This window comes from Streptococcus suis (assembly GCF_024509555.1).
Classification (GTDB): Bacteria; Bacillota; Bacilli; order Lactobacillales; family Streptococcaceae; genus Streptococcus; species Streptococcus suis_AD.
The window spans coordinates 1-102,664 of the sequence record NZ_JAMWEL010000006.1 but is presented as its reverse complement, the minus strand read 5'-3'; the positions used below and the strand labels follow the sequence as shown (position 1 = coordinate 102,664).

The 102,664-nt window shown below is 40.6% G+C and carries 99 protein-coding genes, 5 pseudogenes and 1 other annotated feature; of the genes and pseudogenes, 93 read left to right on the top strand and 11 right to left on the bottom strand.

All coding sequences use genetic code 11. The features are described 5' to 3' along the window. Positions 1-244 precede the first annotated feature (244 nt). Positions 245-712, top strand: coding sequence for an 8-oxo-dGTP diphosphatase (locus NF418_RS04380; protein ID WP_256778590.1), 468 nt, complete (start codon positions 245-247; stop codon positions 710-712). Between the two features lie 229 nt (positions 713-941). Then, complete coding sequence (locus NF418_RS04375; RefSeq protein ID WP_256778589.1) at positions 942-1,757, top strand: transporter substrate-binding domain-containing protein; 816 nt, start codon at positions 942-944, stop codon at positions 1,755-1,757. A gap of 84 nt (positions 1,758-1,841) precedes the next feature. Here NF418_RS04375 and glgB read toward each other — a convergent pair whose 3' ends face one another. From glgB to NF418_RS04350, 5 genes are all read right to left on the bottom strand, one after another. Then, the gene (glgB, locus tag NF418_RS04370) at positions 1,842-3,680 is read right to left on the bottom strand and encodes a 1,4-alpha-glucan branching protein GlgB (RefSeq protein WP_256778588.1); all 1,839 of its coding nucleotides are present in this window, start codon (positions 3,678-3,680) and stop codon (positions 1,842-1,844) included. 68 nt (positions 3,681-3,748) lie between these two features. Beyond that, positions 3,749-5,194: a glycogen synthase GlgA gene (gene glgA, locus NF418_RS04365; protein WP_256778587.1), complete on the bottom strand. Its 1,446-nt coding sequence runs from the start codon at positions 5,192-5,194 to the stop codon at positions 3,749-3,751. A gap of 8 nt (positions 5,195-5,202) precedes the next feature. Continuing rightward, the gene (gene glgD, locus NF418_RS04360) at positions 5,203-6,318 is read right to left on the bottom strand and encodes a glucose-1-phosphate adenylyltransferase subunit GlgD (protein WP_256778586.1); all 1,116 of its coding nucleotides are present in this window, start codon (positions 6,316-6,318) and stop codon (positions 5,203-5,205) included. Between the two features lie 12 nt (positions 6,319-6,330). Next, complete coding sequence (locus tag NF418_RS04355) at positions 6,331-7,458, bottom strand: glucose-1-phosphate adenylyltransferase (RefSeq protein ID WP_256778585.1); 1,128 nt, start codon at positions 7,456-7,458, stop codon at positions 6,331-6,333. A gap of 162 nt (positions 7,459-7,620) precedes the next feature. After that, a complete protein-coding gene (locus tag NF418_RS04350; protein ID WP_105109398.1) occupies positions 7,621-8,532 on the bottom strand; it encodes a LysR family transcriptional regulator in 912 nt (303 codons plus the stop codon). Between the two features lie 184 nt (positions 8,533-8,716). Between NF418_RS04350 and NF418_RS04345 the strand changes: the two genes are divergently transcribed. The 22 genes and pseudogenes from NF418_RS04345 (at position 8,717) to lepA (ending at position 31,134) form a co-directional block, all read left to right on the top strand. After that, positions 8,717-9,514: a dihydroorotate dehydrogenase electron transfer subunit gene (locus tag NF418_RS04345; protein WP_256778592.1), complete on the top strand. Its 798-nt coding sequence runs from the start codon at positions 8,717-8,719 to the stop codon at positions 9,512-9,514. A gap of 9 nt (positions 9,515-9,523) precedes the next feature. Next, entirely contained in the window at positions 9,524-10,465 is a 942-nt protein-coding gene (locus tag NF418_RS04340) for a dihydroorotate dehydrogenase (RefSeq protein ID WP_256778584.1), read from the top strand. 166 nt (positions 10,466-10,631) lie between these two features. Further along, entirely contained in the window at positions 10,632-11,327 is a 696-nt protein-coding gene (gene pyrF, locus NF418_RS04335; protein WP_256778583.1) for an orotidine-5'-phosphate decarboxylase, read from the top strand. Then, positions 11,320-11,646 (top strand): inorganic diphosphatase, encoded by a 327-nt coding sequence (locus NF418_RS04330; RefSeq protein ID WP_256778582.1) that lies wholly within the window; start codon positions 11,320-11,322, stop codon positions 11,644-11,646. Before pyrF ends, NF418_RS04330 begins: the two co-directional genes overlap by 8 nt. Positions 11,647-11,782: 136 nt before the next feature. Beyond that, positions 11,783-12,415 (top strand): orotate phosphoribosyltransferase, encoded by a 633-nt coding sequence (gene pyrE, locus NF418_RS04325; protein WP_256778581.1) that lies wholly within the window; start codon positions 11,783-11,785, stop codon positions 12,413-12,415. Positions 12,416-12,519: 104 nt separating this feature from the next. Further along, a complete protein-coding gene (locus NF418_RS04320; RefSeq protein ID WP_256778580.1) occupies positions 12,520-13,446 on the top strand; it encodes a glycosyltransferase family 2 protein in 927 nt (308 codons plus the stop codon). A 9-nt stretch (positions 13,447-13,455) separates the two neighbouring features. Next, positions 13,456-14,109 carry a uracil-DNA glycosylase gene (locus NF418_RS04315; protein ID WP_256778579.1) on the top strand — a complete coding sequence of 218 codons (654 nt, stop codon included), beginning with the start codon at positions 13,456-13,458 and terminating at the stop codon, positions 14,107-14,109. A 30-nt stretch (positions 14,110-14,139) separates the two neighbouring features. After that, positions 14,140-15,408: a dihydroorotase gene (locus NF418_RS04310; protein WP_256778578.1), complete on the top strand. Its 1,269-nt coding sequence runs from the start codon at positions 14,140-14,142 to the stop codon at positions 15,406-15,408. Between the two features lie 279 nt (positions 15,409-15,687). Then, complete coding sequence (gene nt5e, locus NF418_RS04305; RefSeq protein ID WP_256778577.1) at positions 15,688-17,778, top strand: cell surface ecto-5'-nucleotidase Nt5e; 2,091 nt, start codon at positions 15,688-15,690, stop codon at positions 17,776-17,778. A 52-nt stretch (positions 17,779-17,830) separates the two neighbouring features. After that, positions 17,831-18,478, top strand: a complete 648-nt coding sequence (locus tag NF418_RS04300) for a Maf family protein (RefSeq protein WP_256778576.1) — start codon at positions 17,831-17,833, stop codon at positions 18,476-18,478. Positions 18,479-18,742: 264 nt separating this feature from the next. Further along, positions 18,743-19,231 carry a YkgJ family cysteine cluster protein gene (locus tag NF418_RS04295; protein WP_256778575.1) on the top strand — a complete coding sequence of 163 codons (489 nt, stop codon included), beginning with the start codon at positions 18,743-18,745 and terminating at the stop codon, positions 19,229-19,231. A 280-nt stretch (positions 19,232-19,511) separates the two neighbouring features. After that, positions 19,512-20,420 carry a UDP-N-acetylmuramate dehydrogenase gene (gene murB / locus NF418_RS04290; protein ID WP_256778574.1) on the top strand — a complete coding sequence of 303 codons (909 nt, stop codon included), beginning with the start codon at positions 19,512-19,514 and terminating at the stop codon, positions 20,418-20,420. Positions 20,421-20,458: 38 nt separating this feature from the next. After that, on the top strand, positions 20,459-21,613 hold the full coding sequence (locus tag NF418_RS04285) for a polyamine ABC transporter ATP-binding protein (protein ID WP_105109411.1): 1,155 nt from the start codon (positions 20,459-20,461) through the stop codon (positions 21,611-21,613). Further along, the gene (locus NF418_RS04280) at positions 21,597-22,397 is read left to right on the top strand and encodes an ABC transporter permease (protein ID WP_256778573.1); all 801 of its coding nucleotides are present in this window, start codon (positions 21,597-21,599) and stop codon (positions 22,395-22,397) included. The genes NF418_RS04285 and NF418_RS04280 overlap by 17 nt, the downstream gene beginning before the upstream one ends. Then, complete coding sequence (locus NF418_RS04275) at positions 22,397-23,167, top strand: ABC transporter permease (protein WP_256778572.1); 771 nt, start codon at positions 22,397-22,399, stop codon at positions 23,165-23,167. The genes NF418_RS04280 and NF418_RS04275 overlap by 1 nt, the downstream gene beginning before the upstream one ends. Beyond that, positions 23,167-24,237 (top strand): ABC transporter substrate-binding protein, encoded by a 1,071-nt coding sequence (locus NF418_RS04270; RefSeq protein WP_256778571.1) that lies wholly within the window; start codon positions 23,167-23,169, stop codon positions 24,235-24,237. Before NF418_RS04275 ends, NF418_RS04270 begins: the two co-directional genes overlap by 1 nt. A 263-nt stretch (positions 24,238-24,500) precedes the next feature. Then, positions 24,501-25,665: pseudogene (locus NF418_RS04265) on the top strand (IS110 family transposase). A 532-nt stretch (positions 25,666-26,197) separates the two neighbouring features. Continuing rightward, entirely contained in the window at positions 26,198-26,710 is a 513-nt protein-coding gene (locus NF418_RS04260) for a dihydrofolate reductase (protein WP_256778570.1), read from the top strand. Between the two features lie 197 nt (positions 26,711-26,907). Continuing rightward, positions 26,908-28,134, top strand: coding sequence for an ATP-dependent Clp protease ATP-binding subunit ClpX (clpX, locus tag NF418_RS04255; protein WP_256778569.1), 1,227 nt, complete (start codon positions 26,908-26,910; stop codon positions 28,132-28,134). 61 nt (positions 28,135-28,195) lie between these two features. Continuing rightward, positions 28,196-28,783 carry a ribosome biogenesis GTP-binding protein YihA/YsxC gene (yihA, locus tag NF418_RS04250; protein WP_172081076.1) on the top strand — a complete coding sequence of 196 codons (588 nt, stop codon included), beginning with the start codon at positions 28,196-28,198 and terminating at the stop codon, positions 28,781-28,783. Between the two features lie 9 nt (positions 28,784-28,792). After that, a complete protein-coding gene (ndk, locus tag NF418_RS04245; RefSeq protein ID WP_256778568.1) occupies positions 28,793-29,206 on the top strand; it encodes a nucleoside-diphosphate kinase in 414 nt (137 codons plus the stop codon). 95 nt (positions 29,207-29,301) lie between these two features. After that, on the top strand, positions 29,302-31,134 hold the full coding sequence (gene lepA / locus NF418_RS04240; RefSeq protein ID WP_256778567.1) for a translation elongation factor 4: 1,833 nt from the start codon (positions 29,302-29,304) through the stop codon (positions 31,132-31,134). Between the two features lie 49 nt (positions 31,135-31,183). On the opposite strand, the gene NF418_RS04235 is transcribed toward lepA, so the two are convergent. Then, complete coding sequence (locus tag NF418_RS04235; RefSeq protein ID WP_002934978.1) at positions 31,184-31,366, bottom strand: 4-oxalocrotonate tautomerase; 183 nt, start codon at positions 31,364-31,366, stop codon at positions 31,184-31,186. A 134-nt stretch (positions 31,367-31,500) separates the two neighbouring features. Here NF418_RS04235 and NF418_RS04230 point away from each other — a divergent pair, with 134 nt between their 5' ends. The 10 genes from NF418_RS04230 (at position 31,501) to NF418_RS04185 (ending at position 40,654) form a co-directional block, all read left to right on the top strand. Further along, complete coding sequence (locus NF418_RS04230) at positions 31,501-32,823, top strand: excalibur calcium-binding domain-containing protein (RefSeq protein ID WP_256778566.1); 1,323 nt, start codon at positions 31,501-31,503, stop codon at positions 32,821-32,823. A 383-nt stretch (positions 32,824-33,206) separates the two neighbouring features. Beyond that, on the top strand, positions 33,207-33,782 hold the full coding sequence (locus tag NF418_RS04225) for a thymidine kinase (protein ID WP_256778565.1): 576 nt from the start codon (positions 33,207-33,209) through the stop codon (positions 33,780-33,782). A 214-nt stretch (positions 33,783-33,996) separates the two neighbouring features. Then, the gene (gene prfA, locus NF418_RS04220) at positions 33,997-35,076 is read left to right on the top strand and encodes a peptide chain release factor 1 (protein WP_002943195.1); all 1,080 of its coding nucleotides are present in this window, start codon (positions 33,997-33,999) and stop codon (positions 35,074-35,076) included. Then, positions 35,076-35,909 (top strand): peptide chain release factor N(5)-glutamine methyltransferase, encoded by an 834-nt coding sequence (prmC, locus tag NF418_RS04215; RefSeq protein ID WP_256778564.1) that lies wholly within the window; start codon positions 35,076-35,078, stop codon positions 35,907-35,909. Before prfA ends, prmC begins: the two co-directional genes overlap by 1 nt. Next, positions 35,896-36,498, top strand: a complete 603-nt coding sequence (locus tag NF418_RS04210; RefSeq protein ID WP_256778563.1) for an L-threonylcarbamoyladenylate synthase — start codon at positions 35,896-35,898, stop codon at positions 36,496-36,498. The genes prmC and NF418_RS04210 overlap by 14 nt, the downstream gene beginning before the upstream one ends. A 3-nt stretch (positions 36,499-36,501) precedes the next feature. Further along, positions 36,502-36,933 (top strand): GNAT family N-acetyltransferase, encoded by a 432-nt coding sequence (locus NF418_RS04205; RefSeq protein WP_256778562.1) that lies wholly within the window; start codon positions 36,502-36,504, stop codon positions 36,931-36,933. Between the two features lie 14 nt (positions 36,934-36,947). Next, on the top strand, positions 36,948-38,207 hold the full coding sequence (gene glyA, locus NF418_RS04200) for a serine hydroxymethyltransferase (RefSeq protein WP_256778561.1): 1,260 nt from the start codon (positions 36,948-36,950) through the stop codon (positions 38,205-38,207). Beyond that, complete coding sequence (locus NF418_RS04195; RefSeq protein WP_256778560.1) at positions 38,207-39,181, top strand: nucleoid-associated protein; 975 nt, start codon at positions 38,207-38,209, stop codon at positions 39,179-39,181. The genes glyA and NF418_RS04195 overlap by 1 nt, the downstream gene beginning before the upstream one ends. Then, positions 39,182-39,781, top strand: coding sequence for a lysozyme family protein (locus tag NF418_RS04190; RefSeq protein ID WP_256778559.1), 600 nt, complete (start codon positions 39,182-39,184; stop codon positions 39,779-39,781). Between the two features lie 105 nt (positions 39,782-39,886). Beyond that, positions 39,887-40,654: an SDR family NAD(P)-dependent oxidoreductase gene (locus NF418_RS04185; protein ID WP_256778591.1), complete on the top strand. Its 768-nt coding sequence runs from the start codon at positions 39,887-39,889 to the stop codon at positions 40,652-40,654. Between the two features lie 23 nt (positions 40,655-40,677). Here the strand turns inward: NF418_RS04185 and NF418_RS04180 are convergent, their stop codons facing one another. Next, positions 40,678-41,532 (bottom strand): hypothetical protein, encoded by an 855-nt coding sequence (locus tag NF418_RS04180; RefSeq protein WP_256778558.1) that lies wholly within the window; start codon positions 41,530-41,532, stop codon positions 40,678-40,680. A 138-nt stretch (positions 41,533-41,670) separates the two neighbouring features. On the opposite strand from NF418_RS04180, the gene NF418_RS04175 reads away from it, so the two are divergent. The 18 genes from NF418_RS04175 (at position 41,671) to NF418_RS04090 (ending at position 56,744) form a co-directional block, all read left to right on the top strand. Then, positions 41,671-42,708 (top strand): DNA glycosylase AlkZ-like family protein, encoded by a 1,038-nt coding sequence (locus NF418_RS04175; protein WP_256778557.1) that lies wholly within the window; start codon positions 41,671-41,673, stop codon positions 42,706-42,708. Between the two features lie 82 nt (positions 42,709-42,790). Beyond that, entirely contained in the window at positions 42,791-43,615 is an 825-nt protein-coding gene (locus tag NF418_RS04170) for an alpha/beta hydrolase (protein ID WP_256778556.1), read from the top strand. A 27-nt stretch (positions 43,616-43,642) separates the two neighbouring features. Next, the gene (locus NF418_RS04165) at positions 43,643-44,389 is read left to right on the top strand and encodes an esterase family protein (protein WP_256778555.1); all 747 of its coding nucleotides are present in this window, start codon (positions 43,643-43,645) and stop codon (positions 44,387-44,389) included. Between the two features lie 20 nt (positions 44,390-44,409). Then, positions 44,410-45,576, top strand: coding sequence for an ATP-grasp domain-containing protein (locus NF418_RS04160; protein ID WP_256778554.1), 1,167 nt, complete (start codon positions 44,410-44,412; stop codon positions 45,574-45,576). A gap of 137 nt (positions 45,577-45,713) precedes the next feature. Continuing rightward, the gene (locus NF418_RS04155) at positions 45,714-45,851 is read left to right on the top strand and encodes a hypothetical protein (protein ID WP_171999458.1); all 138 of its coding nucleotides are present in this window, start codon (positions 45,714-45,716) and stop codon (positions 45,849-45,851) included. 12 nt (positions 45,852-45,863) lie between these two features. Further along, on the top strand, positions 45,864-46,598 hold the full coding sequence (locus tag NF418_RS04150) for a TraX family protein (RefSeq protein WP_256778553.1): 735 nt from the start codon (positions 45,864-45,866) through the stop codon (positions 46,596-46,598). 98 nt (positions 46,599-46,696) lie between these two features. Beyond that, on the top strand, positions 46,697-46,837 hold the full coding sequence (locus NF418_RS04145) for a hypothetical protein (RefSeq protein WP_256778552.1): 141 nt from the start codon (positions 46,697-46,699) through the stop codon (positions 46,835-46,837). 12 nt (positions 46,838-46,849) lie between these two features. Next, positions 46,850-47,239, top strand: coding sequence for a NisI/SpaI family lantibiotic immunity lipoprotein (locus tag NF418_RS04140; protein ID WP_256778551.1), 390 nt, complete (start codon positions 46,850-46,852; stop codon positions 47,237-47,239). 8 nt (positions 47,240-47,247) lie between these two features. Next, positions 47,248-48,000 carry an ABC transporter ATP-binding protein gene (locus NF418_RS04135; RefSeq protein ID WP_256778550.1) on the top strand — a complete coding sequence of 251 codons (753 nt, stop codon included), beginning with the start codon at positions 47,248-47,250 and terminating at the stop codon, positions 47,998-48,000. Next, positions 48,001-49,971, top strand: coding sequence for an ABC transporter permease (locus tag NF418_RS04130; RefSeq protein WP_256778549.1), 1,971 nt, complete (start codon positions 48,001-48,003; stop codon positions 49,969-49,971). A gap of 91 nt (positions 49,972-50,062) precedes the next feature. Beyond that, the gene (relB, locus tag NF418_RS04125) at positions 50,063-50,302 is read left to right on the top strand and encodes a type II toxin-antitoxin system RelB family antitoxin (protein ID WP_024376606.1); all 240 of its coding nucleotides are present in this window, start codon (positions 50,063-50,065) and stop codon (positions 50,300-50,302) included. After that, positions 50,292-50,558 (top strand): type II toxin-antitoxin system RelE family toxin, encoded by a 267-nt coding sequence (locus NF418_RS04120; RefSeq protein ID WP_125175609.1) that lies wholly within the window; start codon positions 50,292-50,294, stop codon positions 50,556-50,558. The genes relB and NF418_RS04120 overlap by 11 nt, the downstream gene beginning before the upstream one ends. A gap of 41 nt (positions 50,559-50,599) precedes the next feature. Next, positions 50,600-51,265 carry a DNA-binding response regulator gene (locus tag NF418_RS04115; RefSeq protein ID WP_256778548.1) on the top strand — a complete coding sequence of 222 codons (666 nt, stop codon included), beginning with the start codon at positions 50,600-50,602 and terminating at the stop codon, positions 51,263-51,265. Then, positions 51,262-52,203 (top strand): sensor histidine kinase, encoded by a 942-nt coding sequence (locus NF418_RS04110; RefSeq protein ID WP_256778547.1) that lies wholly within the window; start codon positions 51,262-51,264, stop codon positions 52,201-52,203. Before NF418_RS04115 ends, NF418_RS04110 begins: the two co-directional genes overlap by 4 nt. A 75-nt stretch (positions 52,204-52,278) precedes the next feature. Continuing rightward, positions 52,279-53,787, top strand: coding sequence for a phosphomannomutase/phosphoglucomutase (locus tag NF418_RS04105; RefSeq protein WP_256778546.1), 1,509 nt, complete (start codon positions 52,279-52,281; stop codon positions 53,785-53,787). Positions 53,788-54,122: 335 nt separating this feature from the next. Further along, positions 54,123-54,974 carry a ribosome biogenesis GTPase YlqF gene (gene ylqF / locus NF418_RS04100; RefSeq protein WP_256778545.1) on the top strand — a complete coding sequence of 284 codons (852 nt, stop codon included), beginning with the start codon at positions 54,123-54,125 and terminating at the stop codon, positions 54,972-54,974. Continuing rightward, a complete protein-coding gene (locus tag NF418_RS04095; protein ID WP_256778544.1) occupies positions 54,961-55,740 on the top strand; it encodes a ribonuclease HII in 780 nt (259 codons plus the stop codon). Before ylqF ends, NF418_RS04095 begins: the two co-directional genes overlap by 14 nt. Further along, positions 55,737-56,744: a YdcF family protein gene (locus NF418_RS04090; protein ID WP_256778543.1), complete on the top strand. Its 1,008-nt coding sequence runs from the start codon at positions 55,737-55,739 to the stop codon at positions 56,742-56,744. The genes NF418_RS04095 and NF418_RS04090 overlap by 4 nt, the downstream gene beginning before the upstream one ends. Before the next feature lie 35 nt (positions 56,745-56,779). On the opposite strand, the gene trhA is transcribed toward NF418_RS04090, so the two are convergent. From trhA to NF418_RS04070, 4 genes are all read right to left on the bottom strand, one after another. Continuing rightward, positions 56,780-57,430 (bottom strand): PAQR family membrane homeostasis protein TrhA, encoded by a 651-nt coding sequence (gene trhA / locus NF418_RS04085; RefSeq protein ID WP_256778542.1) that lies wholly within the window; start codon positions 57,428-57,430, stop codon positions 56,780-56,782. After that, on the bottom strand, positions 57,420-57,866 hold the full coding sequence (locus NF418_RS04080; RefSeq protein ID WP_256778541.1) for a DUF1836 domain-containing protein: 447 nt from the start codon (positions 57,864-57,866) through the stop codon (positions 57,420-57,422). The genes trhA and NF418_RS04080 overlap by 11 nt, the downstream gene beginning before the upstream one ends. A gap of 108 nt (positions 57,867-57,974) precedes the next feature. Continuing rightward, positions 57,975-59,627, bottom strand: a complete 1,653-nt coding sequence (locus tag NF418_RS04075; protein ID WP_256778540.1) for an FAD-dependent oxidoreductase — start codon at positions 59,625-59,627, stop codon at positions 57,975-57,977. Continuing rightward, complete coding sequence (locus tag NF418_RS04070; RefSeq protein WP_256778539.1) at positions 59,624-59,947, bottom strand: rhodanese-like domain-containing protein; 324 nt, start codon at positions 59,945-59,947, stop codon at positions 59,624-59,626. Before NF418_RS04070 ends, NF418_RS04075 begins: the two co-directional genes overlap by 4 nt. Before the next feature lie 107 nt (positions 59,948-60,054). Here NF418_RS04070 and NF418_RS04065 point away from each other — a divergent pair, with 107 nt between their 5' ends. From NF418_RS04065 to NF418_RS03865, 41 genes and pseudogenes are all read left to right on the top strand, one after another. After that, positions 60,055-60,315, top strand: a complete 261-nt coding sequence (locus NF418_RS04065) for a metal-sensitive transcriptional regulator (protein WP_009909865.1) — start codon at positions 60,055-60,057, stop codon at positions 60,313-60,315. A 10-nt stretch (positions 60,316-60,325) separates the two neighbouring features. Then, the gene (locus NF418_RS04060; protein WP_256778538.1) at positions 60,326-60,883 is read left to right on the top strand and encodes a sugar O-acetyltransferase; all 558 of its coding nucleotides are present in this window, start codon (positions 60,326-60,328) and stop codon (positions 60,881-60,883) included. A 59-nt stretch (positions 60,884-60,942) separates the two neighbouring features. After that, positions 60,943-61,785 (top strand): DNA-processing protein DprA, encoded by an 843-nt coding sequence (gene dprA / locus NF418_RS04055; protein ID WP_256778537.1) that lies wholly within the window; start codon positions 60,943-60,945, stop codon positions 61,783-61,785. A gap of 91 nt (positions 61,786-61,876) precedes the next feature. Beyond that, complete coding sequence (topA, locus tag NF418_RS04050; protein WP_256778536.1) at positions 61,877-63,970, top strand: type I DNA topoisomerase; 2,094 nt, start codon at positions 61,877-61,879, stop codon at positions 63,968-63,970. 113 nt (positions 63,971-64,083) lie between these two features. Continuing rightward, positions 64,084-64,218, top strand: a sequence feature (ribosomal protein L10 leader region). Positions 64,219-64,244: 26 nt separating this feature from the next. Then, complete coding sequence (rplJ, locus tag NF418_RS04045) at positions 64,245-64,739, top strand: 50S ribosomal protein L10 (protein WP_002936486.1); 495 nt, start codon at positions 64,245-64,247, stop codon at positions 64,737-64,739. A gap of 65 nt (positions 64,740-64,804) precedes the next feature. After that, entirely contained in the window at positions 64,805-65,170 is a 366-nt protein-coding gene (gene rplL / locus NF418_RS04040; RefSeq protein WP_256778535.1) for a 50S ribosomal protein L7/L12, read from the top strand. 198 nt (positions 65,171-65,368) lie between these two features. Beyond that, entirely contained in the window at positions 65,369-65,542 is a 174-nt protein-coding gene (locus NF418_RS04035; RefSeq protein WP_256778534.1) for a hypothetical protein, read from the top strand. Further along, entirely contained in the window at positions 65,539-66,357 is an 819-nt protein-coding gene (locus tag NF418_RS04030) for a replication initiator protein A (protein WP_256778533.1), read from the top strand. The genes NF418_RS04035 and NF418_RS04030 overlap by 4 nt, the downstream gene beginning before the upstream one ends. A gap of 148 nt (positions 66,358-66,505) precedes the next feature. Further along, positions 66,506-67,861: a DNA (cytosine-5-)-methyltransferase gene (gene dcm / locus NF418_RS04025; RefSeq protein WP_256778532.1), complete on the top strand. Its 1,356-nt coding sequence runs from the start codon at positions 66,506-66,508 to the stop codon at positions 67,859-67,861. Continuing rightward, on the top strand, positions 67,845-68,273 hold the full coding sequence (locus NF418_RS04020; protein ID WP_256778531.1) for a hypothetical protein: 429 nt from the start codon (positions 67,845-67,847) through the stop codon (positions 68,271-68,273). Before dcm ends, NF418_RS04020 begins: the two co-directional genes overlap by 17 nt. Before the next feature lie 10 nt (positions 68,274-68,283). Beyond that, positions 68,284-68,667, top strand: coding sequence for a hypothetical protein (locus NF418_RS04015; protein ID WP_256773340.1), 384 nt, complete (start codon positions 68,284-68,286; stop codon positions 68,665-68,667). An 8-nt stretch (positions 68,668-68,675) separates the two neighbouring features. Then, on the top strand, positions 68,676-68,909 hold the full coding sequence (locus NF418_RS04010) for a hypothetical protein (protein WP_014621275.1): 234 nt from the start codon (positions 68,676-68,678) through the stop codon (positions 68,907-68,909). Positions 68,910-68,911: 2 nt separating this feature from the next. Next, positions 68,912-69,496, top strand: coding sequence for a CPBP family intramembrane glutamic endopeptidase (locus NF418_RS04005; RefSeq protein ID WP_256778530.1), 585 nt, complete (start codon positions 68,912-68,914; stop codon positions 69,494-69,496). Between the two features lie 76 nt (positions 69,497-69,572). Beyond that, entirely contained in the window at positions 69,573-70,061 is a 489-nt protein-coding gene (locus NF418_RS04000) for a hypothetical protein (RefSeq protein WP_016480093.1), read from the top strand. Continuing rightward, positions 70,061-71,878 (top strand): VirD4-like conjugal transfer protein, CD1115 family, encoded by a 1,818-nt coding sequence (locus tag NF418_RS03995; protein WP_256778529.1) that lies wholly within the window; start codon positions 70,061-70,063, stop codon positions 71,876-71,878. Before NF418_RS04000 ends, NF418_RS03995 begins: the two co-directional genes overlap by 1 nt. A gap of 17 nt (positions 71,879-71,895) precedes the next feature. Next, positions 71,896-72,138, top strand: a complete 243-nt coding sequence (locus tag NF418_RS03990) for a hypothetical protein (RefSeq protein WP_001072171.1) — start codon at positions 71,896-71,898, stop codon at positions 72,136-72,138. Between the two features lie 18 nt (positions 72,139-72,156). After that, positions 72,157-73,011 (top strand): conjugal transfer protein TrbL, encoded by an 855-nt coding sequence (locus NF418_RS03985; RefSeq protein WP_014636634.1) that lies wholly within the window; start codon positions 72,157-72,159, stop codon positions 73,009-73,011. Between the two features lie 61 nt (positions 73,012-73,072). Further along, the gene (locus NF418_RS03980) at positions 73,073-73,426 is read left to right on the top strand and encodes a PrgI family protein (RefSeq protein ID WP_105117026.1); all 354 of its coding nucleotides are present in this window, start codon (positions 73,073-73,075) and stop codon (positions 73,424-73,426) included. Beyond that, complete coding sequence (locus tag NF418_RS03975; RefSeq protein WP_256778528.1) at positions 73,383-75,734, top strand: VirB4-like conjugal transfer ATPase, CD1110 family; 2,352 nt, start codon at positions 73,383-73,385, stop codon at positions 75,732-75,734. Before NF418_RS03980 ends, NF418_RS03975 begins: the two co-directional genes overlap by 44 nt. A gap of 1 nt (position 75,735) precedes the next feature. Continuing rightward, entirely contained in the window at positions 75,736-78,537 is a 2,802-nt protein-coding gene (locus NF418_RS03970; RefSeq protein WP_256778527.1) for a phage tail tip lysozyme, read from the top strand. A 119-nt stretch (positions 78,538-78,656) separates the two neighbouring features. Beyond that, positions 78,657-79,661 (top strand): hypothetical protein, encoded by a 1,005-nt coding sequence (locus NF418_RS03965; protein WP_105126846.1) that lies wholly within the window; start codon positions 78,657-78,659, stop codon positions 79,659-79,661. Next, positions 79,651-80,115, top strand: a pseudogene (locus tag NF418_RS03960) (hypothetical protein); the annotation flags it as partial. The gene NF418_RS03965 and the pseudogene NF418_RS03960, both read left to right, overlap by 11 nt. Positions 80,116-80,698: 583 nt before the next feature. After that, on the top strand, positions 80,699-85,594 hold the full coding sequence (locus tag NF418_RS03955; protein ID WP_256778526.1) for an SspB-related isopeptide-forming adhesin: 4,896 nt from the start codon (positions 80,699-80,701) through the stop codon (positions 85,592-85,594). Next, a complete protein-coding gene (locus tag NF418_RS03950; protein ID WP_256778525.1) occupies positions 85,595-85,786 on the top strand; it encodes a calcium-binding protein in 192 nt (63 codons plus the stop codon). It begins immediately after the preceding gene. Continuing rightward, complete coding sequence (locus tag NF418_RS03945) at positions 85,770-86,321, top strand: hypothetical protein (RefSeq protein WP_256778524.1); 552 nt, start codon at positions 85,770-85,772, stop codon at positions 86,319-86,321. Before NF418_RS03950 ends, NF418_RS03945 begins: the two co-directional genes overlap by 17 nt. Before the next feature lie 48 nt (positions 86,322-86,369). Next, positions 86,370-91,820 (top strand): annotated as a pseudogene (locus NF418_RS03940) (DEAD/DEAH box helicase family protein); the annotation flags it as partial. Positions 91,821-92,329: 509 nt separating this feature from the next. Continuing rightward, positions 92,330-94,108 (top strand): reverse transcriptase/maturase family protein, encoded by a 1,779-nt coding sequence (locus tag NF418_RS03935; protein WP_256778522.1) that lies wholly within the window; start codon positions 92,330-92,332, stop codon positions 94,106-94,108. A 92-nt stretch (positions 94,109-94,200) separates the two neighbouring features. After that, a pseudogene (locus NF418_RS03930) lies at positions 94,201-95,589 on the top strand (helicase-related protein); the annotation flags it as partial. 70 nt (positions 95,590-95,659) lie between these two features. Further along, positions 95,660-95,959 carry a DUF5962 family protein gene (locus tag NF418_RS03925; protein ID WP_256778521.1) on the top strand — a complete coding sequence of 100 codons (300 nt, stop codon included), beginning with the start codon at positions 95,660-95,662 and terminating at the stop codon, positions 95,957-95,959. Positions 95,960-95,972: 13 nt separating this feature from the next. After that, a complete protein-coding gene (locus tag NF418_RS03920) occupies positions 95,973-96,263 on the top strand; it encodes a DUF5966 family protein (protein WP_256778520.1) in 291 nt (96 codons plus the stop codon). Between the two features lie 95 nt (positions 96,264-96,358). Beyond that, positions 96,359-97,042 carry a peptidylprolyl isomerase gene (locus tag NF418_RS03915; RefSeq protein ID WP_373325944.1) on the top strand — a complete coding sequence of 228 codons (684 nt, stop codon included), beginning with the start codon at positions 96,359-96,361 and terminating at the stop codon, positions 97,040-97,042. Then, positions 97,029-98,105 (top strand): DUF3991 domain-containing protein, encoded by a 1,077-nt coding sequence (locus NF418_RS03910; protein ID WP_256778519.1) that lies wholly within the window; start codon positions 97,029-97,031, stop codon positions 98,103-98,105. Before NF418_RS03915 ends, NF418_RS03910 begins: the two co-directional genes overlap by 14 nt. Positions 98,106-98,158: 53 nt before the next feature. Continuing rightward, positions 98,159-98,386: a DUF5965 family protein gene (locus NF418_RS03905; protein WP_000110921.1), complete on the top strand. Its 228-nt coding sequence runs from the start codon at positions 98,159-98,161 to the stop codon at positions 98,384-98,386. Continuing rightward, positions 98,383-98,772, top strand: a complete 390-nt coding sequence (locus tag NF418_RS03900; RefSeq protein WP_074390200.1) for a DUF5945 family protein — start codon at positions 98,383-98,385, stop codon at positions 98,770-98,772. The genes NF418_RS03905 and NF418_RS03900 overlap by 4 nt, the downstream gene beginning before the upstream one ends. 15 nt (positions 98,773-98,787) lie before the next feature. After that, a complete protein-coding gene (locus NF418_RS03895; RefSeq protein WP_000667951.1) occupies positions 98,788-99,078 on the top strand; it encodes a hypothetical protein in 291 nt (96 codons plus the stop codon). A gap of 69 nt (positions 99,079-99,147) precedes the next feature. Then, positions 99,148-99,624, top strand: a complete 477-nt coding sequence (pezA, locus tag NF418_RS03890; RefSeq protein WP_000578719.1) for a type II toxin-antitoxin system antitoxin PezA — start codon at positions 99,148-99,150, stop codon at positions 99,622-99,624. Further along, entirely contained in the window at positions 99,624-100,391 is a 768-nt protein-coding gene (gene pezT / locus NF418_RS03885) for a type II toxin-antitoxin system toxin PezT (RefSeq protein WP_001235242.1), read from the top strand. The genes pezA and pezT overlap by 1 nt, the downstream gene beginning before the upstream one ends. A 148-nt stretch (positions 100,392-100,539) precedes the next feature. Further along, complete coding sequence (locus NF418_RS03880; RefSeq protein WP_000635249.1) at positions 100,540-100,779, top strand: peptide-binding protein; 240 nt, start codon at positions 100,540-100,542, stop codon at positions 100,777-100,779. Positions 100,780-100,827: 48 nt separating this feature from the next. Further along, positions 100,828-100,911: a 23S rRNA methyltransferase attenuation leader peptide gene (locus NF418_RS03875; RefSeq protein WP_001814874.1), complete on the top strand. Its 84-nt coding sequence runs from the start codon at positions 100,828-100,830 to the stop codon at positions 100,909-100,911. 124 nt (positions 100,912-101,035) lie between these two features. Then, positions 101,036-101,113: pseudogene (locus tag NF418_RS03870) on the top strand (23S rRNA (adenine(2058)-N(6))-methyltransferase Erm(B)); the annotation flags it as partial. 387 nt (positions 101,114-101,500) lie between these two features. Beyond that, the gene (locus tag NF418_RS03865) at positions 101,501-102,556 is read left to right on the top strand and encodes a hypothetical protein (protein WP_256778518.1); all 1,056 of its coding nucleotides are present in this window, start codon (positions 101,501-101,503) and stop codon (positions 102,554-102,556) included. The last annotated feature ends 108 nt before the right edge of the window (positions 102,557-102,664 follow it).

The window sequence follows — 102,664 nt, the reverse complement described above, 5'->3', positions numbered from 1 at the left end:
AACATCATTAACTCGTCAACCACAAAGCCCTCACTAAGATTATACACCTAGTGAGGGCTTTGTGTTCGTTTTCATTATTCTGTGGGTGAGGGCGGAGCCATCATGGATGTCTTTCCCACTCCCATTTATTCAGGGATTCTATATGAGTCAAGGCTGGTCTGCCTTGGCTTTTTTTGTTATTATAGAGTATACAGTAGGTAAGTTTGTCTGTCATCATGGCGCGGAGTTGAGAAAGGGAGTTAAAATGTCTCGAAAAGAAACAGTTACTTTGACCAATATGTGTTTAATTGAGGATAAGGCTGGGAATGTAGTAGTGCAAATTCGTGATCCGAAACGCTATCGTTGGTCTGGCGCTGCCTTTCCTGGAGGCCACGTAGAAGAAGGGGAAAATTTCCATGACTCTGTTGTCCGTGAAGTCTTAGAGGAGACTGGTTTGACAATTACCAATGCTCATTTAGTTGGTATCAAACATTGGCCTGACAAGGAAGGTCATCGCTATCTGGTATTTCTCTATAAGGCGACGAATTTTTCTGGCACACTTCGGTCAACAGAAGAAGGAGAAGTGCGTTGGGTTAAAAAGATTGACCTTCCTAAGATGGATCTAGCCTACGATTTGCTAGAAATTTTAAAAGTAATGGATGATGAAGACATATCTGAGTTCTTTTATACCAAAAAGGATTCTGATGGAGAGTGGGATAGGAATTTTAGGTAGTTTACTGGTTGAACTTTGGGGAGAGTATCCCCTTTTATTTTAGAATTAAAAGGTATTATTTTTTAAATTGCATAAAAATACAAAAAATAGTTGACAATTGTATAAAAACACTATATAATTGATTTAACTTATGAAATAGGAGAGGGAAATGACAGAAAATAATTTAAAAGTCCGATGATGACCGTAACTGGTAATTCAATAACATATAATAGAAAATGAGGAAAAGATTATGAAATTAAAAAAAATATTAACATTAGCAGCAACTCTTGTAGCAGGATTTACACTAGCAGCTTGTTCTTCGACTAGTTCATCTTCAAGCCAATCAACACTCGAGAAGATTAAAGAAAAAGGAACCTTGGTTGTAGCGACAAGTCCTGACTATGCACCATTTGAATTTCAAACGCTTGTAGATGGCAAAAACGAAGTTGTTGGAGCGGATATTATGCTGGCACAAAAAATTGCGGATGAACTTGGTGTGGAGTTGGAAGTATCAGCAATGAGCTTTGACAATGTTTTGAATAGCGTCCAATCAGGAAAGGCTGACATTGCAATTGCTGGTCTATCATACTCTGAAGAACGTGCAAAAGTCTTTGACTTCTCAGAAAGCTATTACCAAATCGCAGATGTCCTTCTTGTTAAGAAAGAGAATGCTGAAACTATTTCAAGTGTTGATGCACTTGCAGGAAAATCCTTGGCAGTTCAAAAAGGTTCTACTCAAGAAACCTATGCAAAAGAAAATATGGCAGATGCCAAAATTATTTCATTGACACAAATGGGTGAAGCGGTAAATGAATTGAAAACTGGTAAGGTAGAAGCTGTCTTGATGGATTCTCCAGTTGCGGCAGGTTATGTATCACAAAATAGTGATCTTGCTATTGCATCAGCTCAGTTCCCAACAATTGATGAAAACTCAAAAGTTATCGCCCTTCCAAAAGGAAGTACAGATTTAAAAACTGAGATTGACAAGGTAATCGCAGAAATAAAAGCAAGTGGCGAATTTGATACCTTCCTTGAAAAAGCAGCAACTTATACAGCTGTTGAATAAGTCAGACAAACAATCATCGGAAACGGTGGTTGTTTTTTCATGCAAAAAAGAATGAAGTTTTTGAACTCCATTCTTTACATGTTCTTATTTCACCCGCTCTAAATACAGACTAGTCAATCGTGGAACAGTTATTGTAGCCCCATTTTCATTAGGAAAGAGGCTGAATGTTTCCATTGGAATGGCATTAGAAGAGAAGACAAGTTTGTATTCGCTATCTGCTGGCAAATCTAGGTGGACATCGAACAATTCTTGGTCGTTAAAATTATGAATGGTCAAGATTTCTTGGTCATCACTCATACGCGAAAAGGCATAGAGACTAGCTTCGCTATCAATTTTCACCCACTGGAATCCTTTATCGTAGGCCTGGTAATCATACTTCCAAAAAGCGTCATGTTCACGATAAAAAGTAGACAAGGTCTTCATCATTTGATAGAAACTTGAGTGATTTGGATAAGTTAGTAAATTCCAATCCATTTCAGTGTACTCATGCCATTCACGGATATGCCCCCATTCATTGCCCATAAAGAGTAATTTCTTACCTGGATGAGCAAAATAGAAGCTGTAGTAGACACGGGCCAAATGGAACTTATCATCGTAATCTCCATTCATCTTATCAATGATGGAATGCTTTCCATGGACAACCTCGTCATGAGATAAGGGCAAGAGGAATTGCTCATTCTGGTTGTAGTACATACCGAAAGTAATTTCGTTAGAATGGTATTTGCGGTAGACTGACGGACGTTCTACAAACTTGAGCGTATCATTCATCCAACCCAAATCCCATTTCATATCGAAGCCAATACCACCTTCTTCAAGAGAATGAGTAACTTTTGGGAAACTTGAAGAATCTTCTGCAATCATCATGACACCCTTATAGTCGGTGTGAACCATGGCGTTGACACGTTTGATAAAATCAATCGCTCCATGGTTTATCTTGTCATCTTCCGTTTCACCACGCCAGTAGAGCAGGTAGGACAGGGCGTCAACGCGGATCCCATCAAAGTGGAAGTATTCCAACCAATATTTGAGATTTGAGAGAAGGAAGGAACGTGTCAAGCCTTTACCCAAATCAAAGTTTGCGGTTCCCCACTGGTGGTTTTCACGGTCTTGCTCGTGTGGATATTCGTATAACCAACTACCGTCAAACTGATAGAGACCATGGGCATCTTTACAGAAATGTAGTGGGACCCAGTCAAGAATGACACCAATGCCAGCCTGGTGACATTGATCAACCAGATATTTAAGTTCATCTGGCTTGCCATAGCGACTAGTTGGACTGTAATAACCGGTAACCTGATATCCCCAAGAAGCGTCTAGAGGATGCTCAGTGATTGGTAACAGTTCGATATGGGTATAGTTATTTTCTTTGACATGCTCAATGAGTAGCGGTGTAATTTCTTTGTAACTATTGAAGGCCTCAAGTGGCGCACCGCCTTCATTTTTATTGGCAAACTTCTGTTTCCAAGAACCCAAATGAACTTCGTAGATAGAAACAGGTTGCTCCTTAAAGTCATAGTTGACACGATGATACATCCAGACATCGTCTTTAAACTTATAACGAGGATTGTAGGTTGTCGACGCAGTATTAGGACGCACTTGACTGAAAAAGGCATATGGATCAGCCTTGTAAATTTCACGTCCATCATGGGTTATAATGAGGTACTTGTAATCTTCAAGTGATTTTAAACCTTCTACATAGAGTTGAAAAACACCATCAATTTCCCATTGCATTGGATGGCTACGTTGCCAGTCGTTAAAGTTTCCAACCAAGAAAACTTCTCTTGCATTTGGAGCATAGACACGGAATTGGGTGCCAAGGATCATATTGCGATCCTTTATTAAATGAGCCCCCATTTTCTCGTAGAGTGTGGTGTGCTCACCGGAATTCATATAGTATAAATCCAAATCAGTAAATTCTGTCATAGCAATCTCCTTGTTGAAAAGGAGTGGACTATGGTCGCACTCCCCTTCAGTTTGTTGTCAAATCTTACCTAGCCACTAATTTCACGATAGAGCCAGATGTACTTTTCAGCGGAAGCAGTCCAGCTGAAATCACGTTCCATAGCCTGATTGACCATAGAATACCAGTCTTCTGGACGGTCATAGTAGGTCTGTAGAGCCAAATCATAGACTTGTCGCATATTGTAGGCATCCCGGCCACCAAATGTAAAGCCGGTGCCTTCTTTGCTGTCGATGTGATATGGTGTCACCGTATCTACCAAACCACCAGTTTCACGAACCAATGGAAGTGTTCCATAGTGCATAGAAATCAATTGGCTGATACCACATGGTTCAAACATGGACGGCATAAGGAAGAGGTCACTTGCAGCATAAATTTGGTGGGCAAGTGGTTCATTGTAGCCACGGTAGAAGGCGAATTTTTCAGGATAAGCGTGTTTGAAATGGTTAAAGGCGTTTTCAACATCTGCTTCACCATTGCCCAAGATGACAAATTGAACGTGGGCTTGAAGTAGATGGCTGAGAACCTCTGTCAAGAGATAGAATCCTTTTTGCCAAGTCAAACGAGATACGATACCAATCATCAACACATGTTCATCTTGAGGAAGTCCAAACTGAGCTTGCAAGGCCAATTTATTGGCTTTTTTGTCTGCAATTGTTTCAAGACTATAATTCTTTACAAGATATGTATCTGTCTGACTATCCCAGCTATCGTAATCAATCCCATTGACAATACCACACAAATCATGCTTACGAAGTTCCAGCACGTGTTGCATATTTTCACCGAATTCTTCAGTCAAAATTTCACGCGCATAAGTATTTGAAACGGTTGTTACCTTGTCAGCGTACAAGATTCCTAATTTCATAAAGGAAATGCATTCGTCATGGAAACGAGCAATACCGTCTAAGTAATAGCTGTAATCCATCCCCAGAGCTGACCAGAGGGCTTGCTTATTGAAAATACCTTGGAAAGCCAGGTTGTGAATGGTGAAGACATGCTTGATAGCACGGAATTCGTCACGGTAGCTATAGAAAGTACGGCAGAGGAATGGAAGAGCTGCAGTGTGCCAGTCGTGCGTGTGAATGACATCTGGGAAGAAATCCAAGGCTTCTAATAGACGACAGGTAGCATGTTGGAAATAACCAAAGCGCATGGCATCATCATCGTATCCATACAATTCATCGCGCTCAAAGAAGTCACGGTGTTCAATGAAATAGAAGGTAACACCATCGATTACTTGGCTGTAAACATTAGCCATGGACTGAATGTCGCCTGCACGAACATCAAAACTGGACACATAGTCAAAATCAGCATGGTTATTGATAGCAATTTTCTTATAGAGTGGTAAAACCACACGGACATCCAACCCCTGTTTTACCAATTCTTTAGGTAAGGAACCGATTACATCGGCTAAACCACCAGTCTTGATGAATGGAAGTCCTTCAGATGCTACAAAAAGAACAGATTTTCTTGTCATGATTTCTCCTAGATGATTTGATGTGCTTTGATGTAGGCTGGATTTGATTCACTGCCCTTAATATCTGTAGAATGAACAATCTTTGTCGACTTGTCAATTATAGCATTTTCAATTGTTGAACCATTTTTGATAGTTACACCATTGAGAATGATTGAGTTCTTGACGACAACACCTTCTTCAATAATCACATCGCGGTCAATCACGGAGTTCTCTACCTGACCATTGATATTGGCACCATTGGCAATCAAACTGCGTTTGACTTCTGCTAAAGGACCATAAAGAGTAGGAGAAGAATCACTTGTTTGCGTATGAATTGGCCAGTCATTCTTGAAAAGAAGTTTACGTGTATCGCGGTCAATCAAATCAATCTGTGTTTTGAAATATGACTCAACATTATTGATACAAGCTACAAAGTCACGGTGTGCATAGCCCATGATTTTGTATTGATCCACTGTATCACGAAGAATATCCTTTAACCAGTAGAGTGATGAAACTTTGTTGGCACGTTTGATCAACTCTATAAAGGTTGTACGTTTCATGATGTAGGCTTCTAATGAAACAGGGCGGTTTTTATATTTACCATGGTTTTCTTCAAAGGCCACTACTCGCTTGTTATCATCGAATTTTAAGGTTTGGCAACCGATAAAGTTTTCTTTTGCGTCTGTAATATTCTTATAAAGTACAGTAATGTCCGCACCAGTTTTCTCATGTTCATCCATGACATTGGTGAAATCTTGGCTGTAGATGAAGTAAGAAGGTGCAATCAACACATATTCTTTGGTTGAGTTTTCAATGAAATGAAGGTTATCGGAAAAGGCATTGATATCATGCTGATATACAGAGTTTGGATCCGTTACACTATTGAGCAAACGAAGTGAACCACGTTTACTGTTGATGTTGTAGTGTTTACCTGTACCAACGTGCTGGATAGTTGAGCGCATACGAACAGGCATATAAACTTGGAACTCTGTAATACCTGAGTTTGACATGTTTGATAGAACGAAGTCAATTAGTCGATAACGTCCCAAAAAACCAAAGGCTTGGACACCACGATGGTCCATTACGTCACCAAAGTGTACATTGTTTCCTTCAATATTTACAATTCCTAGAGTATTTCTTAACATAGCAGTCCTTTCTTACTTGGTTACATTCTTATCGATCAAGAGGATATTATCAGCGTCACCAGAGAGTTTAGTTCCGTCAGCTATCTTAACATTTTCAGCAACGATAACATAGTCTAGCTCAACTCCCTCACCGATGATAGCCCCAGGAAGAAGGACGGAGTTTTTCACAACAGATTCTTTATGAACCTGAACATCAGTTGAAATGACAGAGTGTTCTACATAGCCGTCAATGATAGCCCCTTTGTCAATGTAGGCTGACTTAACAGTTGCGGTGGCACCGATTACTTGAGCTGGAGAGCCCTTGTCTTCTGAGTAAATTCTCCATGAACGGTCTGAAAGATCCAAGTCACCAGCATGGTCAATCAGGTCCATGTTTGATTCCCAAAGGCTGTTAACAGTACCTACGTCCTTCCAGTAGCCACGGAATGGATGGGCGATAAGGGTACGCCCGTCTTCCAAGTATTTAGGAATAATGTCATGACCAAAGTCGTGTGAAGACGTCTCAGATTTATCATCCTCTTGGAGATACTTTTTCAAAGTTTTCCAAGTAAAGATATAGATACCCATGGATGCCAAGTTGCTCTTAGGATTTGCAGGTTTTTCTTCAAATTCTTCGATACGATAGTCCTCGTCAGTATTCATGATACCAAAGCGAGAAGCTTCTTTAATTGGTACTTCGATAACGGCAATCGTAGCGTCTGCTTTTTTCTGAATGTGGGTATCAAGGAGTTTGTCATAGTTCATCTTGTAGATGTGGTCACCGGACAAAATCAAGACATACTCAGGGTCGTTTAAGTCAATAAAGTCGATGTTTTGGGTAATAGCATCAGCAGTACCTTTGTATAAACCAAAACCTTCGATTTTCTCACTTGGAGGAAGTACAAAGACACCAGAGCCTTGAACATCCAAGCCCCATCGTTGTGACTGGGCAACGTAAGAGTTCAACAGTACAGGTTCGTACTGGGTCAATACTCCGACAATGTCGATACCTGAGTTGGCACAGTTACTAAGAGGGAAATCAATAATACGATATTTTCCTCCAAATGCGACCGCTGGTTTGGCGACTTTCTTGGTCAAACCTTCTAGACGTGTTCCACGACCACCAGCAAGAATCATAGCTAACATTTTATTTTGAGCCATCTAATCACTCCTTAATATATATTATAAGCAAATTATAACATAGATATAAAAAAAATGAAAGCGTTTCCTATATAGAAATTGAAATATTTCAATTTCCCTTTCAAAAGCTTTCATGAATATATTATAACATATTATTTTGTGTGAGTCTATATAAATTTGGATTTATTTTTTACTAAATTTCACTTCTTCTAATAAGTGACTGATAAATTTTTCGCCCATGTCTGACAGCATAGCTTTTTCATGCTGAATATAGACTAATTCGATTTCATCATCAAATTCTAGAGGAATGGAAACAATGTTATCTCCGTTGAGATTGGAATTAAGGATACCGGTAGCGATAGTGTAGCCATCTAGACCAATCAATAAATTAAAAAGTGTAGCACGGTCAGACACAACAATGGATTTCTTGTGGTGTTCTTGAGACAAAATTTCTTCAGCGAAATAGAAGGAGTTATGAATACCTTGTTCATAGCTAAGGTAAGGGAAATCGACTAGATCCTCCAAGGTTATTGATGTTTTCTGTGCCAAAGGATTTGTCTTGCTCACAAAGACGTGCGGCTTGGCTGTAAATAGATGGGTATAGGTTAGTCGATTGTCATCCAAGAGTTTCAACAAGACATCACGGTTGAATTGGTTGAGAAAAAGTACACCGATTTCTGAGCGAAAATTCTTGACGTCATCGATGATTTCCCAGGTCCGTGTTTCACGCAAGAATAGCTCGTAATCCTCCATTTCAGTCTCTTTCAATAGCGAGACAAAGGCATTGACCACAAAGGCATAGTGTTGGGAAGACACGCTGAAGAGTTGGCGTTTTGCATTCGGATTTTTATAGCGATCTTCTAAAAGCTCCGTCTGTTCAACAATTTGACGGGCGTAAGAAAGAAATTCCATTCCATCCTTTGTAAGTGTAATACCTTTGGAATTTCTAAGAAAAATCTTAATATTCATTTCTTTTTCCAAGTCACGTACTGCATTGGAAAGACTGGGTTGGGTAATGAAAAGTTGCTTGGCAGCTTCGTTCATACTACCAGTTTCTGCGATTTTGATAATGTAAAATAATTGTTGTATTCTCATACATCTATTTTAACATGATTTGACAAATAATTCTAAAAAATGTATAATGCTGAAAAATATATCCTTTAACTGAGTCCAGAGAGGCGAAGAAGGGAACGTGATAAATAGGGCAAGTGCTGCCTTCTTTTCGTGTAATCTTGCTAGCCAGCAAGGTTTTTTCTCTATATCGACTTTCTTGCTATTTGTGTTTCATAGAATAGGAGAAAAGATGATTTTAAAAGAACAGATGTTACTGGTTGAGCAAGTCCAACTTGCCCCACGTATTTTTGCTATGACCTTACAGGGGAAAATGATTCAGGATATGAAGATGGGGCAGTTTATCCATCTTCGTGTTCCGGATGATTCCATGCTCTTACGCAGGCCGATTTCTATTTCCGAGATTGATAAGAACAAATCTCAATGCAGGCTCATTTATCGAGTGGAAGGTCAGGGGACGAAAGTCTTTTCTGAGATGACGGTCGGACAGCATTTAGATGTCATGGGACCTCTTGGGAAAGGTTTTGAAGTGGACTTTCTTAAAGCAGGTGACCATATTCTAATTATTGGAGGGGGAATCGGTGTTCCTCCTTTGGTGGAAGTGGCCAAACAGGCTGCGCTCTGTGGTGTCAAGGTCACGTCAGTCATTGGCTTTGCCACAAAAGCGGCAGTCATTTTGGAAGAAGAATTGGCAAACTACGGTCAAGTCTATGTCATAACAGATGATGGTTCTTATGGGCGTAAGGGGAATGTCGCAACAGTTGTCGAACAGCTGACAAACGACTTTGCTGCCATTTATTCCTGTGGAGCACCTGCTATGATGAATTACGTTGACCAACGTTTTCATAACCATCCCCACGCCTACATCTCCCTTGAGGCGCGCATGGCTTGCGGGATGGGAGCTTGCTATGCCTGTGTGGTCAAACCAAGGCAGGGACAAGAACATGAGAATAAGCGTGTCTGCAAAGAAGGTCCAGTCTTTACGACCGGCAGTCTGATTTTATAGGAGGTTGAGATGACAAAACGATTAGCCATTTCCTTGCCAGGCTTGGACTTGAAAAATCCCATCATTCCAGCCTCTGGTTGCTTCGGTTTTGGTCAGGAATATGCGGACTATTATGACCTCAACCAGTTGGGCTCCATTATGATTAAGGCGACAACCCGTCATCCTCGTTATGGCAATGCGACTCCCCGTGTAGCCGAGACACCGGCAGGTATGCTCAATGCCATTGGACTTCAAAATCCGGGTGTTGACGCGGTCTTATCCGAAAAATTACCTTGGCTTGAACAACATTTCCCAGATTTGCCAATTATTGCCAATGTGGCAGGTTTTTCCAATGAAGAATATGCCTATGTGTCAGGGAAAATTTCACAAGCTCCAAATGTAAAAGCCATCGAGCTCAACATTTCCTGTCCAAACGTGGATCACGGAAACAATGGTCTCTTGATTGGACAGGTGCAAGAATTGGCCTACGATGCTGTAAAGGCTGCGGTAGAGGCTTCCTCTGTGCCTGTCTATGTCAAATTAACACCGAGCGTGGCGGATATTACCCTCTTGGCCAAGGCGGCTGAAGATGCTGGTGCCAGTGGTTTGACCATGATTAACACCTTGGTTGGAATGCGTTTCAATCTTAAAAATCGCCAGCCAATCTTGGCAAATGGGACAGGTGGTATGTCAGGTCCAGCGGTCTTTCCAGTTGCCCTAAAGCTCATTCGTCAGGTGGCGCAGATGACCAAGCTTCCAATCATTGGCATGGGGGGTGTGGATTCAGCAGATAAAGCACTTGAGATGATGATTGCAGGAGCTTCAGCGATTGGTGTCGGAACGGCCAACTTTACAGACCCATTTGCCTGTCCAACCATTATCAAGGATTTACCCGAACGTATGGATGTTTATGGAATTGACACCTTAGAGAGCTTACGCCAAGAAGTGAGAGAAAACTTGGGAAAGCGTTGACAAAAATAAAATAAAATAGTATCATTAGAGTAACATCGTCCTTTAACCAAGTCCAGAGAGGCTGAAAAGGTGGAATAAAATAGCTTGGAAGTTGATTTTCAGGCTGATTTCGTCTACCTCCCTGTCCAATCTGGCAGGGTTTTTGTGTCGATTTGGAAAGGAACCTATGAAAGAGAATCGTCCAATTATTGCCTTAGACTTTGCGAGTAAAGGGGAAGTTCAGTCCTTCCTGGAACAATTCCCAGCCCATGAAAAGCTCTATGTGAAGGTGGGTATGGAACTCTACTATGCGGAAGGTCCGAGTATTATTTCTTATTTAAAAGACTGCGGACACAGTATTTTCCTAGATTTAAAATTGCACGACATTCCAAATACAGTCGAATCTGCTATGCGGGTTCTGGCAAAACTAGGTGTGGATATGACTAATGTTCACGCTGCAGGTGGGGTTGAGATGATGAAGGCTGCCCGTATAGGATTAGGGGCGGATGCTGTCTTAATCGCAGTCACACAGCTGACCTCTACTTCCGAAGAGCAAATGCGAAGCGACCAAAATATCCAGACCAGTTTGCAGGATGCGGTTGTTCACTATGCTCAAAAGGCGGCACAAGCTGGTCTTGACGGAGTCGTTTGTTCAGCACATGAAGTTGCATTGATTAAAGGTGCTACGAGTTCTGATTTTGTCTGCTTGACACCAGGGATTCGGCCAGCTGGCGGCGATGTAGGTGATCAAAAACGAGTGATGACACCGGCTGAGGCGGCGAGAATTGGAAGTGACTATATTGTGGTTGGTCGTCCGATTACAAGAGCCATCCATCCCTATCAGGCCTATTTGGCCATTAAGGAGGAGTGGAATCGTGAATAAGGTTTATCAGGTTCTAATCGATAGACCTATCGGCTTTATTGATAAATTTGGCAACCAGTATCCCATCAATTACGGCTATGTTCCAAATCTATTGGCTGGAGATGGTGAAGAGCAAGATGTTTACATCATTTCCAAAGATGTCCAGCAGCCTTTGACAGCTTTCGAGGGAAAATTGGTCGCGATTATCCATCGAAGAGACGATGTCGAGGATAAATGGGTTCTGACAGGTCTTGATGAAAAACTTACCGTGACAGAAATAAAAGAGAAAACCAATTTCATTGAACAGTATTTTGATTCATGGATTGAAATGGTGGACTAGGAGAAGTCTGTAAGAATTTAACAGGGATAAATATAGTTTTTGTAGGGTTCATAGATTGAACCAGTACTTTAGGAGTGACAGGCTATTCGGCGGAATGGTCATGTTGGAATGGCACGCATTTATAAGGAGGTCTATTATGACACTAGCAACAGAAATCGCATCACACTTGTTGGACATTAAGGCAGTTCACCTGCGTCCAGAAAAGCCATTTACATGGGCATCAGGTATTAAATCTCCGATTTATACAGACAACCGCATTACCCTTTCTTATCCTGAAACACGGAACTTAATTGAAGATGGCTTTGTTCAGCGTATCGAAGAAGAGTTTCCAGAAGTTGAAGTCATTGCAGGTACTGCGACAGCAGGTATCCCACACGGGGCTATTATTGCTGACCGTATGAATTTGCCCTTTACCTATATCCGTAGCAAACCCAAAGAACATGGTGTTGGCAATCAGTTGGAAGGTCGCATTGTCAAGGGACAAAAAATGGTGGTCATCGAAGATTTGATTTCAACGGGTGGCTCTGTACTGGACGCTGTTGCAGCGGCAGAGCGCGAAGGAGCAGATGTCATTGGTGTGGTGGCCATTTTCACTTATGAATTACCAAAAGCAGAGCGTAATTTTGATAATGCTGGTGTGAAATTGGTAACGCTCAGCAATTATTCCGAACTTATCAAGGTCGCAAAAGTACAGGGCTATATCAATGCTGATGGCTTGACCTTACTCAAGAAGTTCCGCCAAAACCAAGAAACTTGGTTAGAAGATTAAGTAGTCATGTTCAAACGCACGATTTCTGGGAACTTATCTTTTAAAATGGTATAATGGTTTCTAAGTATGTTTGACATACAAATTGACCGTATGAGGAGAAATACATGATTTCAGTTATCGTGCCTTGTTTTAATGAAGAAGAGGCAATCCCCTATTTTTACGAGGCTATGGAAAAGGTTCGTAAGGAAATGGGAGAAAAATTTGAATATATTTTTGTTAATGATGGTTCCAAGGATGGTACTTTAAAAGTCTTGCGTCAGTTGTCTGGTCAGGACCAAGCTGTTCGCTACCTATCATTTTCAAGAAATTTTGGTAAAGAAGCAGCCCTCTACGCTGGCTTACAGGCGGCTCAAGGTGACTTGGTTACTGTTATGGACGTAGACTTACAGGATCCACCTGAGATGTTGATAGAGATGAAGGCCATGCTTGAAGCTAATGCAGATTTGGACTGTGTGGGAACCCGTCGTGTCAGCCGTGATGGTGAACCTCCTATTCGTAGCTTTTTTGCCAAATTATTTTATAAATTGATGAATAAAATCAGCCAGGTCGAGGTAGTAGACGGTGCGCGTGATTTCCGACTTATGCGCCGCCATATGGTGGATGCCATTTTGTCAGTTTCTGAATACAATCGCTTTTCAAAAGGGATTTTTGCTTGGGTAGGATTTGAAACTGAATACCTTCCCTACAAGAATGTTGAGCGCGTGGCTGGTCAAACAAGTTGGTCTTTCTGGAAGTTGCTTTCCTACTCGATTGAAGGGATTATCAATTTTTCAGATACACCGCTTAATATTGCTTCTTATACAGGATTTTTCACCTTCTTGTTGTCCTTGGTTTTGATGGTCATTGTGGTGGTTAAAACCTTGGTATTTGGCGATCCGACTATCGGGTGGCCCTCAACTATCTGTATCATCTTGTTTTTGGGTGGCTTGCAGTTAATGACTATCGGTATTCTTGGTAAATATTTGGCCAAAGTCTTCTTAGAAACCAAGAAACGCCCTGTTTATATTGTCAAAGAAAAAAGTTCAAACTAGGAGTTGTGTATGGAACATTCAGCCTGGCATGAATTGATTAAGTTACAGTTGCCAGAACATTATTTCGGTAAAATCAATCAATTTTTGGACCAAGTTTATGCAAGCGGGACAGTTTACCCGCCTCGTGAGAAGGTATTTGCGGCTATTCAGACGACGGAATTGGAAAAGGTCAAGGTGGTTATTTTGGGGCAGGATCCTTATCATGGACCTGGTCAGGCACAGGGCCTGTCCTTCTCTGTGCCCAATTCGATACCAGCTCCGCCATCTCTCCAAAATATCCTCAAGGAATTGGCAGATGATATCGGGGTGAAACAGGACCACGATTTGACAGGCTGGGCAGAGCAAGGGGTTTTATTACTCAATGCTTGTTTGACTGTGCCAGCTGGTCAGGCAAATGGGCATGCAGGGCAAATCTGGGAGCCTTTTACAGATGCTGTTATTAAGGTGGTCAATAGCTTAGACCAGCCTGTCGTCTACATTCTTTGGGGAGCTTATGCTCGCAAGAAAAAGATCTTAATTACTAACCCCAACCATTTGATTATCGAATCGGCTCACCCAAGTCCATTGTCGGCCTATAGAGGATTTTTTGGGAGCAAGCCCTTTTCGCAAGCAAATGCCTATTTAATCTCAAAGGGATGTACAGGAATTGACTGGCTGCGTTAAAAGTAGTTGGCTGTTAAAAGGAGAAGTCGAATGTTATTAGTTAAAAATGGTCGTGTCGTAGATCCTCTCTCTGGTCTAGATAAAGTATGCGATATCTTGATTGATGGCAAGAAAATTGTCAAGATTGCTGATATGATTACAGAATACGTTGAGCAGGTCATTGACGCGACAGACTTGGTGGTTGCGCCGGGTTTAGTCGATGTACATGTGCATTTCCGTGAGCCAGGTCAGACCCATAAAGAAGATATTCATACAGGAGCTCTTTCTGCCGCAGCGGGTGGTTTTACTTCTGTTGTCATGATGGCTAATACTAGTCCGACGATTTCGACTGTCGAAACACTGAAAGAAGTATTAGAATCTGCCAAAAAAGAAGCCATTCACATTTATAGCATGGCAACCATTACAGATCATTTCGACGGGCAAAACCTGACAGATTTTCCTGCTTTGCTAGAAGCTGGAGCGGTGGCTTTTTCGGACGACGGTATTCCATTGACAAATGCTGGCGTGGTTAGAAAAGCTATGAAATTGGCCAAAGAACATGACTGTCTTATCAGTCTGCATGAAGAAGACCCTGATTTGAATGGTGTTTTGGGGCTCAACGAGCAAGTAGCTGAAAAGCATTTCCATGTTTGTGGAGCAACTGGCGTGGCAGAATACAGCATGGTTGCGCGTGATGTTATGATTGCCTATGAAACAGGTGCGCGTGTCCATATCCAACATTTGTCCAAAGCGGAGTCAGTCAAGGTTGTCGAATTTGCTCAAGGCCTAGGAGCTAAGGTGACTGCAGAAGTAGCACCACAACATTTTTCACGGACTGAGGACTTACTTTTGACCAAAGGTGCCAATGCTAAGATGAACCCGCCCCTACGTCTAGAAAGTGATCGCTTGGCAGTGATTGAAGGTTTGAAATCAGGCGTCATTACCGTCATTGCAACAGACCATGCTCCTCATCATGCTGATGAGAAAAATGTGGAGGATGTTACTCAAGCTCCGTCTGGTATGACCGGTTTAGAAACCTCACTGTCATTGGGTCTAACTCATTTGGTAGAAGATGGACACCTTACTCTCTTGCAATTGCTGGAAAAGATGACTATTAACCCTGCCAAGCTTTATGGACTCGATGCTGGATATCTGTCTGAAAACGGTCCGGCAGACCTTGTTATATTTGATCCACATGCAGATCGCTTGGTTACTGCAGACTTTGCATCTAAGTCAGCCAATTCTCCATTTGTAGGAGATAGCTTGAATGGAGAGGTTCATTTTACAATATCGGATGGCAAGATTGTTTTTCAGAAATAAGCAGAAAGAGGCTGGGAGAAAGTCCTGGCCTCACTAGTTTTTCTCAATTGTTAAACTTGACACAGTGGTTGAGGGGGTCTAATTCACTGATGTTATCAGCTTTTCAGCCCTACATAACTGTGCGTTGGTGGGACGAAAAAATCGAACCCTTCGGGTTATCGATTTTTATCCCACTCTCTTTTTCTGAACGTTTTTAACGTGTAAGCGATTTTAATGTTTCTATTTTTATCAAATAAGTGTATAATAGTCTTGTTAATTTAGTACAAGAAAGGTTAATTTATGAAAAAGAAAGATTTCTTATTACCAGTTATGTCTACACTCTTGTTGGCGCCATTCGTCTTAGCTCAACAAGTTCAAGCTGCTGAAACGACTCCAACAACAGAGACAACAACTTCAACAGTACAAGATGCGACTGTAGCAGAAACTACTGCATCTGAAACAACATCAGCTCCAACTGCTTTAGAAGAAACTATAGAAGCAGTCATTATTCATACTAATGATGTACACGGTCGCATTCTTGAAGAAAAGAATGTCATCGGTGACGCTAAGGCTGCGGCAGTCATTGAAGAAGAACGTGCAAAAGTTGAAAATACCATTGTTGTGGATGCTGGAGATGCCTTTCAAGGTTTACCGATTTCAAACTCTACTAAGGGTGAAGATCGTGCCAATATCATGAATCAAGTTGGTTATGACGCTATGGCTGTTGGTAACCATGAATTTGATTTTGGTATGGAACAGGCTATCAAGTACAAAGAAACCTTGAATTTCCCACTTTTGAGTGCTAACACTTACGTTAATGGTGCTCGTGTTTTTGAAGCTTCAACTATTGTCGATAAAACTCCAACTGTAGTTGGTGATGAGTTTGTTGTTATTGGTGTGACAACGCCTGAAACAGCGACTAAAACGCACCCTAAAAATGTTGAAGGCGTTACTTTTGCGGATCCAATCACTGAGGTCAACAAGGTTATTGACGAAGTAGAAGCGCGTGCCTTGGCTGATAACCGAGTTTATAACAACTATATCATCCTTGCTCACCTGGGTGTTGATACAACAACTCCTGTTGAGTGGAGAGGTTCTACATTGGCACAGGCTCTTTCTGAAAACAGCAAGTTGGCTGGCAAACGTGTTATTGTTATCGACGGACATTCCCACACAGTTGAGTCTACAACCTATGGCAACAACGTAACTTACAACCAAACAGGTTCATACTTGAACAACATTGGTAAAGTAACTTTGAAATCAAATCAGTTATTGGCTGAAGCTGGTCTCATCTCTGTGGCTGATGCTAAGACTGTTACACCAAATGCCAAAATTGAGGCTCTTGTGGCTGAAATCAAAGCTAAATACGAAGCTGAGAATGCTCAGGTCGTTATCGCTAACAATCCAGTTGAATTGAACGGTGAGCGTTCTAATGTTCGTGTACGTGAAACAAATTTGGGAAATGCGGTTACAGATGCACTCTATGCCTATGGTCAGACAGGATTCTCTAATAAAACAAGCCTTGCGGTTACTAACGGAGGTGGTCTTCGAGCAACTATTGCGAAAGACCAACCTGTGACTAAAGGTGATATCATTGCTGTCTTGCCATTCGGTAACATCATTTCTCAAATTACTGTAACTGGTCAACAGATTGCAGATATGTTTGCCAAGTCCTTATCTGCAACCTTGCAGGCTGATAAGGAAACAGGCGCTCCTGTATTGGATGAAAATGGACTTCCACTTATGGAAGCAAGTGGTGGTTTCTTGCATATCTCAGGTGCCCAAGTATTCTATGATACAACCTTACCAGCTGACCAGCGTGTTCTCTTGATTGGTATTCTCAATCCAGAAACTGGTCTATACGAAGAGTTAGATCCAACAAAAACATACTACCTAGCAACCAATGACTTCCTTGCAGCTGGTGGTGATGGATATACCATGCTTGGTGGTGCCCGTGAAGAAGGTCCTTCAATGGATAGTGTATTTGCAGACTACCTAAAAACAGCTGATTTGTCAGTATATGAGGAAGTGAATCCAAACTCTCGTTTAGTTTCTGTGAACTCAACTTTAGATACAGATGGTGATAACTACCCTGATTATATTGAGGTATTGGCGGAAACTGATCCAAATGATGTGAAATCAAATCCAGAAACAGTCCTTGAGGAAGAAAATACTTCTACTACTAAAGAAGAGGACAAAGTGCTTTCTGACACTCGTCAAAACTCAGCTACTCCTAAACCAGATACCAAAACTGGTGTAGCAGGCAAAACTGCTACAAAAGAAACTACAAACTTGCCAAATACAGGTGAAAATTCTAGCCTTGCGCTTAGTCTGTTCGGTCTAGGTCTCGCAGGATTGGCAGTAACTGTACGTCGTCGTAAAGCAAACTAATAACATTTTTCTTAAGCAGGGTCTTCGGACTCTGTTTTTGACTGGAGGAAATATGCAAACTGTATTTGACTATCAAAAAGAAGGCAGTCAGCCAATCGTCAATTCCTATATTTTGCTCAGCAATTCACCTAGACGTAAGCAATTATTGGAGTTTCTAGACCCTCAAATTCAATCCGTTGAAGTTGATGAACGAGGGATTGAAGAGTATTTTATGGAAAAATTTGCTAGTGATGATTTTCTTACTCGAGCAGCTAAAACCTGTTGTGAAATTTCTAAAGCCAAGTCAGATATAGAATTATTACCAGGTCATCTCTATATTTCTGCTGATACCATAGTAGTTGCCGACGGACAAATTTTCAACAAACCTCAAGATTTGAAGGAAGCAGATAGGATGTTTCGTTCCTATTTTGGTAAGAGCCACCATGTAGTGACCTCTGTATGCCTGCGAACGTCTCAATCACTTGACGTTTTTTACACAGTGGCAAAGATCGATTTTGTAGACTACTATCCAGCGTTGGAGGCAGTTATTCAGTCTTATATCCATGAAAAACAGCCGCTTGATAAGGCAGGTGCCTACGGCATTCAAGAACTAGATCCACGCTTTGTGGCAGGAATTTCAGGAGATATTCACACCATTATAGGACTTCCTGTAGCCGAAGTATCCCGCAGGATTTTTGGGAGTGGGAAAGAACTCTACTAATCTAAAATTGTTCGTCTTCCCACCCCCGCATAGCTCCAAAGGTTTGGGAAACCTTTGGAGGTCGGAAATAGAGCGAACTTTGTTCGCAACAGTTATAATGGACAGATTTGGAGTGTGAAACTCGAACAAATCTGCCAATCAACCACTGCGCTGAGATGTTGACACCAACCTTAGTAAGTGATGCTATAATTTAGCTCAGCATTTTTGTAAAATAGCAGAGCTGGATAATGGTTGTGTTATAATGTAGGTCGAAAAGGAGAGTTTATGACTGTAGATATTGAAAAATACAAGCAATTGGCCCAGCAGAAGCAAGGCGAACATCGGAAATTTCTTGCAAATCTTAAGAAGAAAGCTCCTAAAAATCTGGATAGAATTGTTCAAGAAATTCATGCGGAGGTCTTTTCGGAAATCGACTGCACAGAATGTGCCAATTGTTGCAAGACCCTGGGACCGCTTTTTACCGAAGCTGACATTACTCGAATTGCCAAACATTTGCGTATGAAATTACCTGTTTTTGAGGATATGTATTTGCGGGTTGACGAAGATGGTGATAAGGTTTTTAAAGCTATGCCTTGCCCCTTCCTTGGAGGTGATAATCTCTGTAGCATCTATGGTGCTCGTCCTAAAGCCTGTCGAGAATTTCCGCATACTGATCGGAAGAAGATATACCAAATCAACAATTTAACTATAAAGAATACCCTAATTTGCCCTGCTGCCTACCTCTTTGTTGAGAAATTGCGTGATCGGATATAGGCGATATAAACGTTACAATATGATAAAACACGCTCTATAATTTTTTTAGTAAAAAAGAGCGAATAGTTTATGTTTCGTTGTTAGCTACTAACTTGTCTTTTAGGACGTTTTACCTTATTTTTTCTCTTACTCAAAATTCCAGATTTTTCGATAGACTAGAAATTACTTTGAGAATTTTAGGTAAAATGAAAGATTATTTTTAGTTATAAATTTTATTCGTTTTCTATTCGTATTTTTGGTATAATATGTTCTGTATATTTTAAATTGAAATGAGAAGATGATGAAAGATAAAATTAGGCTTGAATTAGAAGGAATTGATATCCGCTTCGATGAGCCCTTAAAAGAATATACTTATACAAAAGTTGGAGGGGCTGTTGACTATCTAGCTTTCCCACGAAATCGCTATGAAATTGTCCGTATTGTCGAGTTTGCTAAGCGTGAAAACATTCCTTGGCAGGTGCTTGGTAATTCAAGTAACATCATTGTACGTGATGGTGGTATTCGTGGTTTTGTAATCAGGATGGATAAGCTGAATTCTGTTACTGTTTCTGGCTATACGATTGAAGCAGAAGCAGGGGCTAATTTGATTGAAACGACAAAGGTTGCCCTCTTCCATTCCTTGTCAGGATTTGAATTTGCCTGTGGGATTCCGGGTAGCATAGGTGGAGCAGTTTATATGAACGCTGGTGCCTATGGTGGAGAGATAGCACATATTCTTGTTTCTGCTCAGATTTTGACTCCTGCAGGTTATGTAGAAACCCTTGATAATCGTGAGTTACGCTTCGGCTACCGTTCGTCAATTTTACAAGAAAATGGAGCAATCGTTCTCTCTGCTAAATTTGCCCTAAAACCTGGTAACCACCCTGTTATTCAAAATGAAATGGCTCGTTTGACCCATTTGCGTGAATTGAAACAACCTCTGGAATACCCATCGTGTGGCTCGGTCTTTAAGCGTCCTCCAGGTCATTTTGCTGGTCAGTTGATAATGGAAGCTGGTTTGAAAGGCTACCGTATTGGTGGTGTTGAAGTATCTGAAAAACACGCAGGTTTTATGGTCAATGTCGAGAATGGTACAGCAAAGGATTATGAAAATCTGATTGCCCACGTTATCGAAGTTGTTGAAAAATCTTCAGGTATCACGCTGGAGAGAGAAGTGCGTATTATCGGCGACCCAGCTGATACACTCTAGCCATCAGGCTCTTACAAATAAGAAGGAATTTATGAGAATTGAAAAAGCCAATTATTGAATTTAAGAACGTTTCAAAAGTATTTGAAGACAGTGGAACAACTGTATTAAAGGATATTAGTTTTGAATTGGAAGAGGGGAAATTTTATACCCTTTTAGGAGCTTCGGGTTCAGGTAAATCAACGATTTTGAATATTATTGCTGGTTTGTTGGATGCAAGTTCAGGTGATATTTATCTGGATGGTCAACGGATTAATGATGTCCCGACCAACAAGCGGGATGTCCATACCGTTTTCCAATCCTATGCCCTATTCCCACACATGACTGTCTTTGAGAATGTGGCTTTTCCTCTTAAATTGCGTAAGGTTGACAAGGCTGAAATCGAACGCCGTGTGACAGAGGCTCTTCAAATGGTCCGTCTTTCTGGTTACGAGAAACGCTCCATTCAGAAATTGTCAGGTGGTCAACGCCAGCGGGTTGCTATTGCACGTGCGATTATCAACCAGCCTCGCGTTGTCTTACTAGACGAGCCTTTATCAGCCCTTGACTTGAAACTGCGGACAGAAATGCAGTACGAACTACGTGAATTGCAACAACGTCTAGGAATTACCTTTGTCTTCGTTACCCATGACCAAGAAGAAGCACTGGCTATGAGTGACTGGATTTTTGTCATGAATGAAGGTGAGATTGTCCAGTCAGGAACGCCAGTGGATATTTATGATGAGCCAATCAACCATTTTGTTGCTACCTTTATTGGGGAGTCTAACATCCTGTCTGGTCGCATGATTAAAGACTATTTAGTTGAATTTAACGGCAAACGCTTCGAAGCTGTGGATGGTGGTATGCGTCCAAATGAAGAAGTTCAAATCGTTATCCGTCCAGAAGACTTGCAGATTACACTTCCAGAAGAAGGGAAATTGCAGGTAAAAGTAGATACCCAACTCTTCCGTGGCGTTCACTATGAAATCATTGCCTACGATGATTTAGGAAATGAGTGGATGATTCACTCCACTCGTAAAGCTATCGTGGGAGAAGTCATCGGTCTGGACTTTGAGCCAGAAGATATCCATATCATGCGTCTCAATGAAACGGAAGAGGAATTTGATGCCCGTATCGAAGAATATGTGGAAGTGGAAGAAGTGGAAGATGGCTTGATTAACGCTATCGAGGAGGAACGCAATGAAGAAAACCTCTAGGCTCTTTGCAATTCCCTATGCCCTATGGGTCTTTCTCTTTGTACTCGCGCCCGTTGCCCTGATTATCTTCAAATCCTTCTTTGATATTCATGGCAATTTCACTCTGGCCAATTATCAAACTTATTTTCATTCGCCAAATATGACCTATCTGCGTATGAGTTTTAACTCCATTTTTTACGCAGGTATTATTACTCTGGTCACTTTGTTGGTGTCTTATCCAACTGCCTACTTCTTGACCAAGCTCAAACATAGACAACTCTGGCTCATGTTGATTATCTTGCCAACCTGGGTCAATCTCTTGTTAAAAGCCTATGCCTTTATCGGTATTTTTGGACAACATGGCTCGGTTAACCAATTCTTAGAGTTTATTGGCTTGGGTGCCCAGCAAATTCTTTTTACGGACTTCTCTTTTATTGCTGTTGCAGCCTATATTGAAATTCCATTTATGATTTTGCCAATCTTTAACGCCCTGGATGATTTGGATAAAAACTTAATCAATGCCAGTCGTGATTTAGGGGCTACATCTTGGCAGACCTTCACAAAAGTTATTTTCCCTCTTTCTATGAATGGCGTTCGTTCAGGTGTACAAGCAGTTTTTATTCCGAGTTTGAGCCTCTTTATGTTGACCCGTTTGATTGGCGGTAACCGAGTGATAACCTTGGGTACAGCAATCGAGCAACATTTCCTGACCACACAAAACCAGGGAATGGGTTCAACCGTCGGTGTGGTCTTGATTTTGGCCATGCTCTTGATTATGTGGATGACGAAAGAGAGGAAGAAATAATGAAAAAATTTGCAAATATCTACTTAACAGTTGCCTTTCTTCTTCTTTATTTGCCGATTTTCTATCTGATTTTCTACGCTTTTAATGCGGGTGGAGATATGAACGGCTTTACAGGCTTTACCTTGGAGCATTTTTCGTCCATGTTGGGCGATAGCCGTCTGATGCTGATTTTGGCGCAAACATTTTTCTTGGCTTTCTTGAGTTCTTTGATTGCGACTATTATCGGAACTTTTGGAGCTATCTACATTTATCAGGCAACACCTCGTTTTCAAAATGCGCTCTTGTCTGTCAATAATATTTTGATGGTGGCACCAGACGTCATGATTGGGGCGAGCTTCCTGATTCTCTTTACCATGATTGGTTTCCAGCTTGGATTTATTTCGGTATTGCTCAGTCACATTGCCTTTTCCATTCCTATCGTGGTCTTGATGGTTTTGCCACGCTTGAAGGAAATGAATGCCGATATGATTTCAGCTGCCTATGATTTGGGTGCAACTCAGCCGCAAATGCTGAAAGAAATCATGTTGCCATACTTGACACCAGCGATTATTGCAGGTTATTTCATGGCTTTTACCTATTCCTTGGATGACTTTGCCGTGACCTTCTTTGTAACGGGAAATGGTTACTCAAACCTATCTGTAGAGATTTACTCACGGGCTCGTCAAGGTATTTCTTTGGAAATCAATGCCCTATCAACCCTTGTCTTCCTTTTCTCAATCTTATTGGTAGTGGGTTATTATTTCATCTCACGTGAAAAGGAGGCCAACTAATGAAACGTTTATATTCATTTTTCCTAGGAATTATTGCCATTATTCTCATTCTTTGGGGAATTTCTAGTAAATTAGAAGCTGATTCAACTCAAGGAACAACTGACAAGTTAGTCATCTATAACTGGGGAGATTATATTGACCCAGAATTACTGGAAGAGTTTACTGCTGAAACAGGTATTCAGGTGGATTACCAGACTTTCGACTCCAATGAATCCATGTACACTAAGATTAAGCAGGGTGGTACAACCTATGATTTGACTATTCCATCTGAGTATATGATTTCCAAGATGACCGAAGAGAATATGCTCATCAAATTGGATAAGTCGAAAATCGAAGGTTTGGAAAATATTGATCCACAATTCATGGGCTTGAGTTTTGATAAGAACAATGATTATTCCATCCCCTATTTCTGGGGAACCTTAGGAATTGTTTATAATGAAACCATGGTCGAGAATCCTCCTCAGGAATGGGAAGATTTGTGGTCTGAAGAATACCGTGACAATATCATGTTGATTGATGGTGTTCGTGAAGTTATGGGATTTGGCCTACAATCCTTGGGGCATAGCCTAAACTCTAGAAATCCAGCTGAAATTGAAAAAGCTGCAGAACATCTCTATAATTTAACTCCAAATGTCAAGGCCATCGTAGCTGACGAAATCAAGGGCTACATGATACAGGATGCGGCAGCAATTGCGGTGTCTTTCTCTGGTGAAGCCAGTGAAATGTTGGATGGCAATGAGAACCTGCGCTATGTTGTACCGTCAAAAGGTTCAAACCTGTGGTTTGATAACATGGTCATTCCTAAAACCGCCAAGAATTTGGACGGTGCCTATGCCTTTATGAGTTTCATGCTCCGTCCTGAAAATGCGCTTCGCAATGCTGAATATGTTGGTTACTCAACACCAATTCCTGCAGCAAAAGCCATGTTGGATGAAGAAACTCAGAACGATGAATCCTTCTATCCTTCAGAAGAAACAATGAAGAAGATGGAAGTCTATGATAATCTTGGACAAGAGATGCTGGGAATGTACAATGACCTTTATTTACAGTTTAAGATGTATCGGAAATAATTATTCTGTTAGGGGGAGTGGGAAAGACATCTATGATGGCTCCGCCCTCACCCACAGAATAATGAAAACGAACATAAAGCCCTCACTAGGTGTATAATCTTAGTGAGGGCTTTGTGGTTGACGAGTTAATGATGTTAGTCATCGCGGGAAAAACTAACCCACTCTACTGACGAGCACCCCAAAATATGCGATAGGCATGAGTATAAAAATACGACTAAAATTTGGTAGATAAGCTCTCATATTTTTAGAAGGAGGGAATTGTCATGGATGTTCTCTATCAATCTTGTGCAGGTATTGATGTCCATCAAGCCAATATCGTTGTCTGTATCCTACACGGACCACTCACCTCGACTCGTCCAAAGCGTGAGATGGCTACGTTTGATACAACGACTAAAGGCCTACGTGCTTGCCACGATTTTCTCAGTCAATTTCATGTGGAAGCTGTTGGTATGGAAAGCACAGGTGTTTATTGGCGACCTGTCTGGCATGCTCTATGTGATGACTTCAAGTTGATACTCGCTCAACCAGCCCACATGAAGGCTATTCCAGGTCATAAAACCGACAAGAAGGATGCTCACTGGATAGCCAAATGAACACGGATTGGGCTGCTTCCTCGGAGTTTCGTTCCCGATGAAACCATTCAAGAATTGAGGGAGTTGACCAGACAACGAAAACATTATGTGGAAAGTCGCAATCGAGAAACCAACCGTATCCATAAAATTCTTCAGTCAGGTGGTATCAAGCTAACAACCTATATTGAAGATATTATGGGGCTATCTGGTCGTAATCTCCTTCAGCTACTGGTTGATGGGACGCCTATTACACCTCGCATTGTCCATCAATCCATTTATACCAGCTTGAAGAAGAAAGTGCCGCAGCTTCTGGAAGCCTTGGATGGCTATTTTTCTGACCATCATCGCTTCATGTTAAAACAGTCCTTAGAGATTTATGATTTTTATCAGAAGCAGATTGAGTTGTTGGAAGAGCGAATGAATGTCTATCTATCACAATATGAAAACCATGTAGAAATATTGGATTCCATCCCAGGCATTGATGTCATTACAGCTTCTGTTATCATTTCAGAGGTTGGTGTTGACATGAGTCAGTTTCCAACATCTGGACATTTAGCTTCTTGGACTGGACTTTGTCCAAGTAATAATGAGAGTGCTGGTAAAAAACGAAGTACCAAGATTCGACACGGGAATTCTTATTTGAAGAAATGTTTATGCCAAGCAGCTTTCGCCGCTAGGAACCAAAAAGGAAGTCCCCTAGCAGACCGATTTTATCAGATTCAAAGTCGGCGTGGTTCACAAAAAGCAACAATTGCACTCGCACATCAATTATTAAAAATAGCTTATATCCTCTTAAAAGAGCAGATAACGTATCCTGAATTTTTAGCACAGAAAAAGACTACTAGGGACGAGCTAGTAGCCTAACATAAAAAAATTTTCGCTTTGATTATATCATAGGGAGGGAGTTTTTGTATTCTTTTGAGTTTTCGTATAAGAACTCGACCATTCATAGAAGAGTTCGTCAACAAGTCCTTATTTCCAGTTGTTGAGCTGAAACAGTCTATCCCCAGACTGTTTCACTCCCACCCCCGCATAGCTCCAACAGTCAGAGTAGTGACTGTTGGAGGTTGGAGATATAGCGAACAAAGTTCGCATCAGTCGTAGTGGTCAGATTTGGAGTGTAAAACACGAACAAATCTGACAATCAACCACTGCGCTGAGATGTTGACACGAACTCTAAGAAGTGGCGCTGGGCTTGAGCCCAGCCTCTTTTCTTTTGCACCGGACAATTGTATAAGTATTGATACCAAGTTCAATGGTGATGAGTTGAGAATTTTTGTCAATTTATGTAATCAAACTGTGATTTGAGAAAATATCTTAGATAACAACTTACTAAGTGCATTTTTTATGTTTTTTTGATAGAATGATAGGACGGAAAGTGAGAGAAAATGACAAAGAAGATAGTTGCAATTTGGGCACAAGATGAAAATGGATTGATTGGAAAAGGGGATAGGCTTCCATGGGCTTTACCTGCTGACTTGGCTCATTTTAAAGAAACGACCACTGGTCATACTATTGTAATGGGGCGTGTGACTTTTGATGGCATAGGTAAGCGTGCTCTTCCAAATCGTCACACAATTGTTTTGACGACCGATAAGTCCTATCAAATAGAGAGCGGTCGCGTCACGATACTAAATAGTATTGATCAGGTCTTGGACTGGTACCAGCAACAAAATGGCACTCTATTTGTAATTGGAGGAAGTAAGATATTTACAGCCTTTGCACCCTACATTGAAGAATTAATAGTAACCGACATTCATGGTCAATTCGAAGGGGACGTTTTCTTTCCGAAAGATTTTCCAATGGATCAATTTTGCCTCAAAAATTCGAAATTTCGTCCAAAAGATGAGGAAAATGCTTTTGATTTTACAATTAAAACCTACGAAAGAAGAGAAAAATAAGCATGGAGAGAAGTTTATTCGGACTATTTACAGCATTTCTCTGTGGAATTTGCGTTCTATGTGCGCTTCAAGCTTTTAGAAAAAAACGCTTCGGTTTAGCAATATTATTTTTATTGAATGCTTTTACTAATCTGGTCAATAGCATTCATGCCATTTACGGCTTTTTATTTAGATAAGAGATATGAAAGAGGAATTACATGGCTGTTAAGCATACACATGAGTTTATTTATTGCTCATTTTGTGGAAAAAATCAAGAAGAAGTAAAAAAAATTATCGCTGGAAACAATGTGTTCATCTGTAATGAATGTGTGGAATTAGCTCAGGAAATCATTCGTGAGGAATTGGCAGAAGAAGTGTTGACTGATTTGGCCGATACACCTAAACCACAAGAACTTCTTAATATTTTAAACAATTATGTCATTGGGCAAGACCGTGCAAAACGTGCCTTGGCAGTAGCTGTTTACAACCACTACAAGCGCATCAATTTCCAAGATAGTCGGGACGAAAACGATGTCGATTTGCAAAAATCAAACATCCTGATGATTGGTCCAACTGGTTCTGGTAAGACCTTCTTAGCACAAACCTTAGCCAAAAGTCTGAATGTTCCATTTGCCATTGCAGACGCAACTGCCTTGACAGAGGCGGGTTATGTCGGTGAGGACGTTGAAAATATCCTTCTCAAACTCTTACAGGCAGCCGATTTTAATATTGATCGGGCAGAACGAGGGATTATCTATGTGGATGAGATTGATAAGATTGCCAAAAAAGGTGAAAATGTGTCCATTACCCGCGATGTTTCGGGCGAAGGTGTCCAACAGGCTCTCTTGAAAATCATCGAGGGAACTGTAGCCAGCGTGCCACCACAAGGCGGACGCAAGCATCCTAACCAAGAAATGATCCATGTGGATACCAAAAACATTTTATTCATCGTAGGTGGTGCTTTTGACGGGATTGAGGAAATCGTCAAGCAACGGTTAGGTGAGAAAATCATCGGTTTCGGTCAAAACAATCGTGCTATCGATGAAAAAGAGTCTTATATGCAACACATCATCGCTGATGATATTCAAAAATTTGGTATCATTCCAGAATTGATTGGTCGCTTGCCTGTATTCGCTGCCTTGGATCAATTAACTACGGAAGACTTGGTTCGCATTTTGACAGAGCCTAAGAATGCATTGGTTAAACAATACCAAACCCTCTTGTCATACGATGATGTAGAGTTGGATTTTGACGAGGATGCCTTGCTGGCCATTGCTGAGAAAGCGATTGAGCGGAAAACAGGAGCACGTGGACTTCGTTCTATTATCGAAGAAACCATGTTGGATGTCATGTTTGAAGTTCCAGGTCAAGATGAAGTCAAACGTGTACGAGTGACAAAAGCAGCAGTTGATGGTAAGGAAAAGCCATTGCTAGAAACTGCCTAAAAATGATCATTAGGGGTGATAAGCGACTAGCTTTCTCCCCCTTATTTATGAGAGGTAAAGAATGGAAATCAATACACACAATGCTGAAATTCTGCTGAGTGCAGTTTCAAAGGCCCAATACCCAGATGACGATATTCCAGAAATCGCCCTGGCTGGCCGATCAAATGTTGGAAAATCATCTTTCATCAATACCTTACTCGGAAGAAAAAATCTGGCCCGCACTTCAGGAAAACCAGGTAAGACCCAACAGTTAAACTTTTACAATATCGATGACAAAATTCGTTTCGTCGATGTGCCAGGCTATGGCTATGCCAAGGTTTCCAAGACTGAGCGTGCTAAATGGGGCAAGATGATCGAGGAATACTTGACTAGCCGCGATAATTTACGAGTGGTAGTTAGCTTGGTTGATATGCGCCATGAGCCATCGGCTGACGATGTCCAAATGTATGAATTTTTAAAATACTATGAAATTCCAGTCATCATCGTTGCGACCAAGGCAGATAAAATTCCACGTGGTAAATGGAATAAGCATGAATCCATTATCAAAAAGAAATTGGATTTCGATAAAAATGACCAGTTTGTCGTCTTTTCGTCCGAAACCCGCCATGGTTATGACCAGGCTTGGGATGCTATCCTGAGTGAGATTTAGGAATTTTCTATGGAACAAACATTTTTCATTATCAAACCTGACGCTATCAAGCGTGGACTGGTTGGGCAAATTCTCAGCAGAGTGGAACGTCGTAGATTTGTCATTCGTGACCTAAATATGATGACAGCGACGGAGGACTTAGTCGCTCAACATTATGAGCATTTAACAGACAAACCTTTCTTTCCGCTCTTGGTTGACTACATGACCAGCGGACCAGTCATTGCTGGGATTTTAGAAGGTCCGGAAGTCGTCAAATCTTGGCGAGATATGATGGGGGCTACCAATCCAGTCAATGCCTTGCCAGGAACTATTCGTGGAGATTTTGCAACAGCCCCAGTTGATGGTATTGTGGCAAATGTCGTTCATGGCTCAGATAGTGCAGAAGCAGCCGAACGAGAGATTGATCTTTGGCTGGGAAAATAGCAGAGCAGACACCTAGTTTTCTAGGTGTTTTTCTTATGGAAAATTATCACTAAATCTGATATAATGAGGAGTAATACTCTTGTAGAGGAAGAAACATGAATTTAGAAGAATTGAAAAAACGACAGGAGAAAATCCGTAATTTCTCCATTATTGCCCATATTGACCATGGAAAATCAACCTTGGCAGACCGTATTCTTGAAAAAACAGAAACAGTTTCCAGTCGGGAAATGCAGGCCCAGTTGCTTGATAGCATGGACTTGGAGCGTGAACGCGGTATTACCATTAAGTTAAATGCTGTTCAGCTCAATTACAAGGCCAAAGACGGTGAGACCTACATTTTCCATTTGATTGACACGCCTGGACACGTTGACTTTACCTATGAAGTTTCACGTTCATTGGCTGCCTGTGAAGGGGCGATTCTGGTGGTGGATGCTGCTCAAGGGATTGAAGCACAGACCTTGGCTAACGTTTATCTAGCCTTGGACAATGATTTGGAAATCTTGCCAATCATTAACAAAATTGACCTACCAGCAGCAGACCCAGAACGTGTTCGTCAGGAAATCGAAGATGTGATTGGTTTGGATGCTTCTGAAGCAGTGCCAACATCAGCAAAGGCAGGTATTGGTATCGAGGAAATCTTGGAGCAGATCGTGGAGAAGGTTCCAGCACCGACTGGTGATGTCGAAGCTCCATTGCAAGCCTTGATTTTTGACTCGGTTTACGATCCGTATCGAGGCGTTATCCTGCAAGTTCGTATCGTCAACGGTGTGGTAAAACCTGGCGATACTATTCAGATGATGAGCAATGGCAAGACCTTTGATGTGACGGAAGTGGGGATTTTCACACCAAAAGCAATCGGTCGTGATTACTTAGCGACTGGTGATGTTGGTTACATTGCAGCCTCTATCAAGACAGTTGCAGATACCCGTGTCGGTGATACGGTGACCTTAGCTGAAAATCCTGCCAGTGAGCCACTAGCGGGCTACAAGCAGATGAACCCGATGGTCTTTGCAGGTATCTATCCGATTGATTCCAACAAGTACAATGACTTACGTGAAGCCTTGGAAAAACTCCAGCTTAACGATGCCAGCTTGCAGTTCGAACCAGAAACATCACAGGCACTGGGATTTGGTTTCCGATGTGGATTCTTGGGACTTTTGCACATGGATGTTATTCAAGAACGAATTGAGCGTGAATTTAACATTGACCTTATCATGACAGCTCCATCGGTAGTTTACCATGTCAACATGACAGACGGAGAGTCTATTGATGTAGCCAACCCGTCAGAGTTCCCAGACCCAACTAAGATTGCCAACATTGAAGAACCTTACGTTAAAGCACAAATCATGGTACCACAAGAGTATGTCGGTGCAGTTATGGAATTGGCTCAACGCAAGCGTGGTGACTTTGTAACCATGGATTACATCGACGATAACCGTGTCAATGTTATTTATCAAATTCCCTTGGCTGAGATTGTCTTTGATTTCTTTGATAAGCTAAAATCCTCAACTCGTGGCTATGCTAGCTTTGACTATGAGATTTCTGAATACCGTTCATCCAAGTTGGTGAAAATGGACATTCTCCTCAATGGTGACAAGGTAGATGCCCTCAGCTTTATCGTCCACAAGGAATTTGCCTACGAACGTGGGAAAATTATCGTGGATAAGCTCAAGAAAATTATTCCACGTCAGCAGTTTGAGGTGCCAATCCAAGCAGCAATCGGTCAAAAAATCGTGGCTCGTAGCGACATCAAGGCCCTTCGTAAGAACGTTTTGGCCAAGTGTTATGGTGGTGACGTTTCTCGTAAACGCAAACTCTTGGAAAAACAAAAAGCTGGTAAGAAACGTATGAAAGCTATCGGATCCGTCGAAGTCCCTCAGGAAGCCTTCCTCAGCGTACTGTCAATGGATGAGGATGAGAAGAAATAAACTTGATACAAAGAAACACTCCTGCATTTTGATGCAAGAGTGTTTTCTCTTATTTACGCTTCATTTCGCCTTGTGGGTAGTAGGTTCCTTCTGGCATATCGTTGATAAAGACATGAATGGCTTCTTTTGGTGCATTGGTATTGCGTGATACCACCTCGGTCACTTCACGCGCTAGGGCAATTTTTTGTTCCTCTGTGCGTCCTTCAAATAAATCAATACGTACAAATGGCATAGCTAACCTCCGAATAATTTTTGTATATTTTACCATAGTTTTTTACAATATCCAAGAATTTTTCTAGAAATTATTGTAAGACTTATTTTTAACATGTTATAATAACCACATAAAAATAGTTGAGGTTAGAGAATATGTTTAATAGATGGTCAAATCACTCAAATCATTTGGAATCTATTCCAAGAATTAAAAAAATTTTGAATCGCAAGACTGCAATGGCCATTGGAGGTTTAGGAATTACAACAATTGTTGGCGGTCAGTTAATGACAGCTGAGTTACCTATGAAAGATCAGATTTATGATAAATCTATTGAGGTAGTCCTTAAACAGTTTGAGGAAGCTGGGTTTGAAAAAGTTGAAACCATTAAAATAAGCAATATTGAATATGGCGAGAATATTGATGATACTTTTGTGAAGATTGTATCTGTTGATGGGGAGGATTGGAAAGAAGGAAGAGTTTTGAAATCGACTCCCGTTACGATAACCTATCAAGGTGCTACTGATGATGCAGTAGAATTAGCATTTTCTTCAAAGAAACTTTCGGAAATTGAGGAGAAATTGGATGATGCAGGATTCGAGAATGTGAGTAAGAGTCCAATACTTTTAGTAGAGAAAGGCAATATTGATAAAAAAGACACAGTAGATAAGATTGAGATCGGTTCATCGACCTACACAAGTGGTTACTTTTACTCTAAAAAACTTCCAATTTCAATTACTTATTTTGATGTCAGTCCAGATAATATTGAATTTCCAACAACACTTGATACAACTGGAAATAGAAAGGAGTTGGAAAAACAACTAACCTCTGCAGGTTTTTCAAATGTAAAATGGACTGCAGTAGCTGATAAGGATAAAACCAATCATGAGAAAATAAGAAAAATTACAATAAATGGTGAGAATATAGAAAATCTTTCAAATATCGAAACTGTCGTTAAAAAACAAATCCCTATCGAAGTTACTTACTCAGATTTTTCTAGCTTTGCTGAATTACCGGTCTCTCTAACTACAACCACTGTAGCAGATACCAGGCAACTATTTACAAACAATGGCTTTGATCAGGTATCTGAGACATCAATTGAAACCAATGAAATAGGTAAGAATGGCCAAATTCAGAGTGTGGAAATTAATGGAAAGAACTTTAACGAAATAAATGATAAAGTTATCAGAAAAGATAGTGAAATTGTCATTAAGTATTGGAATGCCGAAAAGGCAATCGTTGAGAAAGCACGTAAAGAAGAAGAGGCTAGACTTGCTGCTGAAGCACAAAAAGCAGCTCAGGCTCAGTCCCAAGCACAAAATCAAGCTCAAATTCAACAATTCGCAGGAACATCGGCTGGAACTGTGTATTATAAAAATTGTACAGCCGCTCGAAATGCTGGAGCAGCTCCTGTACGGATTGGAGATCCAGGATATGCACCACACTTAGATCGTGATGGTGATGGGATTGGTTGTGAATAGGGAAAAATTGACAACGCTTACACAACGTGCTACAATAAACTTATAAAGGAGGGATTTCTCATGACCTATAAATACCGTATGATTTTATCGTTCCTAGTCTCTGGATTATTTTTGTATCTAGTGGCAACTGTTTTTTCCAAAAGTATATGGCAAGGCCCATTATTGATCTCGTTCTCCTTCTTCAGCTTAATCTATGGATGTGTCATGCTATACAAGTGGAAACCAAAAGCTGCTAAAATTATTTTTGAGTGTGTCGGAAATTTCTTATCATTACCTTGGTTCTAATATCAAACAAGCTCAAATCGGGCTTGTTTTTCTATTTCCTAAATGGTCAAATTATGATAGAATGGAAGGAGTGAAATTTTAAGATTGGAAAGTGAAAAGTGGCTCAATTATACTATAAATACGGGACGATGAATTCTGGCAAAACCATTGAAATTCTTAAAGTTGCCCACAACTATGAAGAGCAAGGTAAGCCTGTTGTCATTATGACTTCTGCTTTGGACACCCGCGATGCCTTTGGCGTTGTTTCAAGCCGTATTGGTATGCGACGTGAAGCAGTAGCAATTGATGATGAGATGGACATTTTTGGCTACATTCGAAAAATGGAACCACGTCCTTATTGTGTTTTGATTGATGAAGCCCAATTCCTTCGTCGCCACCATGTCTATGACTTGGCACGAGTGGTAGATGAATTGGATGTTCCAGTTATGGCCTTTGGTCTAAAAAATGATTTCCGTAATGAACTCTTTGAAGGCTCCAAACACTTGTTGCTGTTGGCCGATAAATTGGATGAGATTAAAACAATCTGCCAGTATTGCTCCAAAAAGGCAACCATGGTGTTGCGAACTCAAGACGGTAAACCAACCTATGAAGGTGCTCAAATTCAAATCGGTGGAAATGAAACCTACATCCCAGTTTGCCGCAAACATTACTTTTCACCGGAGATTGATTTGTAACCCAAGGTTCTAAATCGAAGACTGAAGGTACGATTTATGAAAAACCGAAAACAGGCTACGAACTGTGCCTATTTCATGACCTATATATTACAGAAAGGAATTGAACACGCCCTACAAGCTGTGTCAAAAAGATAATTTCTCCAAGTGTTTGTAACACTTGGTCGAAATTCCTATTTTGACTGTGCTTGCTTAACGGGCTTTGTATCCTAATTTTATGAACATCTACGATCAATTACAGGCGGTGGAGGACCGCTATGAGGAACTTGGTGAACTGTTGTCTGACCCTGATGTAGTCAGCGATACCAAGCGTTTTATGGAGTTGTCTAAGGAAGAAGCTGCAACTCGTGATACAGTAACAGCCTACCGCGAATATAAGACTGTACTTCAAAACATTATCGATGCAGAAGAGATGATTAAAGAATCTTCTGGTGATGCTGACTTGGAGGAAATGGCTAAGGAAGAACTCAAACAAGCTAAAGCTGATAAAGAGGCTTACGAAGAAAAGCTGAAAATCCTTCTTTTACCAAAAGACCCTAACGATGACAAAAACATTATCTTGGAAATCCGTGGTGCCGCAGGTGGTGATGAAGCTGCCCTCTTTGCTGGAGACCTTTTGACCATGTATCAAAAGTATGCAGAAGGTCAAGGCTGGCGTTTTGAAGTCATGGAGGCTTCTTATAATGGTGTCGGTGGTATCAAAGAAGTTGTTGCCATGGTCTCTGGTCAATCCGTTTATTCAAAACTCAAGTATGAATCAGGAGCTCACCGTGTTCAACGTGTCCCTGTAACAGAAAGCCAAGGTCGTGTCCACACCTCAACAGCGACTGTCCTCATCATGCCAGAAGTTGAAGAAGTGGAATATGATATCGATCCAAAAGATCTTCGTGTCGATATTTACCATGCATCTGGTGCTGGTGGACAGAACGTCAACAAGGTTGCGACTGCCGTGCGTATCGTTCACTTGCCAACAAACATCAAGGTGGAGATGCAGGAAGAACGGACCCAGCAGAAAAACCGTGAAAAGGCTATGAAGATTATCCGTGCCCGTGTTGCGGATCACTTTGCACAGATTGCCCAAGATGAGCAGGATGCTGAGCGTAAATCAACTATCGGTACAGGTGACCGTTCAGAGCGTATCCGTACTTACAACTTCCCACAAAACCGTGTGACAGACCACCGTATCGGCTTGACCTTGCAAAAGCTCGATACTATCTTGTCAGGTAAGATGGACGAAGTCGTAGATGCCCTTGTTCTCTACGATCAAACGCAAAAACTAGAAGAGCTTAACAAATAATGAATTACGCTCAATTATTTGCAGCATACGAAGAACAATTAGACGCAATCGGTGAAGAGGCAGAATCCCTGTCCTTCACCTTTCGTGGCTTAAAGGGACTGAACTTTACGGAATTTCTCCTCCTGCTCCGTCAGGAAGTCACACCGACTGACAAAGAAGAGATTGATGCGATTTTTCAGCAACTTTCCCAACACCGACCTGCCCAGTACATTATCGGCAAGGCTGATTTTCATGGCTTGGAGTTTGCGGTGGATGAGCGAGTCTTGATTCCAAGACCTGAAACGGAAGAATTAGTTGATTTGATTTTGCAGGAAAATAGCAGAGCAGGTTTGCGTGTCTTAGACATCGGTACAGGAAGCGGTGCCATAGCTATTTCCCTTGCAAAAGCAAGACCTGATTGGGAAGTAGTAGCGGTTGATATTTCTGAGGATGCTTTGGCAGTAGCTCAGCAAAATGCAAGAACCAATCAAGTCTCTGTCCACTTTCTAGAATCGGATGTTTTGCAAGCTGTGACAGGGAAATTTGACATCATTGTTTCCAATCCGCCCTATATCTCCCCAGATGACACAGATGAAGTTGGGCTCAATGTATTGACTTCTGAGCCACATCTGGCCTTATTTGCGGAAGAAGATGGCATGGCTATCTATAGACAAATTGCGGAGCAGGCAGGGGCATTTTTGAAGGATAATGGAAAACTCTACTTTGAAATAGGTTACAAGCAAGGGAAAGCCCTAACTGATTTAATCGCTCTGCATTTTCCCAAAAAACGAATCCGAGTCCTTAAAGACCAGTTTGGTCAGGATAGAAAGGTCGTAGCAGATGACATTGGATAAACTCCGAACAATTCTCGAGAGTGGTGGTGCTGTTATCCTTCCAACTGAAACAGTCTATGGGCTTTTTGCCCAAGCCTTGAATGAAGATGCAGTCAATCGTGTCTATCAGTTGAAACAGCGTCCCAGAGATAAGGCCATGAACTTAAATGTATCAAACCTGAACGATATCTATTTTTTCAGTCAAAATCCACCCTATTTTCTGGAAAAACTGTATAATAGATTCATGCCAGGCCCCCTAACAATTATCCTAAAAGCGAACAAAAACGTTCCTTTTTGGGTCAACTCCGGTCTGGATACCGTTGGATTTCGTCTTCCAAAGCACGAAAAAACTTTACGTTTGATTGCGGAAACGGGTCCCTTAATCGGACCTTCAGCTAACGTTTCAGGCCAAGAAAGCGGTAAAGAGTTTACCAAACTTCTATCACAATTTTCCGAAAAATTGGAAGGAATTGCCGATGACAAAGCCTTGACTGGGATAGATTCAACGATTTTGGACCTTTCTGGAGACAAGGCGAAAATTCTCCGTCAAGGCAGTATTAGCCGAGAGGAAATCAAAGCAGCTGTACCTGAAATTGAATTCGAGGATTAAGACATGATTCGATGTATTGAATATACTGATTTGTCAGCAATTAGAGAAATAAATGCACAAGTTTTAGGATACGATATTCCTCTTGAGCAAACAAAAATACAATTTGAACGCTGCTCAGAGACTAATGGACATACTATCTTGGTTTTTGAAGACGATGAAACTGGTCAAGTATCAGGCTACATCCATGCTCAAGTCTATGAAAGTTTGTATTCAAATCGCGGTTACAATATTCTTGGATTGGCTGTTCTTTCAGAATACCAAGGTAAGGGAATTGGTTCAAAATTGTTGCAAGCAGTTGAAAAATTGTCTTTAGACAGGGACATATCCTTTATTCGACTCAATTCGGCTGAGCATCGCAAACAAGCACATTGTTTTTATGAGCATTTGGGATATGAATCTGACAAATTACAATATCGTTTTATTAAGCACTTATAAAGGAGTACCACATAATGATTTTTGACAAAGTTGACTACAAAGATTTCGACAAAGAAGTTTGGGAAGCAATTCAAGCAGAAGAAGCACGTCAGCAAAACAACATCGAATTGATTGCCTCTGAAAACGTTGTTTCTAGAGCAGTTATGGCTGCACAAGGTTCAATCTTAACAAACAAATACGCTGAAGGTTATCCAGGACGTCGTTACTATGGTGGTACAGAATGCGTCGATGTCATCGAAAGCCTTGCCATTGAACGTGCAAAAGAAATCTTCGGCGCTCAATATGCTAACGTTCAGCCACACTCAGGTAGCCAAGCCAACTGTGCTGCATACATGGCCTTGATTGAACCAGGTGATACAGTGATGGGGATGGACTTGTCAGCAGGTGGTCACTTGACTCATGGTGCTGCGGTTAGTTTCTCTGGCCAAACCTACAACTTCGTTGCTTACAACGTCGATGAAGAAACTGGTTTGCTTGATTACGATGCTATTTTGGCACAAGCTAAAGAAGTACAGCCTAAATTAATTGTCGCAGGTGCTTCAGCCTATGCTCGTACCATTGATTTTGCAAAATTCCGCGAAATTGCAGATGCAGTGGGTGCCAAACTGATGGTGGATATGGCTCATATTGCTGGACTTGTAGCAGCAGGTCTTCATCCAAACCCAGTTCCTCACGCTCATATCACAACGACTACAACTCACAAAACCCTTCGTGGCCCTCGTGGTGGTTTGATTTTGACCAATGATGAAGCACTCATTAAGAAAATCAACTCAGCTATCTTCCCTGGTATCCAGGGTGGTCCACTTGAGCATGTCATTGCTGCAAAAGCTGTGTCCTTTAAAGAAGTCTTGGACCCAGCCTTCAAAGACTACGCTCAAAAAATTATTGACAACAGCAAGGCTATGGCAGAAGTCTTCCTTGCAAATCCAAATTTCAAGGTGATTACAGGCGGTACAGACAACCACCTCTTCCTTGTTGATGTGACAAAGGTAGTTGAAAATGGTAAAGTTGCGCAGCACCTTCTAGACGAAGTAAATATCACCCTAAATAAAAACTCAATCCCTTATGAAAAACTCTCACCATTTAAGACCAGCGGTATCCGTATCGGTTCTGCAGCCATTACTGCCCGTGGTTTCGGAGTAGAAGAAGCTCGCAAGGTTGCTGAGTTAACAATCAAAGCCCTTGAAAACGCTGAAAACGAAGCAGTTCTTGAAGAAGTCCGTCAAGAAGTACGTGCTTTGACAGAACAATTCCCTCTTTACGAAGGTTTATAATGGATATATTTGTAAAAAAAGCGATTATACATCAATTTAGTCCTGATGACACAGAGCTGGTCCTTGCCGACCAGCTTTTGACTGTCAGCCCCAAAATTGAAGAATACTTGCGCAAGAAAATCGAGCGTGTCTTTTCTGATGAAGCCAAAACTGGACAGTTTGAGCCAGATAATCCATTTTTGGATTATTTAAAAGATGATTTGCTGACCAATTCTGTCAAGATTGCTGGTCTATGGAAAGAAGAATTTTCTATCTCGGAAAATCTCAAGACCAATGATTTAATCTTCATTGAGTTTGAGAGAAATGGTGTGGAGCATTTCGCCTTTCTAAGAATTGCCCTGCGTGAAAACCTGGCCCACGTTGGTTCAGAAAGTGACAGTCCTCTTAAAATCACCCAGAACAATCTACCTGGAGCAGGCTCTACGCCAGATGAAGCCCTGGTTATCAATTTACAGACGCGCAAGTATTATTTGATTGAAAAAAGAATTAAACATAATGGAGCCTTTCTCCATTACTTTTCTGATAATCTCTTGCAGGTCACGCCAGCCATTTCTGCAAAAAAATCAATCAAAGCAGTAGAACAGACCGCACAAAAGATTGCTGATAATTTTCACCAAGGAGATTTTCAATTTCAATCCAAGGTCAAGTCTGCTATTTTCAACCATTTAGAAGAAGATAATGAACTTTCTCCTGAAAAATTGGCAGACCAGCTTTTTGATAACAATTTGACTGCTCGTTTGAATTTTGTTGATCAATTAAAAGAAGTCATTCCAGATAAGATTTCCTTCGATGAGATTGATAGTAGTCGACAACTGAAAAAGTTTGAAAATCAAAAATTATCCCTTTCAAATGGTATTGAGTTGATTGTTCCAAATGCTGTTTATGAAGATGCTGAATCGGTAGAGTTTATTCAGAATGATAATGGAACATATTCTATTCTTATCAAAAATATAAAAGATATAAAGAGCAAATAAATGAAAAAACTAATAAGAGCGATTAGCCTTATCGCCCTTGCTTTTCTGCTAGTAAAAACCTTCCATACCTATCAGGATGTTAAGCAAGTTATGACCTATCAAGCTATGGTTCAAGAAGTTCTAGCAGAGAACGATACCAGGGCCAATGAAGAACTTGTACTGGCAATGATTTACACAGAAACCAAGGGGAGAGAAGCGGATGTTATGCAGTCCAGTGAATCTGCAACAGGCTATACAAACACCATTACGGACAGTAAGGAAAGTATCCGTCAAGGTGTAGTCTATTTATCAGAGAATTTACGCTTAGCTGAGGAAAAAGGTGTTGAAGTTTGGACTGCTGTCCAAGCCTACAATTTCGGGCCTGCTTATATTGATTATGTTGCAGAAAATGGCGGTGAACATACCCTAGCACTAGCTGAAGAATATTCAAAAACTGTTGTAGCTCCAAGCCTTGGAAATACAAGTGAGGAAACCTATATATATTTCCATCCTTTAGCTTTGTTAAATGGTGGGGAACTGTATGTAAATGGTGGGAATATTTACTATGCTAGACAAGTTCGCTTTAACATGCACCTGATGCGTCTTTTTAATCTTTTTTAACAACTACAAAACTCATCGGATAATGGATGAGTTTTTTCTCTAAAATAGGAGTTATCTAACAAGGTCGTCAAATTTGTAGTATAATATAGTATAGGAGAACGTATGATGAAACGAAATATATTGATTACTGGTGCAAGTAGTGGCATTGGGAAAGCAATAGCTTACACATTTGCGGAACATGGTGATAATGTCATTATCACTGGCCGTAGAAAAGATAAGTTAGAAAATATTAAATCCGATCTTGAGAGAAAATTTAATGTTCAAGTCCATGTTTATAATTTTGACATAACAGATATTGAGCAAGTAATAAGTAACTGTCAAAAAATATTGCAAGACCTTGGGACAGTTCATATTTTAATTAATAATGCTGGTCTAGCATTAGGACTTGATAAATTTCAAGATTATGATTTGACAGATATGATGACTATGGTAGATACAAACATAAAAGGCTTGTTAACTGTCACACGCCAGATATTGCCAAAAATGGTTGAAATGAATGAAGGCCATATCATTAATATTGGATCAACGGCTGGAATATATGCATATGCTGGCGCAGCGGTATATGCAGCAACGAAATCAGCAGTAAAATTTTTGTCAGATGGTATTCGGATCGATACAATCGAAAAAAATATCAAAGTTACTACTCTGCAACCAGGTATTGTAGAAACAGATTTTAGTCAAGTTCGTTTTCATGGCGATGTAGAGAAAGCGAAAGCTGTTTACCAAGGAATAGAAGCCTTACAGGCTGAAGACATTGCATCGTGCGCGCTTTTTGTAGCAAACCAACCTAGACATGTACAGATTTCAGACATGACCATTATGGCAACGCAACAAGCAACAGGTTTTACTATTCACCGTGAAGAAACAAATTAGATGTTACTTAGAAGAGTGTTGCCCTATTTATAGCGCAATATGGCTCTTCTTTTTTGTTCCTCAATAATTGTTAGCAAAGCTTGAAACTCTTTGTCAAGAGAGGGACGTCCAGAGATGGTTGGTTCTAAATGCTCTAAAAATATTGGAAAAGTTCCATGTTTATAAAGTTGACCTTGGAAGAAAAAACGATCGCTCAACTTATCAACAAAAATAATAGATGACCGCCAACGGCTTTTCCTAGAATGAGAAGGTTTCCATGAAATTTTTAACTGTTTTTCATAGAAGTACCAGCCCATAAGGTATATCTTGGTTGTTTGTCCTCTTTTTTCATCTGTATATTGACAAGGGACTGCATAGACATTGTCACGATTTGTTTTCAAGAAAGGATGAAAATCTCTAATCTTTTCATATTCTTTTCGAGGGACTAGGTTTAAACCTTTGTCTTTCTTCTCGTCCTTCTCAAGTTTAGTATAGGAATAACGATAAGGATCATAAAAACTAGTTTGATCACGTAAGCGATACTGCTCTGCTATTTTCTTAAAAAGTGGAAGTTTCGAATAATGGATCAGCAAATCATTGGTAGAAATGCCTTTTTTTGAACGTTGAGGAGGCAGTGCCAAGATTTGACAAGAGCTTAAATTCTCGAATGGTATTGCTCCTAAACCGATGAGGAGTGTGTCTTTTGCAAAATGACTGGCAAATCGTGATTCACTTGTCAAGCCGTTTTCGCTATCCAAATCAATAAAAAATAGTTGATTGTCTTTAGAGAAAGCGATAATAAAAAGTGAAAGGCTGCCTAGAAAACTTCTAACTGAAATATTGTAAAAATGATGGAAGCTAGGCAATTGTAATAGTATTCCTAATTTTTGCAATTTCATATTCATACTATCCAGTATATCAAAAAATATTTCTACTTGCCAACAAAACGTTTAACATGTTAAATTTTATAGATTATATCTTCCAGTTGGAGATAGATTTTGTGCTATACTAGGATTAGAAAAACGAAGGAGAAACGAATGAATCACGATACTTGGAAGGGAATTATATTGAAGAAACAGGGCTTACTGGCACCTCAGTCCGTCCAGCAGATTTGCCAAAATCTCAATGGCTTGCAGGCTCAGTTCCAGCCTTATGTTCATTTCGGATTTCGGAACCGTATGTCAGTGGATGATTTTCATGAGGGGAGCTGGCAGGAGGAGCTGACACGCCAGTGGTCCATTCGGCGAACAGTCCATGCCTATCTCAAGTCGGAAATCCCTCTCTATATCCACGAGGGGCGGATGGTTAGTACCGACTATCTTCAAACCGACGGTCGCGATGATTTTTCACCTCAAACCAAGCAGAAGTATCATCGGATCATCCTAGAAGCCTTGGAACAAGCCCCTATGACCCGCGAGGAACTGAAAGTACTCTGTCGTGCGGAAAAGATGACGCAGGAAGAGGAGAAGCAGGTTTTCAACGCTTGGGGCGGCCTTTTTCGCTACATGGTCGAGCGTGGGGAAGTCTATCAGGAGTACGGTGCCAAACGTTTTCACCGTCTGACAGACTTTCAGCCACTTTCACGGGAAAAAGCAGAGCTGGAAATCGCACGGCGGTATTTTTCAGGTTTTGGTCCTGTCAGCTTAGCGGATGCTCGTTACTACTTCAAGGAAAATAAATCTACGGTCCTAAATTGGATGAAACAATTGGATTTGAAAACTATAGAAGTAGCAGGGGAAGAACGCTTCTATCTAGGAAAATTAGAAGAAGCAGAAGTACCAGACTGCCTCTTCATTGCAGGTTTTGACCAACTTTTGCTAGGTTACGAAAAGAAAGCCAATCCCTTCTTTGATCCCAAGCATATTCGGCAGATTTATACGCTGACAGGCATTGTCAAACCAGTTGTTTTCTACAAGGGACGACTGGTTGCGACCTGGCGACGTGATAAGGACAGGATTGAATTGGCTATATTTGAAAATCTGACCAATCGTGAACTGAAAGAACTGGAACGTTACCGTCGAGTCTATGAGGAACGATTAAAAACTGAGCAAAAATTGTTCGGAAAATCAGAATAATGAAATAAAAAAACTAAATTTTCTGAATATTTCAGAAAATCTGTGGTATAATACTAAAAACATTGTTTAGAAAGAGATGCATATGAATAAATCCTACTTTTATTTGGATATGAAAACGCACGAATTGGAAGTGCCCTTTACTGCTAGAAAACGCCGTGTCCGTGTTTTATTGCCAAAAGGTTATGAGGAAGATGCGGATAAAACCTACCCTGTTGTCTATTTCCATGATGGGCAAAATGTTTTATATAGCAAAGAGGCCTTTTCAGGTCATTCTTGGAAAGTCATTCCGACAATCAAGCGAAATCCCGATATTGCAAAGATGATTATTGTGGCCATTGACAATGATGGTGCTGAGCGTATGCACGAATACGCTGCCTGGAAGTTTAGCGAAATGGGCATCCCTGGAATTCAGTTTGGTGGCAAGGGTACTTTGTATGCCGAATTTGTTATGGATGTGGTGAAGCCCTTTATCGATCAAGAATACCGTACTAAGTCTGACAAGGCCCACACAGCTATGATTGGCTCGTCACTTGGTGGCAACATCACTCAGTTTATGGGGCTAGCCTATCAGGACCAAATTGGCTGTCTGGGAGTATTTTCATCTGCCAACTGGCTTCATCAAGAAGCTTTTGACCGCTATATTGAGCGTCAGGCCTTGGATAAGGACCAACGTGTTTATATTTACGTTGGGACAGAAGAAGCAGATGATACAGATAAAACCTTGATGGCAGGAAATATCAAGCAATCTTATATCAATTCCTCTCTGACTTACTATCGTCAATTGATAGCAGGTGGGGTTGTTTTGGACAATATTGCCTTGGAAGTTGTTTCCGGTGCCATTCATAATGAGGAAGCTTGGGCTGCTTATTTGCCTGATTGTTTGCGATTTTTAAGCGAAAAATGGTAATGTAAAGAATTAGTTAGGAGAAAAAAGATGCACGTAGAATTTTTAAGTCACTGGTCAGGTCATCTCGGTCGTGAAATGAATGTCAACCGTTATGGTCACGCAGGTATTCCTGTTGTCGTATTTGCTTCATCAGGTGGTTCTTACAATGAATATGCTGATTTTGGTATGATTGAAGCTTGTCGTGGCTCTATTGAAGCTGGTCAGGTCCAATTTTTTACTCTAACTAGCTACGATAGTGAAAGCTGGTTGGCAGACTGGAAATCCATTCATGATAAGGCAGAGGCTCACCGCGCCTACGAACGCTATGTGATTGAAGAGGCGGTTCCATTTATTAAACATAAAACTGGCTGGTTTGATGGGATGATGACAACTGGTTGTTCAATGGGAGCCTATCACGCGCTGAATTTCTTCCTCCAGCATCCAGATGTATTTACAAAAGTCATCGCCCTTTCAGGTATCTATGATGCTCGTTTCTTTAATAATAACCATGACTATGGTCATGATGATGCAGTTTATCAAAATTCACCAGCAGACTATATCTGGAACCAAAATGATGGTTGGTTTATCGACAAATACCGCCAAGCAGATATCATCGTCTGCACAGGTTTGGGCGATTGGGAGCAAGATGGCTTAGACTCATTTTATAATCTAAAACGCGCATTTGAAGAGAAAAATATCCCAGCTTGGTTTGACACTTGGGGTACTGATGTGGCTCACGACTGGGTATGGTGGAGAAAGCAAATGCCATTCTTCCTTCACTCTATCGGACTATAAAAAATTAGAAAGGACTGCCTATGAATTATCTCGTTATTTCCCCCTTTTATCCAGAAAATTTCCAACCATTTACTATTGAATTGGCTAAAAAAGAAGGTGTTACAGTTCTAGGTATAGGACAAGAACCTTATGATCAATTGCCTGAAGAGCTCCGCAATGCTTTGACAGAATATTTCCGTGTGGAAGATTTGGAAAATATCGATGAAGTCAAGCGTGCAGCTGCTTTCTTGATTTACAAACATGGACCAATTGATCGTGTAGAATCTCATAACGAGCACTGGCTTGAAAACGACGCAGCCCTCCGTGAGCAATTTAATATCTTTGGAGCCAAACCAAAACACCTGAAAAAGACTAAATTTAAGTCTGAAATGAAAAAATATTTCAAAAAAGCAGGAGTTCCAGTCGTTCCAGGTGTTGTTGTTAAAACAGATCGTGACTTTGGCAGAGCTTTGAAAAATGTTGGATTCCCAATGATTGCTAAGCCAGACAATGGTGTCGGTGCATCTGGGACTTTTAAAATCGAAAATAAGGAAGATTTTGATCGATTTGTCGACACTTGGGATAGAAGTACCGTCTATTTCTTAGAAAAATTTGTCAATTCAAGCATTATTACTACCTATGATGGCTTGCTAGACCACGAAGGCAAAGTTGTCTTTGAAACAGGCTTGACTTATGTTCATACTCCATTTGAATTGATGCAAACCAAGAAGGACAATGCCTACTTTATCGAGAAAGAACTAGATCCAAAGTTGGTGGAATATGGCAGAGCTATTATCAAGGCTTTTGGTATGAGAGAGCGTTTTTTCCATATTGAATTTTTCAAGGAAGGTGATGATTATATCGCCATTGAATACAATAACCGTATGGCAGGTGGTTTCACAGTTGAAGCCTATAACTACGCCCATTCCATTGATCTTTTCCGTGATTATGCCAATGTTGCAACAGGTGGTACAGTTGAGGAACGTAGATTTGAACCACAATACTGCTTGGTAGCAACTCGTCGTGATACAACTGACTATGTTCACTCTGCAGATGACATTCATCAGAAATTCGCTGGTAAGATTAAAACCGTCAAACGCATGCCAGATGCCTTTGCAGAATTGCAAGGAAATGATGCCTACCTCCTTGTGACAGAGAGCAAGGAAGAGTTGGATGAAATGATTGCCTACATTGGTCTAACAAAATAAAACTAACTGTAAGACGCCAGAAATGGTGTCTTTTTTCTTGCTTACAAAGTTGTAAGTTTCTTAGTATGAACTGTAAGGGAGTGGCAAAGGGATCTGTTCTATAATAGACTCATAAGTAAACGAAAGAAGGAAATCATATGTCATTCAAATTTTTACAAGCCAAACATATTTTTGGTAAAACACGAGAGAGCAAACGACTAGAAAAACAGGAAAAACAAGCTGAATTTCTATTCAAATTAGAACACGAACTCTTTCAACGCAACTGGATGTACTAGGAGGTTTAAGTGGTGAAATCGTATAATGCATATCAACTGAAACTCGCCATGGCCGGCTTGATGGTTTTGGATCATCTGAAACTCATACCAGATTTTATCCCAGACCAACTTAGTATGGTCTTTCACATGGTCACTCGATGTGTTGCAGTCTTCTTTGCTTACATGTTAGTGGAGGGGTTTCTTCATACCAGAAATGTCAAAGCCTATCTTTTGCGACTATATTGTGCGGCAGGACTAATGGCCACTGGAAATGCTTTTATAAACAGTCTTTACCAATCAAAAGGTATCTATATCAGTAACAATATCTTTCTAACATTAGCTGTTGGATTAACTATGCTCATTTGTTTGAAGGAATTTAAAAATAATAGTAAAACTCGACAAGTGATTCAAGTTGTCCTAGCTGGTTTGTGCTTGATAGTCGGGTCAGCATTCACAGAAGGAGGAGCAGTTGTCTTACCGTTTATCCTCATTACTTACTTAGGTCGTAAGACACCATTCAAAAGAAATTTTGCCTATATTATGTTGGCTTTACTTTTGCTCTTATCATCCTATCATCCTTATGAGTCTATTGAAATGACTATACAAATGATGCTTTTCAATGCAGACTGGTTATTTATTTTAGTCCTACCAATTCTCGGTCTTTATAATGGACAAGCAGGGCCCCGCACAACGTTTTCCCGTTATTTCTTTTACATCTTCTATCCGCTTCATTTGTGGATACTAGCCACGATTGGATATTTTCTCTAAACTTACAATCTTGTAAGTTTTTGCGTCAGAACTGTAAGAGAATAGGTTGACTAAATCATCTATAATAAACTCATAAGAAACAGAAAGAAGGAAATCATATGTCATTCAAATTTTTACAAGCAAAGAGAATAGAAGAAAAGGTATTCTCTGAAAAAGAGAAGATTGAACTCATGGAACAAGCTTCATTCTTGGAAGAGCTCGCCCATGATTTGCAAAGTATGCGATTTATGGCATACTAGAGGGAGGAAACTATGAAAAAGAAAGCATTTGGCTTGCTGGCTTTGGGCAGTATAATGCTAACTGCTTGTTCTTCCTCTTCAGCAGGCCTTAGCTTTGATGAGGGCTATCAAACTTTCCATTACAAGGGAAAAGACTATGCCGTTAGCAAACAGGAAGTTGCCGAAGATAGTATTCAAGGAACAGAAGTTCAGTTTATGGAATGGCCTGTTGTCAAAGAAGAAGGGGCAGTGAAAAAGACAGTATCCTTGAATAATCTCTATGTAACAACTAGCAAGGAATGGGCCATCGGTGTCCAGGATGGTTATTATAAGGTGGATTTAGAAGATAATATTGCTGAATCAGACCGAATCGACTATCAAGCATTACTTGATACAGTTGATTTATCCAAAGAAAACAATTAGGAGTTTGTATGTTATTAGAAATCAATCATTTAGAAAAAGTTTACCGCACGCGCTTTTCAAAAGAGGAAACTCGTGCCTTGCAAGATGTGGATTTTAAGGTAGAAGAGGGCGAGTTTATCGCTATCATGGGGGAAAGTGGGTCTGGTAAGACGACCTTGCTCAACATTCTTGCAACCTTGGACAAGCCGACGAGGGGCTCTGTTATCTTAAACAATCAAGACATCACAAAAATCAAGGAAAGCAAGCTGGCCGATTTCCGTTTGCGTAACCTAGGTTTTGTTTTCCAAGATTTTAATCTCTTGGATACCCTGTCCATCCAAGACAATATCTTTTTACCTCTGGTATTGGCACGTACCAGCCATGAGGAAATGGAAAAACGGTTGAAAGCTTTAGCTCCAAAATTACGCATTCAAGATTTGTTGAAGAAACGTCCTTTTGAACTATCTGGTGGACAAAAGCAGCGCGTGGCCATTGCCCGTAGTTTGATTACCCAGCCGCAGATTGTCCTAGCGGATGAACCGACGGCGGCTCTAGATTATCGCAATTCAGAGGACTTGCTGAATTTGTTTGAAGAGATTAACCGTGACGGCCAAACCATTCTCATGGTGACCCACTCAGCCAACGCAGCCAGTCATGCCAAACGGGTTCTCTTTATCAAGGACGGTCGCATTTTCCATCAACTGTACAAGGCAGACAAGAGCAATCAAGATTTTGCTAAGGAAATTTCCCTCAATATGTCTGCACTTTTAGGGGGTGAGTAGATGTTTTACCTCAAACTTGCTGGGCAAAATATCCGAAAATCCATGGGTGTGTTTGCTCCCTTCGTTTTAGCCAGTCTTGTGCTATTTACTCTGATTTGTTCCATGTTCTTGCTCATGCTGAGTCCAGTTATGAAGACCATGGGCTCTGGTGCCGTTTCTATCGGTCTTGGTGTTGTTGTTCTGACCATTTTCTCGGTCATTATGGAGATTTATAGCTTTAATTTCCTGATGAAACAACGGGCGAGGGAATTTGGTCTCTATAACATGCTGGGGATGAACAAGAAAAAAGTAGCCTTGATAGCCAGCCTCGAATTGATGATGATTTTCTTGCTAGTTGTGGTTCTTGGTTCTGTCTTAGCAGGTGTGTTTTCAAATGTTCTCTACTTGATTTTTGTCAATATAACACATTATAGTGATTTGCATTTTGGAATAGCCCCTTTGGCCTTTGTCATGACCGCCTTTCTCTTTGCTGGTATCTTCTTTCTCTTGGAATTGCTAGCCATTCGGACCATTGGTAAGACCAGTCCACTGATTTTGTTCCGAGCTAGTGAAAAAGGGGAGAAGGAGCCAAAAGGCAATGTCCTTCTGGCTGCCCTTGGTGTAGTGGGATTGGGGGTTGGATACTACCTATCGCTTTCATCTAAAGCAGAAGGTCTAGCTGTTATCTATCGGTTCTTTATCGCTGTGCTCTTTGTCATTGCGGGGACCTATCTGTTCTATATCAGCTTTATGACTTGGTATTTGAAGGCTCGTCGGAAAAACAAGCGGTATTTCTATACGCCAGAGCATTTCATTACCACATCGCAGATGATTTTCCGTATGAAACAGCACGCAACGGGTTTGGCCAATATTACACTGCTTGCCGTCATGGCCTTTGTAACCATTGCGACTACAACCTCCCTTTATACAGGTATGAGCAGTATGACAGGTGCACTATATCCCAAGGAAACATCTATTACCTATAAAGTTTCGGATAGAAGTCAAGGTGAAGCTGCCTATCAGCAATCGGTGCTCAGCCATTTTCCAGAAAAAGCCAATGACAATCTATCCTACCTGACCTATCAAGCTGGGTTGGTCTATGATGGTGGCGAAGAGATTGTCATTAGCCCAGAAAATATTTCCAATCCAGACTTTAGCAAAATAGCCTTTACCTACTTCATCACGCAAGATGATTTCAGGAAATTAGGTAATGACCTGCCAGAGCTTGCTGCTCATCAAGTTGCTTTTATGCGTCCGAGCGAAAAACCATCGCTGAAGAAGCTTGTTTTGGGCGATCAAACCTTTGAGAATGTAGCCAATCTTGACCAGGCTATTTTCCCAGACATCACCAATACGCTAAATGCCGCCGTTATGGTAGTCAGTGATGACACTGTGTTGGATACTGTTCGTGAGTATTATGAGTCCAATAATCCGCAAGGCTATCAAGTCAGTCTGGACTACCGTGTCTTTACCGATTTGACTGATGTAGAGGTTGCTTCGATTGGTGAGCAAACTGGTGACTCTTATAATATCAACGATGCAAACGGAGAATTCCTAGGATATGCTATGCAAAAATCCGATTTCAACAATTTACTGATGGGCTTTACAGGCGGCTTCCTCTTTACAGGCTTTTTGTTGGGCATTAGTTTCTTGTTAGGTGCTGCCTTGATTATCTACTACAAGCAGTATTCGGAAGGACATGAGGACAAGAAATCCTACAAGATCCTACAAGAAGTGGGCATGAGTACAGCAGCGGTCAAAAAGACCATTAACTCTCAAACGCTTTTGGTCTTCTTTATGCCTTTGGTCATGGCGACCCTACACTTTGTCATCGCCCTTGTCATGCTCAAGCAAATGCTACTGACCTTTGGGGTTACCTCATCTCTTATGATTTACACGGTCAGTGGAATTACTTTGCTTGCAGTTGCCTTGATTTACTTTGTCATTTACAAGTGGACCAGTCGCACCTATTACCGCATTATTGAACGGTAGAAGAAGTCTCGCCTTGTGCGAGATTTCTTGCATTTTCAGGGAAAGGGTGTTACAATGGTAATACCAAAGGAATACCAGAAGAGGTGAGAAGATGGCAGCTATTACATTGAAAGTTTCTGAGCAGGACAAACTCTTTATGCAGGCTATGGCAAAGTTTGAAGGTGTCAGTTTGTCAGAACTCATTCGGACTAAAACACTTGAAGCCCTTGAAGATGAGTACGATGCGCGTGTGGCTGATATTGCTTGGGCAGAATACCAAGCAGACTTGGCGAATGGAATTGAGCCGATAACACTAGAACAAATGGCTGAGGAGTTGGGCATTGAGTTATAAGGTTATTTTGTCCGCTAAGGCTCAAAAGCAAATTCGAAAGATGGATAAAACCGCTGCAGGTTTGATTTTGCGGTATCTTTACAAGCATATTGACGGTTGCGACAACCCTAGACAATACGGAAAGGCATTGACTGCCAACCGTTCTGGCCAATGGCGGTACCGTATCGGTAATTACAGGGTCATCGTCAGCATTGAGGATGATAAATTGATCGTAACAGCCCTAGAAGTCGGGCATCGAAAAGAAGTATATAAATAAAAAGCCAAGACCTGTGTCCTGGCTTTTGCAGAATGAAGAAGATGAAAAAAGAGAAGATTTATATTGTTGAAGATGATGAGATGATTGTCCAGCTCTTGAAGCAACACCTGGGCAAATCTTATCAGGTAGAAAGTGTTCAGAATTTCCGAGCAGTTAGTCAGGAAGTGGCGGAAATTAAACCAGACTTGGTGCTGATGGACATTAGCCTACCCTATTACAACGGCTTTTACTGGACGACGGAAATTCGTAAAACCATGACCATGCCCATTATCTTTATCTCCTCTAGCGATGATGAAATGAATGCGGTTATGGCTATGAACATGGGAGGGGATGATTTTGTGTCCAAGCCCTTTTCGTTGGGAATTTTAGATGCCAAAATCGCTGCCTTCTTGCGTCGGGTCAATCAATTCAGCAAATCAACCAATTTGTCAATTGACCAGTTTCAACTTAGTTTAGACGGACGATTTACAAACAAATCGGATCAGGTTCAATTATCTCCTACGGAAACCAAGATTTTGTCCGCCTTACTAGAAAGACAAGGGCAGATTGTCAGCAAGGAAGAACTCTTGGAAAAACTCTGGGAAAATGAAGAATTTATCGATCAGAATACGCTCAATGTAAACATGACCAGACTGCGTAAGAAGGTGAGCGAAGTCGGGTTTGAACGAATTCATACGGTTCGTGGCGTGGGGTACCTGGTCAAATGATAGCAAAATTTATCCGAGAATTCCGCAGTTTTTATTTCGCATATCTGCTCTTGGCTGGCAGTTTTAACTTGCTCTTCTATCTTTACAAACTGCCCTCCGAATTCCTGCAAAACGCTCTGCTATTGTCCTTAACCCTTATCATCCTACTGACAGTAGGCCTGTTCTGGAAGTTTCGCAACCGCATGAGTGCCTTGGAAGACTATGTCCATGAAGAAGCTCTGCCCCTGCTTAATAAGCCTGTGGACCTTGCCTATCTCAACTTGATTGAAGCGGAAAAGGAGGCGACGCGGGAGCAGCTTTTGGTCTATAAGTCACGAGAAGAAGACCTGCAAGCTATGGTCAAAATGTGGTCCCACCAAATGAAAGTGCCTCTGGCTGCCCTGTCTTTGATGAGCCAGACTGACAATCTCAATCAGAAAGATGTCGACCACCAGCTTTTGCGCTTGGATAATTATATGGCAAATCTCCTCAACTACCTCAAGCTGACCAACCATGCCAGCGATTTTCGATTTGAGCAGGTGGAAGTCAGAGATGTGGTGGTCGATTTGGTCAAAAAATACCGCAATCAGTTCTTGCAAAAGGATATTTCAGTGACCATCGATGGATATTGGCTACTGAAAACCGACAGAAAATGGCTCAGCTTTGCCCTGTCACAGATAATCGACAACGCCCTCAAGTACAATAAGACTGGTGGTAAGGTGGCCATTGAATTGAATGGCGGAATTTCCATTTCCGATACGGGAATTGGCATTCTGGCAGAAGACATTCCACGCCTGTTTGACGAAGGTTTTACAGGTTTTAATGGCCGTGAACACCAAAAAGCGACAGGATTTGGATTGTATCTGGCCAAGCGGGTCTTGAATCAGTTGGAACTAGCTATTTCCGTGGAAAGTCAACTGGAAGTTGGGACAACTGTAAGCATCACTAAAGTACAGTAGAAGCTGTGCTTTTTTCATTTTGAAACCGCTTCGAAAATATGATATACTAAATTTAGTTTGAATTAGGAGGTCACTATGCCCCATCATCACGCCTTACAAAACGGATCAGATATTCGTGGAATTGCTATCGCTACAGACGAATACGCTGTCAACCTCACTCCACAAGCCACCAAGGAAGTGGTTCGCGGACTCATCCATTGGCTAACTCAGAAGCCGGAACTGGCACAGGCCTATCAAGAAGGACAGCTCAAGATTGGTATTGGTCGAGACAGTCGCCTCAGCGGTCCAGATTTGGTTTCAGCCTTTACAGAAGAAGCCGTTCGTCTGGGCGTTCAGCTGATTGACTTTGGTATGGCCACAACACCAGCCCTCTTCATGAGCACCCAGTACCCGCAGTTCAAGTGCCACGCTGGTGTCATGATCACTGCCAGCCACCTGCCCTATTACTTCAACGGCATTAAGATTTTTTCGGAAAATGGCGGAGCAGAACATGAAGATATTGACTTCATCCTCTCGCATAGTGAAGATTTGCCAGCTTCTTCCCTTGGAAGTGTAACTACTGCAGACCTGATTACGCCTTATGCCCAAGACTTGGTTGATAAAATTCGTACCGCCTGTGGTGGACAAGAAAAACCACTGACAGGTCTTAATATCATCGTTGATGCTGGAAACGGTGCAGGCGGATTTTTTGCTGAGAAAGTTTTGGCAGAATTGGGAGCAGATACCACTTGTTCGCAATTCCTAGACCCAGACGGCACCTTCCCAAACCATGTTCCAAACCCAGATAACAAGGAAGCTATGGAAAGCATTCGTCAGGCTGTCTTGAAGCAAGGTGCAGACCTAGGCATTATCTTTGATACCGACGTTGACCGTGCCGCCCTGGTCACCAAGTCAGGTCAAATTCTCAATCGTAACAACCTGATTGCCGTTCTCAGCCAGATTGTCCTAGCTGAACATCCAGGAACCAGTATTGTGACCAATTCCCCAACGACTGAACACCTTAAGGTCTTTATAGAAAGCCTGGGAGGCAAACAAATTCGCTATATTTCAGGCTACCGTAATGTCATCAACCGTGCTATTTTAGCAAACCAAGAGGGAGTTAATTGCCAGTTGGCTATCGAAACCTCTGGACATGCTGCCTTTAAGGAAAATTACTTCCTTGATGACGGGACCTATGTAGCGGCTAAGATTCTCATGCTCTTACCAAAACTGCAAGCGGAAGGCAAGTCCTTGGACGACTTGATTGCCCAGCTTAAACAACCGCTGGAAACCCAAGAAGTGCGGTTCAAACTAGAAGCGGCAGACTATCGAGCACTCGGTGAACAGGTGATTGCTGACCTCCGCCAATCCAGTCTCGAAGGCTTTGCTTTTAACCCAGAAAACGAAGAAGGAGTTCGGTTTGACCTGACCGATCCTTATGGTGACGGCTGGTTCTTGCTCCGTATGAGCCTCCACGAGCCACTCTTGGTCTTGCAGGTGGAGAATGACCAGACAGGCTATATTCCTGCCGTTTTACGAACCCTCTCAGCCTTTTTGGATCAGTACCCAACAGTCAATCAGGAGAAATTGAAAGCATTGATTTAATATTTTATGTTTGTATAAGTTCGCTTAAAGTGCTGAAAAGTTGACGATTTTAAAAGAAAAATACACTCGCAATTGTCTCTTACTATTTTCTTGAACCCATATTAGTCGAAGATATTTTTATTGATTAGATTAATAAAAATTGAAAGAGAGCTAGTGAACTCTGGATTGCACTAACTATAGTCAAGTTGCTAGTTCAGCAATTGATAAATTTTCGAGGAAATAGCTAGCTTTGAGCTGATAAAGTTATATGACAAATTCCCTTATTTTTGCTACAATATAAGAAAAACAAGCCGTTTTTACGGCTTTTTTCAATGAATCATATTTAGGAGGACCCCATGGCAACAATTCAATGGTTTCCGGGCCATATGTCCAAGGCACGTCGGCAGGTGCAGGAGAACATCAAGCACGTTGATTTCGTGACCATTTTGGTCGATGCCCGCCTGCCCCTATCCAGCCAAAACCCCATGCTGACCAAAATTGTTGGTGATAAGCCCAAGCTTATGATTTTAAATAAGGTTGATTTGGCAGATTCTGTCCGTACAAAAGAATGGCAGAGCTACTTTGAAGGTCAGGGCATTCGCACCCTTGCCATCAACTCAAAGGAACAAGCGACGGTGAAAAAGGTGACCGACGCAGCCAAGAGCCTGATGAAAGAGAAGATTGAACGCCTCCGCCAAAGAGGGATTCAAAAAGAAACCCTGCGGACCATGATTATCGGCATCCCAAATGCAGGTAAGTCCACTCTTATGAACCGTCTGGCTGGTAAGAAAATCGCCGTTGTCGGCAACAAACCAGGTGTAACCAAGGGCCAACAGTGGCTCAAGTCCAACAAGGACCTTGAAATCCTTGATACACCAGGTATTCTCTGGCCTAAATTTGAGGACCAGGAAGTTGGACTTAAGTTGGCTCTGACAGGAGCTATCAAGGATCAACTCTTGCCAATGGATGAAGTAACTATTTTTGGTTTGGACTATTTCAAGGCCAACTACCCAGAACGTCTACAAGAGCGGTTCAAGGGCATGGATTTGGAGAAGGAAACGCCTGAACTCATCATGGACTGGACAAAAAAACTAGGCTTCCGTGATGATTATGACCGTTTTTTCAACCTCTTTGTCAAGGACGTTCGGGACGGGCGTTTAGGCACTTATACATTAGACAAGGTGAGTGACTTAGATGGCAACGATTAAGGAAGTGACTACTCTGCTGGCTCAGGTAGATAGTCTGGACAGTTCTGTCTGGGCAGACTTAGCTCAGGATGATCGAGCAGGGGTCCAGGCTGCCATCAAGAAACGCCGTAAGGAGCTGGAAAAAGAAGCAGCAGAAGATGCCCGCTTAGAAGCTATGCTATTCTACGAAAAAGCCCTTTATGAAAATGGGGTGGAGTTCATCGCTGGTATCGACGAAGTCGGCCGAGGGCCTCTAGCAGGTCCGGTGGTGGCAGCGGCGGTCATCTTGCCCAAGGGCTGTAAAATTCGCTACCTCAACGACTCCAAGAAAATCCCCAAGTCCAAGCACGAGGCTATCTACGAAGAAGTGATGGAGCGAGCGGTGGCAGTCGGTGTAGGCGTCAAAGATGCGGCTGTCATCGACCAGGTCAACATCTATGAGGCGACCAAATTAGCCATGTTGGAAGCTTTGGGGCAGTTGAGCCAGGAGCCTGAACACCTTTTGATAGACGCTATGAAGTTGGATACACCCCTACCGCAAACTTCTATCATCAAGGGAGATGCCAATAGCCTATCTATCGCAGCGGCCTCTATCGTAGCCAAGGTGACGCGGGACAAGATGATGACAGACTATGACAAGGAATTCTCAGGCTACGGCTTCGCTAAGAATGCTGGTTATGGAACGGCAGAGCACTTGGAAGGCTTGAACAAGCTAGGTATCACGCCCATTCACCGCAAGACCTTTGAGCCCATTAAGTCTATGCTAACAGGAGGACACAAGCCGTGACAGTCTTTTTCTGGCTATTTTTAGCTGCTATCGGTCTGTTTGCTCTCGTCTATTTCTGGGAGCGGCGGTCGATTTTTATCTCACTATTTGTTTTGAACGTTCTGGTCTGGGCTTTGGCCTGGGTCGTGTCAACAGGTATTTTAGAAAATAACGAAATCTTGCGGTTGTTGGCAATCGCTCTGGCAATGGTATTGGCTCTAGCCTTCTTGAGTGGTCCATTTGTCTTGCTGATTACCCTCTATCTGAACGGTTTTCGGATTTTGAAGCGAGAAGGTGTCCGTTTTCATAACTTTTTATCGTTAGGATTAGCTATCGGCTTAACATTTTATCTCTTTATCGCGCCGTCTGTAGCAAGCACCCTTTCTGGTATCAGTTTTTTCAATATGGTGTTTGTCTATGTTGGATTTTTAGTGTCCTATGCCATTTTCATCAGCATGCTCTATACAACATCTAGCTTTGTCAACTTGGTCAATCTTTTCCAAGGGAAACTAGATTATGTAGTGGTGCTAGGAGCAGGTCTGATTGGTGACCAGGTGACGCCACTTTTGGCTTCGCGGATTGAAAAAGGCATAGCGATCTACCAGAAACATCCTGGCAGCAAGCTGATCATGTCAGGCGGACAAGGTCCTGATGAACTCATAGCTGAAGGTCAAGCTATGGCAAATTATGCCTTGGAGAAAGGAGTGCCTGCTGAAGATATTCTCATCGAAAACCAATCAACCAACACAGAAGAAAATTTGAAATTTTCCTATGCCCTGATGAAACCTGGCAGTCGATTTGCCCTTGTAACCAATTACTATCACGTTTTCAGAGCTCTGCTATTGGCACGACAATTGAAAATCAAATGTATCGGCTACGGCGCAAAAACCAAATTTTACTTTAGCCTTAATGCCTTCATTCGGGAATTTGTAGGCTATGTAGTCATGAGTCGAAAGGCGCATTTGGTCTTTTTGAGTATCGTGTCAGTTCTTTATCTGCTCGGAATGATCATCAGTTTAATGTAGTAAAAACAGCCTCTAGTTGACTAGAAGCTGTTTTCTTATAGCATAAAATAGACAATGGCAATGTATTGCAGTGCTGAAGCCAATAGGATAAAGAGATGCCAAATCATGTGGAAATAAGGCTTTTTCTTAGCATAGAAGTACGCGCCAATGGTGTAGGATAATCCACCAGCTAGCATCAAAATTCCGAAAACAAGTCCAGTCTTTTGAAGAATGGCTGGTAAGATAAAGACAATCAACCAGCCCATGAAAAGATAGAGGAAGAGACTGAATTTTTCGTTTATTTTCTTAGCAAAAATTTTATAGAGTATACCGAAAATAGTCAATCCCCACTGCAAACCAACAATCAGATAGCCCAGCCAACCACCGACCAAGGAAAGTGCAACAGGTGTGTAACTTCCAGCGATGGCAATGTAAATCATGCTATGGTCAATAATCCTCAGGATGTATTTGTGAGTAGAAGCATAGGGCATGGAGTGGTAGATGGAAGAGGATAGGAACATGAGGAAAAGGCTGATGACAAAAATGGACATGCCGACAACCGCTGTCACGTTATAATCTTGAAAAGAATGAATAGCAGTAATAGGGAGTAAAATCAGCATAAGCAAGGCCCCAACTGCATGTGTCACGCTATTTGCGACTTCTTCACCAAATGAAAGTTTTAGACTTAATTTCAAACTAGGATTCATGAAATCTCCTTTCTAACTCAACAGTGAGTTGACGGGTTTTGTAGTATAGTTTGACGGATTGACAAGCATAGCGAATGATGTCAGGCGTTTCTTCATTTTCCTCGTTTCGCATGCAGTCAACAAAATGATTGTATAGTGTTTCAGAACTGTTTGTCTGGAGAAGAAGATGTAAGGTCTGACTGATTTCTTGAATGGAAAAGACATTCTTTAAAATAGTCAAGGCAATCAAGCGGGCAACTTGCTGTTTTTGATATTTTTTCTTAACAGGTTTTTCGAGCTGCTTGTGCTTGACATAGTTGTTTATCATGGCAGCAGTCAATTTCTTCTGTTCAATATCATCAGGTGAAATGGTCATTTGGTTGACATATAAAAGAACTTGGTCTAGGTAGAGGTCCAAGTCTGGCAGTTCATACCAGTAGGGGAGGGAATGTTTCATCGATTATCAACGTTCTTATATCTAGTAATGATAACTAGATTGTAAGATATTGTATATTAAAAGTCAAGAAAAAACCTTCTGGACCCAAAATCACAGAAGGTTAGTTGCTTATGGTTTGATAATATTTTCAGGCAATACCATTTTATAAAGTGAATAGGCACCATCTAGGTTCTTGACGCTAAAACCATTTTCTTTCAAGATTCGTTCGGCAATATAAGAACGGAGTCCACTATGGCAGCTGACAATGTATTCTTTTGAAGCATCCAGTTCTCCAATTCGCTCACGGAGTTGGTCCAAAGGAATATGAATGAATTCCTTGAACTGTCCCTTTGCGACTTCACCAGGATTGCGGACATCTAATAGAACTTTACCAGTAGCTAACTCCTCATCTAACTGGTGCCATTGGATGTTTTGGCTAATCCCTTCTGCGATGTTCATAGCAGCATAGCCAATCATATTGACAGGATCTTTGGCTGAACCAAATGGCGGAGCGTAAGTCAATTCAAGCTCAGGTAAATCAAAAATCGTCAGTCCAGCCTTGATAGCAGTTGCAAGGACATCTATCCGCTTATCTACTCCCTTTTGACCGACTGCCTGGGCACCGAAAATTTTGCCGTCAGTTGTCGAGAAAATGAGTTTCAGCACAATATCAGTCGCACCTGGATAGTATGAAGCATGGTCTTTTCCAGTCGTATGAACGACGGCATATTCATAGCCGAGTGATTGGACAGTACCTTCGCTCAATCCTGTCGAGGCAGCGGCCAGGTCAAAAACCTTGACGATAGCTGTTCCGATTGAGCCTCTGTTAGTGCGAGCCAGTCCAGCAATGACATCCGCTACTTGTCGACCCTGACGATTGGCAGGAGAAGCCAGGGAAATCAAGGCATCTTGACCTGTAATTTCTTGTTTAACAACAATTGCATCACCAACGGCATAGATATTTTCTTGACTAGTTTGGTAGTTTTGGTCCACGAGAATACCTCCACGTAAACCCAATTCGATTCCAGCATTTTTTGCCAGTTGACTATCAGGAGCAACACCAACTGATAAAATAGTCACATCAGATGATAGGGTCTGTCCGTTAGACAATTCGATTACCTGACCATGTTCATGAAAAGCAGTAACAGACTGCCCTGTGATAACCTCGACACCCTTACTTGTTAATTCTGCTTCCACATATCGTGCCATTTCTAGGTCAAATGTTGGCAATACATGAGGAGCCTGTTCGACAAGAGTGACTTTTAAGCCTTTTAAGGCAAGATTTTCAGCCATTTCCAGACCGATAAAACCTGCACCGATAACAATTGCCTGACCGGATTCGATTTGGTCTAGCTTGGCCATAATCTTATCTAAATCGGGCACATTTCGTAGAGTAAAGAGATTGCTTGCTTCTTCAATACCAGATAGATTCGGAATGATAGGTTTAGCGCCGGGTGATAGGATTAGTTTGTCGTAGCTTTCAATCAATTCACCTTGCGAAGTTTTGACTGTTACAGTTTGCTGCTCAGCATCAATACTAATGACTTCATGGAAGGGGCGGACATCTAGATTGAAACGTTGTTTCAAACTTTCTGGCGTTTGAAGCAATAAACTGTCATGCTCTGCTATTTCTCCAGAAATGTAATAGGGTAAACCGCAGTTGGCAAAGGAAACATACGGGCCCTTCTCAAAAACGATGATTTCAGCATCTTCCATCAGACGACGCAGACGAGTAGCGGCAGACATACCGCCAGCGACACCACCTACAATAATTATTTTCATGCTATTCCTCCTGTCCAGGCATTCATACCGCCTTTTACGTTGATTGCTTGATAGCCTTGAGATTTTAGATATTCTGTCGCCCGTTGGCTACGCATACCAGATTGACAGATGATCAGATAGTTCTTGGTTTTGTCACCTTTAAATTGGTCAAGTTGACTTAAGGGTTGGTTGATAGCCTGTGGAATGTGACCGCTGGCAAATTCGTCAACTTCGCGAACATCAAGCAAAATAGCATTCGATGATTGTATTGCTTGTTCTACATCAGTTATCGGAAGACTGTCTGAGTTTGAAAACATTCCTGAAAATAATTGTTTAAACATTGTTACTCCTTTTATACCCTTAGGGGTATCTAAAATATATCAAGGAATTCAAAAGATGTCAAGGTAAAAAATTGACATTTTTCACTTCAAGCAGTACCATATAGGGTATGAATACTGATAAGAAAAAGATGATAAACCGTTTGAAACGGGCCGAAGGTCAGCTCAGAGGCATTCAGAAAATGATTGAAGAAGATCAGGAATGTATTGATATTGTAACTCAGTTGAGTGCTGTTCGTTCCAGCATTAATAGTATGATGGGAATGGTTATTGCTCAGAAGGTACAAGATTGTATCACTCATCCATCTGAAAACCCTGAAGAACAAGAAGCTCGTCTTGCTCAAGCTATCAATTTAATCATAAAAAAATAGGAGTAGGGGTATGTCGACAGAAAGAGAAAAAATGATTGCAGGTCAGTTTTATCAAGCTGGTGTTCCAGAATTAGTTCAGATGCGGATTATAGCACGTCAAAAAATGAAACGATTTAACAATGAACTGGATGGTAAGGTTCGCACGGAGCAATTGAAGAACTGGTTTGGAACTACAGGCCAACGCATCTATATGGAGCCAAATTTCTACTGTGACTACGGTAGTAATATTCATGTTGGTGAGGATTTTTACGCAAATTTTAACTGTACCATGTTGGATGTCTGTCCCATTACCGTTGGGAAAAATGCCATGTTGGGTCCCAATGTGCAGTTGCTAACCCCACTTCATCCACTAGATCCTGATGAACGAAATTCTGGTTTGGAATACGGGGCTCCAATTACCATTGGTGATAATTTCTGGGCTGGTGGTGGTGTGACAATCTTACCTGGCGTGACCTTGGGCAACAATGTCGTTGTTGGTGCTGGTTCTGTCGTGACTAAATCTTTTGGTGATAATGTCGTTTTAGCGGGCAATCCTGCGCGTGTTATCAAAGAAATACCTCAAAAATAATTCTTCTTCGGGAGAATTTTTTTCTTTGCCTTGCGAATAGACTAGGTGAGGTGAAGAAAATGAATAATTTTGAATTGTTTAAATGGAAAAAAGCAGGTTTAACCAATCTAAATATTAATAAAGTTTTGGCCTATCAAGAAAAACACGGTAAAAAATTGACCTTACGCAATATCGCTGTGGTATCTGAATGCAAAAACCCTATTCTCTTTATGGAGAACTATAAGAATTTGGATACCAAAGCCTGTCGCGAGGAATTTAATAAGTATCCATCATTTTCAATTTTAGATGACATCTATCCTTTGGCGCTCAAACAGATTTACAATCCACCTGTACTTTTGTTTTATCAAGGGGATTTAGAATTGCTGGAAAAATCCAAGCTGGCAGTCGTTGGTACACGAAATGCAAGTAAAAATGGTATTCAGTCTGTTCAGAAAATTATTAAGGAACTAAATAATCGCTTTGTTATTGTTAGTGGTCTGGCAAGAGGAATTGATACAGCTGCCCATATTGCTAGCCTGAAAAATGGTGGACAAACCATTGCAGTTATTGGAACAGGTTTGGATAAGATTTATCCAAAAGAAAATAAGGATTTGCAGACCTATATTGGAAAATACCATTTGGTGCTGACAGAGTATGAACCAGGTGCAGACCCTCTCAAATACCATTTTCCAGAACGCAATCGCATTATAGCTGGTTTGGTGGAAGGATTGGTGGTTTGTGAAGCTAAAATGCGGTCGGGTAGCTTGATTACATGTGAACGTGCCTTGGAAGAAGGAAGAGAAGTTTATGCCATTCCTGGTACTATTTTGGATGGGAAATCAGATGGTTGCCATCATTTGATTCAAGAGGGGGCAAAGTGCATTACATCAGGCTTGGACATCCTTTCAGACTATCAATTTTAAATTAAGTTCTCCTATAGGAAAATAAAAATCTTGACACTAGCTGAAAAATAGTATATTCTTTGTGAGTTAAAAATATTTGTAAGGAATGAGAATGGCTACAAAAACAGTTAGTAAGAAAAAAACAGCGAACAAGAAAAATCTGGTTATCGTAGAGTCGCCTGCCAAGGCCAAGACCATTGAGAAATATCTTGGTAAAAATTACAAGGTAGTTGCATCGGTCGGACATATCCGTGATTTGAAAAAATCCAGCATGTCCATTGACTTTGACAATAACTACGCACCTGAGTATATCAATATCCGAGGAAAAGGTCCGCTTATCAATTCATTGAAAAAAGAGGCAAAAAATGCCAAACAAGTCTATCTGGCAAGTGACCCGGACCGTGAAGGAGAAGCAATTTCTTGGCATCTGGCTCATATCTTGGGACTAGATGAAAAAGATAAAAACCGGGTTGTTTTCAACGAGATCACCAAGGATGCCGTTAAAAATGCCTTCAAGGAACCACGTGCCATCAATCATGACTTGGTCGATGCCCAACAGGCTCGTCGTGTTTTAGACCGTATCGTTGGATATTCGATTTCACCCATTCTTTGGAAGAAAGTCAAAAAAGGCTTGTCAGCAGGCCGTGTGCAATCTGTTGCCCTCAAGCTCATCATTGACCGTGAAAATGAAATCAACAATTTCAAACCAGAGGAATATTGGACAATCGATGCTACCTTTAAAAAAGGTACCAAGAAATTCCAAGCCAGCTTTTATGGCTTAGATGGAAAAAAAGTCAAGGTTGAAAACAATGAACAGGTCAAGGAGATTCTGGCTCGTTTAAATAGTGACGAATTCTTAGTTGAACAGGTGGAGCGTAAGGAACGTAAACGTAATGCACCGCTTCCTTATACAACCTCGACTATGCAGATGGATGCAGCTAATAAAATCAACTTCCGTACTCGTAAAACCATGATGGTTGCTCAACAGCTTTATGAAGGGGTTAGTCTTGGTACAGGTGGTACACAAGGTTTGATTACCTATATGCGTACGGATTCGACCCGTATCAGTCCAGTTGCTCAGGCTCAGGCAGCGGAGTTTATCACAGAACGTTTTGGAGAAAAGTATTCCAAACATGGTAGCAAAGTCAAGAATGCGACTGGTGCCCAAGATGCCCACGAAGCTATTCGACCGTCCAATGTCCAATTTACTCCGGAATCTATTGCAAAGTATCTGGATAAGGACCAACTTCGTCTTTATACCCTGATCTGGAATCGTTTTGTGGCTAGTCAGATGGCTGCAGCGGTCTTTGATACCATGAGTGTTCGCCTAGGTCAAAATGGAGTGATTTTTGCAGCCAATGGTAGTCAAGTCAAATTTGATGGTTACATGGCTGTCTATAATGATTCGGATAAGAATAAGATGTTGCCAGATATGGAGCAGGGTGATACAGTTGTACGCACATCAACAAATCCTGAACAACATTTTACGCAGCCACCTGCTCGCTACTCTGAAGCAACCTTAATTAAAACATTAGAAGAGAATGGTGTAGGTCGTCCGTCAACCTATGCTCCAACTATTGAAACCATTCAGAAACGCTATTATGTTAAGCTTGCTGCTAAGCGCTTTGAACCAACTGAGCTTGGTGAGATTGTCAACAAACTCATTGTCGAATTTTTCCCTGATATCGTAAATGTTAAGTTTACAGCCGATATGGAACAGAAATTGGATGATGTCGAGATTGGTAAGGAGCAGTGGCAGAAGGTTATCGATGGTTTCTATCAACCATTTAAAGTGGAACTTTCTAAAGCTGAAGACCAAATGGAGAAAATCCAAATCAAGGATGAGCCAGCTGGTTTTGATTGTGAAGTTTGTGGACATGAAATGGTCATTAAACTAGGTCGTTTTGGAAAATTCTATGCTTGTAGTAATTTCCCCGATTGCCGCAATACCAAACAAATTACCAAGGAAATCGGCGTGACTTGTCCAGTGTGTCAACAAGGCCAGGTCATTGAGCGTAAGAGCAAACGAAATCGACTTTTCTATGGTTGTGACCGTTATCCAGAGTGTGAATTTACCTCCTGGGATAAACCTGTTGGTCGTGCCTGTCCAAAATGTGACCACTATCTCGTTGAGAAAAAAGTTCGTGGTGGTGGTAAACAAGTTGTCTGTCCAAATGGTGACTACGAAGAAGATAAAATTAAATAAGATAAGACTGCTATTCTCATGGGAATGGCAGTTGTTTTTCTAAGTATGGAAATATTTTTTAAAAAAATAAGAGAAAAGTCTTGCATTCTATGAAATACTGTGTTATGATTATTGAGGTTTGAAAAAACTGACCTAAGACAGTAGGGGAGCTAGACTCGTAAACATCCTACCGAGGCACAAAACGATTATTGAGATAAACGTATTTGTACTTTCGTGTCTAGGTTTAGGTGCGATTTTTTTGTGCCTAGCCCAAAATAAAAACGGAGGTAAAAAAATGAGTGAAGCTATTATCGCTAAAAAAGCGGAATTAGTAAATGCCGTTGCTGAGCAAATGAAAGCTGCAACATCTATCGTTGTTGTAGACGCTCGTGGTTTGACAGTTGAACAAGATACAGTTCTTCGTCGTAACTTGCGTGGTGCAGAAGTTGAGTACAAAGTTATCAAAAACTCAATCTTGCGTCGTGCTGCTGAGCAAGCTGGTCTTGAAGGTCTTGCAGAATTGTTTGTAGGTCCATCTGCAGTTGCATTCTCAAATGATGCAGTTGCTCCAGCTAAAACAATTTACGATTTCGCGAAAACTGCAGATGCTCTTGAAATCAAAGGTGGAGCTGTAGAAGGTAAAGTTTCTTCTAAAGAAGAAATCGAAGCTCTTGCTACATTGCCAAACCGCGAAGGCATGCTTTCTATGTTGCTTTCTGTACTTCAAGCGCCAGTTCGCAACGTTGCATACGCTGTCAAAGCTGTTGCAGAAAAAGAAGACGCAGCTTAATGCGTCAGAGCGTAGCTGCTTAGTGCTACAAACTATTTAAAAACCTAAATTGGAGGAAAATCACAATGGCATTGAACATTGAAAACATTATTGCTGAAATTAAAGAAGCTACTATCCTTGAGCTTAACGACCTTGTTAAAGCTATCGAAGAAGAATTTGGTGTAACTGCGGCTGCTCCTGTAGCTGTTGCTGCAGTTGGTGGTGCTGCTGAAGAAGCTAAAGATTCATTCGACGTTGAATTGACATCTGCTGGCGACAAAAAAGTTGGCGTTATCAAAGTTGTACGTGAAATCACTGGTCTTGGCCTTAAAGAAGCTAAAGAGCTTGTTGACGGTGCACCAGCTATGGTTAAAGAAGGCGTTGCAACTGCAGAAGCTGAAGAAATCAAAGCTAAATTGGAAGAAGCAGGCGCTTCAGTTACTCTTAAATAAGAGTCACATCATAATTAGATTGCGGAATCCCTATTTACCAGTCTTTGAGAGCGATAAGCGATTGATAGAAACTGATAAATTGATTTGGTTTCCTGCCAGAAATCCTGCCAAAAATTCTTTGGCAGGATTTTTGTTTTAATAAATTTTCAGGGGTAGACATTTGATTGTCTACCCCTTTTTTGCGTTGTGGAGGTAATCATGCAAAAGTTTGAACAATCATCACGCCAAATCGTGATGTGTCATCTCGTGACTATCTTAGGAGTTGATATTGTGAAAGCAACTCAGCTAATTGATGAAATGGAACAAGTAGGTTTAATCCGATTTGATGAATTCGGAAATGTTGGACTTTTTGTCTTGGAGGGACAATCATGAAACGAATTACCGCTGATCAGTATCAAACATCAGAGCGTTATTATAAACTCCCTAAAATTTTGTTTGAGAGTGAACGTTATAAGGATATGAAGCTGGAGGTTAAGGTAGCCTACGCGGTTTTAAAAGATAGGTTGGAGCTGTCTTTGAGTAAGGGCTGGATTGATGAGGATGGGGCTATTTATTTGATTTATTCCAATTCAAATCTGATGGCACTATTAGGCTGTTCAAAGTCAAAACTACTCTCTATCAAGAAAACCTTACGCGAATATGGCTTAATTGATGAAGTCCAACAATCCTCTAGTGAAAGAGGTCGAATGGCAAATAAAATTTACTTGGGGGAATTAGAACATGAAACTACCCCAGTCTTACATACAGACGTGGCTAGTGTTAAAAAAACACTAGGGGGGTCTCAAAGAAAGACGGGGCCGGTCTTATATTCAGCCCCTAGTGAGACTGAAGGAAGTGAGACTAAATATAGTGAAACTAAAGGGAGTGATTTACTTATTGAGGACGAGGAGGAGAGGCAGCTAGTAGATGAGAAACAAGAAGAGAACTTTACTTCAAAAGTCGATGCCGTGACCAAGTACGATCGAGACTATATTGGGGGTTTGGTTCATGACCAGTTAAGACAGACGGGTCTATCTCAGTCAGCTAGTGACTATGCCATGATTTATTTTAGTGACCGTTATCAGTATGCTTTGGAATATATGCGATTTGCTCGGTCAGCGGAAGTAATAGCTGAATACGTATTTAATGGTGTGCTGTCAGAGTGGACCAAGCAACTGAGACGACAAGAAGTAAAGGGAGGTGATTAAGTTGATTTGGTGGATACTAGGTGGAATCTATCTGATTTCTATCGTCATTTTGATTGTTGAAATCATACGTGCACCAGAAATGGATGATCATATATAAGCAAGAGTTTTACAAGTGTAAGGCTCTTTTTTAGTTGGAAAGAGAGGAAAAATGAAATTTTTAGATTTATTTGCTGGGATAGGCGGTTTTAGGCTAGGGATGGAATCACAGGGTCATAAATGCCTGGGCTTTTGTGAAATTGATAAATTCGCCAGAACATCTTATAAAGCCATGTTTAACACAGAAGGGGAAATAGAATACCATGACATTAAAGAGGTCACAGACCATGACTTTAGACAATTTAGAGGGCAAGTGGACATCATCTGCGGGGGATTTCCTTGCCAAGCATTTTCACTCGCAGGCAGACGATTGGGATTTGAAGATACTCGAGGGACTCTCTTTTTTGAGATTGCTCGAGCGGCCAAACAAATCCAACCACGTTTTCTATTTTTGGAAAACGTCAAAGGCCTACTCAATCACGACGAGGGACGGACGTTCGCCACTATCCTCTCCACGATGGATGAATTGGGGTATGATGTCGAATGGCAGGTGCTTAACAGTAAGGACTTCCAAGTCCCGCAAAACAGAGAGCGGGTCTTTATTATCGGACATTCTAGAAAATACCGTTCCAGATTCATATTTCCTCTCAGAAGAGAAAACAGCCCAGCTCATCTTGAAAGGCTAGGAAATATCAATCCCTCTAAACGTGGTTTGAATGGTGAAGTCTATCTGACGAGTGGACTTGCTCCTACACTAACAAGAGGTAAAGGAGAGGGAGCTAAAATCGCCATTCCAGTCTTAACCCCAGATAGAATTGAAAAACGTCAAAATGGGCGTCGATTTAAGGATAATCAAGACCCTATGTTTACTTTGACCAGTCAAGACAGACACGGGGTTGTTGTCGCAGGAAATTTGCCGACTAGCTTTGACCAGACCGGAAGAGTATTTGACATTGCGGGCTTGTCACCGACCTTGACCACCATGCAAGGTGGAGATAAAGTGCCAAAGATTTTACTGAAGGAGGAGCTGCCATTTCTGAAAATCAAGGAAGCCACAAAAACAGGGTACGCAAAGGCAACTCTTGGAGACTCTGTCAATCTGGCTTATCCAGACTCAACCAAACGTAGGGGACGAGTGGGAAAGGGAATATCCAATACCCTGACGACTTCAGACAATATGGGAGTGGTAGTTGCTGCTCTGGAATATCGACAGGATAAGTGGTATGAAGTCACAGGCATTGTCTTAGAGGGGAAACTTTATCGCTTGAGAATAAGACGACTGACACCAAGAGAGTGCTTCAGACTTCAAGGCTTTCCTGACTGGGCTTATGAAAGAGCAGAGAGTGTTTCTAGTAAGAGCCAACTATACAAACAGGCCGGCAATAGCGTGACTGTCACAGTTATTGAAGCCATTGCGAGAGAATTTAGAAGAACGGAAGAGGAAGAAAAACATGAACTTACTACATAAGAAAAGTATCCTAGATTGTACTGAATTAGAAGAACGTATTCACCAAGCTGAAACCATTCAGTTACTGGAAAATATTCTATCACTCCCCAATTTTGATTGTGACTTTGAAGTAACTTTTGAAGATGATTACCACAAAGAGATGAATGATCCCCTATTCTACGAATCCAATCTTCATCAGATTTCGGATTTTATGGAAACTAGGGATATTAAAAATGGTGTAGATACACTATTGACGAAAGACAATCACCTGGCCTTTCGTGCCTTTGGTGAAAATTATTCTGCTAGGGGAAAGGAGGGCATTTTAACGACTCTAGTGACGGTCAAGTGCTTTGGTGAAGGACGGATGCCCATTGATATGAGTCGCTATTTCTCAAATCCTGAACCAACAGTTGAAAATAGCCTAACCCTATAAGGAGGTGCCTATGCTTGAGGTATATCTAGGAAATAATACCAATACAAATCAAGACTTACTAACCATTTTGACCAACTATGGGGTGACTTATCGTTGTATAAATGCGTGTGATGTAAACCGTGAAATCTTACTGTCACTCTTTGCCAAAACCACGGATTGTTTTGAGTTGCTGTCGCCACGATTTCTTCGCTTTAAACGTCAATATTCGATAAGTTTGAATGAGATGATTCAGCTCATTCTCCAAAAGCCAGACCAGAATCTTCGGTTGCCACTCATTGTTTGTCAGAATCATGTCTATCCAGCTATTGGGCTAGACGAAGTGCGTACCTTTCTTCCCAGACAAGTAAAAGAAGAGCTGTTTCAGGCTAGTCTGATGAAACAAGTGACAGGGTAGGTGTGAAGATGAATGAACGATTTTGGGATAATTTAGAAATCATACTCTCAGAAAGAGAAATCACTTGGGCAGAACTAGCTCGCAAAGTATTCAAAGGTCAATATGTCTATCCCAGTGAGTTTAATCGTCTCTATCAAAAACTGCGACATTACAAATCCAATCGTCTGATGCCACAAACAAGATGGGTTGAGCGTATTGTTCTAGTCTTAGATATTGATTATGAAGATTTATTTAAGAGGTGACAATGATAAGGATAGTGGTGTTTTATCTAGCTATACAGCTTAACGGTCTTCTGGTGAGTTTATACCTGAAAGAGTATCTGACAATAGAGGATATAGTCTTGCTACAATGGGTCCTATTAAGTGTGACTTGCTTAGAGATTGCCCGTCATAAAACTCTTCAATCAAAAAAAATAACCTTAAGCAATCGTCTAAGATGGTTGCTTCTTGGTTTTGTGGCTATGGTTGCTTTTGCAGTCTTCATCAGCTTCCTATTTCCAGTTCAGACTAGGAATCAAGCGGTATTGGTACAAGTAGGAAAACAGGTTCCCCCTATTATCTTTTTATTGTTTCTGGTCAATGCAAGTATCCTTGAAGAGATTGTTTATAGGCAGTTGCTCTGGGAAAAATTGACATTCCCTTTTGTACAAATAGGCGTGACCAGTTTTCTCTTTGTTCTAGCCCATGGCCCCAATCAGTTAGGGAGTTGGCTCATGTATAGCTGTCTTGGCTTGACCTTGGCTGTTGTTCGATTGAAAACTGATTGTATGACGGCAATCGCCTTACATTTACTTTGGAATAGTTTGGCTTATGTCGTAACTTTCTTGTGATACCAAAATCAAGAGTGCTTCCGTATTATGGAAGCACCTTATGTTTGATAGGGAATCGAAAAAAGAGGAGGTCACCATGTCATCTGAACAACAAGAACGTCAAGCGATGCAATACGTGGAAAGAAGTAGTTTATTGACAGTCAGAACCCTCTTAAAGCTCTTAGAATGGTCGGCTAGGCAAGCCTTAGCTCAAGATTCAGCTTATAAAATTGGGGTTCAAAAACTGGAAGAACTCCTTCAAAGCCCTTACGCAATTGAAGCGATAGATGTTAGTAAAGACATACTGGATAAGCCAATCGATGTGGAGAAATTTAAGGAGTTGATGGAGTCAGAAAAACTGCCAATCGCAATTAGTTGGCAAAAAGACTATCTCTACTTTTATGCCAAGGATAAGACCTTGCTCGATCATCACTTGGATGAATTGTTGAAGAAACTGGTGTCTAACCCTGAGAAGCTAGAAGGTCTAACCTTTGATAAAACCTTGGACCAAGAGATAGAACTGGCCAAAGAGAAAATTAGAGTAACAGAACCTTCGGCAGTCAAAACCAAGGAGGTGACCTTGTAATGTATTCCAGGCAAAAAGCATTTGTCTTTGGACTCTTGGGGCTCGCCTTTGGTTATTTCTGCCATCGTCTAACCCTGCTCTATGATAGTTTAACCAATGCCCCACCTATGGAACGTATTGCCTACCTCTTAGGAGAGGGGTTAAATCAGGTTTTCAAACCTTTATGGCTATTTTCCTTTACTCAAAAATCTCTTCTTGCCTTTATCCTTGGGGTTCTAACGATGACGCTAGTCTATCTTTATGTATCGACAGGACAGAAGGTCTATCGAGAAGGGGAAGAATACGGTTCTGCACGATTTGGAACCAATAAGGAAAAGCGGAACTTTTACAGTAAGAATCCTTTTAATGACACGATTTTGGCTCGTGATGTTCGTCTAACCTTGTTGGAAAAGAAGAAACCCCAGTTTGACCGAAATAAAAACTTGATTGTCATTGGGGGTTCTGGGGCAGGCAAGACCTTTCGCTTTGTGAAACCCAACCTTATCCAACTTAACTGTTCCAATATTGTCGTAGATCCTAAAGACCATTTGGCTGAAAAGACAGGCAAGCTCTTTTTAGAAAACGGTTATCAGGTCAAGGTTTTAGACTTGGTTAATATGACCAATTCAGACGGTTTTAATCCCTTTCGTTATGTAGAAACTGAGAATGATTTGAACCGCATGTTAACGGTCTATTTTAACAATACCCGTGGGTCTGGCTCTCGCAGTGATCCATTTTGGGACGAGGCTTCCATGACATTGGTGAGAGCTATTGCCTCTTATTTGGTAGATTTTTACAATCCACCAGGAAGTTCCAAGCAAGAGCAGGAAGCAAGACGTAAGCGTGGCCGTTATCCAGCCTTTTCTGAGATTGGGAAACTCATCAAACTCTTATCAAAGGGAGATAATCAGGACAAAAGTGTTCTTGAAGTCCTGTTTGAAGATCACGCTAAAAAATACGGTCATGAAAACTTTACCATGAGAAACTGGGCAGATTTTCAAAACTACAAGGACAAGACCTTGGATTCGGTGATTGCGGTCACAACAGCTAAATTTGCCCTTTTTAATATCCAATCGGTGATTGATTTGACGCAAAGAGACACTATGGATTTGAAAACGTGGGGCACTCAAAAGACCATGGTCTATCTTGTTATTCCAGACAATGATACGACCTTTCGTTTCCTATCTGCTTTATTTTTCTCTACAGTTTTCTCCACTTTGACCAGACAGGCTGATGTTGACTTTAAAGGGCAACTGCCTATTCATGTTAGAAGCTATCTGGATGAGTTTGCGAATGTCGGAGAAATCCCAGACTTTGCTGAACAAACCTCAACAGTTCGTTCTAGGAATATGAGTCTTGTGCCTATTCTCCAAAATATCGCTCAACTCCAAGGGCTTTACAAGGAAAAAGACGCTTGGAAAACTATACTGGGGAATTGTGACAGCCTCCTCTATTTGGGTGGAAATGACGAGGAAACTTTCAAATTTATGAGTGGTCTATTAGGCAAACAAACCATTGATGTCAGAAGTACCAGTCGCTCTTTTGGGCAGACTGGCTCAAGTTCTATCTCTCACCAGAAAATTGCCCGTGACTTGATGACGGCTGATGAAGTCGGGAATATGAAACGAGATGAGTGCCTCGTACGCATTGCAGGAGTTCCTGTTTTTCGAACCAAGAAATATTTTCCACCCAAACATAAGAATTGGAAATGGCTTGCGGATAAGGAAACCGATGAACGGTGGTGGCACTATCGCATCAATCCCCTAACCGCTGAGGAAGAGCTAGAATTGTCAGGCCATAAAATAAGGGATTTAAGCACAGAAACGACACTACATTAATAGAAATGAGGAATTATATGAATCAAAAACTATCAGGCTTTGTTTACGGAGTGGATGCCAGCTCCATGTTCTCTCAAGCCATGTCTCTATTACAAAAAGGCTTAATTGCAGTAGGAGCCTTTCTTGTTGTCATGGGCATTATCAACCTTTCAACCAACATTAAAGATGGTGGACCAGGTGTCCGAAATGCCATTCTAGAAATTGTTGGTGGGGTCATGGTGGGAGCCGCTGGTGCTTTTGTGACTCAGATTACCATTTAGGGGAGGACAGCACATGACATGATAATGAATTTTACGTCACCTTTTGTATTTCTAGCCTCTGAAAAAGTATCTAGTGATAGCCTTTTTGAAGGGTTTCAAGTGGATTTAGAATCAACCGCCAACTTGGTTAAGTCACTAGCGGACTTTAATCCGACGGTGTGGTCTTACATGACAGCCATTACCAAGGGGATTATGCAACCCTTGGGAGTAGCTATTCTTGCGGTTGTTCTCGTACTCGAATTTTCAAAAATGGCCAAGAAAATCGCAAACTCAGGTGGTGCAATGACCTTTGAAGCCATGGCACCTATGATTGTCAGCTACATCATGGTCGCGGTCGTGATTACCAATACGACGGTTATTGTGGAAGCCATTATTGCCATTGCCTCTTATGTTATTGAACAAGTGGCAAGTCTTGTCACGAATGGTGGTGCTAATTATGATACCATCTCAGGCATTAAGGGATCTGGAATTGTAGGAAAAATGATTATTGGCTTTTTTGCGATTCTCATTTGGTTGGTACGAATGGCCAGCATCATGGTTGTCAATATCTTGATTACCATTCGCTTTATCCAACTCTATCTGATGATACCTTTTGCCCCTGTTACCATTCCGACCTTCCTAAGTGATGACTGGAGAAGTGTTGGGATTGGCTATCTTAAAAACATCATGGTCTATGCCGTTCAAGGTATTTTGATTTTTCTAATTGTATCTCTTGTTCCCTTGTTTGAATCGGCTGGAAAGATTGCCGTATCAAATGGAGCTGGAGTGATGGAATCACTCGCCATTATGTTTGGTGGCTTGGTACAGGCTATATTGTTAATCATTGCTTTAGTTGGCAGTCAACGAACCGCCCGAAGTATTTTGGGGATGTAGGAGGAAGGGAGTCATTATCTCGCCTCCTTTTTTTATAGCTTACTTAGATTGGAGAATATTTATGAACACTCGTGTCTTTAAGGACATCTCAAAGGTTCAACACAGGGCATGGCTAGGATTTACAACTAGACAGGTTATTTTTGTATTTCCAGCCGTCGCCATAACCATTTTGGTATTGGGCTTGAACCTATTTTATTGGCAATTTGGGGATTGGTTTGTCTATGGTTTTGTTTTTAGCTTTACCATTCCACTCATGTTATTTGGGGTCTATAGACCCAATGACTTACCATTTGAAACCTACCTCAAGTACCGTTTTCATTATGAACTAACAGTGCCAGACCGCACATTTACTGGAAGAAAAGGAGACCAACGTGAAAAAATTAAAACACTCAATGAAATCAAAGACCTCTTCTAATGACAAAAAGCAAAAGACGAAAACACAGAAGCAGGAGATCAGACCATCAACCGTAAATACGTTAGCCTATCAAGGGCTTTTTCAGAATGGCCTTATGCAGGTCAGTCCAAGCTATTTTTCACAAACCTATCTCTTAGGAGATGTCAATTATCAAACAGTTGGCTTAGACGATAAAGGAGCTATTGTTGAGAAATATTCCGATTTAATCAATTCGCTGGATGATAAGACTAATTTCCAACTGACCATTTTCAATCAAAAAGTTAATTTGGAAAAATTCCGTAAGAGTATTCTCTATCCCTTGCAGGAAGATGGGTTTGATGCTTATCGTGATGAATTGAATCGCATGATGGATGCCAACTTAGAGGCGGGTGAGAACAACTTTTCAGCTGTCAAGTTTCTTTCATTTGGCAAGAGCGACCAAACACCAAAACTAGCTTTTCGTTCTCTGTCACAAATTGGAGAATATTTCAAGAGTGGCTTTTCAGAGATTGATGTATCTCTTGGTTTGCTCGGTGGAGAGGAGCGAGTGAATGTCCTTGCGGATATGTTGCGAGGTGAAAATCATTTACCGTTTTCTTACAAGGATTTGACTCTCTCAGGTCAATCCACCAAACACTTTATGGCCCCAACCTACCTTTCCTTTAAACACAAGAATCATATTGAATTGGACGATCGATTATTACAGATTGTCTATGTTCGTGATTATGGTATGGAGCTAGGGGATAAATTTATTCGAGACTTGATGCAGTCAGATTTGGAAGTGATGATTAGTCTACATGCCAAAGGCTCTACCAAGTCTGAAACCATGACCAAGCTAAGAACCAAGAAGACCTTGATGGAATCACAAAAGATTGGTGAACAACAAAAAATGGCTCGGACTGGAATCTATTTGGAGAAGGTCGGCCATGTTCTTGAGAACAACATCGATGAAGCTGAGGCTCTTCTTCAAACCATGACCCAAACAGGAGATAAACTGTTTGACACCGTATTTCTAATTGGCGTGCTTGCGGATACTGAAGACCAACTCAAACAATCTCTTGATATTATCAAGCAAGTTGCAGGGTCTAATGATATGATTATCGATAACTTGACCTATATGCAAGAAGCTGCTTTTAATAGTCTCTTGCCATTTGGGAAGAACTATCTTGAAGGTGTTTCTCGGTCGCTCTTAACCTCGAATATTGCTGTGAATGCCCCTTGGACTTCCGTTGATATTCAGGACAAGGGTGGGAAATTTTATGGCATCAATCAAATCTCAAGTAATATCATCAGTATTGACCGTGGCAAGTTAAATACTCCGTCAGGTTTGATTTTAGGGACTTCTGGAGCGGGCAAAGGGATGGCGACAAAACACGAAATCATCTCTACTAAGCTCAAGGAAGCAGATAGTGATACTGAAATTATTATTGTTGACCCAGAAAATGAGTACAGTATTATTGGTCAAGCCTTTGGTGGGGAGAGTATTGATATTGCTCCAGATTCCACTACCTTCTTAAATGTCTTAGATCTATCTGATGAGAATATGGATGAGGATCCGGTTAAGGTTAAGTCCGAATTTCTCTTGTCTTGGATTGGAAAGCTCTTGGACCGCAAAATGGATGGTCGTGAAAAATCCTTGATAGATCGTGTGACACGCTTGACCTATAAGCATTTTGACACACCGTCCTTGGTCGAATGGGTCTTTGTCTTAGCTCAACAACCTGAACAGGAAGCTAAGGACTTGGCACTGGATATGGAACTCTATGTGGAAGGGTCGCTGGACATATTTTCACATCGGACCAATATTAAAACAGACAGTCATTTCCTGATTTACAATGTCAAAAAGTTAGGCGATGAATTAAAACAAATTGCCCTCATGGTTATCTTTGACCAGATTTGGAATCGGGTGGTCAAAAATCAAAAACTAGGCAAGAAGACCTGGATATACTTTGATGAAATGCAGCTTCTCTTATTGGACAAGTATGCCTCTGATTTTTTCTTTAAACTCTGGAGTCGTGTCCGTAAGTATGGGGCGATACCGACAGGCATTACTCAAAATGTGGAGACACTTCTTTTGGATGCCAACGGCAGACGCATTATTGCCAATAGCGAGTTTATGATTCTTTTAAAACAGGCCAAGAGCGATCGCGAAGAATTGGTGCATATGCTTGGGCTTTCTAAAGAGCTGGAGAAGTACTTGGTCAATCCTGAAAAAGGGGCTGGGCTAATCAAGGCCGGTTCCACCGTTGTTCCATTCAAAAATAAGATTCCACAACACACCAAGCTCTTTGACATCATGAGTACGGACCCTGAAAAAATGAGGACATGAGATGAAAGAGGATAAAAAGCTAGTCAAACAGGCTAGGCAAAACTTTCGAAGCAACTTAAAATCAGCTCGTATGCATTATCGGAAAGAAGTTAGGACCTTAAAACAGACTGTTCCTAAAAAAGGAAGATTTCGAAAATCAGCCAAAAATTCTCTGTTTCAGGAAAAGAAAACAGAGTTAAAAGGAAATCTACTCAGTAGCCAAAAGGAAGCAGAAGAGAAGTTCATAAAGGAAATTACCTATGTTTCTCCTAGACTGTTGAAGGTAAAGGAAATCAAGAACTATCGACTTCCTCAAGCTCAAGAGCGTTTGCGGACGGCAAGAAAACATTTGTCAGAAGTGAAACTAAGTGAGAAGCAAAAGGCAGTTAATCCCAAGTTTACTTTCCAAAAAGAAAATCCTTCCCTGAAGTCTCGCTTTCAGTTTCACCAAGAAAAATCATTTGATCGGCTAAGTGCAGAAAAAGACGTAAGTTCTGCCAAGCGTGAGGTTAAACAACTCAAGAAAGTCCGAAAGTCTAAGAAAAACTCTACCAAAGTCAAAGTTGGATTAGGCTTAGCTGCATCTGAATCCCTTGACCTGATAGCACAGGAGGATGATTTAGATGGTCTAAGAACCATGAAGGATACTAGTTTGAAAGCCAGACGCTATGGAAGGTTTACCATTCAAGCAGGTAAGGTGGCAGTAAAAAGTGGACAGACTGGTGTGAGGTTTACCAAAACAAAATTTTCTCATGGAAAGGAACGATTCCAGAACTTCAAAAAGGGAAAAGGATTCACACGCCAGAAACCTCTTAAACCAAGAAGACGCTACCAAACCTTTTTAAAGCATGTCAGAAAACAAAGTGTCGCAAGTTTCAAAGGAATCGTCCAAGCCATTAAGGGAAGTATGACTTTCTTTTCTGTCCTTGCGGGAAATCCTTTGACTTGGATTGTCTCAGGTATTCTCTTGATACTCCTTTTGATGATGAGCTTTTTCATGAGTGTTTCAGGTAGCAGTGTCATTCAACAAGATGAGATAGAATTGAGTAAGAGCTACACCCACATGACGTGGGAAGATGCGGAGCATACTAGATCCAACGAAAAGGGAATTACCTTTTACACCAAGATTGATGAGGTTATGGTTTACATGAATCATCAATACCAAGACTACAAGCTCGACGATTTCATGGAAGCAGGTGGTGTGACCTACAAAGCGTTTCTCAGTCAAGTGTGGACAGACTTAAATGGTGGAGATTCTATTAAATCCATGTCTGACTTATATAAAGAACCTACTTACAAGCTGTCTGATGAGGACCAGGAAGAGTTAAAGGAGTTGACAGAAGGAGGCAACTATTTAGCCCTTCAAGAATTGGACAATCCCTTTCAGGGACAGACCGATGAGGATAGCTTAAACATGACCTACCGATATGGGTATGAGGTCATTGATGAGAAACCAACGCTTCATCATCATATCATCTTAGAAGCAAAAGAAGGTCAAGTCATTGTGGCTCCGATGGATGGCAAGGTATCTCTTGATGGAGAGAACGTTGTTTTGACATCTGGTAAGGGAGTGAATAAGACTAAACTAACCTTGTTTGGCATTCATTCAGGTCGTGTGAGTGAACATCAACAAGTCTTGGCAGGAGACATTATTGGTCAAACCAAGGATGGAACGGGTCTAAAGGTCACCTATCAAAAGGTTGATGATGATACGGATAAGTTGGTCTATGTCAATCCAGCATTCTACTTTCCAAAAGTGATTCAGGTTCAGACCACCATTCTTCCAACTATCGGGCAGTTTGGCGGCGATGAGTTCGAGAGAGCCAAGGCAATTTATGACTATCTTAAAAGCAAAGGTGCGACCAATCAAGCTATCGCAGCTATTTTAGGAAATTGGTCGGTAGAATCCTCTATTAATCCCAAGCGTGCGGAGGGCGACTATTTATCTCCGCCAGTTGGTGCGACTGATAGTTCGTGGGATGATGAGGGCTGGCTCTCACTCAATGGTCCAACTATATACAATGGACGTTACCCAAATATAATTAAACGTGGTTTAGGCTTAGGCCAATGGACAGATACCGCGGATGGGTCACGCAGACATACTTTATTGTTGGAATATGCCAAAGGAAAACATCAAAAGTGGTATGACTTAGAGTTACAACTGGATTTCATGTTGCATGGGGACAGTCCTTATTACACCAACTGGTTAAAAGATTTCTTCAAAAATACAGGTAGTCCAGCTAGTCTTGCCCAACTCTTTCTCATTTACTGGGAAGGAAATAGTGGTGATAAGCTACTTGAACGTCAGACAAGAGCAAGTGAGTGGTATTACCAAATTGAAAAAGGCTTTAGTCAACCTAACGGTGGGACAGCACAAAGTGATCCAAAAGCACTTGAAGCTGTACGAGGAGACCTTTTTGAGAACTCTATTCCAGGAGGTGGTGACGGTATGGGATATGCCTACGGCCAATGTACTTGGGGAGTCGCAGCCCGTATCAACCAACTGGGTCTAAAACTCAAAGGTAAAAACGGTGAGAAGATTCCAATTATCAGTACCATGGGTAATGGGCAAGATTGGGTGCGTACAGCCGAAAGTCTCGGTGGAGAGATAGGGACAAGTCCACAAGCAGGAGCTATTCTTTCCTTTGCGGGAGGAGGACATGGTACACCAACAGAATACGGACATGTGGCTTTCGTTGAAAAAGTCTACCCAGATGGTTCATTCCTTATCTCCGAAACCAACTACAATGGCAATCCAAACTATACCTTCCGTAAATTATCTGGAGTGGATAGTAGCTTGAGTTTTGCGTATACGACGAAATAAAAAAGGATATGCTAACAAAATGAATAAATGTTAGCATATCTTTTGTGTTTTATCAAAAATATTGCATTTTATTATACAATTTGATAAAATGCAAATATAATGATAAAAAGGAGCGAAAAATGGACTTTGCCAAAATTAATAATGTTATGAGAGCTTTTCATTTTGAAGCTCAAATACAGCAAATAGATCTAGATCTTCCAATCATTTTTCAAAAGCGCTATGAATTTTCTACATTGACTGTAAAAAATAAGGTTTTCCTTTTGGTTAAAGAAAAAAGACCAGGGAGCTTAGATAATTTTGTTAAACAAGCTCAAGCTATTCAAAAGCAGGTTGATAAAGATGTGATTTTAGTTTTTAATAAACTGTCAGATGAACAGAAGAAGAAATTATTACAAATTGGTGCCTCTTATATTGATTATCAAGAAAATACATTTATTCCACAAATAGGATTTCTATTTTCTAAAGCAAGTGAAAAATTTGAACCAAGTGATCCCTTATCACCTACAGAACAAATGCTACTAATTGCCTTGTTACTGCATACTCCTGATTTAATCATTGATTTAGTTGAAATCAGCCTGATAACACGTCTATCTATTCCTAGTTTGTATCGCTATTTAAAAGCCTTTAAAGCACGAGGGTGGCTTCATAACAAACAGAAAACTTATCAATTTGCGAAACCTAAACAAATGATTTTTGAAGAAGTTAAATCTTTAATCAAAGATCCAATTAGAGAGGTTTTAGTGATTAGTGATAAAGATTTTCAACAGTTGTACAATGAAGGGGCATTAAAAATGACCTATTTACAAGCATTATCACAATTTAGTATGCTTGCAGATTCAGAAAACTATGGAAGCTATGCTATTTCTAAGAAAAGATATAAGCGTATTGAAAAAGAGATTCAGCAAAACATCTTTCAAGGTCATCGTCTTGAAATTTGGAATTATGAGCCAGTACCTTTTGATTACATCAAGAATAATTGGTTTGAAAATGGAGATGTTATAATAGTTGATCCAATTTCGCTCTATCTAACTTTGAAAGATGAAGATGATCCTAGAGTTGAAGAAGAGGTAGAAATGTTAGAAGATAAGATAATAAACATGCTAGGAGAGAAAAATGCCCGCTAATTTAAAACCTATTTTTCAAGAAATGTTTCGTGATTATCAAGATTACTATGTCCTAATTGGTGGAACCGCAACCTCTATCGTATTGGATGTGAATGGTTTTGAAAGTCGAACTACGAAAGACTATGATATGGTCATCATTGATGAGTCAAAAAATATAGACTTTTATAATACTTTAATTAGATTTTTGGAGTTTGGTGAGTATCAAGGTAGTCAAAAAGATAATAAAGCCCAACTTTTTCGTTTTACAACCAGGAAACCTGGTTTTCCAGAAATGATTGAACTATTTAGTGTTCTGCCAGAATTTCCACTAAAAAAGATGAGTAGAGAAACTCCTGTTCATTTTGATGAGGATGCGAGTTTATCTGCCCTGCTATTAGATAAGGATTATTATCAGTTACTGGTTAAGGAACGCGAAGTGATAGATGGTTATTCAGTATTGAGTACTAAAGGATTGATTGTATTTAAGGCCAAGGCTTGGCTTGATATGAAGAATCGTTCCAAGACTGGTGAACATGGTCTTACTAAAAAAATAAAGAAACACTTGAATGATGTGACTCGTCTATCAGCCTTACTTCGTGAAGAAGAGTCTTTATCAGATTTGGAAGTCTCTGAAAGTGTTAAACAAGACATGGCTCAATTCGTCTCACTACTATCTTTAGAAATAGAGTCAATTCCACAGAATTCAGATTTTATTCTTTCAAAAGAAGAGGTTTTTGACATTTTACGAAGCTTTTTAACGAGATAGGTAATTACAAAATTTAACTATAACGAGTGAAAGCTTGAATATTCATTACTTTGTCACCCAATTTTATGGGTGGCTTTTTTCTTTTCCCTGAATTTATTGTGATAACAAAATCAAGCCTTCTTTTTTATGATGGTATTGAACTTGGGCTACGAGCTGTACAAAAAAGAGAGTTTCTCCTAGAACGGAAAGTTCTTCGTCAAAACTCCTATTTTTGTCGTGCTCGTTTAACGCCCTCGTATCTAATAAAGAGTGACAGTTTGTTGCTACATAAAAAAGAAAAGAAGGACTATTTATGACCAAAACATGTAATCATCACTTTCTTGTCAATCAGGAAAAAGGCGAGAAACACGTCTTTCGCAAGAGTAAAAAATATCGTACTTTATGTTCCGTTGCCCTTGGAACCATGGTGACGGCTGTTGTTGCTTGGGGAGGAACGGTTGCACATGCTGATGAAGTCTCATCATCAGTTGACACCACCATTCAACGAACGGAGAATCCAGCCACAAATTTACCAGAAGCACAGCCAAACCCTGTATCTGAACAAACTGAAAGTTTAGGGTCAACTGGACAATCTAACGGTGCAATTGCAGTCACCGTACCACATGAAACGGTAACACAAGCAGTTGAAGAGGCAAAGGCTGAAGGTGTTTCTACGGTTGAAGATAGTCCAATGGATTTGGGCAATACGACATCTGCGACTGAAACCAACCAACAAATTTCAAAAGCAGAAGCAGATGCCCAAAACCAGGTTGAGGCTATCAATGAAGTTACTGAAACCTACAAAGCTGACAAAGCGACATACGAATCGAATAAAGCCCGCATTGAACAGGAAAATAAGGAGCTGTCACAGGCCTACGAAGGGGCCAACCAAACTGGTAAAGAGACAAATGCTTGGGTTGATACTAAAGTCAATGACCTAAAAACTCGGTATGTAGATGCTGATGTGACAGTAAATGAACAAGTAGTTTCAGCAGGGAATGGGACATCTGTACTAGACTATACAAACTATGGCAAGGCTGTTGAAACCATTCAATCAACTAACGAACAAGCTGTAGCAGATTATCTAACAAAGAAAACAAAGGCAGATGATATTGTTGCGAAAAATCAGGCCATTCAAAAAGAAAATGAAGCTGGACTTGCTAAGGCAAAGGCAGATAATGAAGCCATTGAAAGGCGTAATCAGGCTGGTCAAGCAGCTGTTGATGCTGAAAACCGTACAGGTCAAGCCGCAGTAGATCAAGCAAATCAGGAGAAACAACAATTCGTTTCAGATCGTGCAGCCGAGATTGAAGCTATTACTAAACGAAATCAAGATAAAGAAGCCACAGCCAGAAAAGAGAATGAAGCGATTGATGCCTACAATGCCAAAGAATTGGAACGCTATCAACGTGACTTGGCCGAGATTTCGAAAGGTGAAGAAGGTTATATTTCTGAAGCCCTTGCTCAAGCCCTCAATCTCAATAACGGTGAACCCCAAGCACAACATGGGGCCATTACCCGAAATCCTGATCAGATTATTTCAACTGGCGATGCTATGCTGGGTGGCTACTCAAGAATTTTGGATTCAACAGGATTCTTTGTCTATGACAGCTTCAAAACAGGTGAGACTCTTAGTTTTAACTATCAAAATCTTCAAAATGCACGATTTGACGGTAAAAAGATTAATCGAGTGACTTACGATATTACCAACCTTGTATCACCAGCTGGAACCGATGCCGTGAAATTGGTTGTGCCAAATGATCCTACCGAAGGCTTCATTGCCTATCGAAATGACGGAAACGGTGATTGGCGAACAGACAAGATGGAGTTTCGTGTAGTTGCCAAGTATTTCTTGGAAGACGGTTCACAAGTTACCTTCTCCAAAGAAAAGCCTGGAGTCTTCACACATTCTTCCCTCAATCATAATGACATTGGTCTAGAATATGTCAAGGATTCATCTGGGAAATTTGTGCCGATTAATGGCTCAACCGTTCAAGTGACTAATGAAGGTCTAGCACGTTCTTTGGGTTCCAACCGTGCAAGTGATTTGAATTTACCTGAGGAATGGGATACCACATCAAGTCGTTATGCTTATAAAGGAGCTATTGTCTCAACGGTCACATCAGGCAATACCTATACAGTCACCTTTGGGCAAGGCGATATGCCACAGAATGTTGGCTTGTCTTACTGGTTCGCCTTAAATACCCTACCAGTTGCACGTACAGTAACACCATATAGTCCCAAACATCATGTAACGGTGGAACTTGAACCCATTCCAGAACCTATTACGGTAACACCAGATATCTATACACCAAAAACATTTACACCAGAAAAGCCTGTAACTTTCACACTAAAGCCTTTGGAAGAAGTAGTGCAGCCTAGTCTGTCCTTGACCAAAGTAACCTTACCTGTCAAACCTATTCCAAAAGAACTTCCAACGCCACCACAAGTACCAACTGTCCATTATCATGCGTACCGTTTGACGACAACTCCAGAGATTATGAAAGAAGTGGTCAATAGTGACCAAGCTAATCTTCATGAGAAAACTGTCGCAAAAGATTCAACGGTGATTTATCCCTTAACAGTTGATGCCTTATCGCCCAATCGTGCCCAAACGACTAGTCTCATTTTTGAGGACTACTTGCCTGCTGGTTACCTCTTTGATAAGGAAACAACACAAAAAGAGAATGGAAACTATGTCCTTAGCTTTGATGAGACTAAGAATTTTGTGACCTTGACCGCAAAGGAAAACTTGTTGCAGGAGGTAAATAAAGATTTAACCAAGGTTTATCAACTGACCGCTCCAAAACTCTATGGTTCTGTTCAAAATGATGGGGCAACCTATTCCAATAGTTACAAACTCCTTTTGAACAAGGGTACAACCAATGCTTACACAGTCACTTCAAATGTTGTAACGGTTCGTACACCAGGTGATGGGGAGACAACCACACTCATTACACCAGATAAAAACAATGAAAATGCGGATGGTGTCCTCGTTAATGACATGGTCGTAGTCCTTGGCACAACCAACCACTACCGATTGATTTGGGATTTGGACCAGTATAAGGGAGATCGTTCTGCTAAAGAGACAATTGCACGAGGCTTCTTCTTTGTGGACGATTACCCAGAGGAAGTGCTCGATGTGGTGGAAAATGGCACGGCTATAACAACCCTTGATGGTCAGAAGGTATCAGGAATAACGGTTAAAAACTATGCTTCACTAAATGAAGCCCCTAAAGACCTTCAAGATAAATTAGCTCGTGCTAAGATTACACCGACAGGTGCCTTTCAAGTCTTTTTGCCGGATGACAACCAAGCCTTTTATGACCAGTATGTTCAAACAGGAACTTCTTTAGCTCTTTTGACCAAAATGACGGTGAAAGATAGTCTCTATGGTCAAACTAAGACCTATACAAACAAGGCTTATCAAGTTGATTTTGGAAATGGCTATGAAACCAAGGAAGTGACCAACACCCTTGTTTCTCCAGAACCCAAGAAACAGAACCTCAATAAAGACAAAGTGGACATCAATGGGAAGCCCATGTTAGTGGGAAGTCAAAATCACTATACTCTCTCATGGGACTTGGACCAATACCGAGGGATTAAAGCAGACAACTCTCAGATTGCACAAGGTTTTTACTTTGTGGATGATTATCCAGAAGAAGCTTTATTGCCGGATGAAGCAGCTATTCAGTTTGTCACATCTGATGGCAAAACAGTTTCAGGAATCACGGTGAAGTCTTATTCTCAATTAACTGAAGCTCCTAAAACGCTACAAGCAGCCCTTTCGAAACAAAAAATTCAGCCTCAAGGAGCTTTTCAAGTTTTCATGCCTGAGGACCCACAAGTCTTTTTTGAATCTTATGTGACCAAGGGGGAGAATATTACCATTGTCACTCCGATGATGGTTTTGGAAACCATGCTTAATTCAGGGAAGTCTTATGAAAACGTGGCTTATCAGGTGGACTTTGGGCAAGCCTATGAAACCAACACGGTGACCAATTTTGTCCCTAAAGTAACTCCACATAAGTCTAATACCAATCAAGAAGGTATTTCAATTGATGGAAAGACTGTTCTTCCGAATACGGTCAATTATTACAAAATTGTCTTGGATTACAGTCAATACAAGGACATGGTCGTGACGGATGATGTTCTTGCCAAGGGATTTTACATGGTAGACGATTACCCAGAAGAAGCCCTTACCCTAAATCCTGATGGCATTCAAGTTTTGGATAAGGATGGCAATCGTGTATCTGGTATCTCTGTCAGCACCTACGCTAGTTTGTCAGAAGCTCCGAAAGTTGTTCAAGATGCCATGGCTAAACGTCAGTTTACACCTAAAGGAGCCATTCAAGTTCTTAGTAGCGATGATCCAAAAGCCTATTATGATACCTATGTGAAGACTGGTCAAACCTTAGTTGTCACGCTTCCGATGACGGTAAAAAATGAGTTGACCAAAACAGGTGGTCAGTATGAAAATACAGCCTATCAGATTGATTTTGGCTTGGCCTATGTCACGGAAACAGTGGTCAATAATGTTCCCAAACTAGACCCACAAAAAGATGTGGTGATTGACTTGTCTCATAAGGATGAGAGCCTTGACGGGAAAGAAGTGGCCTTGCATCAAACCTTTAACTATCGCTTGGTTGGAGCATTGATTCCAAGCAATCGTGCGACTGATTTATTTGAATATGGTTTTGAAGATAACTATGATGAAAAGCATGATGAGTATAATGGTGTTTATCGCAACTATCTGATGACGGATGTCATCCTCAAAGATGGTTCTGTCTTAAAAGAGGGGACAGAAGTCACGAAATATACCTTGCAACAGGTGGATACAGAAAATGGCCTCGTGTCAATTTCATTTGATAAATCCTTCTTAGAGACTATCTCTGATGATTCAGCCTTTCAGGCAGATGTTTACCTTCAAATGAAACGGATTGCGACTGGTCAGGTGGAGAATACCTACCTTCATACAGTGAATGGCTATGTCATCAGCTCAAATACAGTTGTAACACATACACCTCAACCTGAAGAACCAAGTCCAAATCAACCCACACCACCTCAACCACCAATTGAGACTATTGAACCGCCTGTTCCAGCAAGCATTTTGCCAAATACAGGGGAACAGGAATCCCTTTTGGGCTTGATTGGAGCTGGTATTCTACTTGGTACGGCTTATGGACTGAAGAAAAAGGAGGAGAAGTAGATGAATCCAAAAACTATTTATGAAAAGGATTCAGACCAAGATAGTTTGACAGATGCTCAGGAACTGGCTTTCGGAACCAATCCGCAGTCTGTTGACACAGATGGTGATGGTCAAGCTGATTTAGAAGAGCTACAATCTGGACATTCACCACTAGTCCCACAAAAGGAGTTGTGTGATGGCTTGGAACTTTGACACCATGAAAGAGGCTTTGTCTGAAATGGAGAAGGTCGATTACCAAGAGTTTATCAAAGCCTTTCTCTCTTTGGAATTAAGTATTTCTAATAGAACAATCCTCAATCAGGTTTATCAAGATTATATGGATGAGGATGACCTATCCTTGATTAGTGATGAGCTACGAGTTAAAGTTGATAGTTATCAGGATGAAGTACAGGCAGATATGACTGACATTCTGGAAAAGTTGTACCGAACAGGTGAAGGCTCTAGTTTTATTATGGATTTAATGTCCTCAAATAGTCTCTCAGACACCTTGGAACAGTATGAGGTTTTGGATAGTGACGATTATTCACCACTTAGCCTTGAAACCTTACAGGCCATAATTCAACAGGAATTGGCTATTTCCAGTCAGGATTATTTTGGAGATTTGGTTCACCTTGCCTTGCAAAAAGATTTACTAGACCAGAAAAGTCATTTCTTACAACACTATGTGGCAACTGTAATGGAAGGTATTCTACAAGAAAGTGACCAACGAGCCTTGGTCCTAGATTAACGCAAAGGGCTGAGAAAAACTCTCAGCCCTTTTAAAATGGGAGGGAAAATGAATCAAGAAGTCTTACTACAAATGATGAGAGCCACCATTCCTCGTGATAGAGCCCTGCTTGAGGCATTTTTATATTACCAAGCAGAGCATTTTGATGAGGAGTGGGATAGTCTTATTCGTCAGTTTTTAACCAATAAGCAAGAAATTAATAAATCTGTTCAGGTACTTCACTTTGAGACAGATGTTTCAGCTTTTGTTCAGGCTAGTCCTTATGATACCGCTCATGATCTATTGACCTATACACAAGTATTCGGCCAAAATGGTCTCCAAAAACTTGACAAATTATCGCCGTCTGAAAAAAACTTGGTGATTGAAGTGGCCTTGTTCAATCTGGCCACTCGTTTTCAACTATTAGACTCAAATGGACACTACCAAACTATTTCACCAGATTCTCTATTACAAAAGAGTAGGGGAGCTAATTTGGTCAATGTGTATCGTGTGGCTAATAATTTAGCGGATCGGATCAGCCGAGATATTGAACTGTTTCTCTTGACCTACGAGCCTGAGCTTGAAACAGGAGTTGATGAAACTGTTTTAGAAAATGAAGAAACTGTTGATGAGCACAAAACAAGTGTTCATCAAGCAATATCTTTTCGAGAAGAGGGCTCTCTGGTTATTGCTAGTTTGGATGTAGATTTGTCCCAACTGGATATCCGAACTGGAAAAACAAATCATCTACCAGCCTATGAAGAGTTATCTTTACGACGTAAATTTGAGATTCTAACATATTTTGACCATATTCGAAATGAACGTTCCAGAGTTCCAAGTTTTAGACGAGGTGATTTTGACACTGAGATGGAAATGACACCAGTCTTTGATGGCGAGGAGTTACTTACCTATCTAGAGGCTGATGGTAGTCCCTATGAGTTGAAAAGAACTTTGACTAGAGTCGAAGAAAAGGAATTAGAAAAAATTGGACAAGCCATTAGGATAGAAAATCAAGAAAAATTGACTCAAGTGGGGATTGAGCTATCTCAGTTTGACCCAGACCAAGTCGGTATTTTATTGGATGCGGCTGGTCGTTTTCGTTTAAAAAATGCGGACCTTGCTTTATTAGGTGGTTATCCCAAAGCCTCGGTAACTCAACTAGCCCTTGCGACAGAACTACTCCAAATGGGACTAAGTCATGAAAAGGTTGAATTTTTCTTTGGTAGCCAGCTTTCCCTTGAAGAGCTGCGACAAGTTGCCTACGCCTTTTTACACCAAGAACTCAGCAGAGAAGACGCGGAGCAATTTGAAAAAGATAAAGGCAATCAGCCAGTTTTAACTTTCAGAGATTGGAAAAGGAAGCTGGAGAAAGCTGAGACGAAAGAAGTAGTTGATGAAGAATTCGCGGAAAATCCACTGGTTCAGAGAGTCTTGGACACTTATCCTCTGGGGTCATTGGTTTCCTATAAGGGACAGGACTTTGAGGTCATGTCGGTCAGCGATGCTCGATTGAATGGTTTGATTCGGATTGAGTTAGTCAATGATTTTTCGGATATCATTGAACAAAATCCAGTTCTTTATGTGAGGACCTGGGAAGAAGTCAGTCAGGCACTTCATCAGCTAAAGTCAGAACAACAAACAGAGTTAGCAGAAGCGAACCAAGAATTAAACCTATTCTCATATCTGGAAGAGGAGCCAGTTCAGAGTATTGGACTATTGGAACCAGACGGTTCAGAAAATGGTCATAACGATACTGATCTTGAAGAAACAGATAATCAAATTCCTGAAGAGGAAGTCGTCGAAACAATTCCAGAGATTCCAGTAACGGACTTTTATTTTCCAGAAGATTTGACAGACTTTTATCCTAAGACTGCTAGAGATAAGGTTGAGATAAACATTGCGGCCATTCGTTTGGTTAAAACACTTGAAACGGGACACCGTCAGGCAAGTAAAAATGAACAAGAACTCCTTGCCAAGTATGTAGGCTGGGGTGGACTAGCCAATGAATTTTTTGATGACTATAATCCAAAATTTTCTAAGGAACGAGAAGAACTGAAAAGCCTAGTCACAGATAAAGAGTATTCGGATATGAAACAGTCCTCTCTGACAGCCTATTACACAGACCCAGCCCTGATTCGTCAGATGTGGGATAAGTTGGAAAGAGATGGCTTTACAGGTGGCAAAATCCTAGATCCTTCCATGGGAACAGGTAATTTTTTTGCAGCAATGCCCAAACACTTAAGAGAAAAGAGTGAGTTATATGGTGTGGAATTAGATACTATTACAGGAGCTATTGCCAAACACCTTCATCCCAATAGTCATATTGAAATTAAAGGCTTTGAGACGGTGGAGTTTAATGACAATAGTTTTGATTTAGTGATTTCAAATGTTCCCTTTGCCAATATACGAATTGCGGATAACAGGTACGATAGGCCTTACATGATTCATGACTACTTTGTCAAAAAGTCACTTGATTTGGTCCATGATGGTGGACAAGTAGCGATTATCTCTTCCACAGGAACCATGGATAAGCGAACAGAAAACATCTTACAAGATATACGTGAGACAACTGAATTTCTTGGTGGGGTTCGACTGCCTGATTCTGCCTTTAAGGCCATTGCGGGAACGAGTGTCACAACGGATATGTTATTCTTCCAGAAACACCTGAACAAGGAATATGTGGCAGACGACTTAGCCTTTTCAGGTTCCATTCGTTATGAAAAGGATAGTCGCATTTGGCTCAATCCTTACTTTGATGGAGAATACAATAGCCAGGTGCTAGGAACCTACGAGGTCAGAAATTTTAACGGAGGAACACTTTCTGTTAAGGGGACTAGTGATGACTTGATTGCAAGTGTTGAAGCAGCTCTACATCAAGTAAAAGCCCCAAGAGAGATTGATAGAAATGAGGTCATCATTAATCCAGATGTGTTGATCAAACAAGTCATTGATACCTCCATTCCAGCTGAAATGAGGGAGAATCTGGGTCAGTACAGTTTTGGTTACCAGGGTTCTACAGTTTACTATCGAGATAATAAAGGCATTCGAGTCGGAACCAAGACGGAAGAAATCAGTTACTATATCGATGAAGAGGGCAACTTCAAAGCATGGGACACCAAACATTCTCAAAAGCAGATTGATCGCTTTAATGCCTTAGAAGTGACTGATAACACTGCTCTGGATGTCTATGTGACCGATGATGCAGCAAAACGTGGTCAGTTTAAGGGATATTATAAAAAGACAGTTTTCTATGAAGCTCCATTGTCTGATAAAGAAGTGGCACGTATCAAAGGAATGGTCGATATTCGCAATGCCTACCAAGAAGTTATTGCCATTCAACGCTATTATGACTACGATAAGAAGACTTTTAACCACTTGTTAGGCAAACTCAATCGTACCTATGATAGCTTTGTCAAACGCTATGGGTATTTGAACAGTGCAGTGAACCGCAATCTTTTTGATAGTGATGATAAGTATTCGCTCCTTGCTAGTTTGGAAGATGAACGTCTGGATCCAAGTGGAAAGTCTGTTATCTATACTAAATCCCTTGCCTTTGAGAAGGCTCTAGTGCGTCCCGAAAAAGAGGTTAAAAAGGTACATACTGCCCTTGATGCCTTAAATTCCAGCTTGGCTGACGGACGAGGTGTTGATTTTGCTTATATGATGTCTATCTATCAGGTTGAATCGAAGATGACTTTGATTGAGGAATTAGGCGACCTCATTATGCCTGATTCTGAGAAGTATTTGAATGGAGAATTGACCTATGTTTCTCGCCAAGACTTTCTGTCAGGGGATGTCGTCACTAAGTTAGAAGTGGTAGATCTATTCGTCAAACAAGACAATCAGGACTTTAACTGGTCATATTATGCAGGACTTCTAGAAGCTATCAAACCAGCCCGTATTACTTTAGCAGACATTGATTATCGAATCGGTTCACGCTGGATTCCTCTGGCTGTTTTTGGAAAATTTGCCCAAGAAACCTTTATGGGGAAAGCCTATGAACTGTCAGACCAAGAAGTTGCGACAGTCCTAGAAGTCAGTCCCATTGACGGGGTTATCACTTACCAATCTAAGTTTGCCTACACCTATTCCAACGCAACAGATAGGAGTTTAGGTGTCCCTGCTTCACGCTATGATAGTGGTCGAAAAATCTTTGAAAATCTCCTGAATTCCAATCAACCAACTATCACAAAACAAATTGTTGAAGGGGATAAGAAAAAGAATGTGACGGATGTAGAGAAAACAACGGTCCTACGTGCCAAGGAAACACACCTACAGGAACTCTTTCAAGATTTTGTAGCAAGGTATCCAGAAGTCCAACAGATGATTGAAGACACCTATAATAGGCTCTACAATCGTACGGTATCAAAGTCCTATGATGGTAGCCATTTAACCATTGATGGACTTGCTCAGAATATTTCCTTACGTCCTCACCAAAAGAATGCCATTCAACGGATTGTGGTGGAAAAACGTGCCCTACTAGCCCACGAGGTAGGGTCTGGAAAAACCTTGACCATGCTTGGAGCTGGTTTCAAGTTGAAAGAATTAGGGATGGTGCATAAACCTCTCTATGTGGTTCCTTCTAGTTTGACTGCTCAGTTTGGTCAAGAAATCATGAAATTTTTCCCAACCAAAAAAGTCTATGTGACCACTAAGAAAGACTTTGCCAAAGCCAAACGCAAACAGTTTGTATCCCGTATTATTACAGGGGACTATGATGCCATTGTCATTGGGGATTCCCAGTTTGAGAAAATACCGATGAGTCGTGAAAAACAGGTCACCTATATCAATGACAAACTCGAGCAACTCCGAGAAATCAAGCTGGGAAGTGACAGTGATTATACGGTGAAAGAAGCGGAACGTTCGATTAAGGGATTAGAACACCAGTTGGAAGAACTCCAAAAACTAGAGCGAGATACCTTTATCGAATTTGAAAACCTTGGCATTGATTTTCTTTTTGTGGATGAGGCTCATCACTTCAAGAATATCCGTCCAATCACTGGACTTGGGAATGTCGCGGGAATCACCAATACTACTTCAAAAAAGAACGTAGACATGGAGATGAAGGTGAGACAGGTTCAGGCAGAGCATGGAGATAGAAATGTCGTTTTTGCGACAGGAACACCAGTTTCTAACTCTATTAGTGAACTTTTCACCATGATGAATTACATTCAACCTGATGTTTTAGAGCGATACCAGGTATCCAATTTTGATTCATGGGTTGGGGCTTTTGGGAATATTGAAAACTCTATGGAACTAGCCCCGACAGGAGATAAGTACCAACCCAAGAAACGGTTCAAGAAATTTGTCAACCTTCCTGAACTCATGCGAATCTATAAGGAAACTGCCGATATTCAGACCTCAGATATGCTCGACTTACCTGTACCTGAAGCTAAGATTATTGCGGTGGAAAGCGAGTTAACGCAAGCTCAGAAATACTATTTAGAAGAGCTGGTAAAGCGTTCAGACGCTATCAAGTCAGGTAGTGTTGATCCAAGTAGAGATAACATGCTTAAAATAGTGCGCTGTTAAGCGTAAAAATGTATCTCCCTTACAGAGGGATATTATTGAAAGTAAATAATAGGAGCAACTAACTAACCTAGCGGGGAAACCCAAAGGGGACAATAGCATGTTAGTAAAGCGGATAAGGAGCGAGTTACAACGCTTTGATGTGCCGCAAGTTCCGTAACCTATGGTTAAGGCTAAACTGCTTGAACCTCAATTCTGACTAGGTGCAAAGCATCGCCCATCGGAAAGTAACTGAGACCGATGTTACTGTATATTCGTTGTTGTGATTTTGGACGAATAACTTTCTACAGTAAAAGAGCATACGATAAGTATGAATAAAGGAATGAGTGAGGAACCTAAGGGTTACTAGAACGTACATTTTTAACGAATAGCAGGATTGCCTAAGAGGGGAGACCCTTATGGTAACGGAGTCACCGTAGTAGTCCGAGCAAGGGAAATCCTTGTACATGGCGAAGGGTGACAGGTAATTTCGATTAGTTAGAAAGGATTAGGTGCGTGGGATGCGTACAGCCAAAACTATTTTAACGGTCATTCATGAACGTGGAAAACAAGATAAACCACTCGAAAGGGTTTATAAGTTACTATTTAATCGTGAACTCTATCTGATAGCCTATGCAAAGTTATACCCGAATAATGGAGCAATGACAAAGGGTGTTTCAGAGGAAACGATTGATGGAATGTCTATTCAAAAAATAGATATGATTATTGAACAATTAAGACGAGAAACCTATTATTGGAGACCAGCTAGGAGAGAGTACATTCCTAAAAAGAATGGAAAACACCGTCCTTTGGGAATACCAGTATGGAGTGATAAACTTCTTCAGGAAGTGATTCGCATGATATTAGAAGCCTATTATGAGCCACAATTTAGTGAACATTCTCATGGTTTTAGACCAAAAAGAGGGTGTCATACAGCTTTACAAGAAATTCAGACCTGGAAAGGGACACGTTGGTTCATAGAAGGAGATATCTCTAGTTATTTTGACACGATTGACCACGATGTATTAATCACTATGTTGTCTAGACAAATTCAGGATGGTCGGTTTATTAGGCTTATCAAAAATATGCTTGAGGCAGGATATCTTGATGATTGGAAGTTTCACAAGACTATTAGTGGAACACCGCAAGGTGGAGTTATTAGTCCTTTATTAGCTAATATCTATTTACATCAATTTGATAAGTGGGTCGGTGAAGAACTGATACCTCAATATACAAGAGGTAACAAGCAGAAAGCAAACTCAGCCTATAATCGTTTGAGTAGAAGAATTAAATGCTATCAGGATAAAGGAGATTATAAAAAAGCTCATCAGTTAATTGTTGAGAGAAGAAATCTCCCTTCAGTTGATACTTATGATACCAGCTATCGGAGATTAAGATATGTTCGGTATGCGGATGACTTTATTCTAGGCTTTACAGGTTCAAAAGCTGAGGCAAAGGCTATAAAGAAGCAAATTGGAGACTTTTTAAATACTAAGTTATCTTTGGAGCTTTCTCAAGAAAAGACTTTGATTACCCATGCGACTGGAGAATCAGCTAAATTTCTGGGATATAAGATAAAAGCACAACGTGTCAATGATTATATTGATAACAAAGGGAGACGGAGTGCCAATGGTGTTATCGCATTATTTGTACCTGCATCAGTTATTGAAAGCAAATGCCGCCAATACATGAAAAATGGTAAAGCTATTCATCGTAATAACTTATTGCATGATGATGACTTTAGTATCGTTCAAACTTACCAACAAGAATATAGAGGGTTGGTTCAATATTATATATTGGCACAAAATTTGTCATGGTTCTCAAAAGTCTATTGGTATATGGAAACATCACTCCTTAAAACATTAGCATTTAAACATAAGTCATCCATTAATAAAATGTTAGCTAAATATAAGACTACCACAACTAGCACGAATGGCCGAACTGTGCCGTGTTTACAGGTAGTTGTGCCTCGAGAAGATAAACCTCCTCTAGTTGCAACATGGGGTGGCATTTCACTTTCTTATAAAAAGAAAGCTGTAATAGAAGATGCTCCGTATCAAGTTTATGGTGGTCGAACAGAGCTTATCAAGCGATTACTCGCAAATAAGTGTGAGCTATGTGGAAGTGAGGAGAACATAGAGGTACATCATATCAGAAAATTAGCAGACTTGAACAAACACAATGGGAAATTAGTTCCAAAGTGGAAAGAAATCATGTCAGCAAGATGTCGAAAAACGCTAGTGACTTGTCGGGATTGTCACCATGCAATACATAATGGTTCAATAAATACACGTTTATGAAATGAAATTACTGGAGAGCCGGATGATGCGAAAGTATCATGTCCGGTTCGGTGGGGGGATAATGGAAAAGGGGTCGCAATGACTACCTCGCTAGTATCCTACCCTACACAGGTGAAGCCAGAAAACTAGCCATTGATATGCGGTTGATTGACCCTGCTTATACCTTAGCGGACAATCAGAAAATCCTTCAAGTAGTCGATAATGTCGAGCGGATTTACCGTGAAGGAGCTGAATACAAAGCCACTCAGATGATTTTCTCTGATATTGGAACTCCTAAAAGTAAGGAAGAAGGCTTTGATGTTTACAATGAACTCAAAGCTCTCATAGTTGATAGAGGGATACCAAAAGAAGAAATTGCCTTTGTCCATGATGCCAATACGGATGACAAGAAAAACTCTCTGTCACGCAAGGTCAATAGTGGAGAAGTACGGATTCTCATGGCTTCTACGGAAAAAGGGGGAACAGGATTAAACGTCCAGTCTCGCATGAAAGCTGTCCACCATTTAGACGTTCCCTGGAGGCCCTCAGACATTGTCCAGCGAAATGGACGACTAATTCGACAGGGAAACATGCACCAGGAGGTAGATATTTATCACTATATTACTAAAGGGAGCTTCGACAATTACCTCTGGCAGACGCAGGAGAATAAGCTCAAATACATTACGCAGATAATGACCTCAAAACATCCTGTGAGATCAGCTGAAGACATTGATGAACAAACCATGACTGCTTCTGACTTTAAAGCTCTAGCGACAGGTAACCCCTATCTCAAACTGAAAATGGAGTTGGAAAATGAACTGACAGTTTTAGAAAATCAAAAACGAGCTTTTAATCGCTCCAAAGATGAGTATCGCCATACCATTTCCTATAGCGAGAAGCACCTCCCTATTATGGAAAAACGGTTGAGTCAATATGATAAAGATATTGCCCAATCTTTGGCAACAAAGGCGCAAGATTTTGTCATGCGATTTGACAATCAAGCAATGGATAATCGTGCTGAAGCTGGGGACTATCTGCGAAAACTCATTACCTATAACCGCTCAGAAACTAAGGAAGTTCGGACTCTGGCCAACTTTAGAGGATTTGATTTGAAAATGACTACACGAGGTGCTAGTGAGCCCTTACCAGAAACCATTTCTTTAATGATTGTAGGTGATAACCAGTATACTGTCGCACTTGATTTGAAATCAGACGTGGGAACCATTCAACGGATTAGCAATGCCATTGACCATATTATAGATGACCAAGAAAAGACGCAAGAGCTGGTAAAGGATTTAAAGGATAAGCTACGAGTAGCCAAAGTAGAAGTTGAAAAAGTCTTTCCAAAGGAAGAGGACTATCAGCTTGTAAAGGCTAAGTATGATGTTTTGGCTCCCTTGGTTGAAAAAGAAGCAGAGATTGAAGTGATAGATGCAGCTTTGGCCAAGTTTAGTGAAGATACAACACTCCAAAAGAAGCAACAAATAGCACTTGAGATATAAGAAAAAAGGCTGACAAATAATTTTGAACGCGGTAAAATGAAGTCAAGAAATCACAAAAGGAGAATAGATCATGACCCAAACACTAGAAGAAATGCGTTATCAACTTGAAGATTGGTTGGCACAAGGCTTTACGAGTCCAGAAGATAGAGCAACCTACCAAACCTTAAAGGAACAGTATGAAGACGAAACTCTTGATTATAGCTTTTCAAGGCGTGAAATCACTGGACAGCTGGAACTTATCATCACAACTCGTGAGTATGATTTTCCAAACTTAGATGAGGTGACGAAGGCAGAATACCTTGATTTGGTTGCCCAACTTGATGAACTTGACCAGGAACAGGCTGACTATTATCGCAAGCAATTAACCTAGAAAGAGGTGCAAGATGTTGGAGCAAATTCTACAAAGCCTTTTGATTATCGTAGCAATAGGACTGATGTTGTTTGTCCTTTATCGGATTGTGAAAGTTTCAGGTGCTTTGTTTCTTATCGGACTCATCAGTGGATTAGTCTTTATCGAAATCTATGGAGTTTACCTCTTCTTTACTGAGAGATACCTTTATACAGAAGATTTAGCAACTAATGGAGTTTGGAGTTTTACAGGATTTTTTATTGCTTTGAATCTATTTCTCGTTTTAAGCTTTATTATAAAGTGGTGGAGAAATAGAATAGTTTAACACGGAGGATTACCGATTGGTAGTCCTTTTTCTTGTGATAAATTTTCCAAGATAATCTTGTTATGATTTGGCTATCACTAATAAAGGAGTAAGCCATGTTAAATAAAGTGAAAGCTCGATTTCTGATTGGAGTAGGAGGTTTAATCGCAGTCAGTTTTATGGTCATGATTGGCTATACGATTGGCTCACAATCCGTTTCAAAACAAACTGAGCACCAAATACGAGCAGAAGCCAATAAACTTGTGACAAAGGAAAAGCAGGAGGAAAGAGCGACAGTCCTATCAGATGAGCTTGTCAAAGAATTTCTCACACAATATTTCACCAAGGTCCAACTAGGAGAAAATAACACTCGTATCAAGCCCTACATGACGGACTCGGCATTTTCAGAAGAGGAAACAAATCAGAATAAAGCGATCAATCAAGTTTATAAAGATTATATGCTTGACTACCGATTTGAATCAGCCAGTATCTTTGTCAATACAGAAAGCAATGTTGCACTTGCGGAAGTTTCCTATCAAGTGACCTATGTTTCTGATTTGAGTGAGCAACAACAGCGAACCACTCAGACAGAAACCAAGACGGTTATGTTATCCTACTCCAAAGTTTCCGACAAGCTCCTGGTTAATCAGTTGACTATTTGGAATGGGAAACTGGAGGACATGAAAGAAGCAACAGATGGAGCCAATTCCAGCATACCAACGAACTACAACAAGCGAGAACAACTAGCAGGAGACAGTCTTCTGCTTTTTTTGATAGGGAGACAAGATGACACGAATTAAAATAGTAAAACAAAAGGCCATTTTAGATGTGGCTGAAAGTTTGGGTTATTCCTTCAGACGTTTATCAGGACACATTTATGAACACCCAGACCATGATTCCTTTCGGATTTTTGCCGATACCAATACTTTCAAATGGTTTTCAAGAGATATACAAGGGGATGTGATAGACTTTGTTCAATTAGTGGCAGGCGTTACTTTCAAAGAGGCTGTATCCTATCTTGAAACTGGGGATTTTGAACAAGCTAAGTTGATAGAAGAAACTTATCAACCATTTCAATATTATTTGAATGAAGAACCCTTTCAGCAAGCACGTACTTACTTGAAAGACATTCGGGGTCTAAGTGATCAGACTATTAATACCTTTGGCAGACAAGGATTGCTTGCTCAAGCTATTTATCATTCGGAGTCGGTTTTAGTGTTTAAAAGCTATGACCATAATGGTGTCTTACAGGCCGCAAGCCTTCAAGGTCTCGTCAAAAATGAAGAAAAATACAATCGAGGCTATCTCAAAAAAATCATGAAAGGCTCTCATGGCCATGTTGGTATTAGTTTCGATATTGGGAATCCCAAGCGACTCATTTTTTGTGAATCAGTTATCGATATGATGAGTTATTATCAACTTCACCAAAAGCAGCTATCAGATGTTCGCCTGGTGTCAATGGAAGGCCTAAAACTTTCTGTGATTGCTTATCAGACCTTGCGTCTAGCAGCAGAGGAACAGGGGAAATTGGCATTTCTAGATACAGTAAAACCAAGCAGACTTAGCCATTATCTTCAGGCAATACAAGATACGACAAACTTTTTCCAAACCCATTCAAACGCATTAACATTGGCTGTTGATAACGATGAGGCAGGAAGAGAATTTTGTCAGAAACTGATAGATAAAGGACTTCTAATCGCTCAAGATTTACCACTATTACAGGGACTTGAAGCAAAGTCAGATTGGAATGATATTGTGAAACGACAAAAGGAATTATCTTTAAGAGATCTTATCCAGTCAGCCCAAACAAAAGTCATTAGAGATCATCCTCCACCTAAACGAGAGCACACTTTTGAATTGTGATAACAAAATCAAGTCCGCTATCATAATCTAGAATGTGACAAGGAGGACACCCTATGAGTGTGATTGAACGTCTGGCTGAAAAAGTAGCTAGACAAGAAGAAAAGGTCTCACGTGAGACGGAGAAATTGGAACACTATCGTGACCAACTACAAACAGCTATGTACAGTACCTTTATCAAACGGCAACAATCAAGTCAGTTGTCATTTCATGAAGCACTAGAGCAAGCCTTTGGTAAAGAAACCACACTACACCCAGATTACAGAAATGAGGATATAGAATGAGTAAAACATGGAATTTTGATCAGCCACTAGATGATGTGAAACCAACATCATCCCATGAAGAACGAGCAAAAATTGCAGCACTCTTCCATAAACAGGAAGAAAAACCAATTGAAGAAGTAGACTATGTGGCTGCTTTTGAACAGCAACAAAAGGAGTCAGAATCTAAAGAGGTACAAACGCTCGCATCAACCGTTAAACAAAGTCAGCCGAAGAAGGTAAATATCACAAGTGACTATAAACAACACTTGGCTGATACCATTGCACAAAACAACAAGGATATATCCGCCTGTCAGAAGCAAATTGAAGAACTTCATCAATTGATTGATGAAAAGAAAATCCAAAATAAAAAGTTGCAGGCTATTTCAGTAGCCATTGATGACTTATAATTGAAGGAGAAGATAATGAAATTTTTTCAAAAGAAAAAACAGAACCAGGATCAATTTAAACGACTGATTCATCGACTATCAGAGATGTCAGATAGTGAACTAACCAAAGTAGAGCAACTCCTAGATGTGGTCTTTGATTCAAGTTTCAAGTCTAGTGAGAGAGTGGAAATATCTAGGGACATTATAACCGATGAGGAACAAATTCTTGATAAGTCAATCCAAGAAGCGAAAAATAAACTGAATACTGAGCAGTTGGAGAAGCGAATAGAGGAGTTTAAGCAATCGAAGAAACCTAAAAACGGATAATGCACCAAATATGGTGCGTTATCCGTTTTTTATGGTATAATGAAAGCAAATATGAGGAGGTCTTTATCTATGATCGGAGACAATATAAAATCACTACGCCGAACACACGATTTAACACAGCCAGAATTTGCGAAAATGGTTGGGATTTCACGCAATAGCCTGAGTCGCTACGAAAATGGTACCAGCACTGTTTCAACTGAACTCATCGACCGTATTTGTCAGAAATTTAACGTTTCTTATGTCGATATTGTAGGAGAGGACAAGATGTTAACACCTGTCGAAGATTACCATCTGACTTTAAAAGTAGAAGTGATAAAAGAACGTGGAGCAGCCATTTTATCAAAGCTTTATAGATACCAGGATAGTCAAGATATTGTTTTTGATGATGAATCTAATCCTTGGATTTTGATGAGTGATGACTTGGCCGAATTGATCAATACGAAAATTTACCTTGTCGCTACTTTCGATGAAATAGAGCGTTACAATGGCTATTTAGATGGTATAGAGCGGATGTTAGACATGGTGCATCATCGGGTGGTGGCTTAATGAGACTGGAAGAATTTAGTGAGGCTGAGTTTCAGAAGGCCTTGCAGCGAACCATTCGGGCCTTAACCCGAGGAAAGACGATTCCAGATCAACCGAAAGCTATCTTGCTTGGTGGACAAAGCGGAGCAGGTAAGACGACTATTCATCGTATCAAGCAAAAGGAATTTCAAGGTAATATCATTATTATCGATGGTGACAGCTACCGTTCTCAGCATCCCAATTACTTAGCCCTGCAAGAAAAGTATGGCAAGGATAGCGTGGACTATACCAAGGGATTTGCAGGAAAAATGGTAGAACAGTTGGTTGATGAACTCAGTACGCAAGGCTACCATTTGCTGATTGAGGGAACCTTGCGAACTACTCAAGTTCCTCGTCAGACTGCTCAATTATTATCTTCTAAAGGTTACCAAGTTTCCTTAGCAGTGATTGGTACCAAACCAGAGCTTTCTTATCTCAGCACCTTGATTCGTTACGAAGAGCTTTATGCCATCGATCCGACTCAGGCTAGAGCAACACCAAAAGAACACCACGATGGGATTGTTGAGAACTTGGTTGATAACTTGAGGGAGTTAGAAAGTGAAAATCTCTTTGACCAGATTCAAATTTATCAAAGAGATAGAACTTGTATCTATGATTCTGAAACTGCTGAAGGTTCCGCAGCAGAAGTGCTACAAGAATGCCTATTTGGAAAATGGAGCAAGGTAGAGGAGGAGATGGTGAAGGAGAGTGAACTCCTACTTAAGGAATTACTTGAGAAAAATAAATAATTGATTTTAAAGATAATATTTTTTTGGGGGTTAGAATTGCGAGGATTTAATAATAAGATATATTAATCACAAATCACTTATCACAAATCACAAGTGATTTGTGATTGTTGATGATAAAATAAGAATAAGAAGAAATAGAAAGAAGTGAGTGATTGTGGGAAATTTAGGCGCACAAAAAGAAAAACGAAATGATACACCAATCAGTGCAAAAAAAGATATAATGGGAGATAAGACGGTTCGTGTTCGTGCTGACTTGCACCATATCATAAAAATCGAAACAGCAAAGAATGGCGGAAACGTAAAAGAAGTTATGGAAATAAGACTTAGAAGCAAACTTAAGAGTGTGTTGATAGTGCATTATCTTAAAATTTTGTATAATAGGAATTGAAGTTAAATTAGATGCTAAAAATTTGTAATTAAGAAGGAGGGATTCGTCATGTTGGTATTCCAAATGCGTAATGTAGATAAAACATCTACTGTTTTGAAACAGACTAAAAACAGTGATTACGCAGATAAATAAATACGTTAGATTAATTCCTACCAGTGACTAATCTTATGACTTTTTAAACAGATAACTAAAATTACAAACAAATCGTTTAACTTCTGTATTTGTTTATAGATGTAATCACTTCAGGAGAGATTACATGAACAAAAATATAAAATATTCTCAAAACTTTTTAACGAGTGAAAAAGTACTCAACCAAATAATAAAACAATACAATTCTACTAAAGAATTTTTAAAAGAGCGTACAAGCGATTTACAAGCCTTCAAATCTCTATTTAAGGATCTGGTAGATACTATAAGCAATAAGATAGGCAGAAAAGACCTAGAAAACAATTTTAAGACAGAATACGACAAAGAAAACAGAAGAATAACAAGAGATAGGGGAATGAGTAGATAAGAATGGGAAAGAACACTATCCATAATCTAACCCCTTAAAAATGTCCAAATAACTATATTGATAATCTAAGTCCCCCTAGTAGTCTTTAGGGGTATTGTTTTAAAAGAGTTAAAATTATGATATACTAAAAGTGTCCAAATAACTATATTGATAATCTAAGTCCCCCTAGTAGTCTTTAGGGGTATTATTTTAAAAGGGGTGATTTATATGAGTAATAACATAAAGAATAAGAAGAAGAATTATAAGGAAGTAGAAGAGTTATTAAGTTTTCATTATGGAGAAGTAAAGGGAGAAGAATTTTATAGATATATATTTCCTAATAATCAAGATGAAGGAGAAATGCCAGGAGATTATTCTAAACCTAATGCTATTTATTTATATAAGGATCCTAAAGATGAAGGTACAGAAAGAAAGCTGAGAAGAAGAATAATGCTTAATGATACCTGGGAAGAAGATTATAAAGAGTTTATAGAGAATAATCCTATGACTTTATGTTCAGGTTTAGCTTATAGGGGTCGTGTTAATCGCTTAGAGTATGCTCAGCAGATGAATGCTTTGGTATTTGACCTGGACTCTGTAGGAAAAGATGAATTATTGACCTTATTCTCAAGAATAGGTAAAAAGCCAGGGCTTAGGACGCTTCCTCAGCCGACTTTTATTGTAATGAGTGGTACAGGTCTTCATATTTACTATGTATTTGAGAAACCGATTGATTTATATCCGAATATTAAGCTTCAGATGAAACAGTTAAAGTATGATTTAACCTTTAAAATGTGGGAGTATAAGGCAACTTCACAAGAAAAGCAGATACAGTATCAGTCAATTAATCAAGGTTTTAGAATGGTTGGCTCTAGAAATGATAAATATGATTTACCAGTAAAGTCTTTTAAAACTGGTGAAAGAGTTACTTTAGATTATATTAATTCCTATGCAGATGAAGAAAAAAATAGAGTAGATATAAAAAAGCGATTTAGACCAACTCAATATAGTTTAGAAGAAGCAGAAGAGAAGTTTCCAGAGTGGTATGAAAGAGTGATTGTTAAGGGAGATAAGAGAGCTAAAAGATGGGATATAAAGAGAGATCTTTATGATTGGTGGTTAAGGCAAAGTTATAAGGTTAAGGGTGGTCATAGATATTTTTATTTAATGTGTATAGACAAGTATAATCCAGAGCAATTTGAAATATTAGGTTCTGATAATTACGATGGTACTCCACCGACAAAAAAATATGGCAAGAAAAAAAGTGATATACTCCCCTTATAGTGGACAGTGAAAAAACAAAAATTTTCACTAGAAACTATGAGGGGAGTTTTATTATGTCCAAAAGAAGTCCAAAATCTGTATCTGAGAAACTAGAAATAGTTCTACTGC

What these genes read in the sequence shown, in the direction of transcription:
- glgA (WP_256778587.1), bottom strand. Translation starts at nt 5,194, where the DNA reads ATGACAAGAAAATCTGTTCTTTTTGTAGCATCTGAAGGACTTCCATTC.
- NF418_RS04115 (WP_256778548.1), top strand. Translation starts at nt 50,600, where the DNA reads ATGAAAAAAGAGAAGATTTATATTGTTGAAGATGATGAGATGATTGTC.
- NF418_RS04185 (WP_256778591.1), top strand. Translation starts at nt 39,887, where the DNA reads ATGAAACGAAATATATTGATTACTGGTGCAAGTAGTGGCATTGGGAAA.
- dcm (WP_256778532.1), top strand. Translation starts at nt 66,506, where the DNA reads ATGAAATTTTTAGATTTATTTGCTGGGATAGGCGGTTTTAGGCTAGGG.
- NF418_RS04070 (WP_256778539.1), bottom strand. Translation starts at nt 59,947, where the DNA reads ATGTTTAAACAATTATTTTCAGGAATGTTTTCAAACTCAGACAGTCTT.
- NF418_RS03905 (WP_000110921.1), top strand. Translation starts at nt 98,159, where the DNA reads ATGAGTGTGATTGAACGTCTGGCTGAAAAAGTAGCTAGACAAGAAGAA.
- pezT (WP_001235242.1), top strand. Translation starts at nt 99,624, where the DNA reads ATGAGACTGGAAGAATTTAGTGAGGCTGAGTTTCAGAAGGCCTTGCAG.
- NF418_RS04275 (WP_256778572.1), top strand. Translation starts at nt 22,397, where the DNA reads ATGAAAAAATTTGCAAATATCTACTTAACAGTTGCCTTTCTTCTTCTT.
- NF418_RS04155 (WP_171999458.1), top strand. Translation starts at nt 45,714, where the DNA reads ATGTCATTCAAATTTTTACAAGCCAAACATATTTTTGGTAAAACACGA.
- NF418_RS04030 (WP_256778533.1), top strand. Translation starts at nt 65,539, where the DNA reads ATGAAACGAATTACCGCTGATCAGTATCAAACATCAGAGCGTTATTAT.
- pyrE (WP_256778581.1), top strand. Translation starts at nt 11,783, where the DNA reads ATGACACTAGCAACAGAAATCGCATCACACTTGTTGGACATTAAGGCA.
- NF418_RS04160 (WP_256778554.1), top strand. Translation starts at nt 44,410, where the DNA reads ATGAATTATCTCGTTATTTCCCCCTTTTATCCAGAAAATTTCCAACCA.
- NF418_RS04140 (WP_256778551.1), top strand. Translation starts at nt 46,850, where the DNA reads ATGAAAAAGAAAGCATTTGGCTTGCTGGCTTTGGGCAGTATAATGCTA.
- NF418_RS04205 (WP_256778562.1), top strand. Translation starts at nt 36,502, where the DNA reads ATGATTCGATGTATTGAATATACTGATTTGTCAGCAATTAGAGAAATA.
- NF418_RS04300 (WP_256778576.1), top strand. Translation starts at nt 17,831, where the DNA reads ATGCAAACTGTATTTGACTATCAAAAAGAAGGCAGTCAGCCAATCGTC.
- NF418_RS03895 (WP_000667951.1), top strand. Translation starts at nt 98,788, where the DNA reads ATGAAATTTTTTCAAAAGAAAAAACAGAACCAGGATCAATTTAAACGA.
- NF418_RS04355 (WP_256778585.1), bottom strand. Translation starts at nt 7,458, where the DNA reads ATGGCTCAAAATAAAATGTTAGCTATGATTCTTGCTGGTGGTCGTGGA.
- NF418_RS04135 (WP_256778550.1), top strand. Translation starts at nt 47,248, where the DNA reads ATGTTATTAGAAATCAATCATTTAGAAAAAGTTTACCGCACGCGCTTT.
- clpX (WP_256778569.1), top strand. Translation starts at nt 26,908, where the DNA reads ATGGCTGTTAAGCATACACATGAGTTTATTTATTGCTCATTTTGTGGA.
- NF418_RS03900 (WP_074390200.1), top strand. Translation starts at nt 98,383, where the DNA reads ATGAGTAAAACATGGAATTTTGATCAGCCACTAGATGATGTGAAACCA.
- glgD (WP_256778586.1), bottom strand. Translation starts at nt 6,318, where the DNA reads ATGTTAAGAAATACTCTAGGAATTGTAAATATTGAAGGAAACAATGTA.
- NF418_RS04110 (WP_256778547.1), top strand. Translation starts at nt 51,262, where the DNA reads ATGATAGCAAAATTTATCCGAGAATTCCGCAGTTTTTATTTCGCATAT.
- NF418_RS04260 (WP_256778570.1), top strand. Translation starts at nt 26,198, where the DNA reads ATGACAAAGAAGATAGTTGCAATTTGGGCACAAGATGAAAATGGATTG.
- NF418_RS04235 (WP_002934978.1), bottom strand. Translation starts at nt 31,366, where the DNA reads ATGCCATTTGTACGTATTGATTTATTTGAAGGACGCACAGAGGAACAA.
- nt5e (WP_256778577.1), top strand. Translation starts at nt 15,688, where the DNA reads ATGAAAAAGAAAGATTTCTTATTACCAGTTATGTCTACACTCTTGTTG.
- NF418_RS04190 (WP_256778559.1), top strand. Translation starts at nt 39,182, where the DNA reads ATGAAAAAACTAATAAGAGCGATTAGCCTTATCGCCCTTGCTTTTCTG.
- prfA (WP_002943195.1), top strand. Translation starts at nt 33,997, where the DNA reads ATGAACATCTACGATCAATTACAGGCGGTGGAGGACCGCTATGAGGAA.
- NF418_RS04005 (WP_256778530.1), top strand. Translation starts at nt 68,912, where the DNA reads ATGATAAGGATAGTGGTGTTTTATCTAGCTATACAGCTTAACGGTCTT.
- NF418_RS04145 (WP_256778552.1), top strand. Translation starts at nt 46,697, where the DNA reads ATGTCATTCAAATTTTTACAAGCAAAGAGAATAGAAGAAAAGGTATTC.
- NF418_RS04180 (WP_256778558.1), bottom strand. Translation starts at nt 41,532, where the DNA reads ATGAAATTGCAAAAATTAGGAATACTATTACAATTGCCTAGCTTCCAT.
- glgB (WP_256778588.1), bottom strand. Translation starts at nt 3,680, where the DNA reads ATGACAGAATTTACTGATTTGGATTTATACTATATGAATTCCGGTGAG.
- NF418_RS04080 (WP_256778541.1), bottom strand. Translation starts at nt 57,866, where the DNA reads ATGAAACATTCCCTCCCCTACTGGTATGAACTGCCAGACTTGGACCTC.
- NF418_RS04130 (WP_256778549.1), top strand. Translation starts at nt 48,001, where the DNA reads ATGTTTTACCTCAAACTTGCTGGGCAAAATATCCGAAAATCCATGGGT.
- rplJ (WP_002936486.1), top strand. Translation starts at nt 64,245, where the DNA reads ATGAGTGAAGCTATTATCGCTAAAAAAGCGGAATTAGTAAATGCCGTT.
- NF418_RS03955 (WP_256778526.1), top strand. Translation starts at nt 80,699, where the DNA reads ATGACCAAAACATGTAATCATCACTTTCTTGTCAATCAGGAAAAAGGC.
- NF418_RS04380 (WP_256778590.1), top strand. Translation starts at nt 245, where the DNA reads ATGTCTCGAAAAGAAACAGTTACTTTGACCAATATGTGTTTAATTGAG.
- NF418_RS04035 (WP_256778534.1), top strand. Translation starts at nt 65,369, where the DNA reads ATGCAAAAGTTTGAACAATCATCACGCCAAATCGTGATGTGTCATCTC.
- NF418_RS04000 (WP_016480093.1), top strand. Translation starts at nt 69,573, where the DNA reads ATGTCATCTGAACAACAAGAACGTCAAGCGATGCAATACGTGGAAAGA.
- NF418_RS04075 (WP_256778540.1), bottom strand. Translation starts at nt 59,627, where the DNA reads ATGAAAATAATTATTGTAGGTGGTGTCGCTGGCGGTATGTCTGCCGCT.
- NF418_RS04095 (WP_256778544.1), top strand. Translation starts at nt 54,961, where the DNA reads ATGGCAACGATTAAGGAAGTGACTACTCTGCTGGCTCAGGTAGATAGT.
- NF418_RS03950 (WP_256778525.1), top strand. Translation starts at nt 85,595, where the DNA reads ATGAATCCAAAAACTATTTATGAAAAGGATTCAGACCAAGATAGTTTG.
- NF418_RS03995 (WP_256778529.1), top strand. Translation starts at nt 70,061, where the DNA reads ATGTATTCCAGGCAAAAAGCATTTGTCTTTGGACTCTTGGGGCTCGCC.
- NF418_RS04065 (WP_009909865.1), top strand. Translation starts at nt 60,055, where the DNA reads ATGAATACTGATAAGAAAAAGATGATAAACCGTTTGAAACGGGCCGAA.
- dprA (WP_256778537.1), top strand. Translation starts at nt 60,943, where the DNA reads ATGAATAATTTTGAATTGTTTAAATGGAAAAAAGCAGGTTTAACCAAT.
- NF418_RS03920 (WP_256778520.1), top strand. Translation starts at nt 95,973, where the DNA reads ATGTTGGAGCAAATTCTACAAAGCCTTTTGATTATCGTAGCAATAGGA.
- prmC (WP_256778564.1), top strand. Translation starts at nt 35,076, where the DNA reads ATGAATTACGCTCAATTATTTGCAGCATACGAAGAACAATTAGACGCA.
- NF418_RS04310 (WP_256778578.1), top strand. Translation starts at nt 14,140, where the DNA reads ATGTTATTAGTTAAAAATGGTCGTGTCGTAGATCCTCTCTCTGGTCTA.
- pyrF (WP_256778583.1), top strand. Translation starts at nt 10,632, where the DNA reads ATGAAAGAGAATCGTCCAATTATTGCCTTAGACTTTGCGAGTAAAGGG.
- NF418_RS04175 (WP_256778557.1), top strand. Translation starts at nt 41,671, where the DNA reads ATGAATCACGATACTTGGAAGGGAATTATATTGAAGAAACAGGGCTTA.
- NF418_RS04020 (WP_256778531.1), top strand. Translation starts at nt 67,845, where the DNA reads ATGAACTTACTACATAAGAAAAGTATCCTAGATTGTACTGAATTAGAA.
- NF418_RS04315 (WP_256778579.1), top strand. Translation starts at nt 13,456, where the DNA reads ATGGAACATTCAGCCTGGCATGAATTGATTAAGTTACAGTTGCCAGAA.
- NF418_RS04165 (WP_256778555.1), top strand. Translation starts at nt 43,643, where the DNA reads ATGCACGTAGAATTTTTAAGTCACTGGTCAGGTCATCTCGGTCGTGAA.
- NF418_RS04270 (WP_256778571.1), top strand. Translation starts at nt 23,167, where the DNA reads ATGAAACGTTTATATTCATTTTTCCTAGGAATTATTGCCATTATTCTC.
- trhA (WP_256778542.1), bottom strand. Translation starts at nt 57,430, where the DNA reads ATGAATCCTAGTTTGAAATTAAGTCTAAAACTTTCATTTGGTGAAGAA.
- rplL (WP_256778535.1), top strand. Translation starts at nt 64,805, where the DNA reads ATGGCATTGAACATTGAAAACATTATTGCTGAAATTAAAGAAGCTACT.
- NF418_RS04060 (WP_256778538.1), top strand. Translation starts at nt 60,326, where the DNA reads ATGTCGACAGAAAGAGAAAAAATGATTGCAGGTCAGTTTTATCAAGCT.
- NF418_RS03990 (WP_001072171.1), top strand. Translation starts at nt 71,896, where the DNA reads ATGAATCAAAAACTATCAGGCTTTGTTTACGGAGTGGATGCCAGCTCC.
- NF418_RS04280 (WP_256778573.1), top strand. Translation starts at nt 21,597, where the DNA reads ATGAAGAAAACCTCTAGGCTCTTTGCAATTCCCTATGCCCTATGGGTC.
- murB (WP_256778574.1), top strand. Translation starts at nt 19,512, where the DNA reads ATGAAAGATAAAATTAGGCTTGAATTAGAAGGAATTGATATCCGCTTC.
- NF418_RS03915 (WP_373325944.1), top strand. Translation starts at nt 96,359, where the DNA reads ATGTTAAATAAAGTGAAAGCTCGATTTCTGATTGGAGTAGGAGGTTTA.
- NF418_RS03980 (WP_105117026.1), top strand. Translation starts at nt 73,073, where the DNA reads ATGAACACTCGTGTCTTTAAGGACATCTCAAAGGTTCAACACAGGGCA.
- NF418_RS03935 (WP_256778522.1), top strand. Translation starts at nt 92,330, where the DNA reads ATGCGTACAGCCAAAACTATTTTAACGGTCATTCATGAACGTGGAAAA.
- NF418_RS04350 (WP_105109398.1), bottom strand. Translation starts at nt 8,532, where the DNA reads ATGAGAATACAACAATTATTTTACATTATCAAAATCGCAGAAACTGGT.
- NF418_RS04320 (WP_256778580.1), top strand. Translation starts at nt 12,520, where the DNA reads ATGATTTCAGTTATCGTGCCTTGTTTTAATGAAGAAGAGGCAATCCCC.
- lepA (WP_256778567.1), top strand. Translation starts at nt 29,302, where the DNA reads ATGAATTTAGAAGAATTGAAAAAACGACAGGAGAAAATCCGTAATTTC.
- NF418_RS04195 (WP_256778560.1), top strand. Translation starts at nt 38,207, where the DNA reads ATGGATATATTTGTAAAAAAAGCGATTATACATCAATTTAGTCCTGAT.
- NF418_RS04105 (WP_256778546.1), top strand. Translation starts at nt 52,279, where the DNA reads ATGCCCCATCATCACGCCTTACAAAACGGATCAGATATTCGTGGAATT.
- NF418_RS03945 (WP_256778524.1), top strand. Translation starts at nt 85,770, where the DNA reads ATGGCTTGGAACTTTGACACCATGAAAGAGGCTTTGTCTGAAATGGAG.
- NF418_RS04340 (WP_256778584.1), top strand. Translation starts at nt 9,524, where the DNA reads ATGACAAAACGATTAGCCATTTCCTTGCCAGGCTTGGACTTGAAAAAT.
- NF418_RS03985 (WP_014636634.1), top strand. Translation starts at nt 72,157, where the DNA reads ATGATAATGAATTTTACGTCACCTTTTGTATTTCTAGCCTCTGAAAAA.
- NF418_RS03875 (WP_001814874.1), top strand. Translation starts at nt 100,828, where the DNA reads ATGTTGGTATTCCAAATGCGTAATGTAGATAAAACATCTACTGTTTTG.
- glyA (WP_256778561.1), top strand. Translation starts at nt 36,948, where the DNA reads ATGATTTTTGACAAAGTTGACTACAAAGATTTCGACAAAGAAGTTTGG.
- NF418_RS04170 (WP_256778556.1), top strand. Translation starts at nt 42,791, where the DNA reads ATGAATAAATCCTACTTTTATTTGGATATGAAAACGCACGAATTGGAA.
- yihA (WP_172081076.1), top strand. Translation starts at nt 28,196, where the DNA reads ATGGAAATCAATACACACAATGCTGAAATTCTGCTGAGTGCAGTTTCA.
- NF418_RS04010 (WP_014621275.1), top strand. Translation starts at nt 68,676, where the DNA reads ATGAATGAACGATTTTGGGATAATTTAGAAATCATACTCTCAGAAAGA.
- ylqF (WP_256778545.1), top strand. Translation starts at nt 54,123, where the DNA reads ATGGCAACAATTCAATGGTTTCCGGGCCATATGTCCAAGGCACGTCGG.
- NF418_RS04015 (WP_256773340.1), top strand. Translation starts at nt 68,284, where the DNA reads ATGCTTGAGGTATATCTAGGAAATAATACCAATACAAATCAAGACTTA.
- topA (WP_256778536.1), top strand. Translation starts at nt 61,877, where the DNA reads ATGGCTACAAAAACAGTTAGTAAGAAAAAAACAGCGAACAAGAAAAAT.
- NF418_RS04210 (WP_256778563.1), top strand. Translation starts at nt 35,896, where the DNA reads ATGACATTGGATAAACTCCGAACAATTCTCGAGAGTGGTGGTGCTGTT.
- ndk (WP_256778568.1), top strand. Translation starts at nt 28,793, where the DNA reads ATGGAACAAACATTTTTCATTATCAAACCTGACGCTATCAAGCGTGGA.
- NF418_RS03925 (WP_256778521.1), top strand. Translation starts at nt 95,660, where the DNA reads ATGACCCAAACACTAGAAGAAATGCGTTATCAACTTGAAGATTGGTTG.
- NF418_RS04295 (WP_256778575.1), top strand. Translation starts at nt 18,743, where the DNA reads ATGACTGTAGATATTGAAAAATACAAGCAATTGGCCCAGCAGAAGCAA.
- NF418_RS03965 (WP_105126846.1), top strand. Translation starts at nt 78,657, where the DNA reads ATGGACTTTGCCAAAATTAATAATGTTATGAGAGCTTTTCATTTTGAA.
- NF418_RS03865 (WP_256778518.1), top strand. Translation starts at nt 101,501, where the DNA reads ATGAGTAATAACATAAAGAATAAGAAGAAGAATTATAAGGAAGTAGAA.
- NF418_RS03970 (WP_256778527.1), top strand. Translation starts at nt 75,736, where the DNA reads ATGAAAGAGGATAAAAAGCTAGTCAAACAGGCTAGGCAAAACTTTCGA.
- NF418_RS04375 (WP_256778589.1), top strand. Translation starts at nt 942, where the DNA reads ATGAAATTAAAAAAAATATTAACATTAGCAGCAACTCTTGTAGCAGGA.
- relB (WP_024376606.1), top strand. Translation starts at nt 50,063, where the DNA reads ATGGCAGCTATTACATTGAAAGTTTCTGAGCAGGACAAACTCTTTATG.
- NF418_RS04230 (WP_256778566.1), top strand. Translation starts at nt 31,501, where the DNA reads ATGTTTAATAGATGGTCAAATCACTCAAATCATTTGGAATCTATTCCA.
- pezA (WP_000578719.1), top strand. Translation starts at nt 99,148, where the DNA reads ATGATCGGAGACAATATAAAATCACTACGCCGAACACACGATTTAACA.
- NF418_RS03910 (WP_256778519.1), top strand. Translation starts at nt 97,029, where the DNA reads ATGACACGAATTAAAATAGTAAAACAAAAGGCCATTTTAGATGTGGCT.